The organism is Marinobacter sp. LQ44, assembly GCF_001447155.2.
Classification (GTDB): domain Bacteria; phylum Pseudomonadota; class Gammaproteobacteria; order Pseudomonadales; family Oleiphilaceae; genus Marinobacter.
On the sequence record NZ_CP014754.1, the window covers coordinates 3,432,892 to 3,548,234 of the forward strand.

The window sequence follows — 115,343 nt, forward strand, 5'->3', positions numbered from 1 at the left end:
GGGGATTATGTACACAAAACTTGAGACACGGACTTTTCTGGCGATGCTGGTGGGCGTTTCCATCGCCTTCGCGTTGTTGATGAAGCCATTTTTCGGGCCAATATTCTGGGCGATCGCCATTGCCCTGATTTTTTACCCGGTCAATCAGTGGCTGACCCGCCGTATGGGCGACAGGCCTAACATCAATGCCATGATTACCCTGCTGGTTTGCATCATCATAGTGGTGATTCCGGTGCTTGGGCTGGGAGCGGCCCTGATCACCGAAGGCATGGGGCTGTACCAGAAGATCCAGAGCGGTGAGATCCGTCCTGGTGAATACATTGACCAGGTCAACCGGTCGTTCCCGGCCATTCAGGCATTTCTGGGCCAGTTCGATATCAGTTTCGGTGAATTGCGGGATCGCGTGGTCAGTGTGTTTGTTGGGGGCAGCCAGTTCCTTGCCAAGCAGGCGCTGGGCATCGGCCAGAACACTTTCCAGTTTTTCCTCGGCCTGGCGCTCATGGTGTATCTGGCGTTTTTCCTGATTCGGGATGGCCAGAAACTGGTCGAGCTGCTGATCAAGGCGTTGCCCCTGGGTGATGAACGAGAGCGCCTGCTGTTTGCCAAGTTTGCCGAGGTTACCCGGGCAACGGTCAAGGGCAATTTGCTGATTGCCATCATTCAGGGTGCCCTGGGTGGCGTGATTTTCTGGATTCTGGGGATCTCCGGTGCGATCCTGTGGGGGGTGGTGATGGCCATTTTCTCCCTGCTACCGGCCGTTGGCGCTGCCATTGTGTGGATTCCGGCAGCGGTCTACCTGGCTGCCATCGGTGACGTGGTGCCAGCGGTCATTCTGACGGTCTACGGTATGGTGGTAATTGGCCTCGCCGATAACCTGTTGCGGCCAATCCTGGTGGGGCGAGACACCAAAATGCCGGACTACCTGGTTTTATTATCGACCCTGGGGGGGCTTGTCATGTTCGGTATTAACGGGTTTGTGATGGGCCCACTGGTGGCGGCACTGTTCATGGCATTCTGGGGCATTTTTATCCGTGAGTTTGGCAACGAAAGTTCTGAGAATGTGCCGAAGCGTGCGACAGGTTCTGCAGAGGGGGATTGATCTGTGTTAGGGTCTTGGTGTCGCCCGGGCTTGTGGAGATGGGCGCCACATAATAATAAATAGACCGATATCCCTGAGGTATCAGGAGCAGATCTGTGTCAACGACGAATCCATTCAGTCATCGAGCAAAAAAGGCGGCCATAGTCGCCGGAACCATCGCCCTCATCGGATTAACGTCCACGGCCTATGCCAACGACGTAGTCGCGCTCAAGCACGCCTTGTACGGTGCCGGCTACGAGATAGAAAACGTCAATCCGGAGCTGGACTCCAATACCCGAGCGGAGCTGGAAAAATTTCAGCGCGACCAGGGGCTTGCGGTCACAGGCTTGCTGGACGAGGCAACCGAGCGCGCTTTGGGTATGGCTGCTGCACAGCCGGTGGCCAGCGCGGCCGGCCAGGCCGGAGCTGCGCCGTCGGCGGAGGAGAGCGCCGCTGCCGCAACCGAGCCGGAGCCCGAGGAGGAAGAGGACAGCGGCTGGTCGCTCTGGTGACGGGTCGGTAGCCACAAAAAAGCCCGCCAGATATTCCCCAGGCGGGCTTTTTGTTGGAGCGTGGGAGTTCAGTCCAGTTTGGAGAGGTCCCGCACAGCACCTTTGTCGGCACTGGTCGCCAGCAGCGCGTAGGCCTTGAGTGCTGCAGAGACTTTGCGGTCGCGGGCGAGTTCGGGCTTCCAGCCTCTGGCGTCACGGTCTTTGCGACGTTTGTCCAGTTCTTCGTTGCTGACCTGCAGATTGATGCTGCGCTCCGGGATATTGATCAGGATAGTGTCACCATTCTCGATCAGGCCGATGGCACCGCCGGCGGCGGCTTCTGGTGACGCGTGCCCGATGGATAATCCGGAAGTACCACCTGAGAAGCGGCCGTCCGTCAGCAGGGCGCATTCCTTGCCGAGGCCCTTGGATTTCAGGTAACTGGTGGGGTACAGCATTTCCTGCATGCCTGGGCCACCACGGGGGCCCTCGTAACGGATAATCACGACTTCGCCTGGCTTCACTTCGTCACTCAGAATGCCGGCAACTGCCGCATCCTGGCTTTCAAAGACCCTGGCTTTACCCTCGAACACGTAGATGCTCTCATCCACGCCCGCTGTTTTTACCACGCAGCCGTCCTGGGCAATGTTGCCGAACAGAACCGCCAGGCCACCCTCGGAAGAGTAGGCGTTTTCAACGGACCGGATGCAGCCGTTCTCACGGTCGCCGTCCAGGCTGGGCCAGCGGGTGCTCTGGCTGAAGGCGGTCTGGGTGGGAATGCCCGCCGGGCCGGCCTTGTAGAACTCAACCACCTCAGCGGTGGGAGAACGCATGATGTCCCATACTTCCAGGGCATCTCTCATGGTTTTACTGTGTACCGTTGGCAAATCGACGTTGATCAGCCCGCCACGTTCCAGTTCACCCATGATGCCCATGATGCCGCCGGCCCGGTGTACATCTTCCATATGGTATTTCGGGGAGTTGGGAGCCACCTTGCACAGCTGGGGTACTTTCCGCGACAGTTGGTCAATTTCGGCCAGCGTAAACTCAACACCGCCTTCCTGGGCCGCCGCCAGCAGGTGCAGAATCGTGTTGGTGGAGCCGCCCATGGCAATGTCCATGACCATCGCATTCTCGAACGCGGAGAACGACGCAATGCTGCGTGGCAGCACGCTGGCATCGTTCTGCTCGTAATAGCGCTTGGTATTCTCCACAATTTGACGACCGGCGTTCAGGAACAGCTGTTCACGGTCGGCGTGGGTGGCCAGCATGGAACCGTTACCGGGCAGCGCCAGGCCAATGGCTTCGGTGAGGCAGTTCATGGAGTTGGCAGTGAACATGCCGGAGCAGGAACCGCAGGTAGGACAGGCGCTACGCTCGTATTCTTCGACCATTTCATCGGTGGCAGTCGGGTCGGCTGCGATCACCATGGCGTCCACCAGGTCCAGTTTGTGCTCGGACAACTTGGTTTTGCCGGCCTCCATTGGGCCACCGGAGACGAAGATTGTCGGAATGTTCAGGCGCATGGCGGCCATCAACATGCCTGGGGTGATCTTGTCGCAGTTGGAAATGCAAACCAGCGCGTCGGCACAGTGGGCGTTAACCATGTACTCGACAGAATCGGCAATAATTTCCCGGGAGGGCAGGGAGTAAAGCATGCCGTCATGGCCCATGGCGATGCCATCATCCACCGCTATGGTGTTGAACTCTTTGGCAACGCCGCCAGCCGATTCGATCTCACGGCAGACCAGTTGTCCGAGGTCTTTCAAGTGAACGTGGCCAGGCACAAACTGGGTGAAGGAGTTGGCAACGGCGATGATGGGTTTGCCAAAGTCTTCATTTTTCATGCCGGTGGCGCGCCAGAGCGCCCGGGCGCCGGCCATGTTGCGGCCAGCGGTTGATGTATGAGAACGGTACTGGGGCATGGTGTGCTGCTGTCTCCCTGGTTATCTGGTTGTACTTGAGCACAAAGGATACCAGATTAAACGCTGGTCGCATGGCTGTTTTGTCAGTGCGTGTTTACAATACGTAACAAGTAACGGGATATTTTGACCAGAATTTCGAGGGAGTCTGTCTATGGGTGGCCAGGAAAGCCTGCAGCTGCGTCGTCTCAAGGATTTCCAGCCATTGGGGCGGTTGACGGACGATCAATTGGTGTTGTTGGCCAGCCGGGCTGAACGCCGGACCCATGGGCCCGGCCAACGGGTGATGGAACGGGGCGTTCGCGACGGCCTGGACTTTTTCCTGATATCCGGAAAGGTAGAGCTCGAGTCTGTGGACGGCCGTAAAACGGTGATTGAGGCTGAAACGGAAAAGGCACTCAACCCCATCGCCCGGTTGCAGCCCAGGATGTACGACGTTACTGCGGTCAAGCCCTGCGAGTTTCTGGTCATTGAGCAGGAGGTTCTGAATCAGATGCTGAGATCGGCGCCGGTTGCCCAGGTGGAAATGGATTCCGGGGATGGCGGCGCCGATGAAAGTGAAGAGCATCACCTGCTGATGGAGTTTTACGCCGAACTTCGTTCCAATCAGCTCAAATTGCCCAGTGTGCCGGATGTGGCCTGGAAAGTGCGCCGGGTGGTGGACCGTGAAGACTCCACCGCGCTCGATGTAGCCAAGGCGGTCTCAGCCGACCCCGCCATGGCGGCAAAGTTGGTGCGGTCCTGCAACAGTCCGTTATACCGGGGGTTCAGTGATGTCCGGAACGTGCGGGAGGCGGTGGTTCGTTTGGGTATGCGAACCACCCGGCAATTGGTAACCGTATTTGCCATGCGCGAGGTGTTCAAGACTCGTCGGGCCTCGCTGCAGAAGGAAATGGAACAGCTTTGGCGGCATTCCCGGGAGGTGGCGGCCCTGTGTTGGGTGCTGGCGGATCACGCCACCCGGATTGACCCGGAAGAGGCCCTGCTGGCGGGCTTGCTGCACGATATTGGCATCGTTCCGGTCCTGGTGCAGGCCGAGCACCATGTGAACCTGTTTGCCGATGAAAAGAACCTTCAGCACGCCATGTCGGAGTTGCGGGCCGATGTAGGGTGTGCGGTTCTGGAGAACTGGCAGTTTCCGAAAGCGTTTATCGAGTCCGCCCGCCATGCAGAAGACTGGAGCTATGAGTGTCGGGAGTCTGCACCCCAGCTGGTTGACGTTGTGATCGTGGCGCAGTTGCATTCCATGATCGGATCCAGTCAGAATGCCGGCTTGCCCGCTTTTGACCAGGTGCCAGCCTGGCGCCGCCTGGGGGAACTGGATCTCAATGCCTCCCGGAGCCTGCAACTTTTGAGTGAGGCCCGTGAACGGGTAGATGAGGTGCAAAAGCTCCTGTCCATCCGATAACTACTGCCTGATGACGGAGTCTGCCCTGCAGTGAATGACACCATTATGAATGTTCCCCTGTTTCCGTTGAATTCAATTGTTTTGCCCAAGGGGCGCATTCCCCTCCAGCTGTTTGAGCCCCGCTACATCGACATGCTCTCCCGGTGTATGAAAGAAGACCGTGGGTTTGTGGTGATCTTGCTCCGTGAGGGCGGTGAAACCGCCCGGCAGGCGGCGTTCTACGATATCGGAACCTACGTGCGGATTATCGATTTCCAGCAATTGGACAGCGGGCTGCTCGGGATTACTGTGGAAGGTGAGTTGAAAGTGTCTGTTGTTCGCAGTTGGCAGCAGGAAGACGGCTTGAACCTGGGGGACGTGGAGTGCCTGATCGCAGAAGCCGAAAGCGAGGTTCCGGAGCGTTACCATGAACTGCCTTCCGTGCTGAGGGCGTTGTTCCGCCACCCGGTCGTCAAGGATCTGGGTATGGATGTGGACTACGAGGATGCCCGGGACGTAGGCTGGCGGCTAACGGAGCTGCTGCCCCTGGACAAGCAGGAAAAACAGCGGCTGGCAGAACTGCAGGATCCCCTCGAACGGCTGCAACGGCTTCAGGAATTGCTTGAGGCGCTGGAGCAGAATTAGTTCGGTGGCAAGGGCGAATAGGCCAGGCTGGCGGTGTCCCACTGGGTGATGAGGTACCCTGCGGCGAATGCCAGCCAGAGCATCACCGCCGCCCAGGTCAGGGCATCCGGCCAGATGGGTACCCGGTCGTAGCGACTGTAACTGGCCCGAATGGCGCCGGTAATGGCCATCCCCAGTAACACTCCTCCCAGTACATCGGTAAACCAGTGTACCCCCAGGTAGAGCCTGCTCAGGGCAATGGGCACCAGAGGCAAGGACAGCAATACATAGGTTTGCCAGCGTTGTCGCGTTCTGTTTTCGCCAGCGATGAAGCTGGCGGCCATGGTGACCAACACCGTTGCCCCTGCAGTATGGCCGCTGGGAAAAGCGCCTGAGGCCGGTGGCCTAAGCACCTGATCCGGGCGATCTACCATCAGGCCGGTTTTGACCAGCCATACGCAGGCAAAGCAGAGAGTCGCCGCCAGGGCAATGTGCAGGGCAGCGGCGTAATACCCCCTGAACGACAGAACTGCCACGGCCAGTACGGCCGCGCTGATCAGTACCGGAGGGTCGCCCATGAGCGTGGCGGCGATCACCGGAATATCCAGCAGCGGTTGTCGCAGCACTTCAAACCAGGCAACGACCAAGTGGTTCAGCTCGTTGATCCGCCGGCTGTAAGTAACCAACTGGGTCAGGATCACAAACATCGCCAGCGACCCGGTAGCCAGAACAATCGATGGCAGGGGGAATTCGCCTTTGCGGGCAGGCCGTTCGTTGGTGTAAAGCCGCCAGAACCGATGCGTGGTGTCGTAACGGGCCATAAACGACTCCAGCCAGCGGTAGGGCCTGCTGCCCTCGCCAACGCCAAGCCGGAACTGAAGAACCACCACATATAAAGCCACCAGCACCGCTGCGCTGATGCCAATAATCGGGTAGAAATGAGGTGGTGGTTCTATTTCGCTGGCGAGGGCGCTGCCGACGGCATAGCCCGGCAGCACATAGACCAGGGCCCAGCCGACCGCAGAAATCAGGTTGAAGGTAAGAAACCGGCGCCATGACATGTGCAGCGCACCGGCAATCAGCGGGATGACCGGGCGGATAGGGCCAATAAAACGCCCGGCAATCACACTTTTGCCGCCGTGGGCATTAAAAAAAGACTCGCCCCGGGTGATTAGCTCCGGGTAACGGCTGAAGGGCCAGACCGAATGCAGCCGCCCCCTGAAGAAACGGCCCACGGTAAAACTGATGAGGTCACCGAAAACCGCTCCCATGCCTGCCCAGGCCAGGGCTTCGGACAGGGGCATGCCGGATTTTCCTGCCAGTGCGGCAAAACCAAACAGCATGGCAACGCCGGGTACAACAATGCCGGCAATAGCCAGGGACTCCACCATGGCGGTTGCAAAGAGTGCCAGTATCAGCCAGCCGGGGTTGTCTGCTACCCAGGCTGCGGCACCAGCCAGCCAGCTTTCAATCATATGTCGACGGACTCTCCCGGGCTGAACCAGGCCGAATCCATACCCCGTTGACGAGCCTGATGCATTGCCTGATTGGCCCGGTTACGGAGTGAGACCGTACTGGTATCGCCGTTGCCGCGAGTGGTGCAGCCCAAGCTGACAGAGAGCCTGCCAATACCGCTCCACTCCCTTTCGCCAATGCTTCTTCGAATCCGCTCGGCGATGACGCGTACGCCCTCCTCTGGTGTGAAGGGGAGGATCAGGAAAAACTCCGAGTCGTTCAGGGTGTACAGGCTGTCGCCCGCCCGAATAACGCCAAACAGATGCTCGGTGACCGATTTAAACAGGTTCTGCAGCCCTGCTTTCCCGTGCAGGTCCCTTATTTCGTCCGTGTAATCAAAACTCAGGTTGATCACTGACAAGGGGTGGCCAGTGGCAATCGCTCTGCTGATTTCCTTTTGCAGGGTTTCGTCCAGAAACCGTGAGTTGTGGGCGCCGGTGACCGGGTCGGTAATAGCCAGATCTTCTGCGGATTGGGCGATGTGATCGTAGTGCCAGATGTACAGGGCGCCCACTGCAAGTGTCAGGATCAGGCCCATGGAGGTCATCAGTGCGTAGGCGGCGGAATTGCCGAACCACACAGCGCCAATCACCGGTACCAGGAGCAATGCCGACAGGCTCAATCCCTGGCGCAGCGGCAGAACCAGAAGATTCAGGATCAGGAGCGGCATCGCCCAGTGAGTTACTCCGGGGCTGTCCAGAACCAGAATGGCGGCCACCAGGCCTGCGTTGAGACCGGCCAGAATCAGCAGGTGCCCTGGGGCCGATAGCTGCTGGCGGCGACACACGAAGGTGTAGATCAGCCCGGCCAGCAACAGGCAGGTCATCGCCAGGGCGAGATAGAATAACTCGTAAAAGCCGTAGCGCAGGTTCTGCAGTGCCAGCGAGAAAATGAACAGGGCCGCCAGTCCGTAGCCGAAGCTGTGAGTCCAGGTTCTGAGTCGTGTTTCTGTCATCGCGCGTCACCTTCGGTGCCGGTGGGGCTCGGGACATCCGGGTGCAGCCAGTTGCTGTAGGCCTGGGTGCGGTTGCCCCCCTGTTGCTGCGCCCGGCGTAGCGCGTTGGCGGCACTGTGTTGCAGGCTGTCGGCGTCGTCGCCGATGTTCAGGCCGGCAATGCCGGTGCTGACGGTCAGTTTCATGCCGTGGGATGCCAGCAGCTTGCACAGGCCGTTGCGGATTTTCTCGGCGCTGGCGGTGGCACCCGCGGTATTGATACCCGGTAGGATAACCAGAAACTGCAGGTCGGCTACCCGGTAGTAAGTGTCAAAATCCCGAAGCTGGGAATGCAGGTAACGGCCAATTCTGGGCAGGATGGCGCGAATGTCTTCGTCCGGATCATTGTCGCTCAGGTGGGTGTCCAGCCCGATCATCATCACAGACATGTCGGTGCCCTCACGCTCGCTGCGCTGGATTTCCTTGTGCAGGTCGGCAGACAGGTACTCCCGGCTGGCGGCCTGGGTGAGTTCGTCGGTTCGCCTCAGTGGTGCCAGCTGCCGGGCCTTGTATTCTCGCAGGAAGATCAGCAGCGTGGAGAGCAGCGTTGACAGCACAAAGGCACTGATCATCTGGTGGCGGTCGGGAAGAGTCACGGCCCATTGGGTGGAAACCAGTATGGCAAAGGTCAGGAGCGCAGTGATCAGGGCTGCAATATAGGTTGGCATCAGAGCAAAAGTCACCAGCGGTAATGCATAGAGCCAGTGGCTGAGCGCCCAGGGGCCCTGCCAGAGTGCGACCAGTAACAGGATTGCCAGGATTGAATAGCTGGCTGTTTTGAAGTGTTTCCAGGGCCGGGCATGGTGGCTGGTGAAGCGTGGATTGCTGGCCAGGCTGATGCCCGCCGCCGCGGCGGCGCAAGCCGCCAGCAGGAATTCGCCCAGCATTATGCCGGCCGCGCTGGTGAGCGCAAGGGCAACAAAACCGGCTCTTGAGAGCCGGCCTGGCAGGAACTTTTCGGCCGACTGGGGCATGTTATCTATCCTTTGCTGGCGCATCCATTTGAATCTGTGCAGCGCTATAATAGTCGTTTGGGATGCGGACTTGAAACGGGAAAGGTAAAGTAGCGTTCCAGTTCCGGAATCAGTATGCAAAATATAAAGGTAATCCGATGGATGTAGCAGCCTACATGGCAGAACTCGGTCAACAGGCTCGGGCCGCCGCCCGGGAAGTGGCCCGTTCAACCACCGCCGTTCGCAATCAGGCACTGCTGGCAACCGCCAGGGCGTTGAGCGCTGCCCGCACCGAGCTGGTGCGGGCCAACCATAAGGATCTTGAAAATGGCCGGGCGAATGGCCTGGACGATGCCATGCTTGACCGCCTGGAGCTTACTGAGGCCCGCATTGACACCATGATTGAAGGGCTGAAGCAGGTGGCAGGCTTGCCAGATCCTGTGGGTGAAATTACCGACATGACCTACAGGCCGTCCGGCATTCAGGTTGGCAAGATGCGGGTGCCTCTGGGGGTGATTGGCATTATCTACGAATCCCGCCCCAACGTGACGGTTGAAGCAGCCAGCCTGTGCCTGAAGTCGGGTAATGCTACCATTCTGCGCGGAGGTTCTGAGGCTATTCATTCCAATCAGGCCATCGCTGCCTGCCTGGCGACCGGGCTGGCTGAAGCCGGTTTGCCTGAAACGGCAGTACAGGTGGTGGCGACTACCGACCGGGCTGCAGTAGGTGAACTCATTACCATGCCCCAGTATGTGGATGTGATCGTGCCGCGGGGCGGCAAAGGCCTGATTGAACGAATCAGCCGTGACGCCCGGGTGCCGGTCATCAAGCACCTGGATGGTGTTTGCCATGTCTACATTGACAGCCACGCGGACCCGGAAAAGGCGCTAAAGGTCGCCGTCAATGCCAAGACCCACCGTTACGGAACCTGCAACACCATGGAAACCCTGCTGGTGGATGAGGAAATTGCCGACGACCTCTTGCCTCTGCTGGCTCAGGAGTTGTTCGCCAAAGGGGTTGAGCTGCGTGGCTGTGAACGCACCCGGGCGGTCCTGCCCGATGTGATCGCGGCCACGGAAGAGGATTGGCACGCGGAGTACCTTGCGCCGATTCTTGCGGTGCGGGTTGTTGCCGGGCTGGATGCCGCCATAGATCACATCAACCGCTACAGCTCTCAGCACACCGAGAGCATCATTACCGAAAACTATACCCGTGCCCGCCGGTTCCTGACCGAAGTGGACTCCAGTTCGGTGATGGTGAACGCCTCTACTCGTTTCGCTGACGGATTTGAATACGGCCTGGGTGCGGAGATCGGTATCTCGACCGACAAGCTCCATGCCCGTGGACCGGTAGGTCTGGAAGGGTTGACGTCACAGAAATATGTGGTGTTTGGCGACGGCCACATCCGGGCATGATGTCATGCACGTGATCTACGGCGGCACCTTTGATCCGATCCATCATGGGCACCTACGCCTTGCGCTGGAGATAGCCGATGCCCTGTCGGTGACAAAGGTGCATCTGGTGCCCTGCCATATTCCACCGCATCGGGGCAGCACCGGCGCCAGCTCCGAACAGCGGCTGGAGTTGATCCGAATGGCCATTGAAGACGAGCCCCGCTTGCGGGTGGATGACCGCGAACTGCGCCGGGCTGGGGCCTCCTATACGGCCGACACCCTGCGTCAGTTGCGCCAGGAGCTGGGGCCGGATGAACCTCTGGTAATGGTGGTGGGCACCGATGCCTTTGCCGCTTTTGATCGCTGGCGTGAATGGGCCGACATGCCGGGTCTGGCGCACATTGTGGTTGTGAAGCGCCCTGGTGCGGATTTGCCCGTTGGTAGTGAGGCGGCTCGCCTGGTGCGTGAACGCCGGGCGGACGGCCCTGAGGCTTTAAGTTCAGCGCCTTGCGGGGCGGTACTGGAGCTGGATCCGCCCCTGCTGGATATCTCTGCAACGGGTATCCGGCAGCGCATCGCAGACGGGCGCTCTCCCAGGTATCTGACCCCGGATTCTGTATGGCAGAGAATCCAGGCGCTCGGCCTTTACGGTGCGTGCCCCGCCGGGAACTTTTAATGGTACAATTGCGTCTGAATATCACTTATCGGGCGGTCATCCTGGCCAGAGCCCGGAAAACAGGGTAATTATGCAGGCAGAACAACTGAAAGATCTGGTCGTAACCGCACTTGAAGATATCAAGGCACAGGACGTCAGTGTGATTGATGTCCGTGATCGAACCAGTGTTACCGACTTTATGGTTCTTGCATCCGGCACCTCAAGCCGTCACGTAAAATCCCTGGCAGACTCCGTCGTATCTGAAGCCAAAGATCAGGGCGTCAGAGCAAACAACGTTGAAGGCGAGGGTGGCAGCGACTGGATTCTGGTGGATCTGGGAGACGTGGTCGTGCATGTCATGATGCCTGCAACCCGCGAATTTTACGACCTGGAACGCTTCTGGCGTGACGCGCCGGACCTGGGTGCGGCGGGTCACGAGTAACCATGAAACTGCGTCTGATCTGTGTGGGGCAGAAGATGTCCGACTGGGTCAGTACGGGGTATAACGATTATGCTCGCCGGATGCCGCCGGAGCTGCCCCTGGAACTGACCGAAATTGCCATGGCTCACCGGGGTAAGAACCCGGACATTCCGCGGCTGATGCAGCGTGAAAGCGATGCCATCCTGGCGTCGGTCGCCCCCCGTGACCGGGTCATCGCCCTGGAAGTGGGCGGCAGGCCCTGGTCCACGGAAAAACTGGCCAGCCACCTGGAGAGCTGGCAACAAGACGGTCAGGATGTTTGTTTTCTGGTAGGCGGCCCCGATGGTCTGGCCGATGCCTGCCGGCAGCGAGCTGACCAGCAGTGGTCTCTGTCGCCGCTTACCCTGCCCCACCCCCTGGTGCGTATTGTGCTCGCCGAGCAGCTCTACCGCGCTTGGTCGATCACCCGTAACCACCCGTATCACCGGGCCTAGGAGTTTCCATGGCCTGGGGCGAATTCAAGGATACTGCAGCGGAGCGCCGGCTGTTCCAGCGCCGTGCCGTGGTCATGCTGGTGTTCGTCCTGCTAATGATGATCGGCCTGCTGGCGCGGATGTACCAGCTACAGATTGTCGAACATGAGATCTACACCACGCTGTCAGACAAAAATCGGGTTCAGGTCCAGTCTGTGCCACCGCCCCGGGGCCTGGTTTACGATCGGAACAATCTGCTGCTGGCAGAGAATCGCCCGGTGTTCAGCCTTACACTGGTGCCAGAGCGCGTGGCGGGTATGGAGGCCACCCTGGCCCGGTTGTCCGAGATTCTGGACATCGCCGAGGAGGACATAGAACGGTTTAAGAGGCGGCTTCGTGAACCCCGCCGGCCCTTCCAGGAAATGCCACTTAGCTACGATCTGGGCGAAGAGGAAATTGCCCGAATGGCGGTGCACCGGCATGAGTTCCCCGGCGTGGAAGTTCGCGCTGAACTGGTTCGATATTACCCCCACAGTGAACTGACGGCCCATGCACTGGGTTTTGTCGGCCGTATCAACCGGGAAGAATTGCAGCGTATTGATCCGGTCAACTATGCCGGCACCAACTACATCGGAAAATCCGGTATCGAGCGGTTCTACGAGCAGGTTTTACACGGAACGGTGGGCTACCAACACGTTGAAACCAACGCTCGGGGTCGTATTTTGCGGGTTTTGGAGCGCGTAAATCCAGTGCCTGGCGAAGACCTGCAGCTGCACCTTGACCTGCGCCTGCAACGTAAGGCTTATCAGCTGCTCGAAGGGCGTCGTGGCGCGATTGTTGCAATAGAACCGGAGACGGGGGGCATCCTGGCGCTGGCCAGCGTGCCGGGCTTTGATGCCAACAAGTTTGTCACCGGGATCAGTGTCGAAGACTACCGCAATCTCAGTACCGACATTGATAAGCCATTGTTCAATCGAGCCCTGCGTGGCCAGTATCCGCCAGGTTCCACGATCAAGCCCATGATGGCTATCGCGGCGCTGGACAGTGGCGTGACCGACCGGGAACGGAAGATCTGGGATCCCGGATACTTTCAGTTGCGTGAAGGTGGCCGGCGCTTCCGAAATTGGAACCGGTCTGGCGATGGCTGGGTAGACCTCAAGTATTCTATGGCCCGATCAAATGATGTTTATTTCTACGAGATAGGCGCCGAAATGGGCGTGGGTGTTATGTCTGAATACCTTGCCCATTTCGGCTTTGGTGAAGATGCTACTCTCGATGTGTCGGGTGCGTTGAACGGTCTTTTACCGACCGCAGATTGGAAGCGGGCGGCCCGGGGAGAACCCTGGTACCCAGGTGATTCCGTGAATATGAGTATTGGGCAGGGGTTCATGCTGGCAACACCCCTGCAGCTGGCAACGGCAACAGCGCTGATTGCCAATCGCGGTATATGGGTTGAACCCCGGCTGCTAAAAGATATTCGCGGTGACCGTTCCCCTGAGGAGTTTTTGCCCGCCGAAACTCACAAACCGTTAAGGTTAAAAAATACCGGCGATTGGGAATATGTTGTTGAGACTATGGAAGAGGTAATGCATGGTCCAAGAGGTACGGCGTTTTCATCTGGCAGGGATGCTAGTTATAGGATAGCGGGGAAAACCGGTACTGCTCAGGTATTCAGCCTTGGAGAAGATGAAGAATATGATGAAGAACAGATAAAAGAGCGCCTGCGAGACCATGCTCTTTTCGTTGGCTTTGCACCCTCTCGTAACCCCAAGATTGTGCTTGCTGTCATTGTTGAAAACGGTGGTGGTGGCAGCTCCACCGCTGCACCGGTTGCCCGGGCTCTGTTTGATGCCTGGCTCGAAGAGTTTCCTGCGGCCGACCAGTCATCGGTGATCAGTCAGGTTGACCAGGAGGGAGGGCTCTGATGGCATTGGGGAGCTTGCTCAATAACCCTGCCGATCACAATCTTGGCCGTTCGCGGGGTTTCTGGTCGGCCATTCACCTTGATCCATTGCTGCTTTTGCTACTGTTGCTGCTCATGGGAGCCGGGCTTTTTGTGCTTTACAGTGGCGCTGACCGGAACATTGAGGTGGTGAAGGCCCAGGGCATTCGGTTTGGTGTGGCGCTGGTGGTGATGTTTGTGTTTGCGCAACTGGACCCAGCCGTTTTCAGGCGCTGGGCTCCGTGGCTTTATGCTGTTGGCATGGTGGGGCTTGTGGCCGTTCTGTTGGTGGGCGTGGGGGCCAAGGGTGCCCAGCGCTGGCTGGCGATTCCCGGATTGCCCAGATTCCAGCCCTCGGAATTCATGAAGTTGGTCGTGCCTATGATGGCCGCCTGGTACCTGTCTCGTCATTTCCTGCCGCCGCGTCTTTCCCACGTTGCCGTCGGGTTGTTCATCGTGTTGATGCCCATGGCCCTGATTGTTCAGCAGCCAGACCTTGGTACTTCACTGCTGGTGGGTATGGCCGGGATATTCGTCGTGTTCTTTGCTGGCATGAGCTGGAAACTGATTTCGGCATTTTTTGCGCTGGTATCGGTGTCTGCGCCGATGATGTGGTTTTTTGTCATGAGGGACTACCAGAAGCAGCGCGTGCTGACCTTGCTTGACCCTCAGAGTGACCCTCTCGGGGCCGGCTGGAACATCATTCAGTCAAAAACCGCGATTGGTTCCGGTGGCGTGGATGGCAAGGGCTGGTTGCAGGGTACCCAATCCCATCTGGAGTTTCTGCCCGAAAGCCACACGGATTTCATCGTGGCGGTGCTGGCGGAGGAATTCGGTTTTATTGGCATGTTGCTGCTGATGACCCTGTACTTCCTGATCATTCTTCGTTGCCTGTATATTGCGGTCACCGCCCAGGATTCATTCAGTCGTCTACTGGCAGGTGCCTTGACCATGACCTTCTTTATCTACGTTTTTGTGAATGTGGGCATGGTCAGTGGATTGCTGCCCGTGGTGGGTGTGCCCCTGCCACTGGTCAGCTATGGTGGCACGTCCGGGGTAACCTTGATGGCAGCGTTCGGGGTGCTGATGTCGATTCATACCCATCGCCGTATGATCTCTGCGTAGCGGGTGTAAGCGATGATGGCTTGCCGGTAATGGTGAATCCTGCCGGGAACCCGTTACAATATTACAGGTCACTAAGGCTGGGTACCGGATGAAGATGCATGGGTTGCCGAACATAATGATCAGGGAACAAAGAACAATGTGGTTGGGGGTGCTGGTAAGCCTGGTTCTTGCGGGTTGCTCCAGTACGCCCAAGTCGACATCTTCAGAGCCGGATCACTCATCACGCTATACGATCAAACAGGATAGAGCTCCTTCCGGGAATTTCGATGTCTCGGGCCTGCAAGATGCGGTTCCTCGCTACGAACAGCCCCGGAATGCCGGCAATATGGCGCAGTACAAGGTGTGGGGTAAAACATACCGGGTGATGGACAGTAACGACGGCTACGTCGTCCGCGGCATCGCCAGCTGGTACGGCGAGAAGTTCCATGGTCACAAAACGTCCAATGGCGAGATATTCGACATGTATTCGATGTCTGCCGCCCACAAGTCCCTGCGCATACCGAGTTATGCCCGGGTGACGAACCTTGAAAACGGCCAGTCGGTGATTGTTCGGGTGAACGATCGCGGGCCGTTTCACGATGACCGGCTGATAGACCTGTCCTATGCGGCGGCCAAGAAACTTGGCTACAAATCCAAGGGTACCGCAAGGGTTGAGGTGGCGGCGATCACCGTTCGCGAAGATGGCTCCATGACGCTGGCCGGCAAACCGTTCAAGCCGGGTGTCGGGGCACCTGCTGTCGCCGCTGCTCCGGTGCCGGGCCAATCGGCGGGCGGGAGCAGTGGGCTGTTTGTTCAGCTCGGCTCGTTCAGCCAGCGCGACCCGGCGGAGGCCTTGCTGGCAAAGGCGCGGGGAGTCATCGAAACCCCGATGCGGGTGCGCGAAGTGACAACAGGCTCTGGCCGCTTCCACCGGGCCCAGATAGGGCCATTCAGTGATGAGTCCGAGGCCCGTCATGCACAGAATTTACTGGAATCCCGGGGCTTTGGTCAGTCTATCGTGCTGACCGACAGCCACTGATTCCTGAAACCCCAGAAGAAAATACACCTTACGACGAATGAACCTACCCATGGCTTTTAATTCAGTGATTCGCAGCTTTGTTTTTGTCTTGTCCCTGGCCCTCCTGCTGGTGGGGCAGGCGGTTGCCCAGTCGGCTTTGATTCCGTCTCCGCCCCAGATCGCAGGCAGTTCCTGGGTGCTGAAAGACCCTCTTAGTGGTCGTGTCATCATGGAGCATAACAGCCATGAACGACTGCCGCCGGCCAGCCTGACCAAGATGATGACGGCCTACATCGTTGAGCGCGAGCTGGATGAAGGCCGAATTTCCATGACGGACATGGTACCGATCAGCGTCAAGGCCTGGAGAACCGGCGGCTCCCGGACCTTTGTTCGGGAGGGTACACAGGTATCCGTGGAAGATCTTCTTAAGGGCGTGATTATTCAATCTGGCAACGACGCCTCCGTCGCGTTGGCGGAGTTTGTGGCCGGTAGTGAAGATGCCTTCGTGGATATCATGAACCAGCAGGCGCGCCAGTTGGGCATGAACAATACCAACTTTGAGAATTCCACCGGGTTGCCACATCCTAATCAGTATTCCACCGCTTATGACCTGGCCCTGCTGGCCAAGGCCATTATTGAGGACTACCCGGAGAACTACCCGTTGTATGCGGTGAAAAGCTTTACCTACAACAACATCCGTCAACCGAACCGGAACAGTCTGTTGTGGCGGGATGAAAGTGTCGATGGCCTGAAAACCGGCCATACTGAAGAAGCCGGTTACTGCCTGGTGGCCTCCGCCAAGCGGGACAACACCCGGCTGATTGCCGCTGTGATGGGAGCCAGCAGTGCTGAGGTGCGGGCCCGCGAAGTTCAGAAGATGCTGAACTATGGCTTCCGTTACTATGAGACGGAGCGCCTGTTCCGGGCCGGTCAGGAGCTGGTGGATGCCAAGGTCTGGGGTGGCAAGAGCGATCAGATTTCTGTAGGCCTGGCGGAGGATGTGTTCGTAATGATTCCCCGTGGTGCCCGGGATAAGCTTGAATCAACCGTAGACCTTGATTCTGTCATCAAGGCACCCATCAAGGTGGGGGATGAGCTGGGCCGTATCCAGGTTATGCTCGACGGTGAGGTGCTGGTGGATGAGCCTGCACTGGCACTGACGGACGTGCAGCAGGGTAGCGTTTTCAAACGGCTTTGGGATGCTGTCAAACTGTTTTTCGTACAACTGTTCAATTAAGGTGGTCGGCGAAAGCCAGCCGGGCATCGGGGGGTATCTGGCATGAGTGAGCCAAAAGCGCCGAAGATCGAGTTTCCCTGTGACTACGTCATCAAGGTGATCGGCAATTCCGCTCCGGATTTCACCGAGTTTGTCGTGGAAGTTGTGGAGCAGCACGCTCCCGGGATCAGCGAAACCGATATTTCGGTGACGGACAGTAGCAAAGGTCGATTTTCCTCGGTGCAGCTCAAGATTGTTGCCACGGGAGAAGCGCAGCTCAAGGCCCTGTTCGAAGATCTGAAAGCGAGCGGTCGCGTGCACATGGTGCTCTGACGCCATGGCTGACCTGATTGTCCGTTCATTGGGCCAGCAGCCCTACATGGAAGCCTGGGAAGCGATGAAAACCTTCACCGCCAACCGGGACGAAACCACCGTGGATGAGCTGTGGTGCCTTGAGCACCCGCGGGTGTTTACCCAGGGCCAGGCGGGCAAGGCAGAGCATATTCTGTTGCCGGGCGATATCCCGGTGATTCAGGTGGACCGGGGCGGGCAGGTGACCTACCACGGCCCCGGCCAGCTTGTTATCTATCTACTGATCGATCTGCCCCGTTGCAAACTGGGTGTTCGGGAGCTGGTGGATCACATCGAGCAGGCCATTGTTCGCACGCTTGCGCAATCGGGCATCGAGGCGGCGCCAAGGCAGGATGCGCCCGGTGTCTATGTCAACGGCGCCAAGATTGCCTCGTTGGGGTTGCGGGTACGCCGGGGTTGCTCGTTCCATGGTCTGGCGCTCAACGTCAATATGGATATGGAGCCGTTCAGCCGCATTAATCCCTGCGGCTACGCCGGTATGTCCATGTGCCAGGTCAGTGATTTCGAACCGGAAGCCAGCGTGTACAGCCTGGAGCATAGGCTTGTTCACGAGCTGGTCAGCGGTCTCGACCGCCAGCAGGTGGAGCTGCGACAGGGCTGGCAATGATGCTCAGGCGGCGACGCTGGCCTGGCAGGTACGGTTGCGGCCCTCGGACTTGGCCTGGTAGAGCGCTTCGTCTGATCGCTGCAGCAGGCGGTCAATCGACTCCGACCCCTGTATCGTTGCCACGCCAATACTGATGGTGGCCCGAATAACCTTTCCATCCACGGTAATGGTCTGGCTGGATACCGCCTGCCGTATCCGTTCGGCGGAGGCATAGGCATCCGCTAATGAGGTTTCCGGGAGCAGAATCAGGAACTCCTCGCCGCCCCAGCGGGCAATGGTGTCTACCTTGCGGCACTGGCTGGCCAGCGTTCTTGCGACCAGAACAATCATCTCGTCGCCGGCCTGGTGGCCGTAGGTGTCGTTCACACTCTTGAACAGGTCGATGTCCATCAGCAGGACTGAAAAGCCGCGCCCGCTTCGCAGGTAACGTTGATATTCATTATCCAGTTGCTCCAGGCCTTCGCGCCGATTGGCCAGCCCGGTCAGCGCGTCGTGTTTTGCTGCGTACTCAAACTCCTTGGCCAACTTGATCAGACCGAGCTTGCTGCGCCGGCGGCTCTGGTCAAGGATGTAGCAGGTCACCATGACGAACGCCAGGACGATGATCATGACAAGGCGGAAGGTGGCATTGTAGGGAGACGCAAACAAGGCGTCGCCAATCGGGCTGAACAACACCAGAACGGCCAGCCAGCCACCGAGGCAGGCGTAAATACCGACCCGGGCCTCACTGATGTAGAAAATAATCGGTGGGTAGGCAAACAGCCAGATAATTGCTGAACCGTCCTCCACTGCCTGCGTTGCCAGATAGGTAAACAGCGCGGTGATCAGGGTGATAAAGACCCGGCGATGAAAGGTCTTGTGGCCCACGAACAGAAAAGACAGGCTGTTGATCGCCAGCAACACAGCGAAACCAATCAGGAAGGGGGCAGTCACCGAGTCTCCCTGCTGCATGGAACGCCAGGAAAAAAACAGCAGTAGCGGCACAGCCGCCGCCGTAAGCCCGTTAATCAGGGCCGGTACCGGGATCTCACCTTTCACCCGGAACTGGGAAAGTTCAGAGTCAGGTGTTCTGGTTGTTGAAGGCTTCATGTCTTGGCTTTTATTGTAATTGACGAAAGTCACATTGTTCCTGTTAACCAATTCTAGAACGCATTGTGACTCGAGACTGTGTTAAATCGTAACCATCGCTCTGAACATATTTACGGTGAACAAATTTTATCCACATTGGCTGCGGAAACGCGGCTTTTACGGCGTAGAGGTTAGGTTGTCACCGCTTGTGATCCGTATAATGCAGCAATGGCGTCGGGGAAACGGTCCCGGGCGCGGTCGAAACGCCAACATTTTCTGAACATACAGGTTATCCATGTCTTCCAGACGCCCCGGAAAATCCGTGTCCCGCATCAAAACCGGCAGCTTCGAGCGCAGGCTTTCCCTGACCAAGGCCGGGCTGTTTGCAGGCACCCGCATGGCATCACACATGGCCACCAACTGGTTCAGCAACAAGGACACGAGGGAGCAGCGCCATCGGGCGATGTTGTCGAGCCAGGCGCGTTTCCTGGTGGATGAGTTGGGCCGGCTGAAAGGCAGCGTGGTCAAGATCGGCCAGGTGATGGCGCTCTATGGCGAGCATTTTTTGCCAGAAGAGGTGACCGAAGCCCTGCATACGCTGGAAGACCAGACCACGTCGCTGGAATGGCCGGCGATCGAACGGGTACTGAAGGCCGAGATTGGTGCCGAAAAGCTCGCAGAGCTGGAGGTCGATCCGGAACCAATCGGTGCAGCCTCCCTTGGCCAGGTGCACCGGGCGGCGCGCCGCAGTGACGGCCTGGAGTTAGTGCTCAAGGTGCAATACCCCGGCGTTGCTGATGCCGTGGACAGTGACCTGAATGCTGTGGCGCAGTTATTGAAAGTGGCCCGGCTGGTGAGCTTCGGCCCGGAATTCAATGACTGGCTGGAAGAAGTCCGGCAGATGATGCACCGGGAAGTGGACTACCGCCTGGAGGCCAGGACCACCGAGAAATTCCGCAACATGCTGGGCTCCGACCCAAGGTTTGTTGTGCCCAGGGTATTACAGGAGTATTCGACCGACCATATCATCGCTTCTACCTACGAGCACGGCCATTCCGTTGGCTCCCCGGCGGTACGGGATTTGCCGCTGGAGCGCCGCAGTGCCCTGGGCGAGGCGGCGCTGGAGTTGTTCTTCCGGGAGCTGTTTGACTGGGGCGAAATCCAGACAGACCCGAACTTCGGGAACTACCGCATCCGGATTGCCGGCGAGGAGGGTGGTGACGAAGACTATGACCGCATCGTGCTTCTGGACTTTGGTGCCGTTCAAAGTTATTCACCGGCCTTTCTTGATCCGGTTATCCAGATGATTCGCGCGTCCTACGAGCAGGATCTGGAGCAGGTGATTGAGGGTGGCGTTACCCTCCGGTTCATGAGCCGGGATTGGCCAGAAGAAGTCCTGGAGAAGTTTGGTTCGGTGTGTATGTCGGTGCTGGAGCCCCTGGCCCGGGACCGCAGCCAGTGGCCGGACTATGCCGTGAACGCCAGGGGCCAGTACCGCTGGAAGCAGAGTGACCTGCCTTCGCGGGTCGCCAAACACGCAGCGCGCTCAGCCATCAGTCGGTATTTCCGGGTGCCCCCGAAGGAATTCGTGTTCCTCAACCGAAAGTTGATCGGGGTGTATACCTTCATCGCGGTGATGCACGCAGAGTTCAACGGCGAAGACCTGTTGCGCAAATACCTTTATGGTGATGGCGCCGATGAGGCAAATCCGGTGGCCTCCAGCACTACCCAGATCACGAAGGCATAGCGTAGGCCCTTTCCGATACCCACCAGGATCACAAAGTTGAGCCAGGGCACCCGCATGATGCCGCCTACCAGGGTCAGCGGGTCTCCAACAATCGGCAGCCAGCCCAGCAACAATGACCATTGCCCATAGCGGTTAAACCGGTTGCGGGCCTTGTGCAGCTGCAATTCGCTGACCGGAAACCATCGTTTATGCTTAAAGCGATCTACCTGCCTGCCGATAAGCCCATTAACGACTGACCCCAGCGTATTGCCCAGTGTGGCCCAGAACCACAGCCAGAATAGCGGCAGGCCCTGACTGGCCAGAGTGCCCAGCAGCAGCTCGGAATAGGCTGGCAGCAAGGTGGCGGCGGCGAATGCGGTGAAAAAGAGGGTCAGATACGCCAAGGGCGCCTCCATGCTCTAGTATTGTCAGTAAAAGTTCATTAACAAAGGTTTCGCGGTTTATGAAACACCTGTCGCTTCGCTTCAAGCTCTATGGTCTGGTTATCTCACTGCTGCTGGTAATGGGCATCAGTATTGTGGTGACTGCCCAGTTATCACTTGGTTCGATGGAAGAGCGATTGTCCCGGGAAACCCGCGATACCGTGCAGAATATTGTCATGGACCAGCTGAGCGCAACGGCCGGGCAGTACGGTGAGTTGGTGACCGGCCTGTTCGAAACCGCCTACCAGACGCCGGAAGTGGTGCGCAGCCTGATCACCCGCAACATTGAGTCGGACAGTTCCGGCCGCATCAGCCGCAGGGATCTTCAGGAAACCATCGGAACCATTCTGTCCGAACAGCAGCATTTAAGTTCCATCTACGCCCAGTTTGAACCCGACGCATACGATGGCATGGACATCTATTTCACCGACGGTGTAGAGGAACACAGCAGTGATGAAGGTACCCTGGAGATTTACTATTACCGCGATCCTCAGGGCAATGTGTTGTTCAGCCGCACCGAAGACCCGTCCACCAAGTACCTGGATAACCGGAACGAATTCGGCATTCGTGAGGCAGAGTGGTATCTGTGTTCCCGGGATTCCCTCAAACCCTGCCTGATGGAGCCTTACGAGTACGAAATCGAGGAGGGTTATACTGAGCTGATGACCAGCCTGGTGGTGCCGATTCTGAACAACGGTGAGTTTGCCGGTGTATCCGGTGTGGATATTAACCTGTCCACACTGCAAGCCACGATTGCTGGTGTCAGCCAGGCGTTGTTTAATGGTGAGTCCCGGGTGTCACTGTTAAGCGAGGGTGGGCTAATTGCCGCATCCAGCCATTATCAGTCCCACCTTGGCCGGCCATTACAGGAAGCCGTACCAGACCTGGCTGACGAATTTGTCCGCCTGCACCAGCGTGGCGGCCGGTTTGATGATGGGCAGACCCTGGCGGTGGCCTATCCGGTGGACGTGCAGTTACCCGGCGCCGAATGGTCATTGTTGATTGAATTGCCGCGCTCGGTGGCCCTGGCCAGCGTTGAGGAAATCACCGGTCTGTTGTCTTCCGAAGTGGCTGATACGGCGGCGCGGCAGACCATGGTGGGTGTGGTGGTGGTGCTGATTGCCATTGCTGTGTTGATTCTGCTGGTGCGTTCAGTCACCCGGCCATTGGATGAAATTCGAGACCGGATGCGCAACCTGGCCAGTGCCGAAGGAGATCTTACCCGGGAACTTGATATAGACACCCATGCCGAGCTGATTGACCTGGCCGGTGGCTTCAACGCTTTCCTGGCTCGCCTGCGGGAAATGATCAATGACCTGAAAGAGGTCAATGCCCAGGTGCGAGGCCAGGCTGCAGACGTGGGCGCCATCGCCCGTGATACTGACGACCAGACGTCGCGACAGCATCAGGACATCGACAGCGTCGTCACCGCCATGAACGAGATGTCTGCCGCCGCGGGCGAAGTAGCAGGCTTTGCCGGTGAGGCTGATGATAATGCCCGGGCCGCCCGGGATGGCATCCGGTTTACCCAGGATACCCTGGGCGCGGCGCTCAAGGGCGTCGATGCGCTGGCGGGAGATATGGAACAGGCCAGCTCCGCCATCGGCCACGTGGCACAGCGCAGCGAGGAGATTAACCGAATCCTGGAAGTGATTCGCGGCATTGCCGAACAGACCAACCTGCTGGCGCTGAATGCGGCCATTGAGGCGGCCAGGGCCGGCGAGCAGGGCCGAGGCTTTGCGGTGGTGGCCGACGAAGTGCGAACCCTGGCGTCGAAAACCCGGGAATCCACCGACGAAATCAGCGATATGATCGAACGCCTCAAAGGCGATGTGGACGGCGCGGTAACCGTCATTCAGGGTGGTGTTGAGCGAGCAACCACTGCGGTAGACGGCACTCGCGAAGCGGACCACTCACTGGCCACGGTGGTGGAGCGGATTGGTACCATTGTCGAGCATGTCACCCAGGTGGCCACGGCCGCCGAAGAACAGAGTTCGGTGAGCGAAGAGATCAACCGCAACCTGACCCAGATTGGCGATGCTGCCAACGATCTGCGGGAGCTCGCACAGCGGGTCCGCCAGAGCGGTGACGCGCTGGACGGCCAGGTGCAAGTGCTTGACCGGGAACTGGGCCGGCTGAAAACCTGATGGCTTAACGCAGACGATCAGTATCGCCCCTTACTATCACAGCCATGAGAAGCATCAATTTTCAATTGTTGCTTCTCATGTCATCATTCAAACCAAGTATTGAACCATTCGTTTGACCCTGGGGCTCACCCGGATTCAGGAGGTTGTTATGGAGCAGGTCACTATTTATGGCCGTACAAGCTGTGGATTTTGTGTTCGGGCGAGGGACCTGTGTGAATCCAGAAACATCCCGTACATCTGGATCGATATGATCGAGCGGGGAATGAGCAAGCAGGATATTGCCGACCAGATCGGCCGCCCTGTGTATACCGTGCCCCAGATTCTCGTCGGTTCCGAATACGTTGGCGGTTTCGATGATTTTTATGGCTACGTTCGCGACCATGAGACCGCAACAGCACGCTGATTGCCATCCGTTTTCAGGTACAAAAAAAGCCCGGCTACCGTGAGGTGACCGGGCTTTTTCGTGACCACCAGATCAGAGCTTGAACTCAGTCCTCAGCTTCTTCTCGACCAGCTGATTTTTCAGGTGCGCAACCTTGGGCAGACCATTCTCGAATGGCGGGAAGCTCTCGCCCTCGATCAACGGCTGCAGGTAGTCCCGGCAATCCTGGGTAATGCCAAAGCCGTCATCGGTAATGTAGTGGATCGGCATTTTCTTTTCCTGGTTGGCCACTTCGCTCAGGTTGGCCTCACCAATGCTCCAGCGGTAGGGTTTCGCCTGCTCGCGAACGATGGTGGGCATCAGCGCCTGTTTGCCCGCTATTGCCATTTCCACTGCGGCCTTGCCTACGGTATATGCCTGCTCTACATCAGTGGCCGAGGCAATGTGCCGGGCGGCCCGCTGCAGGTAGTCAGCAACGGCCCAGTGGTACTTGTGTCCCAGGGCCTGTTTGACCATGTTGGCCAGTGCCGGAGCAACACCGCCCAGTTGGGTATGGCCAAAGGCATCCTTGGCACCGGCGTCGGCCACAAAGCGGCCGTCTTCGTACTGGGCACCCTCAGAGGCGACTACCACGCAGTAGCCGTAATCTTTCACGCACTGGTCGACCCGCTCCAGGAACTTCTCCCGGTTGAACGGAATTTCCGGGAACAGAATGATGTGCGGCGGCTGGCCTTCACCCTGGCCGGCCAAGCCACCAGACGCTGCAATCCAGCCCGCGTGCCGGCCCATTACTTCCAGGATGAACACCTTGGTGGAAGTTTCGCACATGGATTTGATGTCCAGGCTGGCTTCCAGGGTAGAGGTGGCAATGTACTTGGCTACCGAGCCAAAGCCCGGGCAGCAGTCGGTGAACGGCAGATCGTTATCCACTGTCTTGGGCACACCAATGCAGGTGATCGGATAACCCATTTTTTCACCAATCTGTGAGACCTTGTACGCCGTATCCTGAGAGTCGCCGCCACCGTTGTAAAAGAAGTAGCCGATGTCGTGGGCGCGGAAGACTTCGATCAGCCGCTCGTACTCGCGCTGGTTCTCGGAGATGTTTTTCAGTTTGTAGCGGCAGGAGCCAAAGGCGCCGCCCGGGGTGTGAAGCAGCGCGGCAATGGCGTCGTCTGATTCCAGGCCGGTGTCGATCAGCTCTTCTTTCAGGGCGCCGATAATGCCGTTACGACCGGCAAACACCTTGCCTATTTTATCCGTGTGCTTGCGTGCGGTCTGGATAACGCCACAGGCGCTGGCATTGATAACGGCGGTAACCCCGCCAGACTGGGCATAAAATGCGTTCTTGATAGCCATCTCGGGCTAAGGCCTCCTGCTGGTTCAACGATGGCGCAGATGATACGCCAAACACGGCGGTTTTTCATGAGCACATACCGGCTCTTGACCCCGCAGAAAGTATGGTAGAGGCTTGGCAGGTTTCAAACCGGAGGCAACACGTTAATGCACATACACATTCTGGGCATCTGCGGCACCTTTATGGGTAGCCTGGCGGTTATCGCCAGAGAGCTTGGCCATACCGTGACCGGCTCCGATCAGGGTGTTTACCCGCCCATGAGTACCCAGCTTGAGGCTCAGGGCATCGAGTTGATGCAAGGGTACCGTGCCGACAATCTTGAGCCCAGACCAGATCTGGTGCTGATCGGCAATGCCATGTCCCGGGGCAATCCGGAAGTGGAAGCAGTGCTCAATCGCGGCATTGATTACATGTCTGGCCCCGAGTGGCTGGCCCGGGAAGTGCTCCGCCATCGCTGGGTGATGGCGGTTGCCGGCACCCATGGCAAAACCACCACCACCGCTATGCTGTTGTGGATTCTGGACCAGGCTGGGTTTGATGCCGGTTACCTGGTCGGTGGCGTACCCCAGGATTTCCCGGTTTCGGCGCGCCTCGGCACCAGTGACTTTTTCGTGATTGAGGCGGATGAATACGACAGTGCGTTTTTCGACAAGCGCTCCAAATTCATCCATTACCGCCCGAACACCCTGATACTGAACAATCTGGAATACGACCACGCCGATATCTTCGACAGCGTGGAAGCCATCGAGCGCCAGTTCCACCACTTGGTGCGTACCGTACCCTCCCAGGGGTTGATTATCCGCCCGGCGCTGGACAAGCACCTGGACAACGCCCTCGACATGGGCTGCTGGAGCCCGGTGCAGGATACCGCCATTGGCAGCGAGATCAGCCGTACCGCAGACTGGCGCGCTGAACTGCTGGCGGAGGATGGCAGCCGGTTCATGGTGATTCACCACGAGCAACCGGTCGCCACCCTGAAGTGGAATCTTACCGGCATGCACAATGTGCGCAACGCGCTCTCGGCCATCGCCGCTGCCCGCCATGTGGGTGTCACCCCGGACCATGCAGTGGCAGCTCTGTGCCGGTTCTCCGGCGTGAAACGGCGCATGGAACTGGTGGGCGAAGTAGGCGGTGTGCGTGTGTATGACGATTTCGCTCATCATCCCACGGCCATCGCCCTGACGCTGGAAGGCTTGCGTAACCGGGTGGGGGATGAGCCGATACTGGCGATCATCGAACCCCGGTCCAACACCATGAAACAGGGCGTGCATCAGCAAACCCTGATTCCCAGTGCCGCTGCTGCTGACCGGGTACTCTGGGGTAACCTCAGCGAGATGACCTGGCTGCCAGAACTGGTCGAGGGCTGGCGTGCTGAACACGGTGAGCTGGATCACCATGCCGTGGAAGATTCGGTCGAGGCACTGATTGCCCGGGCCCTGGAACAGCTGCCTGAAACCTGCCACATTGTGGTTATGAGCAATGGCGGCTTTGGTGGTATTCATCGCAAACTGGTTGCCGAACTGGAGAAACGTCGTGGCTGATAACTCGCCGGTCATCAATCTGGCCTTTACCGGTGCCTCTGGTGCCCAGTATGGGCTGCGACTGCTGCAATGCCTGGCAGCCAATGGCTGCCGGGTGAATGTGATGGTGAGCAAGGCTGCCCAGGTGGTAATCGCCACCGAGACAGAGTTCCGGCTGCCGGGTTCCAAGCCGGCCATGGTTGAGGCGTTCACGGACTATGCCAAGGCAAAGCCGGGGCAGGTGCAGGTGTTTGGCCGGGAAGAGTGGTTCTCGCCGCCCGCTTCCGGCTCTGGAGAAAAGGCCCCGCTGGTGATCTGCCCCTGCAGCACGGGCACTTTGTCTGCGCTGGCGACCGGCGCCAGCAACAACCTGATCGAGCGGGCCGGCGATGTGGCGCTGAAAGAACGTCGCAAGCTGATCCTGGTCTTGCGCGAAACGCCATATTCCGAGGTTCACCTGGAAAACATGCTCAAACTGACCCGCATGGGGGCGGTAATCATGCCCGCCAGCCCCGGGTTCTACCACAACCCCCAATCACTGGATGACCTGGTGGACTTCATGGTGGCGCGGATTCTGGACCACCTGGACCTGCCGCAAACTCTGGTACCCCGTTGGGGCGAGAGCGCGGACTGATGATCTGCGCCCGTCCGGGGCGATGGTTTTGGCCAAAGCGATTGATGGTTTTCACCATTGAGCGAAAACCCGCCCCGCCACAGACTTGCTGAACACAACGATAAACCAACCCGTTCACCGAGGTTCAGCATGATTCCACGTACTCTTTTCGACGCCGATCTTGAAGGCTTCCGGGACTCCGTCCGCAAATTCCTGGAGCAGGAAGCCGCGCCTTATCACGAGCAATGGGAAAAAGACGGCCAGGTCAGCCGCGAGCTCTGGCTGAAGGCGGGCGAGCTGGGCTTCCTGTGCCCGATGCTGCCGGAAGAGTATGGCGGTGTTGGCGCCGATTTCCGCTACTCGGCGGTCATCATGGAAGAAATCTCCCGGGCCGGTTTGTCTGGCATCGGCTGGGGGCTGCATTCCGATATCGTTGCGCCCTACATCCTGAACTACGGCTCAGAAGAGCAGAAGCAGAAATATCTGCCCAAAATGGCTTCCGGTGAAATGATCACCGCCATCGCCATGACCGAACCGGGCGCGGGTTCTGACCTTCAGGGCGTGAAAACCACCGCGATTCGCCAGGGCGATCACTATATTCTGAACGGCTCCAAAACCTTTATCACCAACGGCCAGCTGGCGGACCTGGTGATCGTTGTTGCCAAGACCGACCCCAAGGAAGGCGCCAAGGGCACCAGCCTTTTGCTGGTGGAAGCCGCCTGGGAAGGCTTCGAGAAAGGTCAGAACTTGAACAAGGTGGGCATGAAGGCCCAGGATACCTCCGAGCTGTTCTTCCAGGATGTAAAAGTGCCGGCAGACAACCTGCTGGGCGCCATGGAAGGGCAGGGCTTCTTCCAGCTGATGCAGGAACTGCCGGCGGAGCGCTTGCAAGTGGCGCTGACCGCGGTGGCGGCCGCCGAGGCTGCCTGGCAGTGGACTCTGGACTACGTGAAAGAGCGCAAAGCCTTCGGTAAACCGGTTATCGCGTTCCAGAACACCCGCTTCAAGCTGGCGGAACTGAAAGCCGAGATCACCGCCGCCCGCGTGTTTACCGACCGCTGCCTGGAACTGCACCTGGACAAGAAGCTGGACATTCCCACAGCCGCCATGCTCAAGCAGCACACCACCGACCTGCAGTGCAAGGTGATGGACGAATGCGTGCAGCTGCACGGTGGTTACGGATACATGTGGGAATACCCGATCGCCCGGGCCTGGGCAGACTCGCGGGTTCAGCGCATCTATGCCGGCACCAACGAAATCATGAAGGAAATCGTGGCCCGGTCGTTCTGATCGGAGCCCTGTAAGTGCAAGCCCCGGCACATTCCGGGGCTTGCCTGTTACCAAACTTTACAATTTGCCAAGCCTGTCAAGGTCTGCACCGATTACATCTCCTAAAGTAGCGGCACTAATAAAGATAAATGGTTGCCGCGATGAAACGCCTGATCACCCTTACTGTTCCTTTGCTGTCTCTTGTTATCGCCGGTTGCGGTGAAGAATCCGATCGCTTGCCGGTTGACGGGCGAGATTTCGATGGGGTTGATTACAGCGAGCCTGGGCCATATCAGGGGCGCGTGATTGACGGTTACCTCAACAATGCTCGAGTCTGGCTGGATATTGATGGTGATGGCCAATTCACCCCGGGCCCGCTGGAGGTGGAGTTGGCCAACGGCGCAGTGGTGACCCTCGACGAAGGCGAGCCCACGGCCATGAGTGGCCCGGGCGGCAGGTTCTCCATCGATATCTCGGCACTCAGCGTGGACCCATCCGTTGGGCCTAATCTGGACCCCAGGCATTACCCGCTGTACGCCCTGGCCATTCCCGGCAAAACCCTGGAGGAAACCTCCCGCGGCGACGTGGTTGTTCAGCAGGCTTACCTGATGTCGGCCGGCCCCGGCATCCGTAACGTGACACCACTGACCACACTGGCCCGGTTCCGCGCCGACGCCGCCCGCCGCAACGGCCTGAGCCCGGTCAATGAAAGCCAGTTTGCGGACCTGGATGGTCTGAACCTCTGGCAGGACTACATCGTTGCTGGTGATCAACGCGCCCACGCCTACGCCAGAGCCTTGGCCCGCTTCATGGCCAGCCAGATTCCGGATAGTTACAACGACGTGCTCTCGCGTCCAGAAAGCGATGGTACCGAGCGGCAGCTCAGTCAGGATGCTGTTTTCCTGTTGGGGTATTCCCTGGTGCAGAACGCGGGCGAAGTTATTGCCATCGTCGATGCGGCTGCGGCAGGCAATTACGAGAATCTGGACACCGATTCACTGGCATTGCCCAACGTGCCAGTGGAGTCGGCCAATCCGGTGCTGTTGACCCGGCTGCAGGTATCGGCGGATTCCAGACGGGGGCAGGACCTGCCCACCGGAACCTCGGATCTCGATATCTCCGCGGAATTGTTCTTTGATTACACCGAAGACGGACGGTTGCTTTCCGTGTCCAGTCGTGGGTGCCTGGCGCCTTCCTTGCCCGAGTTGGCTCGCCTGATTCAGGTGAACGGTTATATGGCGCAGTTGAAAACCCAATGGCTGCCGTCAGCCTCTCTCTCCCGCCAAAGTCGGCAGCGCTATGAGGAAGAGGGCGAGGCCATCCACGAGCGAATTGTCTTCGATTGGGACAATCAGCAAGCGTACTTCGACACCGTAACCAGCTGCCATGAGCAAACCCTGGCGGTTTCTCCGGAAAGCTCAGAGCTTGACGGAACGCCGGAACTGTCCTGGAGCTGGACCCAGGATGATGCCGGAGTAGAGTTGGTTGAGCGCCAAGGGAATGCGGGAGTTGAGCGGCAAACCTTCACGACACTGGCGGCCAACTCGCCATCGGAAGAGCTGGAGGCAGATGCGCCGGATTGGGTGACCGGTTACCGGGTACTGGCGGAGGAGGTGACGGAAGCAGAACTCAGTTTCACCACGCCCGATGAGGCCTGCGAACCTGAAGGTACCGACCGAACACCGGTTGATGAGGCGGCACCCTATGTCACCCGGCTATTCCCGTTTGACTACGCCGGCAATACAGAGGCCGCCAACAACTTCGGGCCCCGAGCCTATGAGTACGACGCCCGTGACGTGGACGGACTGGTCATAGAGCGATTGCTGAAACTGCCGTTCCTGGACACTGCAACGGCTAATCTCGATGGGGTCAGCCCCGGTGATGGCGCCTTCCAGTGGTCGCTCTACTACCCCCGGCTGGATGCCGACAGCCTGAACCCCGACCTGCCAAACTTGATCCAGACGGCGTACCTGCTGGATGTGACAACCGTGGCCGGTTGTGGTGCCCGGTTCCAGGATGCGCCCAGAAATGCTTATGCCAGGGTGGATTATCAGTATCAGACCCTGTCGGATTACCTGGTGGGTTTGCTGGCGGAGTGATTTGAACTCTTTGGGTTATGGCTTCCGGGTTTAGGGGCGGGGCCACGGCCCAAGAGGCCAGATTTGTCGGAACGTAAGTGTCATGAAACATGAGTTGGTTTCTTTATTCCCTCACTATTAACGTGCCCAGCCTCCAAATAGGTCCAGTTGCTCGCGCTCGTAGTTAAAGGCGAAGATTTGCTGTAGGCGCTAAAATCGTGGGAAGCTCCATGCATGAGTTGTCCACCAATGTGATGCATTATTGCATCAAAAGCACAGAGTACAGACAAGTTAAAAGGGCACTGTGCTGATTGGTATAGCTTCATACTCAACCTCGTTCTCTAACACTCGTGGATGGAGCTGGACATCTGCGATAACTCGAGCAGCTCAGTCTGAACAGTGGCTGGCGCCGTATTACGTGAAGGGTTGTCAATACTGTCGTGCGGTTCGTGAAGTGGTGAAAGGATTGGATCTAAATGTGCTGAATAGAGCTTGCCCAGAGGGACAGCCAGGGTATCGGGACGAACTCAGTAAGCTTAGTGGCAAGATCCAGGTTCCCTATCTGGCTGACGATAATAATTTGGTTCTGGGGCGGCTCGACAAAGCATTGGCGATTGGTTAAGAGCCTATAGCGAATACTAGTAATCTCTTTTTGAGCTTCTCGCTTCTATTACACAGCGGCCCCGATAGCCACGCCGGGATGAGCCAGCGGTTGGATTTCGTTCCGGGTAAGTCTGATGATTGGCAAAGATGTTCTGGTGGACTGGCGTAAGTCTAGACTCCAGTTAAGCATGCACCGACTGTAGGATATAGTTACACGAGCATCGGTATAGCATTGTCAGGTTCGTGATTTTCCCGTGGTCATTTATCATAACGTCAATGCGTTCCTTATCCTCCGGAAACTTACCTGCACTTAATAGGCTTTATGGCTGATTATACGACATTAAAAACAAGCGGTTTGGCAGGCTCCGGTATCGGGGCCGACGCTGCCGATCATCACGCGCGCCGTTTCAACGCTTGGACACTTAGTACCTTTTTGATTGCATTGCTGGTGGCCCTGCCAGTGCTGGTCATACTGGCCCACGTGTTTTTCCCGTCCGGTGAGGTCTGGCGGCACCTGGTCAGCACCGTGCTCGGAAGCTATCTGAGCAACACTGTGATTCTGAGCCTGTCGGTGGCTATTGGCACCACCCTAATCGGCACCGCCTGTGCCTGGCTGGTGGTGATGTGCCGTTTTCCCGGGAGGCGCCTGTTCGAGTGGGCACTTTTACTACCCCTTGCTGTACCGACCTACGTCATAGCTTACGCCTACACCGATTTCCTGCAGTTCGCCGGGCCATTACAGAGTACCCTGCGTGACTGGTTTGGCTGGGAGTTTGGCGACTACTATTTTCCGGATATTCGATCGTTGGGTGGCGCGTCCCTGCTGATCACCATGGTGCTCTATCCCTATGTCTACCTGCTTGCCCGGGCCTCTTTCATGGAGCAGTCGGTAAGCGCACTCGATGTCGGTCGCACTCTGGGCCTTGGCCCCTGGCGCATGTTCAAGCGCATTGCCCTGCCGCTGTCGCGTCCCGCCATTATCGGCGGGGTCACACTGGTACTGATGGAAACGCTGAACGAGTTCGGGGCGGTCCAGTTCTTTGGTGTGGATACCTTCACGACCGGCATCTATCGTACCTGGTTTGGTCTGGGTGAGCCGGTGGCGGCTGCGCAGCTGGCGGCCTGTCTGCTGGTGTTCGTGGTATTAGTTGTGGTTCTTGAAAGGGTTTCCCGCGGAGGCAAGCAATACCATACCTCGGCGCGCTACCAGGCTCTGCCGGAGTATTCGCTCAAATCCCGACAGGCCGCCCTGGCCTTTCTGGTCTGCTTCCTGCCCATTCTGATCGGGTTCATTGTGCCAGCGCTGATCCTCCTGGAAATGGCCATGACCACCGGCGATGCCCTTTTCGGTACCCGCTTCCTGGAGTTCGCGTTCAACAGCTTCATCCTGGCGTCGAGCGCGGCGCTAGTGGCCGTTGGTCTTGCAGTTATGCTGAGCTATGGCGCACGCCTGAATCCCAGTTCCTGGGTCAGGGGCGCCAATCGGATTGCAGCCATGGGCTATGCCATCCCGGGGTCGGTTGTTGCGGTTGGCATCATGATCCCCCTGGCCTGGGCAGACCAGCAGTTGAACCTTTTTCTGAGGGACAGCTTTGGCTTTATGGTGGGGTTGGTGCTCAGTGGCAGTGCATTTGTCCTAATCTATGCCTATACCGTGCGTTTCCTGGCGGTGTCGTTCAACACCGTCGAGGCCAGTCTCGGGAAAGTGACGCCGTCCATGGACGCAGCGGCCCGCACGCTGGGCCAAACAGCGGGTGGGACTCTGCGCAAGGTGCACACGCCCATCATGCGCAGCAGTCTGCTGGCAGCAGGTATTCTGGTGTTCGTGGATGTGATGAAGGAACTGCCGGCCACCATCATTCTCAGGCCGTTCAACTTTGATACGCTGGCGGTGCGTGCCTACAGTCTGGCCTCTGACGAGCGGCTGGCAGAATCCGCCATGTCCTCCCTGACCATTGTTGCCGTGGGCATCATTCCTGTAGTGATTCTCAGCCTGGCGATGCGCCGATCCCGTCCGGGCAATGACCGGGGTTAACGCCAGGTTTCTGCCTCAAACAGGAAAACCTGGGACATATCCAGCTCAAGGGAGACTGCCTGACCTTCTTCTGGCAGAAACACACCCGGCACTTTGGCGTGCAGGTGCATCTCCTGACCGTCTGGTCCATGGGCGCAAATATGCAACAGGCTGGTGGGCCCCAGTAGGCGGGACATAATGACATGGCTGGTGCGATCATCAGCGACCTTCCCCTCCAGGGGCGTCACTTTGACCGCCTCAGGTCGAATCAGAATTCTGACATTGGCGCCTTCGTCGAATCCTGACGCGTCCAGTCGGCCCAGAGGCGTCGCTACCTGGCCGTCATGCACAATCCCGACGTGTTCATTCACCTGACCGAAGAAATTGACCACGAAGGGCTCGGCCGGGTTGCAGTAGAGTTCCGTGGGCGAGCCAGTTTGCACGATCTCGCCATCACGCATCAGAGCGATTCGATCGGCCATGAACATGGCTTCCTCGGGATCATGGGTAACCAGAAGGGTTGCCGTGTTCAGTTCCTTGAGCACATGCAAGGTGTCGTCGCGGATCTGATCGCGCAGGCGGGCATCGAGGCTGGAAAAAGGCTCATCCAGTAGCATCACCCTCGGAGACGGCGCAAGAGCTCTGGCCAGGGCGACCCTCTGCTGTTGACCACCCGACAGTGTATGTGGGTAAACATTGGCGGCACCCGCCATGCCCAGGCGTTCCAACAGATCCAGCGCCCTGGATTGTTTCTGCTTCTTGGGCAGAGTGCTGATGCCAAAGCAGACGTTTTCAAGCACAGTCAGGTGCGGGAAAAGTGCAGATTCCTGGAAGGCCAGGCCCACGTTGCGTTTCTCAGGTGGCACCTGGACGCCACCGGGGGCCGAGACCAGCGACCGCCCCAGAAACACCTTGCCACTGGAAGGTACCTGAAGCCCTGCTGCGATCCGTAAAAGGGTCGTTTTACCACAACCCGATGGCCCGAGCAGACACACCACCTCGCCCGCCTCCAGGTGGAGGTTGATGTCTCTGACAACGCTATCGCCATGAAACTGGCAATGCACCCGGTCAAGCATGAGTGACGGGCCCGACAGACCGTTTTCAAGTTGGTCGTTGTAGGTGGGGCTTTGCTGGTAAATGCTCATGTTGCCAATCCAACCTTCCGGTACAAACTGTGGTGAAAATGAGATTGTAATCTTCTTGCATCTAATTGTGTATTGAATACGTAAAAGCGACTGATTCCCATTTATTGACTTCCACAAAGAAGTTGGGTCTAATTGCGGTAAATACAAATCGTTATCACCCTTAATAACGCTCAACAACCAAGGAGATTGATCCCGTGGTATCTCATAAAGCGAAATTGGCAGCTTCTGTACTGGCAACCACCCTGGCGGCAACCAGTGTATCTGCGAGTGAAGTGAATCTGTACTCCGCACGCCACTATGATTCCGACCAGGCCATTTACAATGCTTTCACTGAGGAAACCGGCATCAAGGTTAACCTGATCGAAGGCAAGTCGGATGCACTGATCCAGCGGATCAAGCGCGAGGGCGTCGCCAGCCCGGCGGATATCCTGATCACAGTCGATGCGGGCAACCTCTGGCGTGCCGACCAGGAAGGCATTTTCCAGCCGGTCAATTCTGAAACCCTGAACAGCCGACTGCCGGATACCCTGCGTCACCCTGAAGGCCACTGGTTTGGTTTCAGTCAGCGCCTGCGTGTGATCTACTACGATCGCTCTGATTTCGATCCGGCCCAGATCAGCCAGTACGAAGATCTGGCGAAGCCCGAGTTCAAGGGCGAAATCTGCATCCGTTCATCCAGCAACATCTACAACCAGTCTCTGCTGGCCAGCCTGGTCGAGCACCATGGTGAAGAAGGGGCACAGGAGTGGGCCCAGGGCGTTGTGGACAACATGGCTCGTGATCCCCAGGGTGGCGATACCGACCAGATTCGCGCCGTAGCCGCCGGTGAATGCAACCTGGCCGTTGGCAACCACTACTACTATGCCCGCCTGCTGAACTCCGACGATGTGGCTGATCGTGAAGTGGCCCGTGAAGTCGGCATTATCTTCCCGAACCAGGATGGCCGTGGCGTGCACGCCAACATCGGTGGTGCCGGTGTGGTAGCCACTGCGCCCAACAAAGACAACGCGGTGCGGTTCCTCGAGTTCCTGGCTTCCGATACGGCCCAGCAGATCTTTGCCGAGAGCAACCACGAGTACCCGGCAGTAGAGGGCGTTCTGAAGAACCCGGTACTGGATTCCTGGGGTAACCTGAACATTGATGACATCAATGTCAGCGTACTGGGCACCAACAATCCGGAAGCGGTTAAGATCTTTGACCGGGTAGGCTGGCGTTGATTGCAGCGGAGCTGCGTTGAACAGTTATTATTCGAGAAGAATTGTTGTATCAAAGCAAGCGAGCGCCACTTGGGCGTCCGCTTGCTTTTGCTGTCTTTACCTGCAGTTGGGTCATACCCGGTTGCTGTCGACATTTCCAAGAAAAGGCACACCTTGCCAGGTGGGCGTGTTTTTTTGTGCGAAAACACAGTGCTCTCCGCAAAGGAGTCGTCCCGGCGTGCCAGGCGACTCAATGTCGCCGCTATCAGTTCCATATGCGTCTCATGTGCCGACGTCTGAAGGCATCAGGCATTGGTTGTTAGGCTGAGGTATCTCGCCCTGAGCTTGCTCGGGCCAAGGCGAATCAGCGCTTGCTGTCACGCGTCAGGGAGATCCATGACGACAGCGGAGGCATGATCGGCTCACACCGTGCGCATGATGACCTGGCTGCCGAGGAAGCTTCAACCAGCCTGAACCGCATTGCGCGGCTGAGGGCTAAAAACGGCATTCAGGGCTGGTTCCCACCGTTTTAAAACCGTCGGTGGAAGCGATGTAGAGCCTCTCGAAGCCTATAAGTCGATCTCCAGATCTGACCTCGGCCTTGTCGAGCACAAAAGCACCCTGTTTTTTCCTCCAGGAGGCTGAATCCCTTCTGAATACTTTACTTCTCCTGAGAGCAGGGTAGCTTCACAGGCCTGACATACGCCGAAACGGCAGCCGGAAGCGACATTGATTCCTTCCGCCTCGGTAAAGCTGAGCAGGCTGTCCTGGCCTGGATCCCAGCTCAGGGTCCTACGGCTTTTGGTAAATTTGATACGGTAAGGAGTCTGATCGCCATCATCGGTCGAGACAGTGGCACCGAAGCTCTCGAATTGAAGCTGCTCTGCGCTGATGCCCTGTAGTGGTCAACTAATCCCGGACAGTATTTTAAGGTTTTCCTCAGCCGCAACGGGCGAAATGCCACCGTTGAATACGTGAGGCCGCTGCCGGTTGTAGTAGTCCATCAAGTAGCTCCCAACATCCTTTTGAGCATCAGGCAGATTTCGGTAACCCAGGGCCGGTATCCATTCCGATTTCAGGCTCCGGAATAGCCTTTCCATCGGTGCATTGTCCCAGCAGTTGCCGCGCCGGCTCATGCTTTGTGTCATTCGATAGCGCCAGAGCCTCTGACGCAACTTTCGACTGGCGTACTGACTTCCCTGATCCGAGTGGAACATGACTTTCTCTGGACGACCACGCTGTTCCCAGGCGTGATCCAGAGCTTTTACAACCAGGTCCGCATCCGGACTGGACGACATGGCCCAGCCAACAACCCGGCGAGCGTATAGATCCAGCACCACCGCCAGATAACTCCATCGTTGGCCGCTCCAGAGTAGAGTAAGAGGCAGGGCGTAGTCGGACTATTTCCCTGCCTCTCCTCTCCGAACCGGACGTGCACCTTTCAGCGCATCCGGCTCTCCGTTTAAACGCTGGAAAGTGCCATAGCGACCTCAGGAAAGCGCGAGGTCCAAGTGTTTCTGGGTTCTGTCCTCAGGTAGGGATTACCCTCCGGAAGACGCCAACGGAATCGCTTTTTCCCGTGACCGACGAGTCGGTACAGAATGGCTCCACTGAACAGCCCCTGATTGGTTCTGCCATACAGCACCCAAGTCTTACTTTGACCTGAAGCCGGGGCTTTGAACCAATGACGCATCAGCGGTTTGAGCCGGGAGCGATATTTGCGGCCCAGCCAATGGGCCAGTTTCCAGAACACGACACCATCGATGTAGCTGAGGACTTTCGCTTTGTAATCGACGAACTGATAGAACGACGCCCAGCCTTTCAGCTTTCGGTTGATGGATTCGACCATGTCGATTTTGCTTTCACTATAATTGCCTGACAGCTTGGCGGTTAAAGATGCTGCAAAGTTACGTGCCTTATGCCGGGGGATCGTCGCCACCACCCGCATATCGCCATAACGGCTTCGCTTGCGGATGATGCGATGCCCCAAGAACACGAAGCCGTCGTTCACATGGGTAATCTTGGTTTTATCCATGTTAAGTTTCAGCTTGAGAGTTCCTTCCAGCATCTCCCGGCATTCTTCTCTAATCGCCTCTGCCTGGGCTTTGGTGCCCTTGACGATAACCACAAAGTCATCGGCATAGCGGCAGTAGGCGACGGCTGGCTTCCATTGCCAGTCCTCTCGGATGGCTGTGCTTCGGCCGATCTGGATACTGTGGTTCCAGTACCATCGATCCTTCCGGGCCTTTTTGCCGAGGTAGCGCCTATTCAGGTACTGATCGAATTCATGCAGCATGATATTCGACAGCAGCGGCGATATGACGCCGCCCTGAGGTACGCCTTCACTTGCTGCCCGGAAAAGACCTACATCAATGTGACCGGCTTTGATAAATCGCCAAAGAAGATTCAGGAACCTTCGATCCTTGATTCTGCGGCGTACAGCTTTCATCAGAAGCCGATGATGCACGGTATCAAAGTAGCTGGACAGATCCCCTTCGATGACCCAGCGTCCGCGCGTTTCCGTGTTATCCGTCAGTTGAAGTTTCACTGTACGGATCGCGTGATGAACGCTCCGTTCCGGTCGGAACCCGTAGGAGAGCGCATGGAAGTCGCTTTCCCACATGGGCTCCATCGCCATTAACATGGCCCGTTGAACGATGCGGTCGCGCAGGGTGGGGATACCCAGTGGCCGTTGCTTGCCGTTGGCCTTAGGGATATAAACCCTTCGAGCCGGTAACGGCTGATAAGCATCAGAGAGTAAATCGTTCCTGATTTGTTTCAGAATGGCCGGCAGTCTGGCCTGCACAGTCAGCTTGGTCTCTCCATCTACCCCCGGCGTGTTTGCACCTTTGGAAGACAGAGTGATCCGAGCAGCTTCTGCGAGCCAGTCAGGCTGTGCTATCAGGCGCAGCAACCTGTCCACCCGGCGGGTGGGGTCGGATGCTGTCCAAGTCGCTAGCTTGCGTTGCATTTCGCTGATTATCAAAGGTCTTCACCTTGTTTGGTCAGGTAGTTTGCTTGGCAAACACATCTAAACTGCTCCCCTTCGCCATGTAATGGGCTTTCCCCATCGCGGACTACTACGGGAGCTCCGCCAGTCAATTCGGCTTCGGGGTCATGCCCCCTTGGCATCCGATATTGACCTTCCCCGGTTTACCTACCTGGACTTCAACATGCTGAGGAGACTGCCCATCGCACTCTTTACCCTTGCTTGCCGCAAGTTGACAGGAAGCAGCAGTCCGTTCTGTGATGGATACTGCTGTGCCAAAGCCCTAGCTACTAGTTCAGGCTTCTTCGTTCGGCAGCGCCTATATGTCATGCTGCCCAGCCTTCCCGTACGGCTTATCAGGTCACGTAAGCCGTGGTGACATTTCAACCCACAGAGGCGGATGAATGGGTTCATGTTCTTCAGCCTTTCAGCCTTTCAGCACTCAGCCTTGAGGATCATCTTGGCTTAGTGACCTCGCCTCAATCCCCGTTGTCAGCGGGTTACATCACCCTGCGGGCATACCGCAGGTCACTGCCGCTCAGGCTCACCACCCTCACAGTGGGCGGGATTGATTGGTTACTTCCTCCTGAATTACCGGTTCAATATTCCAGATAGACTCGTGGTCCATTTGAGCTTCCATGCTCGCCCTGAACTCCGGGCACACTGTAGGTGATGTCGCCACACCAGACCTGGTCGGGTTGCTCTACCGTAAACTCACGATCCAGATGATTCGGGATATCCGGTCGCTCAACGGTGGCCTGTTTGTAGGCATGAGGGCCTGGCTGTTTACAGATCAGCCCCAGCTCGCTCATCAGTCGTCGAACTTTGAAGCGACCGACGACAACGCCTTCCTCGCGGAGCAAGCCTTTGATTGTGCGGCTGCCGGCAGAACTGCGGCTCTTGGTAAACAGGCGGTTCACCTGAGCCTTCAGGGCCAAGCGCTCCACATCCACACGGTTCCGCCGTTGACGGTACTCGTAATAGCTAGAACGGCTGATTTCAAACGCTTCACAGACCAGTTCAATTGACTCCTGCCCTCCCAACCGGTCTATCAGCGCGTACGATTCATCTCGTCCGACATCAAGAGAGCTGTAGCCTTTTTTAATATTTCCTTCTCTCGCTCCAGGCGATTGCAGCGGGCTTCCAGCTCTTGAATTCGGCGCTGCTCCGGGGTTAAGGCCTTACCCTTCGGGGTGACACCTTTACGCTCCTCCGTGAGTTGTTGAACCCAACGCCGAACGGCACTTTCACCGACTCCCAGGGACACACTGGCCTGCGGAATCGTGTAACCTTGATCCAGCACCAGGCTGACTGCTTCCTGTTTGAACTCAGGAGAAAAAGAACGTCGCTTTCTGGTCATCAGACACCTCGTTTATGGTGGCGATTTTACCACCTACGTTGGTGTCCGGAATCATTGAACCACTACAGAGCTCTAGCCCTTTTTCTTACTGGGGAGATGCGCTAGAACGCTTGGCAAAGACGAAAGCGCAGAGAAACAGTAAACCAAAGGCTAAGTCGTTTGCGCCGTAAACCGCAATAAAGATCGCGGTCATGCGATCCTGTTCTAGAATGGAAGAGAATTGGTCAGCGGAATTGCCCCACCAGATGAGCCAGGCACTGACATAGAACATCTTCTCGATGAAGAATACGAAGCAAAGCCATGGCACGTCTTTCCATGACCGAGCGACAGAGATGTACGCCATGCCCCAAACCACAATCATTGCCTGTCCAAAAGTCGAGAATGCATGGGGGGCGCTAATTGCTAAGACGTCATTAGTGAAACCACGCGAAATCACCAGCATTCCAATAATGTTGACAGCCCCAGCAGCCAGGAATGCGAGACCAATCCAACGGCTCATGTTCTAACCTCACGATAAAGCAAACGAAATACAGTCTGTAAAAAACTGCCCCTAATAAAGCGATTGAGTGCAGGCTTTACCTGGCGATTCACGGATACTGGCCATCCCCGTGTTCAGCAAAGTCATCCATTACCGTGCGAGCTTTCTGCTCGGAGGTTGATTTGTGGATTTGCTCCAGAGCCGCCGTGACGGCCTTTTAGTCCTTCCAGAATACATATCGCTACAATTTAGGAAATCTGTGCACGATGCAGAGCTGAGCTTTAGTTTGCGGGTATTCCGCCAAACTGGCATCCGGGAAGCCCTTCAGGCCGTCGATACAGCCGATCATGATGTCCCCCAGACCACGTTCTTCAACTTGGTGAGCACCGATAGAATTTCGCGCCTTCGGTCTTGGCAAGCCACAGGCCCAACAGCTCCTTGTGGCCCTACATGTTAATGCCCAGCCAGGTATAGATACTTGCTGATCGTCCTCTTGTCCTGACGAATTTCTAGAACGATGCAGTTCAGATAAACAATAAGGTAAACCGGATCGACAGGGCGATTCTGCCACTCGCGAACTTGATCGATCACGCGCTCAGTTGCCTTGGAGACGAACTTTGCTGAGATGTCCGCGCCGTAAATCCCCTTGACGGCGTCTACGATATCTCGGGTGCTCAGGCTCTGGCGTAAAAGGCCAGTATCTTGTCATCCATCTGGGTCACGCGGGACTGACCTTTACGGACGAACTGGGGCTCGAAGGAACCGTCCCGGTCACGAGGAGCCTGGATCGGTACTTCGCCATGTTGGCCCTTCAGGCGCTTGGCACAATAGCCGTTACAGCTGTTGCCGGTGCCACGGCCTTCAATGATTCTGAGTTTTTCTTGATCGATCAGCGAACTAACGGGGTTCCGTTTGAAAAGATTACTCAGATGTGGGCAGTTGCACAATTGGGTTTACAGGCTCCAGAAATAGAGAACGGTTACGATGCTTGCAACAAATCGGACAATTTGGCGGTCGATGTAGCACACGACACAATCAGTCCGTTCTTTAATATAGAACAATTTAATGAGATATATATATTTTTCACAGAAAAAGCATCGGATACTATGCGTAGGAAATACTTCTGAACCTGAGGTCCTCTAATGTTCGATGTTCAGGCGATCGAATCCTTGTTCTCACTATTAGTACCGTTACTTTTCGGCGCCGGAGCAGTCGCTACCGGATTGGTAACCAACAACAGCAACCTGCTCGCACAATCGTTCACCTTCAAGCTTGCCTTCGTGTGTGCTGTAGCCGCCGCAATCGGAAGATGGTGGTGGCCGGTCGATGGCGTCTGGTTAAGTCACGCGCCTCTGACCTCAATCATGTTGTTGCTGATCACTTTGCTGGGAATGGTATTGGGACGCTTCTCGGAGAGGTATCTTGCGGGGGATCCCGGCCAGCGCCGTTTCATGATCTGGCTTCAAGTGATCCTCGCCAGCGTGGCCATGATCGCCATAACGAATCATTTGTTGGTGTTCCTCGTCAGCTGGATTATCATCAGCGTAAGCCTGCACCAGTTGTTGATGTTCTTTCCTGATCGCCCGCGCGCCGCCCTGGCCGCGCACAAAAAATTCATCTTTGCGCGAATTGCGGAGTTCTGCCTGGCACTGGCGTTCCTCCTGCTTTATGTCCAGTACGACACACCATTTATTGATCGGATCCTGGCCCAGGTATCCACTTCATCAGAACTGCCCGCCGCAGCGCAAATTGCTGCGATCCTGATGGCAGCGGCTGCCCTCTTTAAATGCGCCCAGATGCCTTTCCACGGCTGGCTGATCCAGGTGGTGGAATCACCCACCCCGGTGTCTGCGCTGCTTCACGCTGGCGTTGTTAACCTTGGCGGCTTCCTGATGATTCTGATGGCGCCGCTGATTGTCCAGGCAAGCGCTGCCCAATGGCTTTTATTGTTGGTGGCGGGACCTACTGCTGTGTTTGCCAGCCTCGTCATGATGACGCGCATCTCCATCAAGGTGAGGCTGGCCTGGTCAACCTGCGCCCAAATGGGCTGGATGCTGGTTGAGTGCGCTCTAGGCCTTTACGAGCTGGCGCTCCTGCACCTCGTGGCCCATTCCGCCTACAAGGCACACACCTTCCTTAACGCGGGCAACACAGTCGAGCTGTCGATGAAAAAACGTCTGGTTGAAATCAACCAGCCCGGCCCTGGGCAGTGGCTGACCGCTGTTTGTTTTTCGGCCCTGTTCATGCTGCCGACCATCTTCCTGGCCAACGAGGCAAGACCGGCAGATCTTTTTTCATGGGTCGTGCCTGGCATCGCGTTGACGATTTTGCTTTCAGAATTCTTGGCTGCGGGCGGTGGCGTTTTCACCCTTGGCAGAGGCTTGATTCTTGGTGCCGTTTTCTGGGCTCTGTACTGGCTTCAGAAAACCTTCTTCAGTCTGATGCTGACGCCACCGGATAGCCAGGCAGGACTGGTAGCCGTGGGTTTCGTCGCTATCCTGATCGCCCTGCTCGTGCGCGGCTACTACCAGATTCGCTATCACCGTTTCTCACCCGCCGGCGCCAGGCTTTACCGATTCCTGTTTGCCGCAGGCTATCTCGATGAGTGGTCCACGCGCCTGACCCTGAAAATCTGGCCGGCGAAACTGCCCGATGTTGTGCGGCCCCGGGCCGTGGTCAGCGTGTCCTCAACTTCTGGTTCCAGGGAGTCCGTGTAATGTTAGCGTCCAATCTTAATGCCACCACCGAAGCAAACACCGACACGCCGGATTGGCAGGAAGCCGTCACCGATGCCTGCAATCGGATTGCGCCGTCCTGGCCGCTGGATCAGATGATCGCGGTTAACCCGTTCTGGGAAATGCGGGATCTGCCGTTTACCAAGGTAGCCTCACGCATGGCGGCACTCAACGGCACCTGCTGTCAGAATCAGGCCGTGCTTTTACACCAGGGCAATGGTGCTGTCCCGGCCGAAACTGCCAGCATGCCGGAGCACTGGCAGAATCTCAGCGCCCAACTGGATCGCAACCGCGATACAGCCCATCACGTGGGCTGGCAGGACGAGGTTATTCACCAAATCAGTCAGTTCTGCGGCGACTACTTCCAGCGCCTGGATGCGGGAGATTTCAGGGCGGATGCCCAGGATCTGTATCAAAGCTGGCTGGAAATGACCCGGGCAGACCGTGGCATTGCCATCGTCATGGAAGAGCCATCATTGCCTTCCCAATTTCAGGTCCTGCCCGATCAGCACGATAAGCTGATCACAGACGCCTTCAACGCCCTCGCGGCAGAGCCTTCCTACACGGCGGATTATGCCCACGCGCTCCTGCTGGATATCAACGGATGGTCATCCTGGGCCGCCTACCTCCGTTGGCAATCAAGACTGCGTGGCAGCGAGGAAGATTTACTGCCGGGCGTGTTAGCCATCCGGCTGGCCTGGGAACTGGCCATCTGGCGGCATGTTCAACACATTGGCGGCGCCATCTTCGCCGAGCTGAAACGGGGTTGGCTTCAACAGTGGGACACCTGGCCCGAAATGCTGGAGATCCATGAAAAATCCCAAACCATGGGGTGGCGCCAACTTACAGAAGCCGAGACGGCCTACCAGGCACAGCTGGCCGATAAACTTCTGTCAAAATCTGAAAAGCAATGGACGAACGACCAGCCACCCAAACTTCAGGCCGCCTTCTGCATTGATGTTCGCTCGGAGGTTTTTCGCCGTGCGCTGGAAGCCCAGGACTCCGCGATCCAGACTCTTGGGTTTGCGGGTTTCTTCGGGCTACCGATTTCGTACCGCCCCAAAGGCACCGGGTTTTCCCGGCCCCAACTACCGGGTTTGCTGGCGCCCGCGCTAGAGGTTACAGAGGCCGAGCCGTCTGGACGCTTCAGTCGGCAGTCACTGGCCAACCATTCCCACTGGTCACAGTTTTCCAACGCGGGACCGGCCAGCTTCAGCTTTATCGAGAGCATGGGGCTGGCAGGTCTGGGACGCATGGTGCGCAAGACCTTTTTTGGCAAATCCTCGGCTAACCCGGTCGACCAGCTCCATAAAGGACATACCGAGTTCGAGATCCGCCAGAATGGCGCCCTGTTGGGAGCTGAAGAGAAAGCAGAGCTGGCGGGCGGTATTCTCCGGGCCATGACCCTGACTCATGAGTTTGCGCCCACCGTACTGCTGGTCGGGCACGGCAGCAGTACCCGCAACAACCCACATGCCGCGGGCCTGGACTGCGGTGCCTGCGGAGGCCAGACCGGCTCGGTGAATGTTCGTGTGCTCGCCGGCATACTCAACGACGCCGAGGTACGCGCGGCCCTGGCTGACCAGGGAATTTCCATCCCATCGGAAACCCGTTTCGTGGGAGCACTGCATAACACCACCACCGACGAGATAGAGTGCGCCGGTGACGTTCCCGACGACATCCGGCATTTCCTGGCCAGGGCCGGTGCCCAGGCACGCCGTGAACGAGCGGTTCGTCTTGGAATCGCGACCGAAAATGACGTCGACAGCGCCATCAGAAAACGCAGCCAGGACTGGTCCGAAGTTCGCCCAGAATGGGGGCTAGCCGGGAACGCCAGCTTTATAGTGGCGCCCCGCTCAGCCACACGACACCTGGATCTGGGAGGTCGCAGCTTCCTCCACGACTACCGTTGGCGCGAAGACGAGGGCTTCGGAATCCTCGAACTGATCATGACCGCGCCCATGGTGGTCACCCACTGGATCAACCTGCAGTACTTCATGTCCGTTACCGATAACTTTCATTACGGCAGCGGAAACAAAGTCCTGCATAACGTGGTTGGCGGCCACCTGGGCGTTTTCGAGGGCAACGGCGGCGACTTGCGGATCGGGCTGCCACTGCAGTCGGTACACGATGGCCAGCGCTGGATGCACGAACCACTCCGCCTGAGCGTTTACATTGCTGCCCCCAAAGATGCCATTGCCGAGATAGCCACAAAGCACAAAGTGGTGCAGGACCTGATCGATAATGAGTGGCTATACCTGTTCCGGGTCGATGACGAGCAGACATTGATCGAACGTTTTTACCGGAATCAGTGGGAAACCGGCGCAAAAGTTGGCTGACGGAGCGGGGTGACAAAACGTGCTGACCCATCTGGACCATCTTGAAGCAGAAGCGATTCATATCATGCGGGAAGTGGCCGCATGCTTCGAAAAGCCCTGCATGTTCTACTCCATCGGCAAGGACTCAACAGTCATGTTGCACCTTGCGCGGAAGGCCTTTTGGCCCGGCAACGTGCCGTTCACCCTGCTGCATATAGATACAACCTGGGAATTCGCCGAGATGGGGCGGTTCCGGGACGCCTTGGTGGAAAAGCTCAACCTTGACCTACGGGTATGGATTAACAGGGAGGCGCTAGATGCTGGCGTCCACCCGATCCGATCCGGTTCTGTCGTATATAACGACCAAATGAAAACTCAGGCTTTGAAGCAAGCGCTTGCCCATTATCGATTCGATGCAGCACTGGGCGGCGCTCGACGGGACGAGGAAAGATCCCGAGCCAAAGAGCGCATCTTCTCCGTGAGAGACGAATCCCAGCAGTGGGACCCAAAGAATCAACGTCCAGAACCCTGGGCCATCTACAACACCAAGATCAACAAGGGCGAATCAGTTCGAGTCTTCCCTCTTTCAAACTGGACTGAGCTCGACATATGGATGTATATCCTTCGGGAAAACGTTGAGATAGTGCCCCTATACTATTCTTCCCCACGCCTGAGCTGGTTGGACGACGACACAGGAACCATCCTGGCTCTTGATGACGACCGAATGCTGCCTCATCTAACGCCTTCTGAAGAGGCTTCGCTCGAAACACGAACCATCAGATTCCGAACGCTTGGATGCTACCCGCAGACAGGTGCCGTCGAGAGCACCGCGACGACGGCCTCAGATATTGTATTGGAAATGATGTCGGTGCGGACAAGTGAGCGTGACGGTCGTCTGTTGGACAAGGATCAAACAGCCTCCATGGAACGGAAAAAACGTGAAGGCTATTTTTGATGTCGCACTGGAACGCCCGTTCAGCGATCCTGCTAACCCGGCACGGCAAGTTACCCGCCATTGCGCGGCCACTGGAACAGCTGGGGTTAACAGTAACCTGCGACAGCAGCTTCGACACCGATCGCCTCGGGACCTTTACCCGAGAAATAGAGCGTTTCGCCGGTCAACGGGAGACTGCGCTCGAGAAAGCGAAAATCGCTTCGGAGCAGGGCGAAAATCGTATTGGCCTCGGCAGCGAAGGAGCCTTCGGCGGTGGTCTTTTCTGCATCAATCTGGAGATTGTGTGCTTGTTTGACCAGAAACACGGCCTAACTCTTTACGGAGAACACGCGGCGCCGTTTGGCCTTGAACAGGCCTCCGTAAGTTCTGTTGAAGAACTGAAGAGGTTTATGGATCGCTGCCCCACGGGTCAGGGGCTGGTAATGCGGCCCGAGCATGCAGGGCACCCGGACATTCACAAGGGACTGCATCACCAGCATGAAATCAATACCCGGTTCAGAGCGCTTCGAGGCAACTCGACGTCTGGACAGGTTTTCGTCGAATACGACCTTCGCGCACATCATTCTCCAGGTAGAATGGCCAACATTGGCCTTGCTGCAGAAAATCTCCGAGCCAAAATGGAAAGCTTGTGTCCCAGTTGTGTTCTGCCCGGCTTCTGGATAACCGATTTTGAAAGAGGACTGCCCTGCAGTGCGTGCGATACACCTACAAGCCGACCCAGAACTTATGTCTGGTCCTGCCAAGCATGCGACTACAAAGAATCACGCCCCGTGGAGGCCGTGACAACCGAACCCGATTTTTGCCCAACCTGTAATCCCTGAGACCCTATGCCCGCAACCATCAAGTTAGACGCAACAAAATCTGCTCACATTGAGAAAGCAGCTGACCTGCTCCTCGCCGGCCACCTTGTCGCCGTGCCCACGGAAACTGTGTACGGACTGGCGGCCGATGCCAGCAACGAACAGGCGGTCATAAAAGTTTTTGAAGCAAAGCAGCGCCCGGTCGGACATCCCCTGATCGTGCATGTTGCCTCAGTGGACAGGGTCCGGCTCTGGGTAGACCATATCCCGGAAACCGCCATGCAGTTGATCAAGGAATTCTGGCCCGGCCCATTAACGCTGCTACTGCCAAAGAAAAGCGGCATCAGCGATTTCATTACCGGCGGCAATCCGGGCGTGGCGGTAAGAATGCCGGCGCACCCGGCCACGCTAGCGACCATGGAGGAGCTTGGGCGGGATCTGGTTGCTCCGTCCGCCAACCCCTATGGCCGGATCAGCCCGACCACCGCAGAGCACGTACTCGCGGGCCTGTCCGGAAAAATCGAGGCAGTTCTGGACGGCGGAGACTGTTCGGTAGGCATTGAATCCACCATTGTCGACATGACCGGCAAAAACCCAGTCATCGCACGACCGGGGCAGATCGGCCAGAGCGATATCGAAGCCTGCCTTGGAATCGCGCTCTGCTCAGGCAAAGCTGCCAGCCAGGCAGTGCCGGGGAGCGTAAAGCGCCACTACCAGCCGGTCACAACTACCGTTGGAGTGGCCACGCATCGGTTTGCCGGGCTTCTGCCCGAACTCGCACGGGCAGCTGAAAAGATTGGTGTTATCTGGTGGCAGTCGCCACCGGGCGAACGGGCATCCGAATCCATCATGCTCAGCGCCGATCCAAATGAGTACGCTCGCATGCTCTACACCGCCATGCACTCCATGGACAAGGCAAACGTCGATCGGATCGTGATTGAGCTTCCGCCCCGGGAAAGCCGCTGGCTGGCCATTCATGATCGGCTGAAACGGGCCTGTAGCGAACAATTCACTTAACCCGGCACAGCCTGACCTTTGAGAGAGAATTCAGGGCGGAGGTCATTACTTATTTGCAAAATGAAAAACTGGTCCAGAAGCAACGCAGCTAGCTTATGGCCGGAAAAACGTTGGTTATCGAGTGCAACCAAAAGCTGATCGACGCTGACACCTGCATTGATGGGGCCCATCCTCAGCTGAGCCAGAATAGGCATCTTGTTTTCTTAATTGCGACGAGTTTTGGATTTCGGAGACACTTTATACTCGGGCGGCTTTACTACAGGCCTCCCAAAGTCGTAAACTTTAAAGCAGTTTCCTAGTGATGGAGCACAGTGCCTAGTATATTTTTCCGAATAAAGTAGTTTCCACTATTCGACGGTCTATGGGCTGCGATTATTCTTATACCCACAGCAAAATATCTGTGTGCAAAATAGAGTCTTAAGTCACTGATTCTAGATTAAGTTTCTGATCTACACCACTTGGGGAGAGTAATGGTGCCGAGGAGAGGACTTGAACCTCCACGGGGTTGCCCCCACTAGCACCTGAAGCTAGCGTGTCTACCAATTTCACCACCTCGGCAGGTGATTTGCAAAATCGCTGTTAGTTTGTTGAAAACCTAGCGTTTTGCCGGTGTTGAGGCGTTGCCCCTCAACCGATGGCGCGTACTTTAATAATTCCCCCGAACGCTGTCAAATATTTTTTCAAAAATCTTTTTGCCGTATTTATGCCTATAAATCAGCCCGCGGTTAGGCAGGTACCGCCTACCGACGTTATACTGCTGGGATAATGAATTCCGCCGCTGTGTTAGCGGCCTAATAACAAGGATCCGAATGGTTTCCAGGAAGAAAGAAGGACGGGACCCTCACGCTGAACGTGAGGCCCAGAAGTATGAAAACCCCATCCAGAGCCGGGAGTTTATTCTCAAGCACCTGAAAGAACGCGGTGCGCCGGCTACTCATGAGACGTTGTGCCAGGAACTGGGGCAAACGTCCGAGGAAGGTATCGAGGCGTTGCGGCGACGGCTGATTGCCATGTGCCGTGATGGCCAGTTGATCTGTAACCGCCGGGATGCGTTCCTGCCCATTGAAGAGGCGGATCTGGTCACCGGTAAGGTTGTGGGGCACAAAGATGGTTTCGGGTTCCTGATTCCCGATGACGGCGGCTCAGACCTGTTCCTCACCGCGCGCCAGATGCGTCAGGTGTTTCATGGGGACCGGGTGGCTGCCCGGGTGGACCGCGTGGATGATCGTGGTCGCCGTGAAGGGGTAATTGTCGAGGTTTTGGAGCATCGCACCAGTCAGACGGTTGGTCGCTTCTTCAAGGAAAGTGGCATTGCATTTGTGGTGCCCGAGAATGCCCGCATCAATCACGAAATTCTGGTGCCGGATGAGCACGCCGGTAAGGCTGTGCACGGCCAGTACGTGGTGGTGGAGATTCTGCGCCAGCCCACCGTGCGCACCCAGCCGACAGGGCGGATTATCGAGGTCCTGGGGGAGCACATGGCTCCTGGCATGGAAATCGATGTGGCCATCCGCTCCTATGAGATTCCCCATAGCTGGCCAAGTGCCGTGGGTGAGCAGGCAGCGGGGATTCCAGAAGAGGTTGCCGAGAAAGACAAGGCGAACCGGGTGGATATCCGTAACATGCGGCTGATCACCATTGATGATGAAACCGCCCGTGATTTTGATGACGCCATCTACTGTGAGCCCCGGCCCCGTGGCGGTTACCGGTTGGTCGTGGCCATTGCGGATGTGTCGCACTATGTACGCCCTGGCTCGCCGCTGGATGAGGAGGCGATTCGTCGGGGTAACTCGGTGTACTTCCCGGACCACGTGGTGCCCATGCTGCCGGAGAAGCTCTCCAATGGCTTGTGTTCACTGAACCCGGGTGTCGATCGGTTGTGTATGGTGGCGGATATGACCATCAGCGCAGCCGGTAATATCAGTGGCTACACCTTCTACCAGGCGGTTATGCGCAGCCATGCCCGGCTGACCTATAACAAGGTCAGTGCCATGCTGGAGCACCCGGACTCGGAGCAGGGCTACAAGTTGTCGGCCCATTACGCCGATTTGCTGCCGCACCTGCATAACCTTTACGAGCTTTATAAGCTGCTACGCCGTGCCCGGACTGAGCGTGGTGCGATTGATTTTGAGACCACCGAGACCAAAATCGTTTTTGATGCCGAGCGCAAGATTGAGGAAATCGTGCCGGTGCATCGCAATGATGCCCACAAGATCGTAGAGGAGTGCATGCTCTGCGCGAACGTGGCTGCGGCCCGGCTGTTGAAAAAGCATCAGGTGCCGGCGCTCTACCGGGTGCATGATGGGCCCTCCGAGGAGCGCCTGAACAACCTGCGCTTGTTCCTGGGTGAGCTCGGATTGCAGTTAGGGGGTGGTGACAAACCAACTTCCGGGGATTACCAGCAGTTGCTGGCCCAGGTTGCCGACCGTCCGGATGCCAATGTGATCCAGATGGTGATGCTGCGTTCCCTCAGCCAGGCGGTATACAGCCCGGAAGAAGCCGGCCATTTTGGTCTGGGCTTTCCCAGCTATACCCACTTTACCTCGCCCATTCGCCGGTATCCGGACCTGATCGTTCATCGGGCCATCAAGTCCCGGATTCACAATCCGGACGTTCAGAAAGACGTGGTGTCGCCGAAAATCCACGATCCTGAGCTGGCCGTGTATCCCTACGACTATGCTCGTATGGAGCAGCTGGGTGAGCATTGTTCGATGACTGAGCGCCGTGCCGACGATGCCACCCGTGACGTGATGGCCTGGCTCAAGTGCGAGTTCCTGCGGGATCACGTGGGCGAGGAGCACGATGGTGTGATTGCGGCCGTCACACCCTTCGGTTTCTTCGTCGAACTGTCGGATATCTATATTGAGGGACTGGTGCACGTGTCCACTCTCAGTGGCGATTACTTTCACCACGATTCCGCCAAGCACCGCCTGATCGGTGAGCGCACCGCGGTGAGCTTCCGGTTAGGGGATGAGGTTCGCGTCAGGGTTGTTCGGGTAGGCCTGGAAGATCGCAAGATCGATCTGGAACTGGTCAGCACGCCCAGAAAGCGGACAGCAGATCGTGACGCCCTGGACATGTCCAAGCGCGAGACCCGCGGTAAAGGTGATCGTGCCGGAAAGGGCGGAAAGGGTGGAAAGCGCGGTAAATCTGCCAAGCCCGAGAGTGCCAAGGAGAAGCTGGCAGCCGAGGCGGCCAGGGCGGCGTCCCGAAAAGGGGGCAGGGGTAAGCCCTCTGCCGGCGGTAAAGCCCGTAAGCCCCGAAAGTAAACCGTTGCACAGGAAATAAGCGTCAGTGTCACAGGAATATGTATTTGGCTGGCATGCCGTCGATGCCGTTCTCAAACGGGAACCGGAGCGCCTGCAGCAAGTCTGGATTCAGACCGGGCGGCAGGATAAGCGGGTTAAATCGGTTACCGACACCCTGGATAGTCTGGGTGTGCGTTGGAAGGTGGTGCATCGTCGTGAGCTGGATGAGCGGGTCGCCGGTGTTCACCAGGGTATTGTTGCCGCCGTGGCGGAAAGCCGTGAGTGGACCGAAGCGGACTTGCTGGCCCAGCTGGCCGCCAGTGGCAAGCCACCATTCCTGCTGGTTCTGGACGGGGTGACCGACCCGCACAACCTCGGTGCCTGTATGCGTACGGCAGATGCCGTGGGAGTACAGGCGGTGATTGTGCCCAAGGACAAATCCGCTTCGCTGACTCCGGTGGCCCGGAAAGTTGCCTGTGGTGCGGCGGAGACCGTGCCGTTTGTTCGGGTGACCAACCTGGCTCGCTTTCTGCGCGAGCTCAAGGAACTCGGCGTTTGGCTGATTGGTACGGCCGGAGAGGCGAGTGCAAACCTGTATCAGGCAGACTTCAAGGGGCCGGTGGCCCTGGTGATGGGCGCCGAGGGTAAGGGTATGCGCCGTTTAACCCGGGAACACTGCGACCAGTTGATCAACATTCCCATGCTGGGGCATGTCGATAGCCTGAACGTGTCGGTGGCGACCGGAGTTTGCCTGTATGAAGCCCTGCGCCAGCGGCTCGGTTAAGTCTTGCACAACACCGCTCATACGCCTAGAATACGTGGCCCCTTTTCCAAGGGGTGGTTTTGTATTGCCTGAATGCAGGCAGGCCGAACCTGGCTTTTGATCGGGCCTTTGCGTTTAAGGTCTTGTTGATAAAAGCAAAAAGAAGCCGGCAGCTTTGCTGTCACCTCCTTGCTTTCATGCTCGGGATCGGGGCTTAACCGCGCCCGCCGCAGAAGAAAGCTGTTTAAACCGTAGGGAGAACTCATGCGTCACTACGAAATCGTTTTTATGGTACATCCGGATCAGAGCGAGCAGGTGCCCGCAATGATCGAGCGTTATACCAGCGTCATCACTGAAGATGGCGGCAAGGTACATCGCCTGGAAGATTGGGGCCGTCGTCACCTGGCTTACCCGATCAACAAGATCCACAAGGCTCACTACGTGCTGATGAACGTTGAATGTTCACAGGCCGCTATGGACGAGCTGACTCATAACTTCCGGTTCAACGATGCCATCATCCGTGACCTGATTCTGCGTCGCGATGAGGCTGTTACCGACATGTCTCCGATGAAAGCTGCCGAGTCCCGTGAGGACCGTCGTTCCGGCGGAGACGATCGTCCGCGTCGTTCAGCTGACTCTGAAGATCGTCAGAGCGCATCCCAGGACGAAGAAGAGTAATCAACCGGAGTTAGGAGTTACGTTATGGCTCGTTTTTTCAGACGTCGTAAGTTCTGCCGCTTCACGGCAGAAGGTGTGAAAGAGATCGATTACAAAGATCTGGACACCCTGAAAGGCTACATCACTGAAACCGGCAAAATCGTGCCCAGCCGTATCACCGGCACCAAAGCACGTTATCAGCGTCAGCTGGCTACCGCTATCAAGCGTGCCCGCTACCTGGCACTGCTGCCGTATACGGACAGCCACGACCACTAAGCACAGATAGACAGGACCCGGGACCATGCGTGCACTGGCACAATATGTAATGCGCGGTCCCCTGCAGGCTGGCGGGGTTGCAGCAGTTACCACTGCAGTGCCCCTGTTGTTCTGGATTGGCGCAGCGGTTATCGGCCTGGTCATTCTCAGACTGGGCATCCGGCAGGGGTTGAATATCGGCCTCTGGGCATTAATGCCGGCGTTGGGTTGGGCCGTTTACGGCCAGGATCCAACGTCACTGGTGGTGCTGCTGCAGGTGATGCTGATGGCATCCATCCTGCGAACAACTCTGGCCTGGGAGAAAGCACTGTTGTCGGGTGCTTTTCTGGCAATACTGAGCGGGCTGATGTTGCCCGTCATGTATCCGGCACTGCTGAACGATCTGGTTCAGACCGGTGTCAGCTTTTACGAGCAGTACAACGCCGAAGTGGCCCGGTCATTGGGCAGCGATCTTGAGCTGATCATCCGGGACACCATGAACGCCAGTATGGCGGGCACTTACTTCGCGACAGCGGTTGGTATGACCATGCTGGCGAGGGCCTGGCAGGCGGGGCTCTATAACCCCGGCGGATTCCGCAAGGAATTCCATGCCCTGAGGTTGTCGCCGGCCATTGCGGTGGTTTGTGCACTCACCATGGTGATTGGCCCGGTGTTGGGGCTCAATTCCATGCTGTTGGCCTGGGCAGCGGGTACGCCGCTGTTCATCGCTGCGCTGGGGTTGGTTCACGGTGTTGTTGGTCGTAAGCAGTTGAGCGGTAACTGGCTGGCCATGTTTTATCTGGCGCTGGTATTGCTGGGTCCGAGTCTGATGTTGCTGTTGTTGGTTCTGGCTTTTGTGGATAGCTGGCTGGATATCCGGGGGCGTATACAACCCGCCGGGCCAGCTGAATAAAGCACGAAGAGGTTAACGAGATGGAAGTTATTCTGCTCGAGAAAGTAGCAAACCTTGGCTCCCTGGGTGACAAGGTAAAGGTTAAGGCCGGTTACGGTCGTAATTTCCTGCTGCCGTACGGCAAAGCTGTTCCTGCCACGGCCGCAAACGTACAGGCGTTCGAAGAGCGTCGCGCTGAGCTGGAAAAAGCCGCTGCTGAGAAGCTGGCTGCTGCCCAGGCCCGTGCCGAAGCTTTGGAAGGTGCATCCTTCACCATTACCTCCAAGGCTGGTGACGAAGGCAAGCTGTTTGGTTCTATCGGTGTTCGTGACATCGCAGACGTGGTTTCTGCCGGTGGCACGGAAGTCGAGAAGAGCGAAGTTCGTCTGCCGGAAGGTCCTATCCGGACCACTGGCGAGTTCGAGATCGAACTGCAGCTGCACTCAGACGTAGAAGTAACCATCAAGCTGGCGGTTGTTGCCGAGTAATCGGTCATCGTTGATTGATGTAAGCATGGAGTGTTGAAGCCAACGGCTTGAGCATTCTGAGACGGGCCCGAGCCGGAAACGGTTTCGGGCCTGTTGCTTTCTGGTATTCTTGTTTCCTGTTATTCAATTCAACGTTGTCTGGTGTTTATGGCCAATCCCACTCTGAAACCTGCATCCATTGATCCGGAAACCAGCCGTATCAAGGTTCCGCCCCATTCTGTTGAAGCGGAGCAGGCGGTGCTCGGTGGTTTGATGCTGGATAACCGGCGTTTTGATGAAGTCTCCGAGATCATTTCTGCTGCTGACTTTTACCGCCAGGACCACCGGTTGATTTTTGGTGCCGTGGAGCGCCTCGCCAGTGAAAGTGAACCCCTGGATGTGGTTACCCTGGCCGAGTTTCTGGAGCGTGCCGGTGACATTGAAGATGCCGGTGGCTTGTCGTATCTGGCCGAGCTTGCAGAGAAAACGCCGGGTGCGGCAAATATCCGTGCCTATGCCGAGATTGTCCGTGAGCGTTCGGTGCTTCGGAAACTGGTGGAGGTCTCTGGCCAGATTTCCGACTCTGCGTTCAATCCCCAGGGGCGAAAGAGCAGCGAGATTCTGGACGAGGCCGAGCGCAGCGTATTCCAGATCGCTGAATCCCGGTCGAAGGAAGGCTCTGGCCCCAAGGCGATCAATCCTATTCTGGCGACAACCCTGAGCCGTATTGAAGAGCTGTTTGAATCCGGTGAACAGACCACGGGTTTGACCACAGGCTTCCGTGATCTGGATGACCAGACCTCCGGTATGCAGCCAGCGGACCTGATTATCGTTGCAGGCCGGCCCTCCATGGGTAAGACCACCTTCGCCATGAACATTGTCGAGAACGCTCTAATCAGTACCGGCACGCCGATACTGGTGTTCAGTATGGAGATGCCGGCAGATGCTCTGGCCATGCGTATGTTGTCTTCCCTGGGGCGGATAGACCAGACCAAAGTCCGGAGCGGTAAGCTGGAGGAAGACGACTGGCCTCGGCTGACCTCCGCGGTGAGCCTGCTCAAGGACAAACCCCTCTATATTGACGATACGCCGGGCCTGAGCCCGACGGAAATGCGGTCACGGGCGCGGCGGATTGCCAGGGAGAATGGCGGCAAAATCGGCCTGATCATGGTCGACTACCTGCAGTTGATGCGGGTGCCTGGCAATACCGAGGGCAGGACGGCAGAGATTTCGGAAATATCGCGATCCCTGAAGGGTATCGCCAAGGAGCTGAGCTGCCCGGTGGTGGCGCTGTCACAGCTTAACCGTAGCCTGGAGCAGCGGCCCAACAAGCGGCCGGTGAACTCGGATCTGCGGGAATCCGGTGCGATCGAGCAGGATGCCGACGTTATCATGTTCGTATATCGGGATGAGGTCTACAACGAAGACACCCAGGATAAGGGCATCGCGGAAATTATTATTGGTAAGCAGCGGAATGGTCCTATCGGCACTATTCGCCTGGCGTTCATCGGTAAATACACCAAGTTTGAAGATCTGGCCCACGGCGATTACAGCGATTACGGTGGTGATTATTAATGCCACGCAGTACCGTTGCCCGCGTTGACCTGGATGCTCTAAGGCATAATTATCGGTTGGCTCAGGCCAGGGCCGGTGGCGCCCGCGCTATGGCTGTGGTCAAGGCCGATGGCTATGGCCACGGGATTGTTAACGTTGCCCGGGCTCTGGCCGGTGAGGTCGAAAAATTTGCCGTGGCCTGTATTGAGGAAGCGCTGGCAATCCGGAGCGCCGGCCTCGGGCAGCCTGTCGTGTTGCTGCAGGGCGTGCATGCCCCTGATGACTTGCGTGATTGCGTACAGCATGGTTTCGAGCCCGTAATGCATTGCCACGGGCAACTCGAATGGCTGGCTGCGGGCCCGCAACCCCGGTTCTGGCTGAAGGTGAACTCCGGCATGAACCGTTTGGGGTTCCGCCCGGAAGAACTGGATTCCGTGGTTGCCGCCTTGGGGCCGTCAGCGACTAGGGGGCCATTGCTGGGGTTTGTTACCCATTTCGCCTGTGCTGATGACCTCACCAGCGATATGACCGATCATCAAACCCGTTTGTTTGAGGACGCCACGGCGGCCTGGCCAGCGTTAATGCGCAGTGTGGGCAATTCTGCGGCCCATTTTCGGCCGGGCCAGCCGCTCTATGATTGGAGTCGGCCCGGTATCATGCTGTACGGGGCCTCGCCCATGATCGGCAAGACCGGCCCGGAGCTGGGGCTGCAGCCAGTGATGACTCTTGAGGCGCCATTGATCAGCACGCGTGTTGTTCGCGCCGGAGAATCTGTGGGTTACGGTGCAGGTTGGGTGGCTCAGGAGGATACCCGAATGGGTATGGTGGCCATCGGGTATGGTGATGGTTATCCTCGCCATGCCGGTACCGGAACGCCGGCAGCCATTCGTGGCAAGCGCATTCGCCTGTTGGGCCGGGTATCCATGGATATGCTGGCAGTCGATCTGACCGGTGCGCCAGAGGCCCGTGAGGGTGATCCCGTGGAGCTGTGGGGTACGACGGTCAGCGTCGACGAAGTCGCAAGCTGTGCCGGTACCATAGGCTACGAGCTGCTGACCGGGGTCACCGCCAGAGTGCCCAGGGTCTGCGAGTAAAAGGCAGACCCACAGGGCTCTTGGGCGAGTTTAGTGGGCTTCAGGTTCGTGAATGATTTCTTCGATAAAGTCGAGAATCGCCGCCAGGCTCCGGTCATCCAGCTTTTTCAGCACCTTGTGAACAACCATCTTGCTGCCTTTAAGCATGCTGCTGATGCCCATTTTGGCCATGCCCATCATCATGCTGCTGGCATTCAGGCGCCGCAGGGGCTCCAGGAAGAAGAAATCCAGGCCCTGTTCAGTCAGCTCGACAATCAGGTTGTACAGCTTTTCGATGGCTTCCTTATCGGCTTTACCGCGCCCCTTGAGCTCGCTTACGGTATACAGGGCCCGGGTGCGCAGTTCGTCCGGGATGGGGGCCACGATATGGCTTTGTTGTTTCAGCATAGAGGTTCCTGTTGTTGTATGCTCGTCAGTGAGAATGGGTTTTACACCGGCGCTTGAAGTTGCATGATAGTGCAGCAAATGGATTGCCCGGGCCATTGGCCTGAGTGATTGCCAGCGCCCGTCATATCAGTGATATTCCGGAGGCAGTGATTCAACGTGCATGTACTTGTGGTTCACGACTATGGCCCTCTTGGCAGGGTGTTGCTGGAGCGGCTGCGAAGAACCCATCTTCAGGTCAGCCCGTTACTGGTCAGCGACCCGGCCAACGCCGACTTGCACGCCCTGGAAAACTGGATTCCTGAAGACACTGACCTGATTGTGAATGCCCTGTGGCTGGTAGACCCCGAAAAGGCCGAGGATAATCGCGAGGCAACGCACCAGGCGGCGTTTTCCCTACCCCTGGCGCTGGCGGAGTTTGCCCGTGACCGGAACATGGCCCTGTTACAGCTATCGTCCTGTTATGTCTTTGATGGCCGTAAGCAGGCGGCTTACATTGCCTCCAATCCCGGGCAACCAGTCAATGAACTGGGCCGCTGGCAATGGGAGTGTGAACAGGCGCTTCGCACCGTATTGCCCAGGCACATCCTGCTGAGAACCGGCTGGAGCCTCGCCCGGTTTATCGAGAAGGTCCAGAAAAGCACCGCTGGTAACGAAGGGCTGCATTTGCCCGGGCGTTGCAAGGGCCAGCCGGTGGCCGTGCAGGATCTGGCACGGGTGATTACCGCGGTGGTTCTGCAGGTAGATTGTGGCGCTGAGGTATGGGGCACCTATCAGTACGCCGGGGCTGAAGAAATCAACCTCTATGAGTTGGGGCTGGCGATTGCTGGGATGCCCGGTATTCCTGAAGACATAAGGATTGTGGACGAAGTGCCCGGGTGGGGGCATCTGGAGCCGGTGAATACCACCATGGTGTGCAGCAAGATTCGCAATACCTTTGGCATCAAGCAGCTGCCCTGGCGAACGTGGTTGTCGGAAGAGGTGGCGATGCTGAAAACGACGCCAGAAGTAGAGCCAGACAAGGCGCCGGCGAGCTCCTGAAGCTGCCGGCGCTGTTGGTCCCCGGGCTTACTGCTGGCAGCCCTGGCGAGCGAAATCCCGAGTGACCATCTGCAGGGCTTCAACATCAAGAAGTTCCACTTCCCGGCCCTTGGCCCGGATGATGCCCTGATTCTGGAAGCGGGTGAACACCCGGCTCACGGTTTCCACGGCCAGCCCCAGGAAATTGGCGATATCGTTTCTCGCCATCGGCAAGCTGAAGTTGGTGGGCGACATTCTGCGACGGCGGAACCGGCTGGACAGCGACAGCAAAAGGGCAGCGATGCGCTCTTCGGCGGTATTCTTGCTCAGCAGCATGGCCAGTTGATGGCTGTTCTGGATTTCCTGGCTCATCAGGTGATACATGTGGTGCTGCAGTTCCGGCAGCTTGCCGGTGAGCTCTTCCAGCTTGTCTACCGGGAATTCACACACGCTGGTCCGTTCCAGGGCTTTCGCGGTACAGGCATAGTGTTCGCTGCTCATGCTGTCGAGGCCCACCAGTTCGCCGGGCATGAAGAAGCCCGTCACTTGCTCGTCTCCACCTTCGGTAATGATGGATGTTTTGATGGAACCGCTCTTGACCGCAAAGCACGAGCGGAATGGCGTGCTCTGATCAAAGATGTGCTCGCCGCGATTGAAAATCCGTCCCTGCTGGACAATGTCTTCCAACCGCTCCAGATCGTTTTCTTCCACCGCCAGGGGAAGACACAGGTTACTCAGGCTGCACTGCTGGCAGGAGGCCTTGAGGGGAGACACTTGGTGAAGTCGAATTGCCTGGGCCATATTGACGAACCATCCGGGTTGATCCATATCAGGCTGCGGTCATGCGCAGCCGTCCTCATTCCTGGTTGGCAAGGATTGCCCCTGCTCAGGAAGCAAGACCATGGCCAATCCGGATACGCTTAAAGTTTAGCGGACTGCCATGGGTGACAATGCTGAAACATCTGGATTCTCACACATTGATCAAAATCAAGTATAGCAAAAGAGTCTAGTCTTATGCGTGGATTTTAAGAAGGCTTTGGTCTAACCGGGCCGGTGGCCAAGCGGTGGGTTTTCGCTCAGGACGACCTCTTCTTGCGTTGCTCGGTACGGGCCTGCTTCTCGGCTTCCCTGGCTTCTTCATCGGCCCGGGCCTGCTGAAGTTCTCTCTCTACCATCTCAGGTGTTTCCAGGGAAATCCGGCCGATGGTTCCGGCCCTGAATTCATTGAGCAGGATCTCCGACACTTTGTGGAGGTCTGGCACACCGCCCCGGCGGAAGAACCTTCGTTTCGCGGCAATGGCATCCATCAGCGCCAGGCCATCGGCCGGTTGCTGTTCCAGACCGTAGCGGGTCATCACCAGTTCCGGGTAGGCCTTGACAAGGTAGTCCGCCTCAAACATCGCCACATCTTCGAAGTCCAGCACGGCGCTGCGAATGGCGCCGGAAATGGCCAGCCGGTAACCGCACTGTTCCGGGGACAGTTTGGGCCAGAGGAACCCTGGCGTGTCATAGAGCAGTATGTTGTCTGGCAGTTTGATGGCTTGCTGGGCCCGGGTAACCGCCGGCTCGTTGCCGGTCTTGGCGGCCGGCCGGCCGGCAAGGGTGTTGATCAGGGTAGACTTGCCAACGTTCGGAATGCCCAGGATCATCACCCGAAGCGCGCTTTTCTGCCGATCGTGGCCAGGGGTGAGTTCCTCGGCCAGCTTGAGGATACCCAACGCTTCCTTACGTTCGTTGTGGGTCAGGGTAATGGCACGAACGCCCCGTTCCTGCTCCAGCCATTGGAGCCATTGATCGGTGATCGCCGGGTCTGCCAGATCACGCTTGTTCAGGACTTTGATCAGCGGGGTGTCACCACGAAGCGAGGGCACCAGCGGGTTCTCACTGCTAAACGGAATGCGCGCGTCGACTACCTCGATGATCAGATCCATCTGAGGCATGACTTTTTTGATCTCCTTTCGGGCCTTGTGCATGTGCCCGGGAAACCAGTTAATCGCCATGGTGTGTGCTCCGCTCGCTGTTTAAAGGCGCCATTATGCAGGGGAATGACTAAATTTTCATAGTCGCTGCGACCCCCGTGTGCCGGGAGCCGACGGAGATTTTTTCGGAAGTGTGTACAAAAAGAAGGGTGATCGGGGTGAAAAGTGGGGCTGGAATGTTTTAGTGTGTACAGCCTTGAACAGTGAAAGCAACGAAATCCGGTGGTTAGAGCGTGGCCACCGGCCATTTGGAGAAACTTATGAAGATTGCAAAAATTATTGGTTCTGCTTTGGTGGCCATCAGCCTGTCAATGCCTGCATTTGCCCAGCAAGCCGCCCCTGGCCAGCCTGACCAGGTAGACCAGTTGGCCGAGATGGTGGGTTTGTCTGATGACCAGCAAACTGAAATTCGCGGCATCATCGACGACATGCAGGGCGAAATTGGTGCGCTGCGTCAGAATGCCCAGTCACTGCAGCAGGCACTGCAGGCTGAAATCAAGGCGGACTACAGCGAATCTGCCATTCGGGACAACGCCGAGAAGCTGGGTGATGTGACAGGCGAGATCGCCGCGCTGTCTGCGTTGATGCAGGCAAAGGTGGATGCGGTATTCACCGAAGAGCAGCGTGATGAGCTGGATCGTCGCATGCGGGAAATGCAGCAGCAGATGCGTCAGCAACAGCAGATGATGCAGCCTGGCCAGTAAAACCGGCTGAATCAGACCCCGCCCGAGCGATGCTCCGGCGGGGTTTTTTGTTTGCCCGGCGAAGCCGGCAAACCCGGCCATCTGAAAGAAGATGGCGTCACCCCGACTGAGGGGAAGACAATCCGACTGGCAAGGGCGTCACTGGCCAACGGTGGGGTCTGAAGGAAGCCATAGGAAGTTAACGGTACACAACGCAAGTGAACCTGCTTCGGCAGGTCAGGTGGGCCAGCGTGCGAAATAACGCGACGCCCGATACTCAGTCAGACCTGGGCTGTGTTTGAGGGTGGCATCGTTAACAGGGAGCCGGTGCAGTAACCGGGGAAGCCTGACACCGAATCCGGCGTTGTCGGAGGCTGTGGCGCAAGGTGAAAGCCGAGGCCGCAGTTGGTGCGAGGTGGCAGATGAAGCCGTAGTAGTGAGGAAGTTCCGGCCTGAGAAGCCTGGTAACAGCGTGGAGGATAAAACCGGAATGACCGCTGACGGAGGTTCAGCGGACCGGTCAGGGTCAAAAGCTCTGATCGGATGCGAAGGGCGGAAGTCATTAACGAGAATGACGGACGACGAGTGAGAGGTGGACGCTGTGTTCACAAGCTGCCCGACGGGGCAGGGACGTGCACTGGGGTACTGCGGGAACGCAGTGGCTCTGGTGTTCTCCGAACAAGGGAGTAGAGCGATACCGTGGCGGCAGATTGCCAGAGCGCTAGTACCCGGACGGATCGCCTGAAACAGACCGGCAGCCAGACCGATCCTCGAAGCCGTCACCACAGAGATGAGCAGGCATGAGGAAATACTACAGTCTGTACGGGCAGCTGCTGTCAAAGCAACGTCTGTACGAAGCCTTCAGACATGTCAAGCGCAACAAGGGCGCGGCCGGAATCGATGGGCAGAGCCTGGGTGCGTTTGAGGCGAATCTGGAGGTGGAGCTGTCGTGCCTGTTGCTCGAGCTGAAGGAAAAGCGCTATCGGGCGCAGCCAGTCAGACGCGTAGCCATCGCCAAGGATGACGGCGGTGAGCGTCTGCTGGGCATTCCGACGGTTCGGGACCGGGTTGTGCAACAGGCGCTGCGCCGTATTATCGAACCGATCTTCGAGCCGGATTTCCACCCGTCGAGTTACGGGTATCGTCCGGGACGCAGTGGTCACCACGCCATCGGCAAGGCGGAGTTGTTTATCCGCCGATACCGGCGTGACTGGGTTGTGGACATGGACCTGTCGAAATGCTTCGACACGCTCAACCATGACCTGATCATCCGCCAGTTCCGCCAACGGATCACGGACGGCAGTGTCCTGTCACTGCTGCGCCAGTTCCTGGAAAGCGGCGTGATGGTGGGGTACCACCTTGAAGAAACGGAGCTGGGAAGCCCGCAGGGCGGCGTGATCAGCCCGCTGATTGCGAACGTCTATCTGAACGCCTTCGACCAGTTCATGAAAGCCCGGGGTCACCGGATCGTCCGCTACGCGGACGACATCCTGATCCTGTGCGGCTCACGAGCGGGCGCGGAGAATGCGTTACGGGTGGCCCAACGCTATCTGGAAGAAGAGCTGAAGCTGACGGTGAACGTCACCAAGACCCACATCGCCCACAGCGATGAGGGGGTAAAGTTCCTGGGCGTGGTGATCTACACGAACTACACCCGCATCCAGGACAAGAAGGTGGTGAAACTCAAGCAGAAGCTGAAAGCGCTGACAAAGCGTAACCGGGGCATCGGGCTTGCGGCGATTATCCGCGAGCTGAATCCGGTGCTACGGGGCTTTGCCAACTACTTCCGGGTGGCGAACTGCGCGAGGGTGCTGAAGCAGGTGATGAGTTGGTTAAGGCGGCGCCTGCGCTGCATCCAGCTCAAGCAGTGGAAGAAGCCGGGCCGGTTGCATCGGAGGCTGAAACAGCTGGGCTATCGCCCGCCGTTTAAGTTCATCAAGATGCAAAGCTGGCGTAATGCGGCTTCACCGCTGGCAAGCCTGGCCTTACCCAACGCCTATCTGCACAATGAGCTGAGGTTGATGGATCTGACCAAAGTACGAACCGGCATCCCTGTCCCCGAGTTCAGGGCAAGTTAATGGCATGAGCCGTATACGTGGTCCGTATGTACGGTTCTGTGAGAGGGATGAGGCGGTGACGCCTCACCCTACTCGTTATTATGGGGCAGGGAAAGGCTTGAACAGGATGATCAGCCTTGGCAGCAGCGTCAGGGCTCCCACCAGGGCCATGAACATGGCAAAGCCGGTGAACAGGCCGAAGTAGATGGTCGGGATGAAGTTGGACAGCACCAGAATCGAGAACCCGGAGATGATGGTCAGCGAGGTGAAGAACATGGCCTGGCCGATGCTGCGGTGGCATCGGTGCATGGTGGCCACGTAGTCGCCGTCTTTGGCTAACTCGGTTTTGAACCGGTGGATATAGTGGATGGTGTCATCCACGGCAATGCCCACGGTGATGGCCGCCACGGTGATGGTCATCATATCCAGTGGAATGCCCAGCCAGCCCATCAACCCAAGCACCGAACCAGCCGCTATCAGGTTCGGGGCCATGCCGATCAGCGCCAGTTTGAGTGACCGGAACAGGATCAAAAACATCACCATAATAGCTGCGAAAACCACCCCGATGGTTTTGATCTGGGAGTCGAACAGGCTCTGCAGCATGTTGTTGTACATCACTGTCATACCCGAGAGCTGGACTCGTTCCGGGGCGTAGCCAAGTTCCGTCGTCAGGTGGTTGTGTATGCGGTCCAGGAGGTCCTGCCGGCGCAAATCCGGCATGGTTTCCAGAATCCGGATGCTGAACCGGGCCTGGCTCTGTTCTTCCGATATGTAGGGTGTCAGAAGAATGTCCTGCAAATCGTCGGGCACCGCGGCGGGCACAAACGCCAGCTCAACGGCGTTCAGTGGCGTATCGCCGTTGATCTGGGCGAGCAGGTCCAGGGTGGTGCTGATCGACAGCACTTTGCCGGTCTCTGGCAGGCTGTTCAGGTAGTCGTGCACGTCACCAAGCTGGCGCATTTTCTGGTAGGTATACCAGGTGTCCCGGTAGTCTTCTTCGTCGCAGTCTTCCACAAACGGATCGCAATCGCTGGCGAAGGGGTCGTCGCTGTAGTTCTCAGGTGGCGGCTCATCGGTGATCACCACATCCAGCGGCGTGGTGCCGCCAAGCCGGTCGTCTATGGTGATCATGCCCTGGTGGATTTCGGTGGAGGATTTGAAGTAATCAATAAAGCTGTTCTCAACGGTCAGCCGGCTCAGACCAATCACGCACAGCACGGCAATCACCCCGGAGCCCACAAGCACGGTGCCACCGAACCGCTCGGTGAATCGGGCAAAGGCATCGGTGAACGGAATCCTGTCCGAGGTTACCCGGCTGTCCAAAGGTGGCGGCAGCAGGCTGAGCAGGGCAGGGAACACCAGGAAGGTGATGATGAAGGCTACGGATAGTCCCAGGGTCATCATCCAGCCGAAATCAATCACTGGTCGAATGCCGCTGAAGGTCAGGGACCCGAAGGCGACAATGGTGGTGATGGCCATATAGAAGCAGGGTTTGATCATGGCCATGACGGTGCGGCGCAGGACATCCCGGGGCGCAGCATCCGGCTCGTCGTGCTGGAACTCCCGGTAGCGCACAATCAGGTGAATGGTGAGCGACAGGGTCATGATCAGCAGCAGGGAAATAAAGTTGGATGAGATGACGGTGACGGGCCACTGGGCCCAGCCAAGGAAGCCGATCATCAGCCACACGGTAAAGCCGCAACACAACAGGGGCACCAGAACCCAGCGCCATTGCCGGAAGATAATCGCCAGAGTCAGCAGCAGGAATGCCAGTACACCCAGGCCAAAGGTAGACAGATCGCTCTTAATGAAGCGGATCATATCGGCCACAATCATCGGTACGCCACCCAGGTGAATGCTGGCGTGCTCCCGGTGGTTATCGAGAATCACCCGAACCTTCCTGATGGTGGCATCCCTCTCCTTGCCCAGGGATTCGGTGTAACGAATGAATTCCTGGCTGATCTGTTCCAGTTGCCGTTGGTCATCGGCGCTGGCGTTGCCAGAGTTCACTTTGTCCCGCAGCCCGTCGCGCCGGTTCAGCAGTTCGAAATAGCGTTCGGGTGTTGGCAGGTTAACCTGGATGGCGGTGGTGCCGGCGTCTTCACTTAGTAGCAGGTTGGGGTACATGGGGTTGTCCAGCAACGCCTGACGGGCCGTTTCCGGGGCGACCTCGTGTTCGTCCAGAGTCTTGATTTCGGTGTCGACGGTATCCAGCGTCAGGTCTGGGCTGTGCAGCAGCGGCACGTTCAGGATGCTGTTGGTCGAGCTGACGGTTTCCAGAGCCTGCAGTTCGTCCCGCAGGGCTTTCAGGCGGCCCAGGCCTTCCGGGGTGAAGAGTGGCTCGTGGGGCGTGTAGGTCACCACCAGGAAGTGGTCTGAGGTGGTGAAGGTGCGGTTTACCTGCCGGTACTCTTCCAGAGAGCGATCATTCTCAAGCACCAGCGATTCCGCCGAGGCGTCCAGCCGGAACTGGTCAAAGCGCACGGCCGCCAGGGCCAGGATGGCTCCGAACAGGACCAGTACAATCCAGGGGTGGGGAAGAATAAAACGATCGTAAAAGGCACCGATGCGGTTCATGTATCAGGACTCTGCAGCGAAAAACGACTGCAGAGTGTGCCACAAACCTCAGTGAACTTTGACCTTTGATGCGGCGTCTTCGAGCGATTCGATCAGGTGTTTCAGTCGTCGGGTCATCTCGGCGCTGTCGGAAAGCTGGGTGACCATGCTCTGAGTGGTGTCCCGGATACCCTGAACATTGGCCAGCACGTCATCGGTACCGGCGGTCTGTTCGGCGGACATGTCTGCGATTTCCTGGTTGGTTCGGTCAATGCGGGTAACCACTTCATTGATGGCTTCCAGGGCCTGGCGCCCCTGTTCCGACTCCTCCACGCAGCGGGCAGCGCTCTCTGAGCTGCCGGTCATCTGCTGTACCGAGGTGTTCATGGCGGCCAACAGCTTGTCCAGTCTGGTCTGGATCTGGTCGGTGGAATCCTGCACCCGTTGGGCCAGTTTGCGCACTTCGTCCGCGACCACAGCAAAGCCCCGGCCCTGCTCACCGGCGCGGGCAGCCTCAATGGCGGCATTCAGCGCCAGCAGATTGGTCTGCTCGGCTATGCCTTTGATTTCGGTGATGGTCTGGCCAATGGTCTGGCTGTTTTCGGCCAGGGATTCGACGCTGCTGGCCGAGTTGCGGATAACCTGTTCGAGCTGGCGAATGCTGTCGGCGCTTCTGCCCACCCGTTCCTGGCCGGCAAGCGCCGTATCGCGGGCTTCGTGGGACAGGGTTTTTGCAATGCCAGACTGCTCGGCAATGCCGATGAAGCTTTGTAGCATGGTTTCGATCACTTCGGCGGAGCGGTCGGCACCGGCCTGCTGGCGTGCCAGATTATCCCGTCGGGATTCCGCTGCGAGGGTCAGTTCCTGAACCTCCCGGTTCAGACGTTCGATAGCCTCCTTCATGCTGCGAACAACTTCGACGGTACGATCCTGCATGGCGTTAAAAGCAGTAGCCATCTCGCCGATCTCATCGGTGGAATCCACCGGGGCCCGCTCGCTGAGATTGCCGCTGGCCTGAACCGACACCATGGTGTCTTTGAGGCGGTGTATGTGCCGCTCTATAAAGGAAATCAGCAATTGGGAACCGGCCATCTCAAGTGCCATAAGCACAGCAACCACCAGGGCAAACCCCGGTGCGGTGTCGGAAAATACCTGTGAGAAGGTCGCGCCAGACTGGTCAGCGATCAGTTGCATGGCGTAAAGCACCAGCAGGCAGAGCACAGCAAACACCACAATATTCAGCAACCAGAACTTGTACTTCAGCCGGGCATTGCGTAGTAGTGTCAGCATGGGCGCCTCAGTCGATGGCTTTAATGGGAATCTGCATGGCGTTGCTCGCCTGCGGAACCTCGGGCACGGCCAGCCCCAGGTTGTTCTTGTCGAATACCCGGTCGGCCCGGTAACTGGAGCGCACCATGGGGCCGGATGGCACTTCCATAAAGCCCTTTTCCAGGCCGATTTCACGGTAGCGGTTGAACTCTTCCGGAGTCACATAGCGTTCCACCGGCAGGTGGTTCGGGGTGGGGCGCAGGTATTGGCCGATGGTGAGGATGTCTACGCCGATCGCACGCAGGTCATCCATGGTTTCCAGGATTTCTTCTTCGGTTTCACCCAGGCCGACCATCAGGCTGGTCTTGGTTAGCACATCCGGCCGGTGTTTCTTGGCGTGGGCCAGCACGCTCAGGGTTTTCTCGTAACCGGCGCGGGGGTCTCGCACACGGCTGGTCAGGCGTTTGACGGTTTCCACGTTCTGGGCGAAGACGTCCAGGCCGGAATCTACCACCTTTTCCACATCGCTCATCACCGCATCAAAGTCCGGAGTCAGAGCTTCAACGGCTACTTCCGGGGTGCGCAGTTTGATGGCAGAGACACACGCGGCGTAGTGCGCGGCACCGCCGTCGTCCAGGTCATCCCGGTCTACCGAGGTCAGTACGATGTAGCGCAGGCCCATCAGTTCCACAGACTTGGCGGTGTTCTCCGGCTCTTCCGGGTCCAGCCAGCCTTTCGGGTTGCCGGTATCGACCGCGCAGAATTTGCAGGCGCGGGTGCACACAGAGCCCATCACCATGATGGTGGCGGTGCCGTTGGTCCAGCATTCACCGATATTGGGGCAGTGGGATTCCTGGCACACGGTGCTCAGGCGATGCTCTGAGACATTGCGGCGCACGGCATCGTAGCGCTCGCCACCCGGCATGCGCGCCCTCAGCCATTTCGGCTTGCGCTCCAGAGATTTGCCTTCCGTGTTTGATGATGAACGCTTGACGCCGTCCTTGATGGCGGAGAAGCCGTGTTCGTTACGGAATTTGGAACCACTGGTAATGCGGGGCTTTGCGCTTTCGCTCATTGGCCAGGAACTCTCGGATAAGGGTGTGGTGAACCTTTAAGAGTAATCGGCAGACAGGGCAGTTACAAGGCAGGTAGGGGCAATCACGGGGTTACCGGGCACGACTTTGGTCGTACCCGGTTGAGGGAAATCAAGCCTGGGATTTTTCCAGGGCCCGAGTGATATCGGCGATGATATCGTCGGCATCTTCAATGCCGATCGACAGCCGTACAAGGTCTTCGCTGACCCCCGCACTTTTCAGCTCGTCAGCATTGAGCTGGCGGTGGGTAGTGGTGGCCGGATGGCAGGCCAGGGACTTGGCATCGCCAATGTTTACAAGGCGCAGGATCATGTCCAGCGCATCGATGAACTTCGCGCCGGCTTCGCGGCCGCCTTTAATGCCGAAACTGAGAATGCCGGAGGCCTTGCCGCCGCAGATCTTGTCGCAGGTGGCCTTGTAAGGGCTGCTGGCCAGGCCCGCGTAGTTGACCCACTCCACGGCCGGATGATCCAGCAGGAACTGGGCAACCTTCTGGGCGTTGTCGCAGTGGCGTTCCATGCGCAGAGCCAGGGTTTCGAGGCCCTGCATGATCAGGAACGAGTTGAACGGCGACAGGGCAGAGCCGGTGTTGCGCAGCGGAACAACCCGGCAGCGGCCGATAAAGGCGGCTTCGCCCAGGGCTTCGGTGTAAACCACGCCGTGGTAGGACGGGTCTGGCTGGTTCATCATCGGGAACTTGTCGGCGCTGGCCTTCCAGTCGAATTTGCCGGAATCCACCACAATGCCCGCTACGGTGGTGCCATGGCCGCCGATGTACTTGGTCAGCGAGTGCACCACAATGTCTGCGCCATGCTCGAACGGACGGCACAGGAACGGCGTGGCCACGGTGTTATCGACAATCAGCGGAATGCCGTGCTTGTGTGCAATCTCGGCCCACTTCTGGATGTCCACCACGTTGCCGGCCGGGTTGCCGATAGACTCGCAGAACAGCGCGCGGGTCTGGTCGTCGATGGCGTTCTCTACCGCCGCGAAATCATCGTGGGGCACCATTTTGCACTCGATGCCCTGGTTCGGAAGGGAGTGGGCAAACAGGTTGTAGGTGCCGCCGTACAGCTGGCTGGTGCTGACAATGTTGTTGCCCACCTTGCAGATGGTTTGCAGGGCATAGGTGATGGCCGCCATGCCGGAGGCCACGGCCAGCGCGCCAATACCGCCTTCCAGCGCGGCCATACGCTCTTCCAGAACCGCGTTGGTGGGGTTCGTGATGCGGGTGTAGATGTTGCCCTGTACCTTCAGGTCAAACAGGTCAGCACCGTGCTGGGTGTCGTCGAAGGTGTAAGAGGTGGTCTGGTAAATGGGCGTGGTGGCGGCCTTCGTGGTCGGGTCGCTCTTGAAGCCGGCGTGCAGTGCGAGAGTTGCTGGTTTCATCACAACGTTCCTTGCTGGTGGATTGTTCGTTATTGGTTTGAGGCCCTGAAGTATGGCACAGAGGTTTCCTGAAGAGGATGATGCCTGTCAATAGCCACAGATCAGTCCAGGGCTCCATAAACCAGAGCTCGGAGTTCCTGACGAATTGCATAAGAGGAGGAGGGCATTAGCTGAGTCATAAAGATCACTACCATGTCCTCTACCGGATCGACAAAGAAGCTGGTGCTGGCCAGCCCGCCCCAGCCGAATTCACCTTCTGAGCTGATGGTGGCTGACCTGGCGACATCGGTTTTGACCGAAAAGCCCAGGCCGAAGCCGCTGCCCGCGTAGGGCGTTTCGCTGAAGCCACCAATTGAGAGCGCCGGCAGATCCTTGCCCCCGGGCAAATGGTTCAGGCGCATGAACTCAAGGGTCTTTCGCCCGATAATCCGCTGGCCCTGATACTCGCCACCCTGGCACAAGGCCTGGGCAAACCGGTAATAGTCATCAATGGTGGAGACCAACCCGCCACCGCCAGAGAGGAAGCGGGGCTGCTTGAGATATTTCGAGCGCTGCGGGTCATCCTGCAGTTTCATGGTGTCGCCGGGTTGATGCAGGTAGCAGGCGGCAAACCTGTCTTGCTGGTCCGGGCGCACCTGGAAGCCTGTCTCGGTCATACCCAGTGGTTTAAATATATGCTCCTGGAAATAGTCATCCAGCGGTTGGCCGGAGAGCAGCTGGACCAGATAGCCGATCACATCTGTAGACACCGAGTAGTTCCAGGCGGTCCCGGGGGAAAACTCCAGTGGCAGGTCGGCCAGCCGATCCACCAGCTTCTCCAGAGTCAGGATGGAGCTGCCATCCAGCTTCAGCTGACGGTAGGCGGCATCCACTTCGGTTCGCTCGGTGAAACCGTAGGTCAACCCGGAAGTGTGGGTCATCAGATCCCGGATGGTCATGGTGGTAGCTGCCGGTTCTGTTTTGAAATCCGGGTAGCTGCCACTCTTGTACACTCGCAGGTTGCGCCAGGCCGGAATATACTTGTGCACCGGGTCATTCAGCAGGAACTTGCCCTGCTCGTACAGCTGCATCATCGCGATGCTGGTGATGGGTTTGGTCATGGAGTAAATGCGGAATACCGTATCCCGTTCCATGGGCAGGTTGCGCTCTATATCTCTCAGCCCTCTGGCCTCACTCCAGACAATCTTGCTGTGTCGCGCAACCAGTGCCGCAAAACCGGGTAGCTTGCCGGGCTGGATATAGTTCTGTTCAAAGTGCCGGCTGATGCGCTCGAGGCGATCCAGCGACAGTCCTGACACGAGGGATTCCGGCATGGCTGCTATCCTGTGCTGTAAAACACGCAATCGGGCTCTCAACGGGGTTGGGCCAGAACGAAAAAAAGCCCGGATCTTTCGAACCGGGCTTTTAAGAATACTGGTAGCAAGGGGCGGAGTCGAACCGCCGACCCCAGCATTATGAGTGCTGTGCTCTAACCAACTGAGCTACCTTGCCATTTCGTTTCAGGGCATGCCCCAAACGAGGCGCGTATTTTCGGTATTTGGGCCCAAGGTGTCAAGGCTTTGGGGCCAAAAATCCGGAAAAATTACACGTTAAACCGGAAGTGAATTACGTCGCCATCCTTAACGATGTATTCCTTGCCTTCCAGGCGCCATTTGCCGGCATCCTTGGCGCCGGCTTCGCCGTTGTACTGCACGAAATCGTCGTAGCTGATGACTTCGGCGCGGATGAAGCCGCGTTCGAAGTCGGTGTGGATAACGCCCGCTGCCTGGGGGGCGGTGGCGCCGATCTTGACGGTCCAGGCTCGGACTTCCTTCACGCCGGCGGTGAAGTAGGTTTGCAGGCCCAGCAGGCCGTAACCAGCGCGGATTACGCGGTCCAGACCTGGCTCTTCCATGCCCATTTCATCCAGGAACATGGATTTCTCTTCGTCTTCCAGTTCGGAGATTTCGGCTTCCAGCTTGTTGCAGATGGGCACGACGACCGCATTTTCGGATTCGGCGATTTTGCGTACCGTGTCCAGGTGCGGGTTGTTCTCGAAGCCGTCTTCGTTCACGTTGGCGATGTACATGGTGGGCTTGACGGTGAGCAGGCACAGCTCACGAATCAGTGCCATCTGATCCTTATCCAGGCCCATGCTGCGAACGGGCTTGCCTTCGTTCAGTACCGGCAGCAGCTTTTCAAACATCTCCAGCTGGGTCTTGGCTTCTTTGTCGCCGCTCTTGGCAACGCGCTGAACACGCTTGATGGCTTTTTCTACGGTGTCCAGGTCGGCCAGGGCCAGTTCGGTGTTGATTACTTCGATATCTGAAGCCGGGTCGACCTTGTTGGCCACGTGGATGACGTTGCCGTCTTCAAAGCAGCGCACTACGTGGGCGATGGCGTCGGTCTGGCGGATGTTGGCCAGGAACTGGTTGCCCAGGCCCTCACCCCTGGATGCGCCGGCAACAAGGCCGGCGATGTCCACAAATTCCATAGTGGTGGGAACCACCCGCTCGGGTTTTACAATTTCCGCCAGTTTGGTGAGGCGCGGGTCGGGCATGGCCACCACGCCGGCGTTGGGTTCGATGGTGCAGAACGGGAAGTTCTCTGCGCCGATGCCGGCTTTGGTCAGTGCGTTGAACAGGGTAGATTTGCCGACGTTGGGAAGGCCGACGATGCCGCAGTTAAATCCCATGGAATGCCTCTGCTGGAACTGAAAAATTTGGGCGAATTATACCGGTGTATCGGTAAGGGTGCGAGTAAGGGGTTGTGCCCTTGCTCAGGGTGTCGGTTTGAAGCTGTGCAGGCGGTTCATGGCCGCGGCCAGCTTGCCATTGGCAGCATCGGGCAGCACCCGCATGACTTCGTCAAAGACGGCATTGAGCTGCTCGGTTTCCTGCTTGCCCAGGCGGCCCAGTACAAAGCCGGTCACCTTGCGGCTGTCGCCGGGATGGCCGATGCCAAGGCGTAAACGCTGGAAGTCGTTGGTGCCCAGGTGAGCGATGGTGTCCCGCAGGCCATTATGACCACCGTGACCGCCGCCTTTCTTGAGCTTGGCCGTGCCGGGGGGCAGGTCGAGTTCATCGTGGGCGACAAGAATCTGTTCGGGGGGGATCTTGAAGAAGTCCGACAGGGCTTTGATAGCAGTGCCGCTGCGGTTCATAAAGGTGCTGGGGTTCAGCAAGTGCAGGTCAAGGCCCTGCCACTGAATGCGGGCATACAGCCCGTGGTACTTCTTTTCGGGGCGCAGCGTCTGGCCCGCATCGCGGGCCAGCGCTTCGACGAACAGGGCGCCGGCGTTGTGGCGGGTATTCTCGTAGTCGGCGCCGGGGTTTCCCAGTCCAACCACCATGACAATATCCTGTGCCATTTGCCTTTGCCCCCGGAGTGATTACTCCTCGCCGCCTTCCTCGCCTTCGGCTGCTTCGGCGTCGTCCGCCTTGGCGCCTTTCGGCTTGTGGATAGAGGCAACCGGCTGGTCGTGGTCTTCACCCTGCAGCAGGGCAGCAACCTGAACACCCTTCGGCAGTTTCAGGTCGCTCAGGTGGACAACCTGGTCCATGGCGACGTCCGTCAGGTCGACTTCGATGAACTCAGGCAGGTTCTGCGGCAGACAGATAACTTCCACTTCAGTCATGGTGTGGGAAACAACGCCACCCTGCAGTTTTACGGCCGGTGCGGTGTCTTCGTTGATGAAGTGCAGCGGTACGTTAACGCGGATCTCGTGGTCCTTGTCAACGCGCAGGAAGTCGGCGTGGGTCAGCAGCAGCTTGTACGGGTGGCGCTGCAGATCTTTCAGGATCACGCTTTCTTTCTTGCCCTGAATGTCGATGGTCAGGATGTGAGAGAAGAAGGCTTCGTTTTCGATGGCCTTTTTCAGCTCGTTGTGCCAGATGGCGACCGGAGTTGCGTCTTTGCCGCCACCGTAGATGATGGCCGGAATCTTACGCTCTTCGCGACGCAGGCGGCGGCTCGCACCTTTCCCCTGATCGTCACGAGGAAATGCTTCAATAACAAAATCCTGAGACATGGTAATTACCTCGTTGGTCATCTGAGCGGCCCGCGACCAGGCTCTGAACAGATGAGCATTTCAAAAAGACCGGAGTTTTCCGATCGACTAAAAGAGTCGGGAGCCCTATTGGACTCCCGACCCGGAAACTGCCTTTAAGTCTGAGGGTTACAGCGATAAGGCTGTTCAGACGTTCTCGAACATGGCACTGATGGACTCTTCGTTGCTCACGCGGCGAATGGATTCGGCGAGCAGCCCAGCCATGCTGAGGGGGCGGATTCTATCACAATTTTTGGCTTTGTCACCCAGCGGGATGGTGTCGCACACCACCAGCTCGTCCAGCTCCGAGTTGTTGATGTTCTCGATGGCTGGGCCGGAAAGTACCGGGTGAGTAATGTAGGCAACCACGCGGGAGGCGCCGTGCTCTTTGAGCGCGTTGGCGGCTTTGCACAGTGTGCCGGCGGTGTCGACGATGTCATCCACCAGGATGCAGGTTTTGTCGCGGACGTCACCGATGATGTGCATTACCTGGGACACGTTGGCCTTGGGGCGGCGTTTGTCGATGATGGCCAGATCGGCATCGTCCAGGCGCTTGGCAACGGCGCGGGCGCGGACAACGCCGCCTACGTCCGGAGATACGACTACAAAGTTTTCGAACCGCTGCTTTTCGATGTCTTCAAGCAGCACCGGGGTGGCGTAGATGTTGTCCACCGGGATATCGAAGAAGCCCTGAATCTGGTCGGCGTGCAGGTCTACGGTCAGCACGCGATCCACGCCAATGCTGGAAATCATGTCGGCGACCACTTTGGCGCTGATGGCTACCCGGGTAGAGCGAACGCGACGATCCTGACGGGCATAGCCGTAGTAAGGAATAACGGCAGTGATTCGTGTGGCAGATGCACGACGCAGGGCGTCGGCCATTACGATCAGTTCCATCAGGTTGTCGTTGGTGGGGTAGCAGGTGGGCTGGATAATGAAAACGTCGTGACCACGAACATTTTCATTGATCTCAACGGTGGTTTCACCATCGCTGAAACGGCCAACGGTGGCCTGGCCCATGGGAATATGCAGTTTCCTGGCAATATCGCGCGCCAGTTCAGGGTTGGCATTGCCAGCGAAGATCATCAATTTGGACACGACAGCATCCTTCTCAGTATCGGCGTTTGATTCAGAAGAAGCGGGAGAAAGGTGGCTGGGGTGGCAGGATTCGAACCTGCGCATGACGGGATCAAAACCCGTTGCCTTACCACTTGGCGACACCCCAATATCATCGTGCTTTCTTGGCATCATTTCAGCTCTGTTAGCTTTTGGTGTAGAGGTGATATGTTCACCCCTTTAGCTACGAACCCCGTGATGCCGGAGGGTTTGCTTTCCCAGATAATCCGGGCTGCGGATTCTGTCGGGAAACGTCCAAAAATGCAAGCCCCGGTTCCGGTTAATCTTGCAGGTCCGAATTGTGAAAGCCATTCCAGGCTCTGGTTAACCTCCGGATACAGTTTGCGAACTACATCCTCACAGTCGTTTCGGTACCTCGAGGCGTCTCCCTCAAAAGCGGGCGCTATTGTCATTTTTGGGGTGTCCCTTGTCAACCCTTCTTCCGAAAAAATCTTCCCGGTGTTTATTTCGCAGTCAGGCTTGAGGACCACAAACCAGTCTTCCGGCGGATTGACGGGCGTGAGCTTTTCACCCACCCCTTCGCCAATGGCGGAGCGGCCGCGAACGAACACCGGTACATCGGCGCCCAGATCCAGGCCCAGCTCGGCAAGCTCGTTTTCATCAAGATGCAGTTCCCAGAGGTGGTTTAGTGCCACCAGGGTGGTCGCGGCGTTGGAGCTGCCGCCCCCGAGGCCGCCGCCCATGGGAAGTCGTTTTTGAATGCGGATCGTCACGCCGGGCAATGCATGGCTGGCGCGTTCGGCCAGGGCACGGGCTGCGCGAATAATGAGGTTGTCGTCGTCAGGTACCCCGGGAACCGGTTCCTCAAGGCGTATGCGGGCATCCCCCGGGGTCAGGGTGAAGGTGATCTCGTCGCCGTAATCGAGAAACTGAAACAGGGTTTGTAGTTCGTGATAGCCATCGGGTCGTCTGCCCACGATGTGCAGGAACAGGTTGAGCTTGGCCGGCGAGGGCAGGGTAATGCTGTTGCTCATGTGCTCAGTCCTTTCTCTGCCAGTCACTGATCACCACTCGAACGCGCTTGTCGTCCTTCAGCGCGGTGATTCGGGCGGGGAGCTGAGGCAGATCATCAATGAACGCCTGCCAGCGATCGTAGCGTATTTCCCAGCCGTCCTGGCGAATGATGGCTAGCCGTTGCTGGTCATCGAACAATAACCGGAAATTGCCGTCTGGTGCCGGCAGGCCGCGAATCCACCAGGTCAGGCTGTCAATGGGCAGCTGCCAGCCGGTTGCGGCCTGTACCAGCTGTTCCGGGTTCGATGATTGGTAGGTGTCGCCGTTAGCCAGTTGCAGTTCGAGAAATCCCGGTGTTCCGCGCAGGCTGGTGCTGCCCATTCCGAGAAAGGATGATGACAATGCCAGGTCGTATTGCTCGCCTTGCTGTTCCCAGTGATTAATGACGGCGGTGCCGCTATCGGACGGTTGGCGCACCGCCAGTTTCCCGGAAAGCTGCCAGTGGTTGAATTGACCAAGTGTGCGGGAGCGTTCAGCCCAGTTGGCTGGGGGTTGGTCGGTCATGCCTTCCGGGAGTGGTTCCAGCTGAATGGTGGTGCAGCCGCCCAGCACGCCAAGTACCAGCAGGGCGGCGAATAAATTCTTCAACATCAGGAGTTTCCGTTGCCGGTCAGGCGTTGGATGGTTTCAATCAGAATGTCGTGGTCCGGATTCTGTTCCAGGCCTTCTTCCCAGATAATGCGCGCCTGTTCTTCATTTCCGCTGACCCAGAGGGCTTCGCCGTAATGGGCGGCTACTTCCGGGTCCGGGTAGGCGGCCCAGGCGTCGGCCAGGTATTCGAGGGCGGCTTCGGTGTCGCCCTGGCGAAACAGTACCCAGCCCATGCTGTCGAGAATGGCGGGATTGTCCGGGTCCAGGGCCAGTGCCTGTTCAATGTAACTGCGGGCTTCATCCAGGCGCTCGGTACGAATGGTCAGGATATACCCGAGCGCATTCAGCGCCACCGCGTTGTCTGGTTGATTCGATAAGATGGCCCTGAGGTCCTCTTCCGCCAGTTCGGTGTTGCCGAGAGAGTCGTGCAGCATGGCGCGGGCATAACGGATCTGAATATTTTCAGGAAAGGCCTCAAGGGCATGGTTGGCGGCTGCCATGGCGTCTTGTTCGCGCTGCTGGTCGAGCAGCAGGTTGACTTCAAGAAGCCAGAAGTTCTCAGCCTGCCCCGGGTTTGAATCCCTCAGTGTGTCAATCTTGGCAAGTGCGCTATCCAGATCCCCGGTCTCGGCTTGCAGTTCACTTGCCCGGGCGAGGGCGGGGAAGAAGTAGTTTCCGCCTTCTACGCTCATGTAGTAACCGATGGCGTGGGTGATGTTGCCCGCATCTTCCTCTATGCGGCCAAGGTAGTAGCTGGCTTCATCGGTGTGGTGGCCCTGTTCGATCAGTTCCGTAAGCTCCTCTCTGGCCAGCTCCGGCTGACGATTTTCCAGGGCAACCAGGGCGAACGACAGTCGCAGCCCCGGGGTCTGGGGATAGCGTTTGACCAGTCGCTCGAACTCGTCCTGGGCCGCCTGAAGCTCTCCCTCGTTAATCAGGATGCGGCCGTAAAGCGTGCCCAGTTGCCGGTTGGCCGGGAATCGCCGGGTGTTTGTGGTCAGGTAGGTCAGGGCTTCTCTTGTTTGACCGGTCTGGTACAGCAGGTCGCCTTTGAGTGCGATGGCGGGCTGGAAGTTGGGTTGCTGGTTGGTGAGCCGCTCAATGCGCTCCAGGGCCTGCTCCGGCGCGCCGGTGATTTTCAGGAGCAGGGCAATGCTGTACTCAAGCTCGGGATTGCCCGGGTGCCGTTCAGCCAGTCGCTCGTATAGCTGCAGCAGTTCCCGTTGCTGGGCCGGTGGCAGGTTGGCAGACATCGCCGCCAGGCTGTCAAAGTCTGCGTCCTTTCCCAGCTCCATAATGCGTTCCATGTGGACCAGAGCGGTTTCAAGATCCTGGCGTTTGACCGCCTGAATCGCTGAAACCCGGTGTGCCAGCAGGTTGTCGGGCTCCAGTTGCAGCCATAGGTCTGCCAGTTGCTGCTGCGCGTTATCGGCATTCAGGGACTGGGCAATGCGCATGGCACGGGTAATGACGCCGCGATCTTTTGAGGTTTTGGCTGCCTGCAGGTAGTTGACCAGGGTTACGTCGTAGCGCCCACGCTGGGCGGCAATCTCCGCCGCCAGGAGTTGGTAAAGCACTTCTGGCTCGAAATCCGCATAACGAATCTCTTCCTGTGGCGCTGGGGTGACCGCTACGGGGGTAGGTTCATCAGCCTTTGGTTCTGTCGTTTCGGAAAAGCTGGCGCAGCCGGGCAGGGCGGCAATGGTGAGGGCCAGCAGGCTGGTGACCAGATACGGTGCGGATTTTTGCATGCAACTTCCCGTGTGCTGTCGGCAGTACGTCAGAGTATGTTCTGTTCTGCCGTAGAATTGAGGCAGATCGGGTTTTGGCCGGGGCCGAGCCTCTATAATGGCATAAGCATTATAACTTGCCCAACCTGTCCGCAGTTCCCGAAGGCGGCGTGTTTTCGGGTGGCAGGCGGTGGCCCTCACCGGTAGAATGGCACAATATGATCCACGACTGGCATAAGGTTTTTTAACCTCGAAATGGCATTGCTGACACTGGGAATCAATCACCGCACCGCACCCGTGGAGATCCGCGAACGTGTGGCGTTTACCCCGGAGCGGATGGCGGAAGCCTTCTCAGAACTCCGGGCGGCGTCCGGTGCCAGTGAAGCGGCCATTCTGTCTACCTGCAATCGCACAGAGCTGTACCTGGCCGGGGACGACGATTGCGCGCCCACGGTACTGCGCTGGCTGGCCGGTTTTCATGAGCTGGATGTGGCCGACCTGGAAGGCGTGCTCTACGTTCACCGGGATTCTGAGGCCGTTCGCCATATGATGCGCGTAGCGGCGGGGTTGGATTCCATGGTGCTGGGCGAACCGCAGATCTTCGGTCAGCTAAAGGATGCCTACTCCCTGGCCCGTGAGCACGGTGCCACCGGCTCTTTCCTGTCCCGCCTGTTTGAGCAGACATTCTCGGTAGCCAAGCGGGTTCGAACCCAGACCGCCATCGGGGAAAACCCGGTGTCGGTGGCCTATGCCTCTGTCAGCATGGCGCATCATATCTTTGCCGATATGTCCCGCAACAAGGCGTTGTTGATTGGCGCGGGCAAAACGATTGAACTGGTCTCCCGCCACCTGGCCGATGCCGGCGTGAAAGACTTCCTGGTGGCCAATCGCACCCTGGAACGTGCCCAGGCGCTGGCCGAACTGCACGGTGGCAAGGGCATTGTTCTGTCGGAAATTCCCGATCACCTGGCGGACGTCGACATCATCATTTCCTCCACGGCCAGCCCGTTGCCAATACTTGGCAAGGGAGCGGTGGAGCGCGCGCTGAAGAAGCGCAAACACCGTCCGTTCTTTATGGTCGACATTGCGGTTCCCCGGGATATTGAGCCGGAGGTTGGGTCGCTGGCTGATGTGTATCTTTATACCGTCGACGATCTGCGGCAGGTAATCGAAGAAAACATCCGCTCCCGTGAAGGCGCTGCCCGCGAAGCCGAGAACCTGATCAGCAGTGGCGTACAGGAATTCCTGGATCAGCTCCGGGCCCTGGATGCGGTCTCTACCCTGAAGGTGTTCCGCCAGCGGGCCGAACTGCTGCGGGATATTGAATCTGAAAAAGCCCTGCGTGCCTTACGCAACGGCGTAGACCCCGAGACGGTGCTGCGCAGCTTGGCACGTGGCCTCACCAACAAACTGCTTCACCAGCCCTCTGTGCAAGTGCGTAAAGCCATGGCCGAGGGCCGCACCGAAGTCACCGAATGCCTGCGGGAGCTGTATCAGCTTGACGCCCTGGAAGCTGACGAGCCCACCACCACGGAAAAATTATGAAGCCATCGATCCAGTCCCGCCTTGAACAGCTTGTTGAGCGGTTCGAGGAGGTCAACGCGTTGCTGAGCGATGCCTCGGTGATTGCCAACCAGGACAAATTCCGGGAACTGTCCCGGGAGTTCGCCGAGATTGAACCGGTGGTGAAGTGCTTCCAGGCCTGGCGTCAATCCCATGCTGACATCGCGGAAGCGAAAGAGCTGGCTAAAGACGGCGATGCCGACATGCGTGCCATGGCGGAAGAAGAACTGGCCACCGCCGAAGCGCGCAGTGAAGAGCTTGATGAAGAGCTGCAGCGCCTGATGCTGCCGAAAGACCCGAACGACACCAAGAACGTGTTCCTGGAAGTGCGCGCCGGTACCGGAGGTGACGAAGCCGCGATTTTTGCCGGTGACCTGTTCCGCATGTATTCCCGTTACGCGGAAAAACACCGCTGGCAGGTAGAAGTGCTGAGCGAGAATGAGGGCGAGCACGGCGGCTATAAAGAAGTCATCGCCCGGGTGTCCGGAGATGGCGTCTACGGAACGCTCAAGTTTGAGTCTGGAGCCCACCGGGTGCAGCGGGTACCGGAAACCGAGTCCCAGGGCCGCATTCACACCTCCGCCTGCACCGTGGCCGTGATTCCGGAGGCCGATGAATCCGAAGCCATCGAAATCAACAAAGCTGACCTGCGGGTAGACACCTTCCGCTCCTCCGGCGCCGGTGGCCAGCACGTCAACAAAACCGACTCTGCCATCCGTATTACCCACCTGCCCACCGGAATTGTGGTGGAGTGCCAGGAAGAACGTTCGCAGCACAAGAACCGCGCCAAGGCCCTGAGCCTGCTGGCGTCCCGGTTGCAGAATGCCGAGCTGGAGAAACAGCAGAAGAGCATGGCGGAAACCCGCAAAAGTTTGGTGGGCAGTGGCGACCGCTCGGAACGTATTCGCACCTACAATTTCCCCCAGGGCCGGGTAACCGACCACCGCATCAACCTCACCCTGTACAAGCTGGATGAGGTGATTGCCGGCGATCTCGACGCCGTGGTGGTCCCCCTGCAACAGGAACACCAGGCTGAATTGCTGGCAGAACTGGCTAATGAGCAGTGAGTCCTCGCTGACCTGTGAAGCCCTTCTGAATAACGCCATTGAACGGATCGGTGGCGACTCTCCCCGACTGGACGCTGAATTACTGTTGAGCCACGTAACCGGTCTGGGCCGCACCAGCTTCCGCGCCTGGCCCGAGCGCGAAGTAGCCCCTGACCAGGCGCAAGCGTTTCGTGATTTGGTGGCTGAACGAGTCAAGGGCTTACCCATCGCCTACCTGCTGGGACAGCAGGAATTCTGGTCTTTGCCCCTGAAAGTCAGCCCTTCCACCCTGATTCCCCGGCCAGACACCGAATGCCTGGTGGAAACCGCGCTGGAATTGCCTTTGCCTGACAACGCCCGCGTGCTGGACCTGGGCACCGGTACTGGCGCCATTGCGCTCGCGCTGGCCAGCGAGAAAGCTAAGTGGCAGATTATGGCCAGCGATCGTATTGAAGAGGCCGTCGAACTGGCCCGTGAAAACAGTCGGTCCCTGCAGCTGCCGATTACCGTAGTGCGCAGCCACTGGTTCGACCAGATTCCAGAGAGGGGCTTTGACCTGTTTATATCCAACCCTCCTTATATACCCGCCAGTGACCGTCACCTGAACGAAGGCGACGTACGCTTTGAACCGTCATCCGCTTTGGTGGCGGGTGACGATGGCCTGGACGACATCCGGTTGCTGGTCACCGAAGGCTTCAAACGCCTGAACCCCGGTGGTTGGATGCTGCTGGAACACGGCTATGATCAAGGCGATGCCGTGCGGGATTTGTTTGCCAGGGCCGGATGGCTCAACATAGAAACCCGTAAAGACTACGGCGGAAACGACCGAATAACTTTGGCCCGGAAGCCGGCCAGCGACCAGTAGCGAGATCCCTCATGCTCAGCGATGAAGAACTGTTCCGATACAGCCGCCAGATCCTGATGCCCCGGTTCGACATCGCCGGCCAGGAAAAACTCAAGGCCGCCCATGTACTGGTCATCGGCGCCGGTGGTTTGGGTTGCCCGGTAGCCTTGTATCTGGGCGCAGCGGGTGTTGGCCATCTGACTCTGGTAGACGATGACCAGATCGAACTGGCCAACCTGCAACGGCAGATTGCGTTTGAACAGAGCTGGCTTGGCGATTCAAAAGCGGAGCGCCTGGCCGAGCGGGTAAGGGCGATCAACCCGGAGATCACCGTTAGTGCGGTGAATCGGAGGGTGGATGGTGATGATTTACGCCAACTGGTTGATGAATCCACACTGGTGCTGGACTGCACCGACAACTTCAATACCCGCTTTGCCCTGAACCGGGCGTCCGTCGCCAACAAGGTCCCGCTGGTATCCGGTGCTGCCATCCGTGGTGAAGGGCAGTTGTCTGTTTACGATCCGCGGCAGGCGGATAGTCCTTGTTACCATTGTCTGTATCCTGAGCAAGGCAATGAAGACCTGACTTGTTCCGAAGCCGGTGTTATTGCCCCGTTGGTAGGCATGATCGGTTCAGCTCAGGCCATGGAAGCAATAAAGGTTATCTCGGAAGTGGGCAAACCATTGGTAGGTCGTTTGCTAATCCTTGATGCCTGGCAGATGGAATGGCGGGAAATGAAGCTGGCGAAGGACCTCGATTGCCCGGTTTGTGCCGGCTAGCTCAAGAGTAGGTCGGGGTTGGGGACGGCCTTTCCAAAACCCTGCGGAGCCATGGATGGCGGAGCGGAGCCTACAGGGACGTATTCACGGCGTGTTTTGGAAAGGCCGTCCCCAACCGTGACCGGCAGTAAGACTCCAAAGTCTCAATCCTTCAAAGCCTGAAATCTCGCAATGGCCTCTTTCCGACTCTCTTTCAGATCGACAATAGGTCTGGGATAGCCTTTCGGGATAACGCCTCCCTTTGACGGCGCGTGGATTCGTTTATTATCCAGTTTCGCTAATTCTGGAACCCACCGCCGAATAAACTCTCCCTTCGGGTCAAACCGCTCACTCTGAGTTACTGGATTAAACACCCGGAAATAAGGTGCTGCATCGGTACCGGTTGAGGCACTCCACTGCCAGCCGCCATTGTTGGACGCCAAAAAACCATCCACCAGATTCTGCATGAACCAGGCTTCGCCCAGCCGCCAGTCGATAAACAGGTTCTTGGTCAGGAACATGGCGGTGATCATCCGCAGGCGGTTATGCATCCACCCCGTCACTTTCAGCTGACGCATGGCGGCATCCACAATCGGGATACCGGTGCAGCCTTCCTTCCAGGCTTCTAAGTGGTCCCCCGGCTGATTCCACACCAGTGCCTCGGTTTCTTCCTTGAACGCTCGCCCCATGCTCACTCTCGGGTAGTGGTAGAGGATGTTGATGTAAAAATCCCGCCAGGCGATTTCATTGATCCAGGTTTCGATGCCATCGCCCGTGATACCTGTCTGCCTTGCGGCGATCAGGCATTGGCGGCCGGAAAGCACCCCGTTGGCCAGGTAGGGCGAGAGTTGGCTGGTGCCATCCACTGCGGGGAGGTCCCGGTTGTCTTTATAGTCTTTCGCCCGTTCGGCCAGGAATGCCTCGAGCTGACTATGGGCAGCGTCCTCGCCTGTGGCCACCAGTGGCTCGGGTGCATCGTTGAATGGTGCCGGCAGGGTATCGGTTTGCTCCGGCTTTACCTCTGGCCCCATGGACGATGGCGTCGGGTACAGCGTGGGCTGGGTTTCCTCAATCCAGCTGCGCCAGCGGCGGGAAAACGGGGTGAAAACGGAATAGGGTTCGTTTTGCTGGGTCAGAATCTGGCCCACCGGGGCCACGGTCTGATCCCGGTACTTGGCCACCCGGATGCCGAGGGCGGTCAGCCGGTCATGGGCCTGCTTGTCCCGTCTCCGCTCATTAATGCCGTACTCTTCGTTGAAGTGCAGGCCTGCAATCTGGTGTTGTTTGCAGAATGCTTCCAGCTTGTCGAGGCTTTCAGTAAAGGTATCCGCGTAAAGAAATGACAGGGTAATGCCCAGCTTGGCCAGCTGGCGGGCCAGGGCATTGGCGTGCTCAAGCACGAACTGAACCCGCGCAGCGGACCAGTCGTGCTCCTGCCATTGCCCTGGCGTTATCAGGAAACAGGCTTTCACGGGTTTGCTGCGGGCGCAGGCGGCAGTCAGGGCGGCGTTGTCTGCCAGGCGGAGGTCGTTGCGGAACCAGACCAGTTCTGTCATCAGGTTGCGTACCCTTGAGTGTGTGGCATAGGTGAAATTACAGGCGATAAATCATTGGCTTGTATATTCGCTGTAACTACCGGATTGGATTATAGTTAAGCAGACTAGCCGGCTACCCCAAAAGGAGTTTTTCTTCGGCATGACTGACGTTACCGAAAGCCAGCGCGATGGTGTCTGGGCACACCCATACCAACTGGCTTCCGGCCAGACCCAGCAGCACCAGCTTGGCCATAAACGATTATGGGTGACACTGCTGGATCTGGAGTGGCAGATTCGGGAAGAGAAAATTGACGTCGAGTCTGATCCCCAGCACTGGCTGGAAACCACCGGCTACACTCTGCCTTCGGCCGAGATTGCTGCTCGGCGTTTTGTTCGCTCCAGCGACAACGGCGTGGTGAGTTTCTATCCGGCCATGGCCAGCCTGCCAACGGTGATTCGTCCTTTTCAGCCCCTGACAATTCCACCCGGTGCCCGTTGCGTTCTTTATGTGGGTACCGCACTCTGGATGAAAGTCTGCGTGGGTGAAGAGCGGCTGGAACTGGCGGAAATCCCGCTGGCGCCACCTTCCCTGACCTGGCTTGGCCGGAATACCCGTGAAGGCGAGTTGTGTTACGCCTCGTCGACATACGGGCGATTAGCGCTGGAAGCGGTACCCAAAAGGCCCTGGCGGGCGGTTACTCCGGTCATCATTATCAACAGTCGGGAGAAACCGCTCCTGCTGGAGCGTTTCAGTATGCCTACGCCATTGTTGTCTCTGTATCGCAACGAGAAAGGGCAGCTGTGGACACCCGGTATCACAGTGGAATGCGAAACGGACATGAGTTCTGCCAGCTTGCAGATAGCGTCGTCTGTGGTTGCTGAGGCTGGCCATTGCGAAGCCATCGCCCCGGCCCGGGAAAAGCTTGCCCGGGGCCGAAGGCTGGTTCGCGCCTTCGACCATATGTTTGGCTAACAGCCGCTACAGGAGCAGTTACGTGTTGGAAGCAATTCAGGCAACCATAACGCAGGTGATCAACGGGATTGCCTGGGGGCAGTGGTTGTCCGCCGGATTCTTACTGGCGCTGGGGATCGTCCTGGGTTCACTGGTGGCCCGCAGTGTTGGCCGCGTGGTTGAGAGCCGGGTGTCTCGCCATCACATGGTGATGATTCGCCGCCTGTTCTTCTATGCGATCTTCATATTATTCGCGATGGCCGCCCTGCGCGAGGCCGGCTTTTCTCTGGAGGTTGTCCTGGGCGCCGCAGGTATCCTGACCGTCGCCATCGGCTTTGCCTCGCAAACGTCGGCGTCTAACATCATCAGCGGCTTGTTCCTGGTAATGGAAAAGCCGTTCGAGATCGGTGATTTTATCGAGGTGGACGCAACAATCGGTGAAGTGGTCACCATAGACCTGCTCAGCGTGAAACTGCGAACTCCGGACAACCTGTACGTGCGTATTCCCAATGAAACATTGATCAAGACCCGGGTGGTGAACCGCTCCCGCTTTCCCATTCGCCGGATTGATCTGACGGTGGGTATTGCCTACGCGGAAGATGTAGAGCGTGTCAGAGATCTGTTGCTGGAGCTGGCGGAGAAAAATGCGGTATGCCTTGAAGAACCCAAGCCATTTGTTCTGGTAACGGGCTTTGGCGCGTCCTCCGTGGATCTGCAATTTTCCTTCTGGGTACCCAAAGACAAGTTCTTCGAGGGCCGTGGTGGCATGATGGTGGCCATCAAGAAAACACTGGACCAGCAGGGTATCGAGATTCCGTTCCCCCATACCAGCATATACGCCGGTAGCCATTCCGCGCCCTTCCGTGTGCAACTGATGGGCCCGGAACAACAGAAAGATAAGGACTCCCCGGATGTCGAGCGAGACAACTGAAGTAATCAAGAGCACTCAACCCATCCAGGCGGATAACAAGATCGCTCTGGGGTGGCGGGAATGGGTGGCCCTGCCGGATCTGGATATTGGCCGAATCAAGGCGAAAGTGGATACCGGTGCGCGCACATCGTGCCTGCACACCTTTCGCACCGAACCCTACACGGAGAACGGAGAACGCAGGGTGAAATTCTGGGTACACCCCGTTCAGAACGATTTGCACCAGGTAGTGGAATGCGATGCCAAAGTGCTTGATGAGCGAACGGTATCGGATTCCGGAGGGCACAAAGAAATGCGGCTGGTGATTGAGACCACCCTGGTGGTGGGCGATCAGAGCTGGCCTATTGAAATGACGCTGACCAATCGGGATTCCATGCGGTTCCGGATGTTGCTGGGCCGTACCGCCATGGCGGGCCGGTCCCTGATCTACCCTGAAGCTTCCTACCTGGCCGGTAAGCCGGCATTAAGGACCTGAATATGAAAATTGCGGTACTGTCGCGAAACCGTCACCTGTACTCAACCCGGCGTCTGGTGGAGGAAGGCATTAACCGTGGCCACGAAGTGAAGGTGATCGATGCCTTGCATTGCTCCATGAACATCACCTCTGCGAACCCGTTGATCCACTATCACGAAGAAGTGCTGGAAGACTTCGACGTGGTGATTCCCCGGATTGGTGCCTCGGTCACCTTCTACGGCACTGCGGTACTGCGCCAGTTCGAAATGATGGGTGTGTTTCCGCTGAACGAATCCGTGGCCATTACCCGTTCCCGGGACAAATTGCGTTCCCTGCAGCTGCTGGCCCGTAAGGGCGTGGGCATGCCGGTCACCGGCTTTGCCAACAAGCCGGACAACGTGCCGGAATTGCTGAAAATGGTGGGCGGCGCGCCGGTGGTGATCAAGCTGTTGCAGGGTACCCAGGGCATTGGCGTGGTGCTGGCGGAAACCCGCAAGGCGGCAGAATCAGTGATTGAGGCCTTTATGGGGCTGAAGGCAGATATCCTGGTGCAGGAGTTCATCAAGGAAGCCGGCGGCGCTGACATTCGCTGTTTTGTGATTGGCGACAAGGTCATTGCCGCCATGAAACGCCAGGGCGCCGAGGGTGAGTTCCGCTCCAACCTGCACCGGGGCGGTACCGCTTCGCTGGTGCGCATTACCCCGGAAGAGCGCCGCACCGCTATTACCGCCGCCAAGGCCATGGGCCTGAACGTGGCGGGTGTGGACTTGCTGCGCTCCAGCCGTGGCCCGCTGGTGATGGAAGTAAACTCCTCGCCGGGCCTGGAAGGCATCGAGAATGCCACCGGCAAGAACGTGGCAGGCATGATCATTAACTGGACAGAAAAGAACTACAAACCCTGGAAAACCAAAACCCGGGGCAGGGGATAAGCGCGCATGGCAAGAGCACCGTTTGAAATCGCTGGCGTACAGGTAAAAGCCGGTACCCGTGAGACTGTGGAAGTCCCGGTGGCCAAACTCTATACCCATACACCGCTGCACATTCCTGTGGAAGTGGTGCACGGCCGCCGTGACGGCCCAGTGCTGATGGTGTGTGGTGCGATTCATGGCGATGAAATCAACGGTGTGGAAATCATCCGCCGGGTGTTGAAAAACGGCGCGCTCCGGCACCTGCGGGGCACGCTGGTGGCAGTTCCTATCGTTAACATCTTCGGATTTGTGCAGCGCACCCGTTACCTGCCGGACCGCCGGGACCTGAATCGTTGCTTCCCGGGCTCGGAAACCGGTTCGCTGGGCGGCCGCATTGCCTACCTGTTGCGCACCCAAATTATGGAAAAGGTCACCCACATTATCGACCTGCACACCGGCGCCATTCACCGCTTCAACCTGCCGCAGATTCGCGCAGAGCTGAAGAACCCGGAAACCTCCCGAATGGCGGATGCCTTTGGTGCCCCCATCATCATTAATGCAGGTCTTCGGGAAGGCAGCCTGCGGGCCTACGCCGATTCCCTGGATATTCCGGTCATCACCTTTGAAGGCGGTGAGGCCTTGCGCTTTGATGATGTGGTTATCGCCAGCGGTGTGAAGGGTATTATCCGGGTGATGCGGGAACTGGAAATGGTGCCTGCCAAGAAAGGCCCGAGGGCGCCCAGAAAGCGCTCTGAAACTGCGGCTAACTCACAGTGGGTGCGGGCGGATATGGACGGCATCATGCGCCCCGTGGCCAGCCTTGGCCAGAAAGTGCGTAAAGGCCAGAAACTGGCCATGGTAGCGGACCCCTTCGGCGAAACCGAAGTGGCTATTACCTCGCCCTGTTCCGGCATTGTGATCTGCGTGAATAACCTGCCACTGGTGAACGAAGGCGAAGCCATCTATCACATCGCCCGCTTCGATGAGCTGGGCGAAGCTGAAAAGGCCATGGACTACTTCCGCAGCTCCTTCGAGAGCGAAGTGTCGGAAGACGCGGTAGTGCCCGTACACCCCTGGGACGAACTGCAAAAATAACCGGAGTTGGTACTATGATCTGGCACCAGAACACCATCGAACTGGCCCCGCTGCCCAGGGGTTTTCACCTGGTCACCAATGAAATTCTGGCCCAGGCGCCGGAACTGACCAACTGCGAAGTGGGGCTGCTGCACCTGTTCATCCAGCATACCTCCGCGTCCCTGGCGGTCAACGAGAATGCAGATCCCGATGTGCGGGGTGACCTGGAACGCCATTTCAACGTTATGGTGCCGCAGAATGCTCCGCATTATGAGCACACCATGGAAGGCCCGGACGACATGCCGGCCCACATCAAGAGTGTGATGATCGGCCCGTCACTGACGCTGCCCATCAGTCACGGCCATCTGGCCCTGGGTACCTGGCAGGGTATCTATGTGTGTGAACACCGGGATAACGCCGGTAGCCGGAAGATTGTGGCGACGTTGCAGGGGCGTTGGTGAGCGTTTGTAACCTAAAGTGGCACCCGAATGGATATGTAGCTAATCTTGCTTGAGGAGGGATGTTCAGCAAGGAGAGCAAGTGAGCCGCTTTTACCGCATTTACCGAATCCACGAATTACTTCGCAGTGCTAAAAAGCCAGTTCCCATGCGCAGGTTTATGGAAGAACTGGAGGCCAGCCGGAATACCATCACCCGAGACTTCGAGTACCTGCGAGACTCCCTGGGTGCTCCAATCGAATACTGCCGGGAAGAGAACGGCCACCACTATGCACCGGAAGCGCCTGTATTTGAGCTGCCAGGGTTTTGGATGAATCCAGCAGAGCTGTATGCCCTGCTAGCCTGCGAGTACCTGCTGGAGAACGTTCAGCCCGGGCTTATCACTAATCGCCTGGCTCCGCTGAGGACAAGAATCCGGGATTTGTTGGGTGAATCCGGCCATGATGCAGAGACCATCAGCGAGCGCATTCGAATCCAACCAATCCAGACCCGCTCAGCGGAACACCAGATTTTTGATCCGGTTGCCGAAGCAACGCTTGCGGGCAAATGCCTGACCTTCCATTACCTCTCCAGAAGCACGGGCACAGACAAGCTGCGAACCGTGCACCCCCAGCGGTTAGTGCATTACCGCTCTAACTGGTATTTGCTGGCTATTTGTAACGAAGCAAAGGCCCTTCGGCTGTTTTCACTGGACCGAATGTCTGCCCCCTCCGTTTCTGCTGATCCATCCCAAAAAGCATTGAAAGATGACCTGGACGCCTTTGCGGGCTCTGGGTTCGGAATATTCGGGGGTGCAGCAACACAAATCGCCCACCTGAAGTTCACCGAGCATGCGGCCCGCTGGGTGGCCGAAGAAATCTGGCATGAAGAACAAAAAAGTGAGTGGCAGGATGGCAGCTACCACCTTCATGTTCCCTACTCCGATGAGCGTGAGTTGGTTATGGAGGTATTGCGCTATGGGCCGGATGTTGAGGTTGTTGCGCCGGAAAGCCTCAAGCGTGAAGTGGTGACCAGGGTTCGCAGAATGGCAGAGATCTACTGAGGATTTTTTCAGTGGTGCAGTGGTTGGGGCAGTCTAGGTAGTAAGTTCGTTAGTACTTGATTGAGGTTTTACTGGATAGAACAAATATGAAGGCATCGGAATATATAGCCCACAAAAGGCAGGCTGATGGGGCCAATCAATCGGTTCTCGCTCACCTAGAGGAGGTGGGGGAGCTAGCCGAGGAGTTTGCCAGTAAGGTAGGGCTGGGCAATGCTGGACGTGTAATCGGTCTGTTGCATGATTTTGGAAAGTACAGCACTGACTTTCAACGCTATATCAAATCAGCAACCGGCGATTACGACCGGGATGATGCGGATTATGTTAATGCTGGCTCACTCAAAGGAAAGATCGATCACTCAAGTGCAGGAGCACAGTGGATTTGGCATAAATTGAGGATTGTTGGGCAGGCAGGCCAGGGAGAATTGTGCGGCCAGATCCTTTCTCTGTGCATTGCTTCCCACCATAGCGGCCTTATCGACTGTATTGACAAGGAGGATGAGCCTGCTTTTCAGAGAAGGATGAACAAGGCAGAAGAAAAGACCCATTTGTCGGAATGCCAGGCCAACGCAGACCAAGAGCTACTGGAACTCTTGGAAGGTATTGGTGGTGCCGACCTAGTGAAAGAGCTGTTTGAAGAGCTACAGAAGCTTGCAGATTTCCAGAAAAGCGTTCGCGATGGTTTAACTGTGATTGAGTCCTTCCGGATTGGATTCCTGACTCGATTTCTGTTTAGTTGTCTTATAGATGCAGACAGGTTGAACAGCGCTGAATTTGAGCTACCGGAAAGACGAACGGAGCGAATTGCCAGGTCAAGTGATAAATCATGGTTGGTAGCCATTGGCAGACTGGAGGAATGGCTGGAGTCCCGTCCTGCGGAGAACTATGTCGATGAACTTCGCCGGGAGATTTCAGAGAACTGTCAGTCTAGGTCAGGGGATCGGCAGGGCATCTACACGTTGACTGTTCCGACTGGTGGTGGAAAAACATACGCGAGCTTGAGGTACGCGATGAACCATGCACAGGCGCACAACCTGGATCGTATTATTTACGTGATCCCCTATACGTCTATTATTGAGCAGAATGCCGATGCCATAAGAAATGTTATTGAACGGGACGGAGACGAATTCCCGTGGGTGCTGGAGCAACATTCAAATCTGGAGCCAGAGCGGCAAACCTGGCAGAGCAAGCTGGTTTCTGAGAATTGGGATGCTCCTATTGTTCTGACGACGACAGTACAGCTTTTGGAGGCTATGTTTGCTGGCGGAACTCGGGGTGTCCGTAGGCTTCACCAACTAGCAAATGCGGTCCTTGTCTTTGACGAGATTCAGACATTGCCTGTGAGTTGTGTGCATTTATTTTGCAATGCCATCAATTTCCTGGTGGATTATTGTGGCACCACCGCAGTTCTCTGCACAGCGACACAACCACTCCTGAATCAACTCGGAAGCCCGGACAAGGGGCAGCTTGACATACCACAGGGAAATGAGCTGGCAGGGCCAGTTGCGAAGCATTTTATAGCACTGCGTCGGGTGGAAATACGCGACATGTGCAAGGCTGGTGGGTGGTCGGTGAGTGAGGTCTCCGATTTATTTCTGGAACAGTATCGGTCTGTCGGAAGCTGCCTTCTGATCGTCAACACGAAGGCATGGGCGAAATCAGTTTATGAGGAGTGCAAGGAGCAAATATGCACGGAAGGCCTATTTCACTTAAGTACCAGTCAATGTGCTGCTCATCGAAAAGAATTGCTGAGTACGATTCGGTTCCGTCTGGATAGCGGTCTGCCTGTAATGTGTGTTAGCACTCAGCTTATTGAAGCTGGTGTAGATGTCGATTTTGCCTGCGTGATTCGGTTTGTTGCCGGGCTTGATTCTATAGCTCAAGCTGCTGGTCGATGTAATCGGAATGGCCGGTTGAGAGATGCAGATGGTAACTTGGTCAAAGGCCTTGTGTATGTGGTGAACCCAGACCATGAGGCCACGGGAATGCTCAAGGATATACAGGTAGGCAAGGAGGTGGCCGAGCGAGTGCTTTCAGAAGCCCATGACGACTTTCTAGCACCGTCGGCTATGGAACGCTACTTCCAGTATTATTTCTTTAGTCGCGCTGACGACATGAGTTACCCGTTGAAGCCGAGTCAGGTGGGCAGGACTACCAGCATTCTTAATATGCTGAGTACCAATCAAGCCAGTAATTATGAATACTCCGGTCGCGGTCAAAAGGTGCCGCTAATGAAACACTCATTTAAAGAGGCGGCAAAACAGTTCAAGGCGATTGATGCGCCTACGGAAGGTGTAGTAGTGCCCTATGGACGGGGTGTAGAGCTGATCAACGAGCTTTGCGCCTCACCGAAAGAGTTTGATCCCGGAACCTATTATCAAAAACTCCGCGAGGCTCAGCAATACAGCGTGAATTTATTTCCCAATGTGGTCGACAAACTTAAAGAAGTGGGCGCGTTACAAGAGGTCCAGGATGGATACGGCGTCTATTACCTGAGAGAGGAGCATTACAGTGCGACGCTGGGGGTAAGTATTAGTGAAGTTGCGGGCCAGTCATTTCTGGGAGTTTGGTAAACAGGAGCTTTTTTCATGCAGAACAGTATTAGTTTCAAGGTCTGGGGGCGCTATGCCTTATTTACCGACCCGGTTACCAAAATAGGTGGAGAAAAGTGCTCTTACCACGTTCCCACTTATGAGGCGATTAAAGGTATTTTGAAATCCGTCTACTGGAAACCAACGATTACATGGGTTGTCGACCGTGTTCGAGTTATTAATCCTATTCGGACCCAGACCAAGGGCACCAAACCGTTGGTCTGGGGCGGGGGCAATAGCCTAGCAATATACACATTTCTCAGGGACGTTGAGTACCAAGTTGAAGCCCATTTTGAGTGGAACGAGCATCGCCCCGAACTGGCTAATGACAGAATAGATGGTAAGCACTTTGCGATTGCCAAACGGATGCTTGAGCGTGGTGGACGTCAGGATATATTTCTCGGAGTGAGAGACTGTCCCGGTTACGTGGAGCCTTGTGAGTTCGGGGAGGGTGAAGGTGTATATGATGAGTTGGACGAGATCGGTTTTGGCTTGATGTTCCACGGATTTGACTATCCAGATGAAACGGGTGTTGACGAGCTGCATAGTCGATTTTGGAGGGCGACTATGAAGGATGGAGTATTGGAGTACCCGCGCCCCGAACAGTGTGACGTTAGGCAATTTGTCCGGGAGATGAAGCCTAAGCAATTCGAAGCGGGAATGAACTTTTTACCGGTAGAACAGGAGGAAATCCTGTGAGCTGGATGGCAAAGCTTTATGAAACCTATGAAAAAGGTATGGAGTTTGCGGAATCCGAAGGCTCCGCTCTTATGCCGATTAGCCACACTCTCCAGAATGCTCATATCAATATTGTGTTGGATGGTAATGGCCACTTCAAAAGAGCCGGCGTATTGGAAAAAACCCAGATTGTGCTGCCCGCTACTGAGCGATCTGCCGGCAGAGCGAGTGGCGAGGCGCCGCACCCGTTGGCAGATAAGGTGCATTATGTAGCAGCAGATTACCCCAAGTACGGTGGTAAGAAGAAAGCGTATTTCGAGGGGTATTTACGGCAGCTTCAGGATTGGTGTGATTCAGAATGGTCTCATCCCAAGGTAAGGGCAGTTTTGAATTATGTGAAGGGGCGAAGAGTAGTTGAAGATCTCGTGGAATCTGGGATCTGTCAGCTAGATGATCAGGGGGCTTATTTATTGACCAAGTGGGCCCTTCAAGATGATTCGCCGCCTCTGTTGTTCAAGGTGCTTCCCAAAGAGCAGGGAACAACAGAGCAAGGTAACGCTTTAGTTTGCTGGTCGGTTGAAACTGAGGGAGATCCGGTTCCACAGACATGGTTAGACACGAGCGTTCAAGAGAGCTGGATCCATTACAATGCTCAAAGCGCTGGCTCGCCAGCGCTTTGCTACGTAACTGGTGGGTATGAGCCTCGTGCAAGCAATCATCCTGCAAAACTTCGCCACACCGGGGACAAGGCAAAACTAATATCAGCCAATGACCACTCTGGCTTCACATTTCGCGGGCGCTTTCTCAACAGTAGCCAGGCCGCCGGTGTCAGCCTGGAAGTCACCCAAAAAGCTCATAGTGCGCTTCGGTGGCTTATTTCAAGGCAAGGACATCGAAACGGAGACCAAGTGATGGTTGCCTGGGCCGTTTCGGGCCGAGAACTTCCTGATCTTTTCGCTGCAACACATGAGTTTGACCTGAATGACTACAGCACGGTTGATAATTCAGAAGATCAGAACGCTACGCTGTTAAGGGATTTGACTAAAGATCTTGGTCAGCGTTTCGCCCACTCTCTGCATCTCTACATGGCAGGGTACAGGGCCAGGCTGGAGCCAATGGAAAGCGTTGTGATTATGGCTCTGGATTCTGCCACTCCAGGACGGATGGCGATCACTTATTATCGTGATTTCATCGCCGAGGAATATCTGGAAAAGGTGGAGCTTTGGCATCAAGAATTGGCCTGGCCTCAACGCGTGTCCAAGGAGATGAAAGCTGGCAGTGGAAGAAAGCGAACTGAGGTGATTTGGCCAGTTAGTGCACCTTCGCCGTGGGCGATTTTGAATGCAGCGTATGGCGATGTAATAAAGAGCAATGAGGCTCTGAAAAAGAACCTGTACGAACGCCTTCTGCCATCAATAATCGAGGGTCGCCCAATACCCCGAGATTTGGTCGACCTGACAGTTAGGCGCGCCTCCAATCCAAATGGTTCGGAAAAATGGGAGTGGGAGCGAAATTTGGGGGTTGCTTGTGCCCTCTATCGAGGATTTCACGCGCGACACCCCAGCAATTCAATAAGAAGAGAGTATGCCATGGCTTTAGATACAGAATATGATTCCAGAGATTATCTTTATGGACGGTTGCTGGCGGTTGGGGAACGCATTGAGGAAATGGCAATGTTTTTGGCATCTGAGTCTGCTCGCTCCACTCAGGCTAGCAGGTTGATGCAGCGTTTTGCTGATCGCCCCGCTTCTACATGGTTAACAATTGAAAAAGCTTTGACTCCCTACCAGCAGCGCCTCAGAACAAAAAGCCCGGCTTTGGAAGGTGCTTACAAGACTCTGCTCGACAGTATTTTCAGCTCCTTTCGGAGTCCGGACGACTTCTCTAGTGACAAGCGACTGAGTGGCGAGTTCCTGTTGGGATTTCATTGCCAGCGCAAGTGGTTGCGGGATCACAAGCTCTCAGGTGGCCACTGGATTTCAAAGGCTGAAGCCGAAACCGAGAACACAATAAATGAAGGAATTGAACAATGAGTGTACTGTCCAGGAAGATTGATTTTGCGGTGGTCTTTTCCGTAAAGAATGCGAATCCCAATGGGGATCCATTGAATGGTAATCGCCCACGCACAAATTATGAGGGATATGGTGAGGTGTCCGATGTTTGTCTGAAGCGAAAAATTCGTGACCGACTTCAGGACGCAGGAGAAGTCATATTTGTGCAATCCGATGAGAAAAAAACAGATGGTATGACCAGCCTGAAAAATCGCGCGGAATCTGAAGAATATGGTTTGGGCAAAGATGCTTTTAATGCGAAAAAGAGTTCCCCGGTGAAAACGGCTGAGCAGGCATGTCAGAAATGGTTTGATGTTCGAGCTTTTGGTCAGTTGTTTGCTTTCAAAGCTGATGCAAAAGAAGGTGTCTCCGTGCCAATTCGGGGGCCGGTATCTATTCACCCTGCTTTTAGCGTTGAACCAGTATCGATCACGAGTTCTCAGATTACGAAAAGTGTTAGTGGTGAAGGTGATGGTTCTAAGCGGGGCTCGGACACTATGGGGATGAAGCACCGTGTTGATGAAGCAGTATACGTCGCATACGGAGCGATTTCGCCACAGCTTGCGGAACGTACTGGATTCAGTGATGAGGACGCGGAAAAGTTTAAACAGGTTCTTCCGAGGATGTTTGAAGGAGACGCGTCATCTGCACGTCCGGAGGGAAGCATGACGGTCGAAAAGGTCGTCTGGTGGGAGCATGGCAGTAAATCGGGGCAGTATTCGTCAGCCAAAGTTCATCGTTCACTCAATGTAGGTGAAGATGGAGGGATAACCCTCGACGAGTTGGATGGGCTGACTCCAGAAGTTATTGATGGGTTCTAATTAGGAATTCATCTGCGACATAAGGAGAGCCTGAATGAAATGCGCAATCTGTAAAAACGGCGAAACCAACCTTGGCACTACCACCGTCACCATGACAAGGGGGGATGCAACCATTGTTGTCAAAAATGTGCCTGCTGAAATTTGTGATAACTGTGGTGAGTATTATCTCGATGATGCAATCTCCGCGAAAATTCTGAGCATGGCGGAGGAGGCAATCAAGCAGAATCAGGAGGTAGAAGTGATTCAGTTCGCTGCCTGAATTAAGGGTGCCCTGATGATGCTGGATGAAAAGCTGGTTCCGCTTTCCGCGTTGCAGCACTATGCCTTCTGCCCCCGCCAATGCGCTCTGATTCACAACGAACAGGTGTGGGCAGAGAACTGGCTGACGGCACAAGGGCAAGTGTTGCATCAGCGGGTAGACCGGGGGGAGCCGGAAACCCGCAAGGGCATTCGCTATGAGCGAGGTGTTTTGGTCAGTGCTGAGTCGCTCGGGATCACCGGCAAGCTGGACCTGGTGGAGATCGAGCTGTCAACCGGGACAATGAAACCGGTCGAGTATAAAAGAGGCAAACCCAAGCGCGATAGCTGGGACCGGATTCAGCTATGTGCCCAAGGGCTTTGTCTCGAAGAGATGCAGGGTCGGACTGTGCCTTCAGGAGCGCTCTGGTATTGGCAGGCTCGCCATCGGGATGAGGTGGCATTCACAGATGAGCTTAGGGAAGAGACGCGGGCTGTCATTACTGAAGTACGCAATTTGCTCCGCAGCGGCCAAACCCCCAAAGCCGCTTACGAAAAGAAGTGTGACTCTTGCTCGCTATACGATTTGTGCAACCCGAAACTGCTTGGAAATGACGGAAGCACACGGTACGTAAATGAGTTGTTTGACGAGGTGGATCGGCAGTGAAAAAGCTCCAGAACAGTCTTTACGTCACCCGACAAGGCGCTTATGTGCACAAGGAGCGTGAAACCGTTGTAATAGAGCATGAGCGCACGAAACTCATGCAGGTGCCCATTCACTCAGTCTCCGGTTTGTTTTGCTTCGGAAACGTCCTCGTGTCTCCAGCCCTGATGGGGTTCTGCGGGGAGAAGGGAGTAAACCTGGCATTCTTTACTGAATATGGCCGCTTTTATGGGCGGCTACAGGGAAAGAAATCAGGCAACGTGCTCCTCAGGCGTGCTCAGTACAATGCTGATGAATCAACGAGCCTTGAAATCGCCCGCTCCGTGGTTGCTGCAAAGTTGGTTGGTTGCCGGAATGTGCTACTCAGACAACAGCGCAATCATGGGGAAACAGAATCCCTGGGAAGGGCGGTGAAGCACCTTGCGGCTTCAATCCGATTGGCAAGACATGTCGACAACCTTGACTCCCTGAGAGGCATCGAAGGAGATGCTGCTGCGCAATATTTTGCAGTCTTTGGAGGATTGATTAACAAGGGTGCCCGCGAGGAATTCACTTTTGCAGGAAGAAATCGAAGGCCCCCTCGTGACCCGGTTAATGCGTTATTGTCGTTTGTTTACTCGATCCTTGGCCAGGATATCAGTGCCGCACTTAACGGTGTGGGTCTGGATCCCCAAGTAGGCTATTTACACGCCGATCGGCCAGGTCGTGACAGTCTCGCACAGGACCTTCTTGAAGAATTCAGGCCATGGTTGGCGGACAGGCTCGTACTGAGCCTGATAAACCGGAAACAGCTGAGAGCAAAGGATTTCGTCACCGAGTCCTCCGGAGCGGTCAGGATGTCAGACGGTGCTCGAAAAACGCTTCTGGTGAGCTACCAGGAACGCAAGCAGCAGGAAGTGATGCACCCCTTCCTCAAAGAGAAAGTGCCGATAGGAATCATTCCGCATATTCAGGCGATGCTGCTCGCCCGCCACCTCAGAAATGATCTTGAAAGATACCCACCCTGTGTCTTCCGGTAGGAGAGTTCTGCCATGATGGTACTGGTTACATACGACATTTCGATGGAGGACCCGCAGGGTCCAGCGCGGTTGAGGCGAGTGGCAAAAGCGTGTCTCGATTATGGGGTGCGTGTTCAGTATTCGGTGTTCGAATGTGAGGTTGATCCGGCTCAGTGGACCTTTTTCAGGGACGAATTACTGGGTCTTTATGATGAAGAGAAGGATAGCCTGAGATTCTACAAACTCGGTAAAAACTGGAAAAATCGAATTGAACACCATGGAGCGAAGCCAGCTCCGGATATTTTCCGGGATGCGATGATTTTGTGATCGCTAACCGGTAGTGCTCATTAAAAAGCTGCGATGTTAGCGAAAGGCCAGGGCCCTTGTGGCGCCTGGCCTTTCTGTATTTGCCCATCCAGGAGCAGTCAAAAAAGTAAAATTGCGTGCTCATGTTAGCGGAATGGAAGGAATGGTTGCTTTCGGTTCAGTAGGTTAGGATAGGGCGGTCGCGCCCCTCGCGGGCGCGTGGATTGAAACCGCCTGCATGTGTCGGGTTTCGTATTCGCCTTTCGTCGCGCCCCTCGCGGGCGCGTGGATTGAAACCGTTACCGCCTGGACATGGCCGGCGCGGCCAATAGTCGCGCCCCTCGCGGGCGCGTGGATTGAAACCGGTAGGTGCGCAGGGTTCGCGCCAACGCCCGTATGTCGCGCCCCTCGCGGGCGCGTGGATTGAAACCCCTGTTTCAGTGCGTGGAAGGGTGAGAAAAAGGCGTCGCGCCCCTCGCGGGCGCGTGGATTGAAACCTCACTCAGGGTGACACGAACTACCTGATCTGGGGTGTCGCGCCCCTCGCGGGCGCGTGGATTGAAACTCCAATCTCCGGCATTCAGCGTTAAACGCTTTGCGTCGCGCCCCTCGCGGGCGCGTGGATTGAAACCTTGTTTGCCTCGCGGATCTCGCATGTGAAGCCCGTCGCGCCCCTCGCGGGCGCGTGGATTGAAACGTTTCCGGTGACGATTTGAGGGAAAGGCGCCCCGGTCGCGCCCCTCGCGGGCGCGTGGATTGAAACAGGCCAGCGCGGACATTGCCGGCCGTGCCCTGGAGTCGCGCCCCTCGCGGGCGCGTGGATTGAAACAATATTGGCGACCTTATTGATCGGCCTAAATACCGGTCGCGCCCCTCGCGGGCGCGTGGATTGAAACAATCAGGTTTGTCTCGAAATCTTTCATTGGACGCGTCGCGCCCCTCGCGGGCGCGTGGATTGAAACCGCGAACAGATCACGCAGCGGGACATCAAGTCAAGGTCGCGCCCCTCGCGGGCGCGTGGATTGAAACCGTCTAGCGACATGCACGTAATGGATGTCCTGCCGTCGCGCCCCTCGCGGGCGCGTGGATTGAAACAAATTTTCGAGCGGCAATTATTTCCGATCTGTAGGTCGCGCCCCTCGCGGGCGCGTGGATTGAAACCTCAAGCTGCAGCCGGAGTTGTTCGCCGTACTCGCGTCGCGCCCCTCGCGGGCGCGTGGATTGAAACTCCGTAAGAATTCGATGAATAGGCTTATAGCCAACGTCGCGCCCCTCGCGGGCGCGTGGATTGAAACACGAAATATCTGGGAGTCTTCCAGCAGCGTTTCCCGTCGCGCCCCTCGCGGGCGCGTGGATTGAAACTTTGCGAGGACGCTTCCGGCCTCTCATGGCTTTGTCGCGCCCCTCGCGGGCGCGTGGATTGAAACACGAATGCCACGCGAGGCGTTGCCCTGTCCAAGCGTCGCGCCCCTCGCGGGCGCGTGGATTGAAACCACCATGCGACCGTCTCTTTATCGACCGTCCGAGTCGCGCCCCTCGCGGGCGCGTGGATTGAAACGTGTCACCCTGAGTGAGGAAAGCCGTGAGTTTGTGTCGCGCCCCTCGCGGGCGCGTGGATTGAAACAAAGATGGAGTGATAAGTACAAACGACGCGATAGGGTCGCGCCCCTCGCGGGCGCGTGGATTGAAACTGGTGGAGACGCTGGCGGAAGAAGCTGACGACGAGTCGCGCCCCTCGCGGGCGCGTGGATTGAAACTGGCGCTAATGATCAAGGTCACAACCAAAAAGCGTCGCGCCCCTCGCGGGCGCGTGGATTGAAACACCTATCTAAAGTTTGAGCCCATGCCTTTACATCGTCGCGCCCCTCGCGGGCGCGTGGATTGAAACAAGCAAAACGCCTAATATTATATGGAGCTACTGAGTCGCGCCCCTCGCGGGCGCGTGGATTGAAACAAGCTGGTAACCTTTGCTCCGACCGGGGCGCGCCGTCGCGCCCCTCGCGGGCGCGTGGATTGAAACCCGCCTAGATTTTGGGTTGCCTGATATCCCGGGTGGTCGCGCCCCTCGCGGGCGCGTGGATTGAAACATCAGCGATATGGCCAATGGTGGCCGGATGAGTCAAGTCGCGCCCCTCGCGGGCGCGTGGATTGAAACAGGAGAGCCAGGGCCATGACTGAAACGCCAGAAAGTCGCGCCCCTCGCGGGCGCGTGGATTGAAACCACCACTTTACCATACACCACAACCGGCGCAGGGCGTCGCGCCCCTCGCGGGCGCGTGGATTGAAACACAATGCGCGTGCCTGCGGAGTGTGACCGGGATGGTCGCGCCCCTCGCGGGCGCGTGGATTGAAACGATTGGTGTGTGCCTTGTGGGCGGAAAGCCGGGTGTCGCGCCCCTCGCGGGCGCGTGGATTGAAACAGCTACCAGGTTGCGCACCGTTTCTTCAATGGAGGTCGCGCCCCTCGCGGGCGCGTGGATTGAAACTCTGGAGTCTGCTATGGAGGTTTGGAAGTAATGGGTCGCGCCCCTCGCGGGCGCGTGGATTGAAACACGGGGCCATGGACGAAAAGCTGGAATACAACAAGTCGCGCCCCTCGCGGGCGCGTGGATTGAAACTCCAGCAACCAAGTGCCGGTTTGAGGTACGCTGTGTCGCGCCCCTCGCGGGCGCGTGGATTGAAACTGAGCAGGCAGACCGTTACGCCCAACGCCTCCGTGTCGCGCCCCTCGCGGGCGCGTGGATTGAAACTTCTATGCCTATGTCCATCTCAAAGGTGCCGGGGTCGCGCCCCTCGCGGGCGCGTGGATTGAAACGCCCTTGGCCAGAGCGTGATGGGATGCTTGGCGCTGTCGCGCCCCTCGCGGGCGCGTGGATTGAAACTCCATGTGGTCTGCGCTGACCTGATACCAGCTGATGTCGCGCCCCTCGCGGGCGCGTGGATTGAAACAACTCAAACTCGGCAGTCCAGAGCCTACGCAAAGGTCGCGCCCCTCGCGGGCGCGTGGATTGAAACCCCATGGCTGGCTGGACGCTTACGATGCTTCCTTCAGGCCGAGCGGTGCTGATACACTCTGGTTTGCATGTACACGGAACACATGCGGTCTGAATAAAGCTGGCACGAGGGCAGGATTGCCCGTCAAGGAACCCCGAGGATTTTCGGGCATCAAGGAAGAAGCATGGAGCAAAGCCATGAGCGGCAAGAAAGTTGTGCTGTTGGGGGATCTAGGTACCGACCATGAGGGTTTTCCGCCCACCCCCATAATCAATGGTTCCCCGGATGTATTCATCGACGGCAAGCCCGTCGCGCGGGTAGGTGACCAACTTGCCCCGCACTCCAAACCCAAGCATTCCCCTCATCCGCGTACTATCGCTTCCGGTTCAAGCACGGTTTTCATTAATGGGTTACCCGTTGCCACAACCGGTGGTGCGATTTCCTGTGGTGGCGTCACCATTGGCAGTAGTAGCGTGGTGGTTGGCGATACCCATGCGCCATTGCCATTCTCTGGTGTTTCGGGGGCCAATTCTCACTCTGCGCCTTTGAGCTCAGAATCCAGTACAGCAGAAACACACACAAACGGCATGCAGGCCTCCTCCGGCGCGCAGCTGCGCAGTAGCGCCTCCAGCCAGGCAGGTGGAAGAGGTGGCTCAGCCGCAACCCCTTCTCAGGCCACCAAGGCTATTGATGAGTCTGGTGCGTAAACCGCTGAAGGTTGCCACCCATTCCACGTGAAGCCTGCCACCCGGACCGGAGCAAGGCTGCCACCCATCGGAGCGTAGCGACGCGGGGTTTCTCTTCTTACTCCGAAATCTCAGTGTCCGTCAACTTTGCTTGCCGTTTTCGCATGGATTCGCCTCGGAGATTGATCTTGTAGGCGTTATGAACGAGCCGGTCCAGGATGGCGTCGGCCAGAGTGGCGTCACCGATTACACCATGCCATTCCTCGATGGGTAATTGGCTCGTGGCGATGGTGGAGCGCCTGCCATGCCGGTCTTCCAGTACCTCCAGCAAGTCTCGCCGATTTTCGGCGCTCAGCTTCATCAGTCCCCAGTCATCCAGGATCAGGACGTCGACTTTGGCCAGGTTGGTCAGGAGTTTGGCGTACTGGCCATCGCCCTTGGCAATGGTCAGCTCCCGTAGCAGCCGGGTCAGGCGCACATACTGTGCGGTGTAGCCTTCCCGGCAGGCCCTGTGTGCCAAGGCACAGGCCAACCAGGTTTTGCCAACCCCGGTGGGACCGGTGATGAGCACGTTCAGGTGCTCTTTTACCCATTGGCAGCCGGCCAGTGACTGCACCAGCCCTTTATCCAGGCCCCGTGAGTTCCGGTAATCGATGTCTTCGAGGATGGCATTGTGCCGCAGCCTGGCACGGCGCAACCGGCTGGTCATGCGCCGGTTATCTCGCTCGGTCATTTCCCGGTCCACGAGTAGCCCGAGGCGCTCCTCGAAGCTCAGATCGGTGATGTCGGGGGTGGCTGACTGATCCGCCAGGGCGGCGGCCATGCCGGTCAGCTTGAGGGCGTGGAGCTTATCCAGTGTGGGATGTTTTAGCATGTCAGATTCCTTCAGTGGTAGTAGGCAGGGCCGCGGATGTTGTCGTGTGTGTCGGGCAAGGCCAGTTCCTGTTGTTCTTCCAGAGGCTGCTGATCCAGACGGTGTTTGAGGATGGATTCGATGCTCTTGTAACGGCAACTGCCCAGCATCAGGGCACGCTGGCAGGCGGCTTCCAGCCGCGACTCACCGTAGCTCTGCCCCAGCCGTAGTATGCCCAGACAGGAGCGATAGGCCTGTTGCGGGTGCTTGCGGGCTCCGAGGGCCGTGCGGATGAGCTTCTCGGTAGCCGGGCCGGTCTTGGCCGCCCAGGCGATCAGACGTTCTGGTGACCAGTCACCAGCGTGGCGATGAGACTCAGGCATGTGAGCGGCGATGGTGGTGTGTCGTCCCTTCTGGTCGGAGCGCCGGTGACTGGCGATCCGGTTGCCCCGGTAAAAGCATTCGATGGTGTTGTGGGTAATCCGGACTTCTACCTCTTTCTTGATCAGGGTGTAGGGCACCGAGTAGTAATGTCCGTCGATGGCCACATGGTAGTCGATGTGCACCCGGGCCTTCTTCCACTCCGCGTAAACATACGGCTCTGCGGGCAATGGCTGTAGAACGGGTTTATCCAACTGCTCGAAGTGGTCGCGCCGACAGCCGGGCAACTTGCGGAAGGGCCGGCTGTTGAGTCGCTCCAGCAGCTCGCGGATGGTGGCGTTGAGTTGCCCCAGTGAGAAGTGCTGACGATGGCGCAACGCCGCCAGGATCCAGCGTTCGACGATCAGTACTCCACCTTCCACCTTGGCCTTGTCGCGGGGCTTACGGGCCCGTGTGGGGACAACGGCCACGCCATAATGGGCGGCCATGTCCTGATAGGTTGGATTTAGATCCGGCTCGTAGCGGTGAGCCTTGGTAACGCCGGAGCGGAGGTTGTCCGGATTATGTTCCCTATCCCATTATGTTCCGTTCACTTTGGAAGACCTTGAATCCATAGGGAGGATCCCGTGTAAAAGGACACATAACGACAGATGCCGTTTGGGCGCATGATTTCCTTTCCTACATCCAGAAAGGAGATTGTCATGTTAGAACATTACTTCGTTAAGCCCGATACCATCGATGCGATCCGCGCTTCCTGGATCGCGGAACCGATTGAGCAGTACGTTGCGTGGTTAGCCGGGCACGGATACAGGCCCAGGGTAATCTTGCGGCGAGTCCCACTCCTGAGGCAGTTTGGCGAGTTTGCTCGCGATCATGGTGCCACGCAGTGGAGCGAGCTTCCGACTCATGTCGAGCCTTATGTAAAGCACTGGGTAAAGGTTCACGCCAAGAACGCATACCAGGCAAAGCGATGGGTGGCTAATGATGCTCGTACACCGATCGAGCAATTGCTGTCCCTGATGTTGCCCGATTTCCGCGGAACAGGTCGGAGACGGACCAGTCAAGATCCCTTCCTGGTTCAGGCACCGGGGTTCTTTGTTTATCTGCGTGAAGAACGGGGCCTGCGCGAGCTGTCTCTCCGGCACTATGGCCATTATCTGCATAACCTGGAAGCCTACCTGGCGCGAATCAACCTGCTGCATTTGTCCGAGCTCACTCCAGCCATACTCAGTGCATTTGTGGTGGAGAGCGGTCGCCGATTGAGCCCGCATTCTATGACGGGGCTGTGCAGCTCCTTGCGAGTCTTCCTGCGCTACCTGTACCGCGAGCAGCTGATCAATCGCGATCTCGGCGCTACCGTAGAGTCCCCGCGTCGGTATCAGCTGGCCGATCTCCCGCGTTCGATCTCCTGGGACGACGTCCGGCGCATGCTAGATGTTGTTGATCGGCGCAGTGCTCTGGGCAAGCGCGACTATGCCATTCTACTTTTGCTCGTCACGTATGGACTGCGCGGCCATGAGGTGGCCGGATTGACACTGGAGAATATTGACTGGAAGAGAGAACGCCTGTTGGTGCCGCAGCGCAAGGCGGGACACACCACTGCGTACCCTCTCTCTTCAGTGGTAGGCGAAGCTATTCTCGACTACTTAAAAAATGCACGCCCACACGTCGAGGAGCGAAGGCTGTTTTTCCGGGTTCTGGCGCCCGTCCGACCTGTGACGGCGGTTACTGTGTCCAGCCGCGCGACGCACTACCTGCGCAAAGCGGGTATTAATGTCCGTCGCCCAGGTTCGCACACCTTGCGCCACACTTGCGTACAGCGATTGGTCGATGCCGAGTTCAACTTCAAGGTCATCGGCGATTACGTTGGTCATGCATCGCCAAGTTCCACCCGCATCTATACCAAGGTGGACGTGGAAACCCTGCGCATGGTGGCGCTGGGCCACGAGGAGGTGCTGCCATGACCGCCTCCTTCCACAGCGTACTGGGCAAGGATTTTTCGGCTTACTTGAGTTACAAGCGCGCGCTGGGCCGAAAATTTGATACTGAAGAGCTCGCCTTGCAATTATTCGATCGCTTTTTGGTCGAGGAACGGGTGAGTGATGCGGCGTTAGTGCAACCGGCGTTGATTGAGGCCTTTCTCGCTTCGCGGCCACGCACTCGCCCACGCAGCTATAACCACCTCTTGGGGGTGCTCCGCTGCTTTTTTGCCTGGCAGGTGGCCCAGGAGCGGCTAGCGCATTCTCCGGTTCGTGCTCACCCTCAGCCGGTGACTTCCCAGCTTAAACCCTTCCTGTTCGAACCGGCTCAGGTGGAAGACATCCTGACGTTGGCGTCACAGCTTCCGGACAATTCCCGGGCACCCTGTCGTGGCATGGTCTACCGAACAATCTTCTCGCTGATGTACGGTTTGGGCCTGCGTGTCGGCGAGATTGTGCATCTTCGGTATCGCGACGTCGATTGCCAGCGCAGCCTTCTGGTGATCGACAAGAGCAAGTTTGGCAAGACGCGTTTGGTCCCCTTTGGCCCGCGCATGGCGCAACAGATCGCTGTCTATCTACAGTTTGGCGTTGATCGGTATGGGCCATGGCAGCCGGATGATCCGGTATTTTCTTTCAGCTTTTTCCCAGAGCGCAAGCCAATGCGTATTGAGACGGTCAGTCAGACATTTCACCACTTGATACTGAAGATGGATCCGTACGTGCCACCTGGCGTACGCCAACCTCATCTGCACTGCCTGCGCCATTCCTTCGCGGTCGCAACTCTGCTCCGCTGGTATCGCACCGGCGTGGATCCCAATCAACGGCTCTTTCATCTATCAACCTTCATGGGCCATGCCGACCCGGCATCGACTGCCTGGTATCTGACCATCACCGAAGCACTGCTCCGGGAGGCGAGCCAACGGTTCGAGCGATTCGCCGATCCCCGCAGAGAGGAGGAGCTATCATGACGGATCAATTGGGGCGTCTCGTCTTTGCCTTCGTAGAGGATCACCTTAAATGCCAACGGGGGCTGCGCCCGGCCAGTATCCGAAGTTATAAGGAGAGCCTGCGCCTGTTCTTGCAATTCGCTGCAAAGGATAAGCATTGCCGGATCACCCGCTTGGAACTGGCTGATCTCACTGGCGAGCGAGTGCGCCATTTTTTGCAACACCTTGAACAGGAACGTGGTAATGGGGTTAGAACCCGAAACCAGCGCCTGGCGGCGCTGCATACCTTCTTCGAGTATCTTGCCGGCCGTGAGCCCTGCGTGCTCGGGGAAGCACAGCAAATTGCTTCCATTCCCGTCAAACGCTGGCAACCGGGCGAGACTCTGTATCTCGAACGCGACGAGATTAATGCTCTGTTCGCTGCCTTGCCCACCGACCACCCTCAGGCTCTGCGCGACCAAGCCTTGCTTCGCTTCCTTTATAACACCGGAGCACGCGTACAGGAGGTAGCGGATCTGCGCGCAACGCACCTGGAACTCGGTTCTGAGCCCCGAGTACGGCTGCATGGTAAAGGTGACAAATGGCGTACCTGTCCTTTGTGGACGCGAACGGCGGGTCTGATGCAGGACTTACTGGAGCAAAATCGGCAACGACGCCACTCCAATGACGCTGTCTTCCTAGCCCGCAACAGTGCGCCGCTGACCAGATTTGGTATCTACAAGATCGTGCGGCGTCATACCGTCAAGGTGGTGAAGAAAAGCGCAGATGGCACAGTGCGGCACATCTCACCCCATGTCTTACGCCACACGACGGCCGTGCATTTGCTTGAAGCAGGTGTCGAGGTCAACGTCATCCGCGCCTGGCTTGGACACGTCAGTTTGGAGACCACCAACCGATACGCCGAGATCACCCTCCGAATGAAAGTGGACGCGCTCCGCACCTGTGAGCCTATTTGGGATTCTCCGGCGGAGTCCCACCGAAAGCCAGTATGGCGATCCAATTCCGAGCTGCTGCAATGGCTGGAATCCCTGTGATCGTTATGTGCCCCAGTGCAAGGGGGCCTCCCTATGGTTTCAAGGTCTTCCAAAGTGAACGAAACATAATGGGATAGGGAACATAATCCGGATTATGTGCCGGGACACATAATCCGGAACCACCAGTTCCGGCACGCCGCCCAGGAACTCGAAGGCCCGGATATGGGAGCCAATCCAGTCTGGCAGCGACTGGCTCCAGGTGGCTTCGGCATAGGTGTAGTTGGACGCGCCCATAACGGCCACAAAGACTTGCGCCTCGTGGATTTCTCCAGTGGTGCGATCAATAATGGGCACGGTCTGGCCCGCATAGTCCACGAACAGCTTCTCACCGGCCCGATGGTCCTGGCGCATCACCAGATCCAGCTTGCCCCGCCAGGCCCGGTAGTGCTCGCAGAACCAGCTGTACTGATAGCCATCGGGGTTGGCTTGCCGATATTCCTGCCAGAGCAGGAACAGTGTGACGTTCTTGCCCCGGAGCTCATCGTGGATCCGCTGCCAGTCCGGAATGCCTCGGGCCTGTGCCGGCAGATCCGGTGGTGGCGGGAACAGCCGTTGCTCCAGTTGGGCCTCGTCCAAGTCCGCTGGCAACGGCCAGCTCAAACCGGCCTCAGCTGTGCGGCGCAGGTATTCGCTCACGGTCGGGCGGCTGACGCCGCAGGCCGCCGCAACCTGACGATTGCTCAGCCCTCGCTCCCACTTGAGGCGAAGGACTTCTTTGATTTTACGCATGGATAACCTCTTCGCTGGCATCTGGCCCTCTCCGGATGAAAAGGAGCAGAGTACCGTTAGTTATCCCGCGCCGGACGTTTTGATGGGGAAATCAGGCAGCCTGCCGGGGTGGCAGCTTTGCCGTGGAATCAGTGGCAGCTTTCGCGTGGAATGGGTGGCAGGCTTCGTCTGGAATCAGTGGCAACCTTGGTCTGGAATACGCAGTCTGGCAAAACCCTTCGCCTGGGGGTGTTTTTTGATGGCACTGGCAACCATCGGGGCAATGATCAGATCCTGGCGAACCGCGATGTGACGAATGTGGCGAAGTTGTATGACCTGTATCGTGACGATGGCCTTGGCAGCAACTATCGAAGAATCTACGTGAATGGACCAGGCACCATTGACGGCCAGCACACTCCGAACGGCTTTGAGGCCTCGGAGGACCTCATGGGCTTGGGGTTGGGCATTGGGCCCGAAGGTGGACATGACAGGATAGAGTTTGCGATTAGACGGATGCGAAGAGATATCTTTGCTGGGGACTATGAAGAAGTAGTCTTCGATGTATTCGGCTTCAGCCGTGGCGCGGCCCTGGCCCGACATTTTGTCAATCTGATTAATGAACAACCGGAAACAGTCCTGCTGCCCCAGTTTAAGGGCGCCTCTTTGTTTGCGCCGATGCTGGGGGTCAAATCGGTATCGGCTTTCCCTCCTGGTGTGAAGGCGCGGGTAAATTTTGTCGGCTTATTCGATACGGTGGGTAGTTTTTACCTACCTGGAGACAACGCCAACCTGGACTTTAACCTGAACCTTTCGCCCAGCAGTGCCGAACGGGTGGTGCACCTTACGGCCCATCATGAGATCCGCAAGAATTTCCCATTGAGCAGTATTATGGATGGCAACGGTAGTGGGCCATCACACTTTACGGAAATAGCCGTACCGGGTGCCCATTCCGATGTCGGCGGCGGTTATGAAAATCCGGACAAGGGCTTCGAGAATATTGAGAAGATTGTTCTGGGTATCCACTCGGGTCTTGCGGACGGAGGCCATACTCAGCGCACAGCGATTCCACAGCTTGAAGCACAGTACGCGCGCCCAGGCCGGACTGTGGTGGCGGTGCCCCAGCCAAATGGAGACATCCACGTGCAGGAGCGAAGGCGTACACGTAAGGAGCTGGCGATATACAACCTACACCGGATGCATGGATTAGCTGTGCAAGCGGAGGTTCCATTGGGTGGACTGGATCTGACTGATATCGATCATGCACTACCTTCCGCCCTCCAGTCAGCAATCGCGTCTTGGCAGTCGGCAGGAGGCTCGCTGGAAACATCCAGGGATTACCTGCATGGGTTTATCCATACTTCCCATAGTATCTACAAATTTGGGTTAGCCCGGATTTCTCATAGGTCCCCGGCAAGTCTCGCAGACTGTGCAGGTTACCGCCATTACCGCTCATTTGCGGCCGAGATTGACTAATAACCGATCAATTTCTGTTGTCCGGACACACGACCCCCTTTCCCCCATTGCATCGGGCCGGGGGAGCCCGGGCTTCTATCCCGGAACCAGTTGACGTACCAGGTCAGAGAGTTCGTCTTTGTAAGGATAGGCATCGCTCATCAACACCCGTATGCGCCGAGTGTTGCGAATGATGACCGCGCCCACCTTGATCAGTTTCAGCCGCAGGTTACTGGCGCTCATTCTCTCGAAGGGCGTCTTCTTCAAGTGGGCCCGTAATCGCTCGAACAACGTGTAGGCAAAGCCCGATAGGAGCAACCGCCACTGATTGGTCCACCACCGCGTGCTGGAGGTGCGATCTGCGAACAGACACAACTGCTGATCCTTGATCCGGTTTTCCATATCGCCACGGGCGCAGTACTGCTCGTAGTAGAGCTTGAGGCCGTCGTCATAGCGGGAACTGATCACGAAGCGAGGGTTCGAGCCAAACTCACCTTCTTCCAGGCGAGCCACCACCCAGCGAGGGTATTTCCAGGTGTGGGCCTGGTACTGGAACCGGTAGGTGGCAGAGACTTTTTCTCCCAACTCCCCGTGAGCCCTGCGAACCAGCATCGAGGGCACGTCCACCTCCTTGAGCAGCCGGCTGTTTTTGCTGATGCCCACAAGGTAATCCACGTTATTCCGGTCGCACCAGCTCAGCAATCGGGGGCGATAGAAGCCGCTGTCACCCCGGAACACGATGCGGGTATCCGGCCAGTACTGCCGGATGAACTTCACCAGCAGGGCCAGAATGGCCCAGCTGTGGCGGCTGTCGCTTCGATTGCTGGTGCGCAGGTAGCTCACCAACAGGTGACGGCCGCAGAACACGTACAGCGGGAAGTAACAATGGTGATCGTAGTAGGCGTTAAAGAACTTGCCGGGCTGGTCGCCATGCACTGGAATGTCAGTGCCATCAAAATCCAGCACAATTTCCTTGGGTGGAGTCTCGTGCTGTTCAATGAAGTGATGCCACAGCAGTTCGTGGGCGTTGATCACCGCCTGCCGGTCCACGCGCTGTTCCATCCGGCACAAGGTCGATTTGCCCGCCAGAATGGCATCTTCACCGGTTGCGGTCTGAAGTGCCTGATCAGCGCGTAGCGCCTCGTGATCGTTGAGGTCTTCGTACCCGGCAGCCACGCCAAAGACCCGCTGCCGGACCATGGTTTGAAGCTTGTGGCGAACCAGCACGGGATTACGGGCATCGTCCAGCACCGTAGCCAGGCGCTGAGTGAGCTGGTGTTGTTTGTCGACTTCGCGAAGCAGGAGCAATCCGGCATCGGAGGTGATGTGGCCACCGGAGAAATCGGCTTCAATTTGGCGGCGAGAGAGTGGCGAGAAGGTCAGTTTTTCAGGTACCATTTCGGATAGCGGCTGTTGGTGCTTAGTGAACGGTGTAAGGTCCTGAAATTATACCGCTTTCAGCCGCTTTCTTTTATCCCCTCGTGAGAAATCCGGGTTAGACCCAGAGTCCTCGGGCAAACGCTCGGTTTTCTTTAACAAGCCGAGCAAAGCCATAGAACCATCTTCGGTAGGAGTTGCAAGTGCACAGTGAAAGCGTCCTCAGGGCAACCTTTACCATCCTGTTTTCGTTCCTCGCTGTAGCTTGTTCCTCGGAGCCCCGCGAGTACGACTTTGCCGTTTCTGTTGCGGGTGGGCCGCAGGGATGGCCAGTTTGGGTAGAAGATATTTCCTTCGATGAAACGTGGAGTGCCCGTGGCGGGGCACTCCGTGGCGGTTATGATCGCGTGCCCCCCGGGGGAGCTATTGTGGGTATAAGCCCTAAACCTGCCCCCAGCACCGTGCACGCCCGCTGGTTTTCTTTCCGAACCCAAACGTTCTATGAGGTCACCTTCTCGCTACCCGAGGATCTTGATGGCAAGCTGCGCAAATGGTACCGAGACTATCCGCTTGATGACTACAACCATACTCTGATCGTTGGGTTTTCGGGTAAAGGCGAAGCACTTGCCTGGTGGGAGGCGTTCTGTAACACCTGCAATTATGATCGCAGCCACGATTTCCACACGCCACTGGCTGAAGACGTTGTCGCTGAAATTGTCGAAGGTGATCCTGGCCGCTACAACGTCAGAACTCGCGATTATGTAGAGGAAGGAATTATTCCGCCACCACCAGCCTGGCTCAGCCGTCGGGCTGATGGTGATGCAGTAAATTGAGAAGTAACTACTCAGGTTAACGGAATTGTGATTCGGGGAGGGTGAGTGCGCAATAACACGGTTCTCAGAATCGGGGTGATTATCCTGCTGTCGCTTTTAGTCACAGCCTGCTCATCGGAACCCCGAAAGTACGACTTCGCCGTGTCCGTGGCGGGAGGGCCTGAAGGGTGGCCCGTGTGGGTTGAAGAAGTAATCGTTGATCAATCCTGGAGAGTGCCGGCTGGTGGAATTGAGCACGGCTTTGATCAACATCCTCCAATGGGCGGTGTGGCCGTATTGGGTCCCAAACCGGCGCCCAGCAAAATCTATGCCCGTTGGTTTTCCCACCGGACCGAAAAGTTTTACGAGGTTACCCTATCGTTGCCGGAGGACCTAGATGACAAGTTGCGTAAGTGGTATCGGGACTACCCGCGTAATGATTATATCCATACCTTGATTGTCGGATTTTCCGGTAAGGGAGAGGCACTGGGTTGGTGGGAGGCTTTCTGTAATACCTGCAACTACGATCGCAGCAACGATTTCAGCACGCCATTGGTCGAGAATGTTAAGGGAGAAGTCGTTGACGGAGACCCTGGCCGCTACAACGTAAGAACTGGAGAGCACGTGGAGAGGGGAACCATTCCGCCGCCACCGATGTGGTTGATTCGTCAGTCAGATGGCGACGCAGGAAATTGAGAAGCAACCTCTCTATGAAGTTACCCTCTCGCTGCCCGAGGATCTTGATGACAAGTTGCGTAAGTGGTATCGAGACTACCCGCTTGAAGACAGCAACCATACTCTGATTGTTGGGTTTTCGGGTAAGGGGGAAGCTCTTGCTTGGTGGAAAGCGTTCTGCTCTACCTGCAACTATGATCGCAGCCACGATTTCCACACGCCGCTGATCGAGAACGTCCAAGCCGAAGTGGTTGAAGGGGATCCGAGCGGCTACCGATTGCAAACTCAGGAGTTGATTGATGAGGGAAGTATGCCGTCGCCGTGGTAGCCACCCATTGGCAGCACCATAGGGTTAGCTAGTGCGCGACAAAACCAATGCAGGGGCCACCCATCGGTCCCAATGAGTAAGTTTGGATGGAGAACAGGCTGCCCTTTGCCAAACAATCCACGTAGCATGCGATTTGTCGCTTCTACCCAGATACCCCCGCAAACTCCCGAACATCCTGCAAAAAACCGATCTACCTGCTCCTCCGAGGTCGACCAGGAGCACATCAGCCGGGAACAGCCGCCAATAAAGTTGTAGAGCTTCCACCCTTTCGCTCTCAGCGCAGCCTGGGTCGTTTCCGGTAAATCCACAAACACACCATTGGCTTGCCTGGGGTAACGCAGGGATACGCCGTCAATACCGCGCAATCCGTGCTCCAGCCGTTCGGCACAGGCATTGGCGTGCCTGGCATTTTTTAGCCAGGTATCGTCCGTGAGCAGTCCGCACCAGGGGGCTGAGATATAGCGCATCTTTGAGGCGAGTTGTCCCGCCTGTTTACAGCGCCATTCAAAGTCTTCGGCCAGTTTACGGTTGAAGAAAATGACCGTTTCACCCAGGGCCAGGCCATTCTTGGTGCCGGAGAAACAGAGCACGTCGACACCCGCTTTCCAGGTGATTTCAGAAGGGTGCACGTCCAGCGCCGCTACCGCGTTGGCAAAGCGCGCGCCATCCATATGAATGTTCAGGCTATGGCGGTCGGCCACTGCGCGCAGCGCACGGAGTTCTTTTGGGGAATAAAGGGTACCCACTTCCGTTGCCTGGGTGATGCTCAGGGCCTTGGGTTTGGGATAGTGAATATCGCTGCGTTTGGTGACAAGGTGTTCCACGCTTTCCGGGGTCAGCTTGCCGTTGGCACCGGTACCCAGCAACAGTTTTGCCCCGTTGGAGGCGTATTCCGGGCCGCCGCATTCATCGGTCTCGATGTGGGCCAGTTCGTGGCAGATGACACTGTGGAAGGACCGTCCGATGGACGCCAGAGCGAGCGAGTTTGCGGCTGTGCCATTGAACACGAAGTAAACGTCGCAGTCGGTATCAAATACTTCGCGTAGTTGGTCTGCCGCTTTAGCTGTCCAGCTGTCTTCGCCGTAGGCAGGTTCGTCCTTCTGATTGGCCTGCTCCATGGCGTTCCAGGCCTGGGGGCAGATACCGCTGTAATTATCGCTGGCGAATTGCTCCGAGTCTGACATTGGTTCTCCCGAAAATATTTTGGGTGAATATTCACCCATTATTGGTTTTATTGTGGGTGGTTAGCCACCCAATGTTCTTCGTCTATTTGTCTAATAAGAAACCAATCTATTGTTTTGTAAGTATTTTTACTAACTGGCCTGGCCCTTGCTGATAGCGCCCCCAGCGAGGCCGGGCAGGTCTCATCAGCACCCAACCAAGAAGATAAATCGGGAGCATTTCTTATGAAACTTCAAACCATTCTGGCGGCTGCGATCGCCTCCTCCGTTGTTGCTGGCCCTGTGATTGCCCAGGATCGTGCCGGCTGGCCTGAGAGCTTTACCGTTGGCACGGCAAGCCAGGGCGGCACCTACTTTGCCTATGGCTCCGGCTGGGCAAATTTCGTGGCGGAGAATCTGGGGGTGTCTGGTGGTGCTGAAATCACCGGTGGCCCGGTTCAGAACATGGCGCTGGTTCACACCGGAGATCTGAAGTTTGGCCTGACCACCATGGGCCCGGCCCGTGAGTCCATGGAAGGCGAGAGCCCGCTGGCCCCGGGCATGAAGATGGACAACGTGTGTGCCATGTTCCCGATGTATGAAACCCCGTTCTCCATTGCCACGCTGTCCAGCTCCGGTATCACCAGCGTCTCCGAGATTCCGGACGGCGCCACCATTGGTTTCGGGCCGGCCGGTTCCACCTCAGATACCTACTTCCCGCGCATGATGGAAACGCTGGGCGTCAAGTTCGAGCGCCGTAACGGCAGCTGGTCAGACCTCGGTGGCCAGCTTCAGGACGGTCTGATTGATGTGGTGGCCTTCGCTGCCGGTATTCCCATTCCGGCGGTCAGCCAGCTGGAAGTGCAGACCGACGTTAACGTGATTGGCATGAACGATGACGAAGCCAAGAAGATCGTCGATAACTTCCCGGTGTCTGAATTCGTGATTCCGGCCAGCACCTACCAGTCCCTGGATGCTCCGTCCCGTGTGGTCTCCATGTGGAACTTCGCCATGGTGAACTGCGATATGCCGGAAAGCTTTGTGTATGAAATCACCAAGCTGACCATGGAGAACAACGACAAGATGGTGTCGATCCATAAGGCAGCGCGCAACTCCGTCCCCGAGAACTACACCAAGAACAAGGTACTGCCCTGGCATCCGGGTGCAGCACGCTGGTTCAACGAGAACGGCTATCCCATCGAAGACGCAGCCATCAAGCAGTAATGAACCTGGCCGAAGGGTCGCCTGATGACCCTTCGGCATCCGGTCGATACCGATTCACCGCCTCTCAGACAGGCAGGACTTATCATGACCAAAGAACAATCCCATGCCGGCGGCGAAACGCAGTTGGCAGAAAACCTGACGGTCAATGAAGACCATGTATTGGCCCACAATGTGGATGAAGAACCGGTAGAGGCGAACCGTCGCCTGTACACCGGTATTTTGCTGAAGTTCGTGGTGTTGCTGGCGATTGCCTATTCGGCGTTTCACCTCTACACCCTGAACGTGTCGCCCATGGAAACCTGGTCCTTTCGTATTGTGCACGTGGCCGGTGCCCTGGTGTTGGGCTTTATCCTGTTTGCCGGTGCCCGCTTCGTTTCCGGTGAAGAAGGTGCCGCACGGCATCGCTGGACCACCTGGTTTGCGGCGGTGGCACTGATTCCAGCGCTCTATGCGCTGTACCAGACTTACGCGTTTCACCAGATGATTCTGGGTGGCACCCTGCGTATTCCCGCGGAACTGGAAACCTGGCATTTTGGCTGGCCGCTGCTGGCGGCTTCCGGTGTGGGTATTGTCATGAGCTGGTTCCACC

The 115,343-nt window shown here is 57.2% G+C and carries 102 protein-coding genes, 3 tRNA genes, 6 pseudogenes and 1 CRISPR repeat array (1 of these 112 running past the window's edge); of the genes and pseudogenes, 71 read left to right on the forward strand and 40 right to left on the reverse strand.

Going from position 1 to position 115,343, the window contains the following annotated elements; translation table 11 throughout:
- Positions 1–7 precede the first annotated feature (7 nt).
- Positions 8–1,099, forward strand: a complete 1,092-nt coding sequence (locus ASQ50_RS15775; RefSeq protein ID WP_058090981.1) for an AI-2E family transporter — start codon at positions 8–10, stop codon at positions 1,097–1,099.
- A 95-nt stretch (positions 1,100–1,194) separates the two neighbouring features.
- On the forward strand, positions 1,195–1,590 hold the full coding sequence (locus ASQ50_RS15780) for a peptidoglycan-binding domain-containing protein (RefSeq protein WP_058090980.1): 396 nt from the start codon (positions 1,195–1,197) through the stop codon (positions 1,588–1,590).
- A gap of 68 nt (positions 1,591–1,658) precedes the next feature.
- Here ASQ50_RS15780 and ilvD read toward each other — a convergent pair whose 3' ends face one another.
- A complete protein-coding gene (ilvD, locus tag ASQ50_RS15785) occupies positions 1,659–3,494 on the reverse strand; it encodes a dihydroxy-acid dehydratase (protein ID WP_058090979.1) in 1,836 nt (611 codons plus the stop codon).
- 151 nt (positions 3,495–3,645) lie between these two features.
- On the opposite strand from ilvD, the gene ASQ50_RS15790 reads away from it, so the two are divergent.
- Positions 3,646–4,899, forward strand: a complete 1,254-nt coding sequence (locus tag ASQ50_RS15790) for an HDOD domain-containing protein (RefSeq protein WP_058090978.1) — start codon at positions 3,646–3,648, stop codon at positions 4,897–4,899.
- A 45-nt stretch (positions 4,900–4,944) separates the two neighbouring features.
- Entirely contained in the window at positions 4,945–5,523 is a 579-nt protein-coding gene (locus ASQ50_RS15795) for an LON peptidase substrate-binding domain-containing protein (RefSeq protein ID WP_058091021.1), read from the forward strand.
- Here the strand turns inward: ASQ50_RS15795 and ASQ50_RS15800 are convergent.
- From ASQ50_RS15800 to ASQ50_RS15810, 3 genes are read right to left on the reverse strand one after another with little or no spacing between them, the layout of a single operon-like run.
- Positions 5,520–6,977, reverse strand: a complete 1,458-nt coding sequence (locus ASQ50_RS15800; protein WP_058090977.1) for a bifunctional DedA family/phosphatase PAP2 family protein — start codon at positions 6,975–6,977, stop codon at positions 5,520–5,522. The genes ASQ50_RS15795 and ASQ50_RS15800 overlap by 4 nt on opposite strands.
- Entirely contained in the window at positions 6,974–7,972 is a 999-nt protein-coding gene (locus ASQ50_RS15805; protein ID WP_058090976.1) for a GGDEF domain-containing protein, read from the reverse strand. Before ASQ50_RS15805 ends, ASQ50_RS15800 begins: the two co-directional genes overlap by 4 nt.
- The gene (locus ASQ50_RS15810; protein WP_058090975.1) at positions 7,969–8,985 is read right to left on the reverse strand and encodes a GGDEF domain-containing protein; all 1,017 of its coding nucleotides are present in this window, start codon (positions 8,983–8,985) and stop codon (positions 7,969–7,971) included. The genes ASQ50_RS15805 and ASQ50_RS15810 overlap by 4 nt, the downstream gene beginning before the upstream one ends.
- Before the next feature lie 137 nt (positions 8,986–9,122).
- Here ASQ50_RS15810 and ASQ50_RS15815 point away from each other — a divergent pair, with 137 nt between their 5' ends.
- The 10 genes from ASQ50_RS15815 (at position 9,123) to lipB (ending at position 18,166) form a co-directional block, all read left to right on the forward strand.
- Positions 9,123–10,379, forward strand: coding sequence for a glutamate-5-semialdehyde dehydrogenase (locus ASQ50_RS15815; RefSeq protein ID WP_058090974.1), 1,257 nt, complete (start codon positions 9,123–9,125; stop codon positions 10,377–10,379).
- Between the two features lie 4 nt (positions 10,380–10,383).
- Positions 10,384–11,034 carry a nicotinate-nucleotide adenylyltransferase gene (nadD, locus tag ASQ50_RS15820; protein ID WP_058090973.1) on the forward strand — a complete coding sequence of 217 codons (651 nt, stop codon included), beginning with the start codon at positions 10,384–10,386 and terminating at the stop codon, positions 11,032–11,034.
- A 70-nt stretch (positions 11,035–11,104) separates the two neighbouring features.
- Positions 11,105–11,455 carry a ribosome silencing factor gene (gene rsfS, locus ASQ50_RS15825; protein ID WP_058090972.1) on the forward strand — a complete coding sequence of 117 codons (351 nt, stop codon included), beginning with the start codon at positions 11,105–11,107 and terminating at the stop codon, positions 11,453–11,455.
- A 2-nt stretch (positions 11,456–11,457) separates the two neighbouring features.
- Positions 11,458–11,928, forward strand: a complete 471-nt coding sequence (gene rlmH / locus ASQ50_RS15830; RefSeq protein ID WP_058090971.1) for a 23S rRNA (pseudouridine(1915)-N(3))-methyltransferase RlmH — start codon at positions 11,458–11,460, stop codon at positions 11,926–11,928.
- An 8-nt stretch (positions 11,929–11,936) separates the two neighbouring features.
- A complete protein-coding gene (mrdA, locus tag ASQ50_RS15835) occupies positions 11,937–13,832 on the forward strand; it encodes a penicillin-binding protein 2 (RefSeq protein ID WP_058090970.1) in 1,896 nt (631 codons plus the stop codon).
- Complete coding sequence (gene rodA / locus ASQ50_RS15840; protein ID WP_058090969.1) at positions 13,832–14,974, forward strand: rod shape-determining protein RodA; 1,143 nt, start codon at positions 13,832–13,834, stop codon at positions 14,972–14,974. Before mrdA ends, rodA begins: the two co-directional genes overlap by 1 nt.
- 115 nt (positions 14,975–15,089) lie before the next feature.
- The gene (locus ASQ50_RS15845; RefSeq protein WP_058090968.1) at positions 15,090–15,992 is read left to right on the forward strand and encodes a septal ring lytic transglycosylase RlpA family protein; all 903 of its coding nucleotides are present in this window, start codon (positions 15,090–15,092) and stop codon (positions 15,990–15,992) included.
- 49 nt (positions 15,993–16,041) lie between these two features.
- Positions 16,042–17,208, forward strand: a complete 1,167-nt coding sequence (locus ASQ50_RS15850; RefSeq protein ID WP_058090967.1) for a D-alanyl-D-alanine carboxypeptidase family protein — start codon at positions 16,042–16,044, stop codon at positions 17,206–17,208.
- Between the two features lie 42 nt (positions 17,209–17,250).
- A complete protein-coding gene (locus ASQ50_RS15855; RefSeq protein ID WP_058090966.1) occupies positions 17,251–17,520 on the forward strand; it encodes a YbeD family protein in 270 nt (89 codons plus the stop codon).
- 4 nt (positions 17,521–17,524) lie between these two features.
- Positions 17,525–18,166 (forward strand): lipoyl(octanoyl) transferase LipB, encoded by a 642-nt coding sequence (lipB, locus tag ASQ50_RS15860; protein WP_058090965.1) that lies wholly within the window; start codon positions 17,525–17,527, stop codon positions 18,164–18,166.
- Between the two features lie 3 nt (positions 18,167–18,169).
- Here the strand turns inward: lipB and ASQ50_RS15865 are convergent, their stop codons facing one another.
- Positions 18,170–19,255 (reverse strand): GGDEF domain-containing protein, encoded by a 1,086-nt coding sequence (locus ASQ50_RS15865; protein ID WP_058091020.1) that lies wholly within the window; start codon positions 19,253–19,255, stop codon positions 18,170–18,172.
- A 274-nt stretch (positions 19,256–19,529) separates the two neighbouring features.
- Here ASQ50_RS15865 and ASQ50_RS15870 point away from each other — a divergent pair, with 274 nt between their 5' ends.
- Complete coding sequence (locus tag ASQ50_RS15870) at positions 19,530–20,981, forward strand: ABC1 kinase family protein (protein ID WP_058090964.1); 1,452 nt, start codon at positions 19,530–19,532, stop codon at positions 20,979–20,981.
- Here ASQ50_RS15870 and ASQ50_RS15875 read toward each other — a convergent pair.
- Positions 20,915–21,364: a YqaA family protein gene (locus ASQ50_RS15875; RefSeq protein ID WP_058090963.1), complete on the reverse strand. Its 450-nt coding sequence runs from the start codon at positions 21,362–21,364 to the stop codon at positions 20,915–20,917. The two genes, ASQ50_RS15870 and ASQ50_RS15875, sit on opposite strands and share 67 nt — an antisense overlap.
- 59 nt (positions 21,365–21,423) lie before the next feature.
- On the opposite strand from ASQ50_RS15875, the gene ASQ50_RS15880 reads away from it, so the two are divergent.
- Positions 21,424–23,550, forward strand: a complete 2,127-nt coding sequence (locus ASQ50_RS15880; RefSeq protein ID WP_058090962.1) for a methyl-accepting chemotaxis protein — start codon at positions 21,424–21,426, stop codon at positions 23,548–23,550.
- A gap of 148 nt (positions 23,551–23,698) precedes the next feature.
- Positions 23,699–23,953, forward strand: coding sequence for a GrxA family glutaredoxin (locus tag ASQ50_RS15885; protein WP_058090961.1), 255 nt, complete (start codon positions 23,699–23,701; stop codon positions 23,951–23,953).
- Positions 23,954–24,025: 72 nt separating this feature from the next.
- Here ASQ50_RS15885 and ASQ50_RS15890 read toward each other — a convergent pair whose 3' ends face one another.
- Positions 24,026–25,288 carry a 6-phosphofructokinase gene (locus tag ASQ50_RS15890; RefSeq protein ID WP_058090960.1) on the reverse strand — a complete coding sequence of 421 codons (1,263 nt, stop codon included), beginning with the start codon at positions 25,286–25,288 and terminating at the stop codon, positions 24,026–24,028.
- 144 nt (positions 25,289–25,432) lie between these two features.
- Between ASQ50_RS15890 and mpl the strand changes: the two genes are divergently transcribed.
- The 6 genes from mpl (at position 25,433) to ASQ50_RS15915 (ending at position 33,404) form a co-directional block, all read left to right on the forward strand.
- Positions 25,433–26,827, forward strand: coding sequence for a UDP-N-acetylmuramate:L-alanyl-gamma-D-glutamyl-meso-diaminopimelate ligase (gene mpl / locus ASQ50_RS15895; protein WP_058090959.1), 1,395 nt, complete (start codon positions 25,433–25,435; stop codon positions 26,825–26,827).
- A complete protein-coding gene (locus tag ASQ50_RS15900) occupies positions 26,820–27,440 on the forward strand; it encodes a flavin prenyltransferase UbiX (RefSeq protein WP_106693414.1) in 621 nt (206 codons plus the stop codon). The genes mpl and ASQ50_RS15900 overlap by 8 nt, the downstream gene beginning before the upstream one ends.
- Positions 27,441–27,569: 129 nt before the next feature.
- Entirely contained in the window at positions 27,570–28,709 is a 1,140-nt protein-coding gene (locus tag ASQ50_RS15905) for an acyl-CoA dehydrogenase family protein (RefSeq protein ID WP_058090957.1), read from the forward strand.
- Positions 28,710–28,849: 140 nt separating this feature from the next.
- Positions 28,850–30,787, forward strand: coding sequence for a hypothetical protein (locus tag ASQ50_RS15910; RefSeq protein ID WP_058090956.1), 1,938 nt, complete (start codon positions 28,850–28,852; stop codon positions 30,785–30,787).
- Between the two features lie 397 nt (positions 30,788–31,184).
- On the forward strand, positions 31,185–31,388 hold the full coding sequence (locus ASQ50_RS21830; protein ID WP_227513368.1) for a glutathione S-transferase N-terminal domain-containing protein: 204 nt from the start codon (positions 31,185–31,187) through the stop codon (positions 31,386–31,388).
- Positions 31,389–31,802: 414 nt separating this feature from the next.
- Entirely contained in the window at positions 31,803–33,404 is a 1,602-nt protein-coding gene (locus ASQ50_RS15915) for an ABC transporter permease (RefSeq protein ID WP_227513192.1), read from the forward strand.
- On the opposite strand, the gene ASQ50_RS15920 is transcribed toward ASQ50_RS15915, so the two are convergent.
- Positions 33,401–34,528, reverse strand: a complete 1,128-nt coding sequence (locus ASQ50_RS15920) for an ABC transporter ATP-binding protein (RefSeq protein WP_058092254.1) — start codon at positions 34,526–34,528, stop codon at positions 33,401–33,403. The genes ASQ50_RS15915 and ASQ50_RS15920 overlap by 4 nt on opposite strands.
- 194 nt (positions 34,529–34,722) lie before the next feature.
- Between ASQ50_RS15920 and ASQ50_RS15925 the strand changes: the two genes are divergently transcribed.
- Together ASQ50_RS15925 and ASQ50_RS21835 are read left to right on the forward strand one after the other, a co-directional pair.
- Positions 34,723–35,745, forward strand: coding sequence for a Fe(3+) ABC transporter substrate-binding protein (locus ASQ50_RS15925; RefSeq protein WP_058092253.1), 1,023 nt, complete (start codon positions 34,723–34,725; stop codon positions 35,743–35,745).
- Between the two features lie 350 nt (positions 35,746–36,095).
- A complete protein-coding gene (locus ASQ50_RS21835; RefSeq protein ID WP_076657232.1) occupies positions 36,096–36,257 on the forward strand; it encodes an IS3 family transposase in 162 nt (53 codons plus the stop codon).
- A 36-nt stretch (positions 36,258–36,293) separates the two neighbouring features.
- On the opposite strand, the gene ASQ50_RS21840 is transcribed toward ASQ50_RS21835, so the two are convergent.
- From ASQ50_RS21840 to ASQ50_RS21100, 6 genes and pseudogenes are all read right to left on the reverse strand, one after another.
- Positions 36,294–36,617: a 2Fe-2S iron-sulfur cluster-binding protein gene (locus tag ASQ50_RS21840; protein ID WP_082888554.1), complete on the reverse strand. Its 324-nt coding sequence runs from the start codon at positions 36,615–36,617 to the stop codon at positions 36,294–36,296.
- A 12-nt stretch (positions 36,618–36,629) separates the two neighbouring features.
- Positions 36,630–37,106: pseudogene (locus tag ASQ50_RS15930) on the reverse strand (IS3 family transposase); the annotation flags it as partial.
- An 80-nt stretch (positions 37,107–37,186) separates the two neighbouring features.
- Positions 37,187–38,710: a group II intron reverse transcriptase/maturase gene (gene ltrA / locus ASQ50_RS15935; RefSeq protein WP_058092251.1), complete on the reverse strand. Its 1,524-nt coding sequence runs from the start codon at positions 38,708–38,710 to the stop codon at positions 37,187–37,189.
- 668 nt (positions 38,711–39,378) lie between these two features.
- Positions 39,379–40,073: pseudogene (locus tag ASQ50_RS21525) on the reverse strand (IS3 family transposase); the annotation flags it as partial.
- 85 nt (positions 40,074–40,158) lie between these two features.
- Positions 40,159–40,572 carry a hypothetical protein gene (locus ASQ50_RS15950; RefSeq protein ID WP_058092248.1) on the reverse strand — a complete coding sequence of 138 codons (414 nt, stop codon included), beginning with the start codon at positions 40,570–40,572 and terminating at the stop codon, positions 40,159–40,161.
- A 91-nt stretch (positions 40,573–40,663) separates the two neighbouring features.
- Positions 40,664–41,414: pseudogene (locus ASQ50_RS21100) on the reverse strand (IS256 family transposase); the annotation flags it as partial.
- On the opposite strand from ASQ50_RS21100, the gene ASQ50_RS21255 reads away from it, so the two are divergent.
- Genes ASQ50_RS21255 through cysD form a run of 4 tightly spaced genes read left to right on the forward strand, consistent with a single transcriptional unit; the run spans position 41,352 to position 46,559 of the window.
- Entirely contained in the window at positions 41,352–41,678 is a 327-nt protein-coding gene (locus ASQ50_RS21255; protein WP_197492801.1) for a hypothetical protein, read from the forward strand. The pseudogene ASQ50_RS21100 and the gene ASQ50_RS21255 overlap by 63 nt on opposite strands.
- Positions 41,679–41,693: 15 nt before the next feature.
- Complete coding sequence (locus tag ASQ50_RS15965; RefSeq protein WP_058092246.1) at positions 41,694–43,268, forward strand: NADH-quinone oxidoreductase subunit L; 1,575 nt, start codon at positions 41,694–41,696, stop codon at positions 43,266–43,268.
- Positions 43,268–45,625, forward strand: coding sequence for a YbcC family protein (locus tag ASQ50_RS15970; RefSeq protein ID WP_058092245.1), 2,358 nt, complete (start codon positions 43,268–43,270; stop codon positions 45,623–45,625). The genes ASQ50_RS15965 and ASQ50_RS15970 overlap by 1 nt, the downstream gene beginning before the upstream one ends.
- 19 nt (positions 45,626–45,644) lie before the next feature.
- Entirely contained in the window at positions 45,645–46,559 is a 915-nt protein-coding gene (gene cysD, locus ASQ50_RS15975; protein WP_227510255.1) for a sulfate adenylyltransferase subunit CysD, read from the forward strand.
- Positions 46,560–46,645: 86 nt separating this feature from the next.
- On the opposite strand, the gene ASQ50_RS20865 is transcribed toward cysD, so the two are convergent.
- Positions 46,646–46,864 (reverse strand): hypothetical protein, encoded by a 219-nt coding sequence (locus ASQ50_RS20865; RefSeq protein WP_058092244.1) that lies wholly within the window; start codon positions 46,862–46,864, stop codon positions 46,646–46,648.
- Between ASQ50_RS20865 and ASQ50_RS21845 the strand changes: the two genes are divergently transcribed.
- On the forward strand, positions 46,781–47,380 hold the full coding sequence (locus ASQ50_RS21845; RefSeq protein WP_412535743.1) for a DUF6671 family protein: 600 nt from the start codon (positions 46,781–46,783) through the stop codon (positions 47,378–47,380). The genes ASQ50_RS20865 and ASQ50_RS21845 overlap by 84 nt on opposite strands.
- 6 nt (positions 47,381–47,386) lie before the next feature.
- Entirely contained in the window at positions 47,387–48,376 is a 990-nt protein-coding gene (locus ASQ50_RS15990; protein ID WP_058092242.1) for an L-threonylcarbamoyladenylate synthase, read from the forward strand.
- Here the strand turns inward: ASQ50_RS15990 and ASQ50_RS15995 are convergent.
- Both ASQ50_RS15995 and ASQ50_RS16000 read right to left on the reverse strand, forming a co-directional pair.
- Positions 48,373–48,570 (reverse strand): hypothetical protein, encoded by a 198-nt coding sequence (locus tag ASQ50_RS15995; RefSeq protein WP_058092241.1) that lies wholly within the window; start codon positions 48,568–48,570, stop codon positions 48,373–48,375. The two genes, ASQ50_RS15990 and ASQ50_RS15995, sit on opposite strands and share 4 nt — an antisense overlap.
- Positions 48,571–48,847: 277 nt before the next feature.
- A tRNA-Leu gene (locus ASQ50_RS16000) sits at positions 48,848–48,934 on the reverse strand.
- Between the two features lie 251 nt (positions 48,935–49,185).
- On the opposite strand from ASQ50_RS16000, the gene rnr reads away from it, so the two are divergent.
- The 8 genes from rnr to alr all read left to right on the forward strand — a co-directional run bounded on the left by rnr (position 49,186) and on the right by alr (position 57,306).
- Entirely contained in the window at positions 49,186–51,645 is a 2,460-nt protein-coding gene (gene rnr, locus ASQ50_RS16005) for a ribonuclease R (RefSeq protein ID WP_058092240.1), read from the forward strand.
- A gap of 25 nt (positions 51,646–51,670) precedes the next feature.
- Complete coding sequence (gene rlmB, locus ASQ50_RS16010; protein WP_058092239.1) at positions 51,671–52,408, forward strand: 23S rRNA (guanosine(2251)-2'-O)-methyltransferase RlmB; 738 nt, start codon at positions 51,671–51,673, stop codon at positions 52,406–52,408.
- A gap of 243 nt (positions 52,409–52,651) precedes the next feature.
- Positions 52,652–53,065, forward strand: coding sequence for a 30S ribosomal protein S6 (gene rpsF / locus ASQ50_RS16015; protein ID WP_058092238.1), 414 nt, complete (start codon positions 52,652–52,654; stop codon positions 53,063–53,065).
- A 24-nt stretch (positions 53,066–53,089) separates the two neighbouring features.
- Complete coding sequence (gene rpsR / locus ASQ50_RS16020; protein WP_008937282.1) at positions 53,090–53,320, forward strand: 30S ribosomal protein S18; 231 nt, start codon at positions 53,090–53,092, stop codon at positions 53,318–53,320.
- Positions 53,321–53,345: 25 nt separating this feature from the next.
- Positions 53,346–54,212 (forward strand): hypothetical protein, encoded by an 867-nt coding sequence (locus ASQ50_RS16025; RefSeq protein WP_058092237.1) that lies wholly within the window; start codon positions 53,346–53,348, stop codon positions 54,210–54,212.
- 20 nt (positions 54,213–54,232) lie between these two features.
- The gene (gene rplI / locus ASQ50_RS16030; RefSeq protein ID WP_058092236.1) at positions 54,233–54,679 is read left to right on the forward strand and encodes a 50S ribosomal protein L9; all 447 of its coding nucleotides are present in this window, start codon (positions 54,233–54,235) and stop codon (positions 54,677–54,679) included.
- Positions 54,680–54,826: 147 nt separating this feature from the next.
- Positions 54,827–56,233: a replicative DNA helicase gene (dnaB, locus tag ASQ50_RS16035; protein WP_058092235.1), complete on the forward strand. Its 1,407-nt coding sequence runs from the start codon at positions 54,827–54,829 to the stop codon at positions 56,231–56,233.
- Positions 56,233–57,306, forward strand: a complete 1,074-nt coding sequence (gene alr, locus ASQ50_RS16040; RefSeq protein WP_058092234.1) for an alanine racemase — start codon at positions 56,233–56,235, stop codon at positions 57,304–57,306. Before dnaB ends, alr begins: the two co-directional genes overlap by 1 nt.
- Positions 57,307–57,336: 30 nt before the next feature.
- Here alr and ASQ50_RS16045 read toward each other — a convergent pair whose 3' ends face one another.
- Positions 57,337–57,693, reverse strand: coding sequence for a hypothetical protein (locus ASQ50_RS16045; RefSeq protein ID WP_058092233.1), 357 nt, complete (start codon positions 57,691–57,693; stop codon positions 57,337–57,339).
- A gap of 156 nt (positions 57,694–57,849) precedes the next feature.
- Here ASQ50_RS16045 and ASQ50_RS16050 point away from each other — a divergent pair, with 156 nt between their 5' ends.
- The gene (locus ASQ50_RS16050) at positions 57,850–58,731 is read left to right on the forward strand and encodes an SDR family oxidoreductase (RefSeq protein WP_058092232.1); all 882 of its coding nucleotides are present in this window, start codon (positions 57,850–57,852) and stop codon (positions 58,729–58,731) included.
- 27 nt (positions 58,732–58,758) lie between these two features.
- Here ASQ50_RS16050 and fnr read toward each other — a convergent pair whose 3' ends face one another.
- Positions 58,759–59,511, reverse strand: a complete 753-nt coding sequence (gene fnr, locus ASQ50_RS16055) for a fumarate/nitrate reduction transcriptional regulator Fnr (protein WP_058092256.1) — start codon at positions 59,509–59,511, stop codon at positions 58,759–58,761.
- Between the two features lie 275 nt (positions 59,512–59,786).
- Positions 59,787–60,710 carry a ribosome biogenesis GTPase YlqF gene (gene ylqF, locus ASQ50_RS16060; RefSeq protein ID WP_058092231.1) on the reverse strand — a complete coding sequence of 308 codons (924 nt, stop codon included), beginning with the start codon at positions 60,708–60,710 and terminating at the stop codon, positions 59,787–59,789.
- A 239-nt stretch (positions 60,711–60,949) separates the two neighbouring features.
- Here ylqF and ASQ50_RS16065 point away from each other — a divergent pair, with 239 nt between their 5' ends.
- Together ASQ50_RS16065 and ltrA (ASQ50_RS16070) are read left to right on the forward strand one after the other, a co-directional pair.
- Positions 60,950–61,393, forward strand: a complete 444-nt coding sequence (locus ASQ50_RS16065; protein WP_058092255.1) for a Spy/CpxP family protein refolding chaperone — start codon at positions 60,950–60,952, stop codon at positions 61,391–61,393.
- Positions 61,394–62,172: 779 nt separating this feature from the next.
- On the forward strand, positions 62,173–63,450 hold the full coding sequence (ltrA, locus tag ASQ50_RS16070; RefSeq protein ID WP_068351396.1) for a group II intron reverse transcriptase/maturase: 1,278 nt from the start codon (positions 62,173–62,175) through the stop codon (positions 63,448–63,450).
- 78 nt (positions 63,451–63,528) lie between these two features.
- On the opposite strand, the gene ASQ50_RS16075 is transcribed toward ltrA (ASQ50_RS16070), so the two are convergent.
- The 14 genes from ASQ50_RS16075 to ASQ50_RS16140 all read right to left on the reverse strand — a co-directional run bounded on the left by ASQ50_RS16075 (position 63,529) and on the right by ASQ50_RS16140 (position 78,257).
- The gene (locus ASQ50_RS16075; protein ID WP_058091893.1) at positions 63,529–66,006 is read right to left on the reverse strand and encodes an efflux RND transporter permease subunit; all 2,478 of its coding nucleotides are present in this window, start codon (positions 66,004–66,006) and stop codon (positions 63,529–63,531) included.
- Between the two features lie 48 nt (positions 66,007–66,054).
- Positions 66,055–67,275 (reverse strand): methyl-accepting chemotaxis protein, encoded by a 1,221-nt coding sequence (locus ASQ50_RS16080; RefSeq protein ID WP_058091892.1) that lies wholly within the window; start codon positions 67,273–67,275, stop codon positions 66,055–66,057.
- 7 nt (positions 67,276–67,282) lie between these two features.
- The gene (gene lipA, locus ASQ50_RS16085; RefSeq protein ID WP_058091891.1) at positions 67,283–68,329 is read right to left on the reverse strand and encodes a lipoyl synthase; all 1,047 of its coding nucleotides are present in this window, start codon (positions 68,327–68,329) and stop codon (positions 67,283–67,285) included.
- Between the two features lie 130 nt (positions 68,330–68,459).
- Entirely contained in the window at positions 68,460–69,737 is a 1,278-nt protein-coding gene (locus ASQ50_RS16090) for an O-acetylhomoserine aminocarboxypropyltransferase/cysteine synthase family protein (RefSeq protein ID WP_058091890.1), read from the reverse strand.
- Between the two features lie 101 nt (positions 69,738–69,838).
- Positions 69,839–71,050 carry a serine hydrolase domain-containing protein gene (locus ASQ50_RS16095; RefSeq protein WP_058091889.1) on the reverse strand — a complete coding sequence of 404 codons (1,212 nt, stop codon included), beginning with the start codon at positions 71,048–71,050 and terminating at the stop codon, positions 69,839–69,841.
- A gap of 101 nt (positions 71,051–71,151) precedes the next feature.
- Positions 71,152–71,228 (reverse strand) — tRNA-Met (locus ASQ50_RS16100).
- A 91-nt stretch (positions 71,229–71,319) separates the two neighbouring features.
- Positions 71,320–72,411 (reverse strand): redox-regulated ATPase YchF, encoded by a 1,092-nt coding sequence (ychF, locus tag ASQ50_RS16105; protein ID WP_058091888.1) that lies wholly within the window; start codon positions 72,409–72,411, stop codon positions 71,320–71,322.
- Positions 72,412–72,495: 84 nt separating this feature from the next.
- The gene (gene pth, locus ASQ50_RS16110) at positions 72,496–73,086 is read right to left on the reverse strand and encodes an aminoacyl-tRNA hydrolase (RefSeq protein ID WP_058091887.1); all 591 of its coding nucleotides are present in this window, start codon (positions 73,084–73,086) and stop codon (positions 72,496–72,498) included.
- A 21-nt stretch (positions 73,087–73,107) separates the two neighbouring features.
- Complete coding sequence (locus tag ASQ50_RS16115; RefSeq protein ID WP_058091895.1) at positions 73,108–73,746, reverse strand: 50S ribosomal protein L25/general stress protein Ctc; 639 nt, start codon at positions 73,744–73,746, stop codon at positions 73,108–73,110.
- A 165-nt stretch (positions 73,747–73,911) separates the two neighbouring features.
- A complete protein-coding gene (locus ASQ50_RS16120) occupies positions 73,912–74,862 on the reverse strand; it encodes a ribose-phosphate diphosphokinase (RefSeq protein WP_011785828.1) in 951 nt (316 codons plus the stop codon).
- A 52-nt stretch (positions 74,863–74,914) separates the two neighbouring features.
- Positions 74,915–74,989, reverse strand: a tRNA-Gln gene (locus tag ASQ50_RS16125).
- Positions 74,990–75,011: 22 nt separating this feature from the next.
- Positions 75,012–75,875 carry a 4-(cytidine 5'-diphospho)-2-C-methyl-D-erythritol kinase gene (gene ispE / locus ASQ50_RS16130; RefSeq protein WP_058091886.1) on the reverse strand — a complete coding sequence of 288 codons (864 nt, stop codon included), beginning with the start codon at positions 75,873–75,875 and terminating at the stop codon, positions 75,012–75,014.
- Positions 75,876–75,879: 4 nt separating this feature from the next.
- Entirely contained in the window at positions 75,880–76,506 is a 627-nt protein-coding gene (gene lolB / locus ASQ50_RS16135) for a lipoprotein insertase outer membrane protein LolB (RefSeq protein WP_058091885.1), read from the reverse strand.
- Positions 76,506–78,257 (reverse strand): tetratricopeptide repeat protein, encoded by a 1,752-nt coding sequence (locus tag ASQ50_RS16140; RefSeq protein ID WP_058091884.1) that lies wholly within the window; start codon positions 78,255–78,257, stop codon positions 76,506–76,508. The genes lolB and ASQ50_RS16140 overlap by 1 nt, the downstream gene beginning before the upstream one ends.
- Positions 78,258–78,491: 234 nt before the next feature.
- Between ASQ50_RS16140 and hemA the strand changes: the two genes are divergently transcribed.
- The 4 genes from hemA to ASQ50_RS16160 are packed head-to-tail and all read left to right on the forward strand — an operon-like array spanning position 78,492 to position 82,468.
- Positions 78,492–79,781, forward strand: a complete 1,290-nt coding sequence (gene hemA, locus ASQ50_RS16145) for a glutamyl-tRNA reductase (protein ID WP_058091883.1) — start codon at positions 78,492–78,494, stop codon at positions 79,779–79,781.
- Entirely contained in the window at positions 79,778–80,866 is a 1,089-nt protein-coding gene (gene prfA / locus ASQ50_RS16150; protein ID WP_058091882.1) for a peptide chain release factor 1, read from the forward strand. The genes hemA and prfA overlap by 4 nt, the downstream gene beginning before the upstream one ends.
- Positions 80,856–81,710 (forward strand): peptide chain release factor N(5)-glutamine methyltransferase, encoded by an 855-nt coding sequence (gene prmC / locus ASQ50_RS16155; RefSeq protein ID WP_058091881.1) that lies wholly within the window; start codon positions 80,856–80,858, stop codon positions 81,708–81,710. The genes prfA and prmC overlap by 11 nt, the downstream gene beginning before the upstream one ends.
- Positions 81,711–81,721: 11 nt before the next feature.
- Positions 81,722–82,468 carry a HesA/MoeB/ThiF family protein gene (locus tag ASQ50_RS16160; protein WP_058091880.1) on the forward strand — a complete coding sequence of 249 codons (747 nt, stop codon included), beginning with the start codon at positions 81,722–81,724 and terminating at the stop codon, positions 82,466–82,468.
- A gap of 143 nt (positions 82,469–82,611) precedes the next feature.
- Here ASQ50_RS16160 and phrB read toward each other — a convergent pair whose 3' ends face one another.
- Positions 82,612–84,003: a deoxyribodipyrimidine photo-lyase gene (phrB, locus tag ASQ50_RS16165; RefSeq protein WP_058091879.1), complete on the reverse strand. Its 1,392-nt coding sequence runs from the start codon at positions 84,001–84,003 to the stop codon at positions 82,612–82,614.
- A 139-nt stretch (positions 84,004–84,142) separates the two neighbouring features.
- Between phrB and ASQ50_RS16170 the strand changes: the two genes are divergently transcribed.
- The 16 genes from ASQ50_RS16170 to ASQ50_RS21530 all read left to right on the forward strand — a co-directional run bounded on the left by ASQ50_RS16170 (position 84,143) and on the right by ASQ50_RS21530 (position 101,842).
- Positions 84,143–84,955, forward strand: coding sequence for a hypothetical protein (locus ASQ50_RS16170; RefSeq protein WP_058091878.1), 813 nt, complete (start codon positions 84,143–84,145; stop codon positions 84,953–84,955).
- Between the two features lie 22 nt (positions 84,956–84,977).
- The gene (locus ASQ50_RS16175; protein ID WP_058091877.1) at positions 84,978–85,865 is read left to right on the forward strand and encodes a mechanosensitive ion channel family protein; all 888 of its coding nucleotides are present in this window, start codon (positions 84,978–84,980) and stop codon (positions 85,863–85,865) included.
- A complete protein-coding gene (locus ASQ50_RS16180; protein WP_058091876.1) occupies positions 85,846–86,337 on the forward strand; it encodes an ATP-dependent zinc protease in 492 nt (163 codons plus the stop codon). The genes ASQ50_RS16175 and ASQ50_RS16180 overlap by 20 nt, the downstream gene beginning before the upstream one ends.
- A 2-nt stretch (positions 86,338–86,339) precedes the next feature.
- The gene (gene rimK / locus ASQ50_RS16185; protein WP_058091875.1) at positions 86,340–87,245 is read left to right on the forward strand and encodes a 30S ribosomal protein S6--L-glutamate ligase; all 906 of its coding nucleotides are present in this window, start codon (positions 86,340–86,342) and stop codon (positions 87,243–87,245) included.
- A gap of 6 nt (positions 87,246–87,251) precedes the next feature.
- The gene (locus tag ASQ50_RS16190) at positions 87,252–88,319 is read left to right on the forward strand and encodes a succinylglutamate desuccinylase/aspartoacylase family protein (protein ID WP_058091874.1); all 1,068 of its coding nucleotides are present in this window, start codon (positions 87,252–87,254) and stop codon (positions 88,317–88,319) included.
- A gap of 14 nt (positions 88,320–88,333) precedes the next feature.
- Positions 88,334–88,759: a secondary thiamine-phosphate synthase enzyme YjbQ gene (locus tag ASQ50_RS16195; protein WP_058091873.1), complete on the forward strand. Its 426-nt coding sequence runs from the start codon at positions 88,334–88,336 to the stop codon at positions 88,757–88,759.
- A 79-nt stretch (positions 88,760–88,838) separates the two neighbouring features.
- Positions 88,839–89,798 carry a helix-turn-helix transcriptional regulator gene (locus tag ASQ50_RS16200; protein WP_058091872.1) on the forward strand — a complete coding sequence of 320 codons (960 nt, stop codon included), beginning with the start codon at positions 88,839–88,841 and terminating at the stop codon, positions 89,796–89,798.
- A gap of 86 nt (positions 89,799–89,884) precedes the next feature.
- Positions 89,885–92,368: a CRISPR-associated helicase/endonuclease Cas3 gene (locus tag ASQ50_RS16205; protein ID WP_058091871.1), complete on the forward strand. Its 2,484-nt coding sequence runs from the start codon at positions 89,885–89,887 to the stop codon at positions 92,366–92,368.
- A gap of 15 nt (positions 92,369–92,383) precedes the next feature.
- Complete coding sequence (cas5c, locus tag ASQ50_RS16210; RefSeq protein WP_058091870.1) at positions 92,384–93,085, forward strand: type I-C CRISPR-associated protein Cas5c; 702 nt, start codon at positions 92,384–92,386, stop codon at positions 93,083–93,085.
- A gap of 5 nt (positions 93,086–93,090) precedes the next feature.
- On the forward strand, positions 93,091–95,097 hold the full coding sequence (gene cas8c / locus ASQ50_RS16215; protein WP_227513370.1) for a type I-C CRISPR-associated protein Cas8c/Csd1: 2,007 nt from the start codon (positions 93,091–93,093) through the stop codon (positions 95,095–95,097).
- Entirely contained in the window at positions 95,094–95,936 is an 843-nt protein-coding gene (gene cas7c / locus ASQ50_RS16220) for a type I-C CRISPR-associated protein Cas7/Csd2 (RefSeq protein ID WP_058091868.1), read from the forward strand. Before cas8c ends, cas7c begins: the two co-directional genes overlap by 4 nt.
- A gap of 34 nt (positions 95,937–95,970) precedes the next feature.
- Positions 95,971–96,195, forward strand: a complete 225-nt coding sequence (locus ASQ50_RS16225; protein ID WP_058091867.1) for a type II toxin-antitoxin system MqsA family antitoxin — start codon at positions 95,971–95,973, stop codon at positions 96,193–96,195.
- Between the two features lie 15 nt (positions 96,196–96,210).
- Positions 96,211–96,840: a CRISPR-associated protein Cas4 gene (cas4, locus tag ASQ50_RS16230; protein WP_227513193.1), complete on the forward strand. Its 630-nt coding sequence runs from the start codon at positions 96,211–96,213 to the stop codon at positions 96,838–96,840.
- Positions 96,837–97,856, forward strand: a complete 1,020-nt coding sequence (gene cas1c, locus ASQ50_RS16235; protein WP_058091866.1) for a type I-C CRISPR-associated endonuclease Cas1c — start codon at positions 96,837–96,839, stop codon at positions 97,854–97,856. The genes cas4 and cas1c overlap by 4 nt, the downstream gene beginning before the upstream one ends.
- A gap of 12 nt (positions 97,857–97,868) precedes the next feature.
- On the forward strand, positions 97,869–98,162 hold the full coding sequence (cas2, locus tag ASQ50_RS16240) for a CRISPR-associated endonuclease Cas2 (protein ID WP_022987784.1): 294 nt from the start codon (positions 97,869–97,871) through the stop codon (positions 98,160–98,162).
- Between the two features lie 178 nt (positions 98,163–98,340).
- A CRISPR array of direct repeats spans positions 98,341–101,156; the repeat unit is 32 nt; unit sequence GTCGCGCCCCTCGCGGGCGCGTGGATTGAAAC.
- A gap of 176 nt (positions 101,157–101,332) precedes the next feature.
- Positions 101,333–101,842, forward strand: a complete 510-nt coding sequence (locus ASQ50_RS21530) for a type VI secretion system PAAR protein (protein WP_227513194.1) — start codon at positions 101,333–101,335, stop codon at positions 101,840–101,842.
- Between the two features lie 97 nt (positions 101,843–101,939).
- On the opposite strand, the gene istB is transcribed toward ASQ50_RS21530, so the two are convergent.
- Together istB and ASQ50_RS16255 are read right to left on the reverse strand one after the other, a co-directional pair.
- Positions 101,940–102,695, reverse strand: coding sequence for an IS21-like element ISSpu5 family helper ATPase IstB (istB, locus tag ASQ50_RS16250; RefSeq protein ID WP_058092926.1), 756 nt, complete (start codon positions 102,693–102,695; stop codon positions 101,940–101,942).
- Between the two features lie 11 nt (positions 102,696–102,706).
- A pseudogene (locus ASQ50_RS16255) lies at positions 102,707–103,615 on the reverse strand (Mu transposase domain-containing protein); the annotation flags it as partial.
- A 141-nt stretch (positions 103,616–103,756) separates the two neighbouring features.
- On the opposite strand from ASQ50_RS16255, the gene ASQ50_RS16260 reads away from it, so the two are divergent.
- Genes ASQ50_RS16260 through ASQ50_RS16270 form a run of 3 tightly spaced genes read left to right on the forward strand, consistent with a single transcriptional unit; the run spans position 103,757 to position 107,018 of the window.
- Complete coding sequence (locus tag ASQ50_RS16260) at positions 103,757–105,019, forward strand: site-specific integrase (RefSeq protein WP_068351350.1); 1,263 nt, start codon at positions 103,757–103,759, stop codon at positions 105,017–105,019.
- The gene (locus ASQ50_RS16265) at positions 105,016–106,005 is read left to right on the forward strand and encodes a tyrosine-type recombinase/integrase (RefSeq protein WP_058092802.1); all 990 of its coding nucleotides are present in this window, start codon (positions 105,016–105,018) and stop codon (positions 106,003–106,005) included. The genes ASQ50_RS16260 and ASQ50_RS16265 overlap by 4 nt, the downstream gene beginning before the upstream one ends.
- A complete protein-coding gene (locus ASQ50_RS16270; protein WP_058092803.1) occupies positions 106,002–107,018 on the forward strand; it encodes a tyrosine-type recombinase/integrase in 1,017 nt (338 codons plus the stop codon). The genes ASQ50_RS16265 and ASQ50_RS16270 overlap by 4 nt, the downstream gene beginning before the upstream one ends.
- Before the next feature lie 111 nt (positions 107,019–107,129).
- Here the strand turns inward: ASQ50_RS16270 and istA are convergent.
- Positions 107,130–107,768 (reverse strand): annotated as a pseudogene (istA, locus tag ASQ50_RS16275) (IS21 family transposase); the annotation flags it as partial.
- 96 nt (positions 107,769–107,864) lie between these two features.
- On the opposite strand from istA, the gene ASQ50_RS16280 reads away from it, so the two are divergent.
- Positions 107,865–109,199, forward strand: coding sequence for a T6SS phospholipase effector Tle1-like catalytic domain-containing protein (locus tag ASQ50_RS16280; RefSeq protein ID WP_076657239.1), 1,335 nt, complete (start codon positions 107,865–107,867; stop codon positions 109,197–109,199).
- Between the two features lie 75 nt (positions 109,200–109,274).
- Here ASQ50_RS16280 and ASQ50_RS16285 read toward each other — a convergent pair whose 3' ends face one another.
- Positions 109,275–110,576, reverse strand: coding sequence for an IS1380 family transposase (locus tag ASQ50_RS16285; RefSeq protein WP_068351333.1), 1,302 nt, complete (start codon positions 110,574–110,576; stop codon positions 109,275–109,277).
- Between the two features lie 182 nt (positions 110,577–110,758).
- On the opposite strand from ASQ50_RS16285, the gene ASQ50_RS16290 reads away from it, so the two are divergent.
- From ASQ50_RS16290 to ASQ50_RS16300, 3 genes are read left to right on the forward strand one after another with little or no spacing between them, the layout of a single operon-like run.
- Positions 110,759–111,388 (forward strand): DUF2931 family protein, encoded by a 630-nt coding sequence (locus ASQ50_RS16290; RefSeq protein WP_058091743.1) that lies wholly within the window; start codon positions 110,759–110,761, stop codon positions 111,386–111,388.
- A 45-nt stretch (positions 111,389–111,433) separates the two neighbouring features.
- Complete coding sequence (locus ASQ50_RS16295) at positions 111,434–112,063, forward strand: DUF2931 family protein (RefSeq protein ID WP_058091744.1); 630 nt, start codon at positions 111,434–111,436, stop codon at positions 112,061–112,063.
- Positions 112,044–112,370, forward strand: a complete 327-nt coding sequence (locus tag ASQ50_RS16300) for a hypothetical protein (protein ID WP_058091745.1) — start codon at positions 112,044–112,046, stop codon at positions 112,368–112,370. Before ASQ50_RS16295 ends, ASQ50_RS16300 begins: the two co-directional genes overlap by 20 nt.
- A gap of 191 nt (positions 112,371–112,561) precedes the next feature.
- On the opposite strand, the pseudogene ASQ50_RS16305 reads toward ASQ50_RS16300, so the two are convergent.
- A pseudogene (locus ASQ50_RS16305) lies at positions 112,562–113,554 on the reverse strand (threonine aldolase family protein); the annotation flags it as partial.
- A 222-nt stretch (positions 113,555–113,776) separates the two neighbouring features.
- On the opposite strand from ASQ50_RS16305, the gene ASQ50_RS16310 reads away from it, so the two are divergent.
- Positions 113,777–114,754, forward strand: coding sequence for a TAXI family TRAP transporter solute-binding subunit (locus ASQ50_RS16310; protein WP_058091746.1), 978 nt, complete (start codon positions 113,777–113,779; stop codon positions 114,752–114,754).
- An 84-nt stretch (positions 114,755–114,838) separates the two neighbouring features.
- Positions 114,839–115,343, forward strand: the 5' portion of a protein-coding gene (locus tag ASQ50_RS16315; protein ID WP_058091747.1) for a TRAP transporter permease. It continues 1,691 nt past the right edge of the window; only the first 505 of its 2,196 coding nucleotides appear in the window; the start codon lies at positions 114,839–114,841; its stop codon lies beyond the right edge, outside the window.

Coding starts and splice junctions, on each gene's coding strand:
- ASQ50_RS16160 (WP_058091880.1), top strand. CDS start 81,722: ATGCTCAGCGATGAAGAACTGTTCCGATACAGCCGCCAGATCCTGATG.
- ASQ50_RS16195 (WP_058091873.1), top strand. CDS start 88,334: ATGATCTGGCACCAGAACACCATCGAACTGGCCCCGCTGCCCAGGGGT.
- rlmH (WP_058090971.1), top strand. CDS start 11,458: ATGAAACTGCGTCTGATCTGTGTGGGGCAGAAGATGTCCGACTGGGTC.
- ASQ50_RS16265 (WP_058092802.1), top strand. CDS start 105,016: ATGACCGCCTCCTTCCACAGCGTACTGGGCAAGGATTTTTCGGCTTAC.
- pth (WP_058091887.1), bottom strand. CDS start 73,086: ATGGCACAGGATATTGTCATGGTGGTTGGACTGGGAAACCCCGGCGCC.
- ASQ50_RS16025 (WP_058092237.1), top strand. CDS start 53,346: ATGCGTGCACTGGCACAATATGTAATGCGCGGTCCCCTGCAGGCTGGC.
- rpsF (WP_058092238.1), top strand. CDS start 52,652: ATGCGTCACTACGAAATCGTTTTTATGGTACATCCGGATCAGAGCGAG.
- istB (WP_058092926.1), bottom strand. CDS start 102,695: ATGCTAAAACATCCCACACTGGATAAGCTCCACGCCCTCAAGCTGACC.
- rimK (WP_058091875.1), top strand. CDS start 86,340: ATGAAAATTGCGGTACTGTCGCGAAACCGTCACCTGTACTCAACCCGG.
- ASQ50_RS16285 (WP_068351333.1), bottom strand. CDS start 110,576: ATGGTACCTGAAAAACTGACCTTCTCGCCACTCTCTCGCCGCCAAATT.
- ASQ50_RS15990 (WP_058092242.1), top strand. CDS start 47,387: ATGCCCGCAACCATCAAGTTAGACGCAACAAAATCTGCTCACATTGAG.
- ilvD (WP_058090979.1), bottom strand. CDS start 3,494: ATGCCCCAGTACCGTTCTCATACATCAACCGCTGGCCGCAACATGGCC.
- ASQ50_RS15970 (WP_058092245.1), top strand. CDS start 43,268: ATGTTAGCGTCCAATCTTAATGCCACCACCGAAGCAAACACCGACACG.
- ASQ50_RS15890 (WP_058090960.1), bottom strand. CDS start 25,288: ATGGCTATCAAGAACGCATTTTATGCCCAGTCTGGCGGGGTTACCGCC.
- ASQ50_RS15800 (WP_058090977.1), bottom strand. CDS start 6,977: ATGATTGAAAGCTGGCTGGCTGGTGCCGCAGCCTGGGTAGCAGACAAC.
- ASQ50_RS15790 (WP_058090978.1), top strand. CDS start 3,646: ATGGGTGGCCAGGAAAGCCTGCAGCTGCGTCGTCTCAAGGATTTCCAG.
- cas4 (WP_227513193.1), top strand. CDS start 96,211: ATGATGCTGGATGAAAAGCTGGTTCCGCTTTCCGCGTTGCAGCACTAT.
- phrB (WP_058091879.1), bottom strand. CDS start 84,003: ATGACAGAACTGGTCTGGTTCCGCAACGACCTCCGCCTGGCAGACAAC.
- ASQ50_RS15885 (WP_058090961.1), top strand. CDS start 23,699: ATGGAGCAGGTCACTATTTATGGCCGTACAAGCTGTGGATTTTGTGTT.
- lipA (WP_058091891.1), bottom strand. CDS start 68,329: ATGAGCGAAAGCGCAAAGCCCCGCATTACCAGTGGTTCCAAATTCCGT.
- ASQ50_RS15905 (WP_058090957.1), top strand. CDS start 27,570: ATGATTCCACGTACTCTTTTCGACGCCGATCTTGAAGGCTTCCGGGAC.
- dnaB (WP_058092235.1), top strand. CDS start 54,827: ATGGCCAATCCCACTCTGAAACCTGCATCCATTGATCCGGAAACCAGC.
- ispE (WP_058091886.1), bottom strand. CDS start 75,875: ATGAGCAACAGCATTACCCTGCCCTCGCCGGCCAAGCTCAACCTGTTC.
- ASQ50_RS16065 (WP_058092255.1), top strand. CDS start 60,950: ATGAAGATTGCAAAAATTATTGGTTCTGCTTTGGTGGCCATCAGCCTG.
- ychF (WP_058091888.1), bottom strand. CDS start 72,411: ATGGGATTTAACTGCGGCATCGTCGGCCTTCCCAACGTCGGCAAATCT.
- ASQ50_RS16075 (WP_058091893.1), bottom strand. CDS start 66,006: ATGAACCGCATCGGTGCCTTTTACGATCGTTTTATTCTTCCCCACCCC.
- ASQ50_RS16205 (WP_058091871.1), top strand. CDS start 89,885: ATGAAGGCATCGGAATATATAGCCCACAAAAGGCAGGCTGATGGGGCC.
- ASQ50_RS16260 (WP_068351350.1), top strand. CDS start 103,757: ATGTTAGAACATTACTTCGTTAAGCCCGATACCATCGATGCGATCCGC.
- ASQ50_RS16310 (WP_058091746.1), top strand. CDS start 113,777: ATGAAACTTCAAACCATTCTGGCGGCTGCGATCGCCTCCTCCGTTGTT.
- rnr (WP_058092240.1), top strand. CDS start 49,186: ATGGTTTCCAGGAAGAAAGAAGGACGGGACCCTCACGCTGAACGTGAG.
- cas7c (WP_058091868.1), top strand. CDS start 95,094: ATGAGTGTACTGTCCAGGAAGATTGATTTTGCGGTGGTCTTTTCCGTA.
- mrdA (WP_058090970.1), top strand. CDS start 11,937: ATGGCCTGGGGCGAATTCAAGGATACTGCAGCGGAGCGCCGGCTGTTC.
- ASQ50_RS15805 (WP_058090976.1), bottom strand. CDS start 7,972: ATGACAGAAACACGACTCAGAACCTGGACTCACAGCTTCGGCTACGGA.
- prmC (WP_058091881.1), top strand. CDS start 80,856: ATGAGCAGTGAGTCCTCGCTGACCTGTGAAGCCCTTCTGAATAACGCC.
- mpl (WP_058090959.1), top strand. CDS start 25,433: ATGCACATACACATTCTGGGCATCTGCGGCACCTTTATGGGTAGCCTG.
- ASQ50_RS16095 (WP_058091889.1), bottom strand. CDS start 71,050: ATGCCGGAATCCCTCGTGTCAGGACTGTCGCTGGATCGCCTCGAGCGC.
- ASQ50_RS16045 (WP_058092233.1), bottom strand. CDS start 57,693: ATGCTGAAACAACAAAGCCATATCGTGGCCCCCATCCCGGACGAACTG.
- ASQ50_RS21255 (WP_197492801.1), top strand. CDS start 41,352: ATGTTGGCCCTTCAGGCGCTTGGCACAATAGCCGTTACAGCTGTTGCC.
- ASQ50_RS16300 (WP_058091745.1), top strand. CDS start 112,044: ATGGCGACGCAGGAAATTGAGAAGCAACCTCTCTATGAAGTTACCCTC.
- ASQ50_RS15995 (WP_058092241.1), bottom strand. CDS start 48,570: ATGCCTATTCTGGCTCAGCTGAGGATGGGCCCCATCAATGCAGGTGTC.
- ASQ50_RS15795 (WP_058091021.1), top strand. CDS start 4,945: ATGAATGTTCCCCTGTTTCCGTTGAATTCAATTGTTTTGCCCAAGGGG.
- ASQ50_RS15950 (WP_058092248.1), bottom strand. CDS start 40,572: ATGAGCCGTTGGATTGGTCTCGCATTCCTGGCTGCTGGGGCTGTCAAC.
- ASQ50_RS15815 (WP_058090974.1), top strand. CDS start 9,123: ATGGATGTAGCAGCCTACATGGCAGAACTCGGTCAACAGGCTCGGGCC.
- ltrA (WP_068351396.1), top strand. CDS start 62,173: ATGAGGAAATACTACAGTCTGTACGGGCAGCTGCTGTCAAAGCAACGT.
- ASQ50_RS15810 (WP_058090975.1), bottom strand. CDS start 8,985: ATGCCCCAGTCGGCCGAAAAGTTCCTGCCAGGCCGGCTCTCAAGAGCC.
- fnr (WP_058092256.1), bottom strand. CDS start 59,511: ATGGCCCAGGCAATTCGACTTCACCAAGTGTCTCCCCTCAAGGCCTCC.
- lipB (WP_058090965.1), top strand. CDS start 17,525: ATGGCTGACCTGATTGTCCGTTCATTGGGCCAGCAGCCCTACATGGAA.
- ASQ50_RS15910 (WP_058090956.1), top strand. CDS start 28,850: ATGAAACGCCTGATCACCCTTACTGTTCCTTTGCTGTCTCTTGTTATC.
- ASQ50_RS15850 (WP_058090967.1), top strand. CDS start 16,042: ATGGCTTTTAATTCAGTGATTCGCAGCTTTGTTTTTGTCTTGTCCCTG.
- nadD (WP_058090973.1), top strand. CDS start 10,384: ATGCACGTGATCTACGGCGGCACCTTTGATCCGATCCATCATGGGCAC.
- ASQ50_RS16140 (WP_058091884.1), bottom strand. CDS start 78,257: ATGCAAAAATCCGCACCGTATCTGGTCACCAGCCTGCTGGCCCTCACC.
- prfA (WP_058091882.1), top strand. CDS start 79,778: ATGAAGCCATCGATCCAGTCCCGCCTTGAACAGCTTGTTGAGCGGTTC.
- alr (WP_058092234.1), top strand. CDS start 56,233: ATGCCACGCAGTACCGTTGCCCGCGTTGACCTGGATGCTCTAAGGCAT.
- ASQ50_RS16190 (WP_058091874.1), top strand. CDS start 87,252: ATGGCAAGAGCACCGTTTGAAATCGCTGGCGTACAGGTAAAAGCCGGT.
- ASQ50_RS21530 (WP_227513194.1), top strand. CDS start 101,333: ATGAGCGGCAAGAAAGTTGTGCTGTTGGGGGATCTAGGTACCGACCAT.
- rpsR (WP_008937282.1), top strand. CDS start 53,090: ATGGCTCGTTTTTTCAGACGTCGTAAGTTCTGCCGCTTCACGGCAGAA.
- ASQ50_RS16225 (WP_058091867.1), top strand. CDS start 95,971: ATGAAATGCGCAATCTGTAAAAACGGCGAAACCAACCTTGGCACTACC.
- ASQ50_RS15865 (WP_058091020.1), bottom strand. CDS start 19,255: ATGAAGCCTTCAACAACCAGAACACCTGACTCTGAACTTTCCCAGTTC.
- ylqF (WP_058092231.1), bottom strand. CDS start 60,710: ATGGCGATTAACTGGTTTCCCGGGCACATGCACAAGGCCCGAAAGGAG.
- ASQ50_RS16170 (WP_058091878.1), top strand. CDS start 84,143: ATGACTGACGTTACCGAAAGCCAGCGCGATGGTGTCTGGGCACACCCA.
- ASQ50_RS16270 (WP_058092803.1), top strand. CDS start 106,002: ATGACGGATCAATTGGGGCGTCTCGTCTTTGCCTTCGTAGAGGATCAC.
- cas8c (WP_227513370.1), top strand. CDS start 93,091: ATGGCAAAGCTTTATGAAACCTATGAAAAAGGTATGGAGTTTGCGGAA.
- rsfS (WP_058090972.1), top strand. CDS start 11,105: ATGCAGGCAGAACAACTGAAAGATCTGGTCGTAACCGCACTTGAAGAT.
- ASQ50_RS15880 (WP_058090962.1), top strand. CDS start 21,424: ATGAAACACCTGTCGCTTCGCTTCAAGCTCTATGGTCTGGTTATCTCA.
- ASQ50_RS16080 (WP_058091892.1), bottom strand. CDS start 67,275: ATGCTGACACTACTACGCAATGCCCGGCTGAAGTACAAGTTCTGGTTG.
- ASQ50_RS15845 (WP_058090968.1), top strand. CDS start 15,090: ATGATCAGGGAACAAAGAACAATGTGGTTGGGGGTGCTGGTAAGCCTG.
- ASQ50_RS16090 (WP_058091890.1), bottom strand. CDS start 69,737: ATGAAACCAGCAACTCTCGCACTGCACGCCGGCTTCAAGAGCGACCCG.
- ASQ50_RS16180 (WP_058091876.1), top strand. CDS start 85,846: ATGTCGAGCGAGACAACTGAAGTAATCAAGAGCACTCAACCCATCCAG.
- cas5c (WP_058091870.1), top strand. CDS start 92,384: ATGCAGAACAGTATTAGTTTCAAGGTCTGGGGGCGCTATGCCTTATTT.
- ASQ50_RS15775 (WP_058090981.1), top strand. CDS start 8: ATGTACACAAAACTTGAGACACGGACTTTTCTGGCGATGCTGGTGGGC.
- lolB (WP_058091885.1), bottom strand. CDS start 76,506: ATGTTGAAGAATTTATTCGCCGCCCTGCTGGTACTTGGCGTGCTGGGC.
- cas2 (WP_022987784.1), top strand. CDS start 97,869: ATGATGGTACTGGTTACATACGACATTTCGATGGAGGACCCGCAGGGT.
- ASQ50_RS16115 (WP_058091895.1), bottom strand. CDS start 73,746: ATGTCTCAGGATTTTGTTATTGAAGCATTTCCTCGTGACGATCAGGGG.
- ASQ50_RS15965 (WP_058092246.1), top strand. CDS start 41,694: ATGTTCGATGTTCAGGCGATCGAATCCTTGTTCTCACTATTAGTACCG.
- rplI (WP_058092236.1), top strand. CDS start 54,233: ATGGAAGTTATTCTGCTCGAGAAAGTAGCAAACCTTGGCTCCCTGGGT.
- hemA (WP_058091883.1), top strand. CDS start 78,492: ATGGCATTGCTGACACTGGGAATCAATCACCGCACCGCACCCGTGGAG.
- rodA (WP_058090969.1), top strand. CDS start 13,832: ATGGCATTGGGGAGCTTGCTCAATAACCCTGCCGATCACAATCTTGGC.
- ASQ50_RS15920 (WP_058092254.1), bottom strand. CDS start 34,528: ATGAGCATTTACCAGCAAAGCCCCACCTACAACGACCAACTTGAAAAC.
- ASQ50_RS15870 (WP_058090964.1), top strand. CDS start 19,530: ATGTCTTCCAGACGCCCCGGAAAATCCGTGTCCCGCATCAAAACCGGC.
- ASQ50_RS15855 (WP_058090966.1), top strand. CDS start 17,251: ATGAGTGAGCCAAAAGCGCCGAAGATCGAGTTTCCCTGTGACTACGTC.